Origin of the sequence: Pseudomonas sp. R28(2017) (genome assembly GCF_002112505.1) — a bacterium.
Lineage (GTDB): Bacteria > Pseudomonadota > Gammaproteobacteria > Pseudomonadales > Pseudomonadaceae > Aquipseudomonas.
On the sequence record NZ_NEHW01000005.1, the window covers coordinates 171780 to 287122 of the forward strand.

Below are 115343 nucleotides of genomic sequence, written 5' to 3' on the forward strand. Positions count from 1 at the left end.
CCACCCCCAGGGCCCAGAGCAGGCCGATGGCGCCGCGGCTGTAGCCCAGGTGTTCCAGGTGCAGGGTGAGGAAGGTGTAGTACGGGCCGTGGCTGAGCTGCATCAACGCCACGCAGATATAGAAGGCGATCACCCCCGGCGCGGTCAGCTGGCGCAGGAAGCCGCCCGTTTCGCGGCGCTCGCCCTGCTCCACTGGCTGGGCGTTGGGCACCCACAGGCTGGCGGCGACGATGCCGGCCATGATGGTCACCAGGGCCACCGGGTAGATGTCCAGGCTCAACCATTCGAACAACCGTCCCAGGCCGACCACGGTGAGGATGAAACCGATCGACCCCCACAGGCGCACCTGACTGTAGCGTGAGGTCTGGCCATGCAGGTGGGCCAGGGTGATGACTTCGAACTGCGGCAACACCGCGTGCCAGAAGAATGCATGCAACGCCATGACCAGCGCCAGCCAGGCGTAACTCTTGCCGAAGAAGATCAGCGAGAAGGTGGCCAGGGTCGACAAGGCGCCCAGGCGCACGATCAGCAGGCGCTGGCCGCTGCGATCACCGAGCCAGCCCCACAGGTTGGGGGCGATGCAGCGCATCAGCATGGGGATCGCCACCAGCTCGCCGATGCGTGCCGGGGAGAAGCCCAGGTGGTCGAAGTACAGGGCCAGGAACGGCGCGGTGGAGCCCAGCAGGGCGAAGTAGAACAGGTAGAAGCTGGACAGGCGCCAGTAGGGGATCGGGGGCATGGGGTAGCCTTGTGGGGACCTGTACCGGCCTCTTCGCGGGCCAGCCCGCTCCCACAGGATCATGCGGTCCCTGTGGGAGCGGGCTGGCCCGCGAAGAGGCCGGGCCTGGCTTGGATCAGAGCTGGCCCAGCACCGGGGTGTTGACCTTCACATCGGCATTCTGCGCACGGTGGCGCAGCAGGTGGTCCATCAGCACGATGGCCATCATCGCTTCGGCGATCGGCGTGGCGCGGATGCCTACGCACGGGTCATGGCGGCCCTTGGTGATGACGTCGACCGGGTTGCCATCGACGTCGATCGAGCGGCCCGGGGTGGTGATGCTGGAGGTCGGCTTCAGCGCCAGGTGGGCGACGATCGGCTGGCCCGAGCTGATGCCACCGAGAATGCCACCGGCATTGTTGCTGAGGAAGCCGTCCGGGGTGAGCTCGTCACGGTGCTCGGTGCCACGCTGGGCGACGCTGGCGAAACCGGCGCCGATTTCCACGCCCTTGACCGCGTTGATGCTCATCAGCGCGTGGGCCAGCTCGGCGTCGAGGCGGTCGAAAATCGGCTCGCCCAGGCCGGGCATCACGCCTTCGGCGACTACGGTGATCTTGGCACCGACCGAGTCCTGGTCACGGCGCAGCTGGTCCATGTACGCCTCGAGCTCCGGCACTTTGTTCGGGTCGGGGCTGAAGAAGGCGTTTTCCTCCACCGAATCCCAGGTCTTGAACGGGATTTCGATCGGGCCCAGCTGGCTCATGTAGCCACGCACCTGGATGCCCTGGGTGGCCAGGTATTTCTTGGCGATGGCACCGGCGGCCACGCGCATGGCGGTTTCGCGCGCCGAACTGCGGCCGCCGCCACGGTAGTCGCGGATGCCGTACTTGTGGTGGTAGGTGTAGTCGGCGTGGGCCGGGCGGAACAGGTCCTTGATCGCCGAGTAGTCCTTGGACTTCTGGTCGGTGTTGCGGATCAGCAGGCCGATCGAGCAGCCGGTGGTTCGGCCTTCGAACACGCCGGAGAGGATCTCCACTTCGTCGGCTTCCTGGCGCTGGGTGGTGTGCCGGCTGGTGCCAGGCTTGCGCCGGTCGAGGTCGTGCTGCAGGTCGGCGAGGGAGATTTCCAGGCCAGGTGGGCAACCATCGACAATGGCGACCAACGCCGGGCCATGGCTTTCGCCAGCGGTGGTGACAGTGAACAGCTTGCCGTAGGTATTGCCGGACATGGACGCTCCGCGAAATCAGCCTGAGGTGAACGAAAGCGGGCAGTATACGGAAAATTTCAGGCAGGTTGGTTGTCTGTGCTGGCCTCTTCGCGGGCATGCCCGCCCCCACAGGCCCCCCACAACCCTGAAAGCAGTGCAATGCCTGTGGGAGCGGGCATGCCCGCGAGGAGGCCGGCACAGGTCCACTGGCTGGCGAACCTTCCCGCAAACATTGGGTCAAACCGTCATCTCCCCACTGTAGTACCGCATGATGTCGCGCCTCGTCGCCTTCTTCCTCCTGCTGTGCACTGGCCTGGCCCAGGCCGCCGCCCCCACCGTGCTGCAACGCCCCATCGACCTGGACACCGGCCAGGGCGTACTGCACGGCAGCCTGCTGCTGCCGCAACAGGCCACGCCACCGCCGGTGGTGCTGATCATTGCCGGCTCCGGCCCCACCGACCGCGATGGCAACAACCCGGCCTCGGGGCGCGTCGACAACCTCAAGCGCCTGGCCCTGGTGCTGGCCAACGAGCACATCGCCAGCGTGCGCTACGACAAGCGCGGGGTGGCCGCCAGCCAGCCGGCGACGCCGGATGAGCGCGACCTCAGCGTGCAACGCTATGTCGACGACGTGGTGGCCTGGAGCCGCAAGCTCAAGGCCGACCCGCGCTTCGGCCCGCTGATCCTGGTCGGCCACAGCGAAGGTGCGCTGATCGCCAGCCTGGCCGCCGAACGCGCCGGTGCCAGCGCGGTGATCACCCTGGCCGGCATGGGCCGGCCATTGGCAGACGTGCTGCGCGAGCAACTGGCCCAGCGCATGTCGCCAGCGCAGCTGGCCGGTGGCAGCGCCCTGCTCGACCGCCTGCAGGCCGGGCAGACCAGCCTGGACGTGCCGGCACCGTTGCGCCAGGTGTTTCGCCCCAGCGTGCAGCCGTACCTGATCACCCTGCTCCAGCAGGACCCGGCGCAGGCCTTCGCCCGCCTGCCGATGCCGGCGCTGATCGTGCAGGGCCGCAACGACGTGCAGGTCGACGTGGCCGACGCCGAACGCCTCAAGGCCGCCAAGCCGGATGCCCAGCTGGTACTGATCGACGGCATGAACCACATGCTGCGCATCAGCCCCAAGGACATGCACCTGCAGCGGGACAGCTACCTCAACCCGGAATTGCCGCTGGCACGGGAGCTCGGCGAGCGGGTGGTCAGCTTCATTCACCAACTGCCTTCGGCCTGACCCTCAAACATCGGCAAACGCTGCCGATAACGCGGTATTGGTGCTGATCGGGGCCGCTTTGCGGCCCATCGCCGGCAAGCGCGGCGCCCACAGGGTGCGCAGCGACCCGGCCAGCGCCCGCCCGTACCTGAGGAATGCCTTGATGACCGATGCCCCCGCCGCCGTAGAGCCAGCCGAAGAGCCGCACGCCACGGAACCCGCCGCCCTGCCCTGGGCCGACCTTGCCGTCGAACACTTCCAGCTGCTGCGCCTGGCGCCCCTGCCCACTGACCGCAACAGTGGTGCACGGCCATTGCGCTTCGTCGAGTTCGCCTATGCCGAGCGCCATGACAAGGCCCACAGCCTGTTGCGCATGGAAATCCGCCTGCCCGGGCAAAAGGTGCGCAAGGAGCAGAACCAGCTGGACGTGCGGGTGGATCACGCCGAGCGCCTGGTGACCCTCGGCAGCGACAGCGGCCTGCAACTGGAGCCGCTTAACCGTGGCGTCGGCCGCTTCATGCTGGGCCAGGCCGTGCAGTGGCTGCAGCGGCGCTGGTCGAACTACCGGGTCGAAGGCATGGCGCTGCCGAACAAGGATGCGCTGAATGAAGACACCCGCCTGCGCCGCGACCGCTTCATCACTGCCACTGGCCTGGAAGTGGAATACGCCGACCCGCAGCACCTGAAGGGCCGCACGCTCGACACCACGGTGAACCAGCTCAAGGGCGGCTGGAACACCGAGAAGGTGCAGCAGGTGAGCATGCTCGATGCGGCGGGCATGCTGCAGCAGGCCGAGCAGCAATTGCTGGAAAAAGAGGGGCAGCTGCGCGAGCGCGATGAGCGGGTGGCCAAGTACCGGCGCGAGGACAGCGGCTTGCGCTTTACCATCACCTGCCTGGTGGCGTTTGCCGTGTTCCAGGCCGGGCTGCTGATCTGGATCGCTACCCGCTGAGACCGCGCCGCCTGCTTCGCGGGCAAGCCCGCTCCCACAGGGGTATCACTGAACCTGAGGGCAGCGAATCCCCTGTGGCAGCGGGCTTGCCCGCGAATGGGCTGCAACGCAGCCCCAAGGCCACAATCAGACGCGCGCCTTGAACAGCTCCTGGTGCTGACGGCACTGCTCGGCGGTGAGCATGAACACGCCATGCCCGCCACGCTCGAACTCCAGCCAGGCAAAGTCCACTTCCGGGTACAGCGCTTCGACATGCACCTGGCTGTTGCCGACCTCAACGATCAGCAGGCCTTTCTCGGTCAGGTGGTCGCCCGCCTCGGCCAGCATCCGCCGCACCAGGTCAAGGCCGTCATTGCCGCAGGCCAGGCCCATTTCCGGCTCGTGGTGATACTCGGCCGGCATGTCGCCGAAGTCCTCGGCATCGACATACGGCGGGTTGGACAGGATCAGGTCGAAACGCTGCCCCGGCAGGCCGGCGAAGCCGTCGCCCTGCACGGTGAACACGCGCTCGTCGAGGCCGTGGCGCTCGATGTTCTGGTTGGCCACTTCCAGCGCGTCGAACGACAGGTCGGCCAGCACCACTTCGGCCTCGGGGAACACGTCGGCCGCCACGATACCGATGCAGCCAGAGCCGGTGCACAGGTCGAGGATACGGGCCGGCTCCGCTGCCAGCCACGGCTCGAAGCGCTTCTCGATCAGCTCGCCGATCGGCGAACGGGGCACCAGCACGCGCTCGTCGACGATGAACGACATGCCGCAGAACCAGGCTTCGCCCAGCAGGTAGGCGGTCGGCACGCGGTCTTCGATGCGGCGCTTGAGCAGGTGCTGCAGGCGTACCCGCTCGTCGTCCTCGAGCTGGCAGTCCAGGTAGCTGTCGGCGATTTCCCATGGCAGGTGCACGGCACCCAGCACCAGCAGGCGGGCTTCGTCCCAGGCATTGTCGGCACCGTGGCCGAAGAACAGCTCGTGCTCATGGAAGCGGCTGACCGCCCAGCGGATATGGTCGCGCAACGTGCGCAGACGAGATGTGATCACGGGGTACTCCTATTCAGACCGTACAAAAGTCTAACAGCCCAACCCGTACATTTGTTCCCCGTGATGCCCCAGCGGCAGGCCACAGGCCAGTAACCACGCCACTTGCGATGTCAACCATTCCCATTGGCGCCAAGGCAAGGGAGAATAGGTATACAAAAGCCCTACCCAAGGAGCCCTTGATGTCCGTTCCAACCACGATGTTCCGCCTCACTGGCCGCGACTACCCGCCGGCCAAGCTGAGCCAAGCCAGCCTGATCATCATCGATGCGCAGAAGGAATACCTGAGCGGTCCTCTGCAACTGTCGGGCATGGACGAGGCCGTGGCCAACATCGCCCGGTTGCTCGATGCCGCCCGCAAGGCGGGCCGCCCGATCATCCACGTTCGCCACCTCGGTACCGTTGGCGGGCGCTTCGACCCGCAGGGCCCGGCCGGCCAGTTCATCCCGGGCCTGGAGCCGCGCGAAGGCGAAATCGTCATCGAAAAGCGCATGCCCAACGCCTTCAAGAACACCAAGCTGCACGACACCCTGCAGGCGCTGGGGCACCTGGACCTGATCGTGTGCGGTTTCATGAGCCACTCCAGCGTCAGCACCACCGTGCGCCGCGCCAAGGACTATGGTTATCGTTGCACCCTGGTGGAAGACGCCTCGGCAACACGCGACCTGGCGCTCAAGGATCAGGTGATCCCCGCCGCACAGATCCACGCGTGTGAAATGGCCGTGATGGCCGACAACTTCGCCTGTGTCGCCCCTACCGCCAGCCTGATCTGAGCGGACGTTGCGATGACCGCCCGGCAGCCGGGCGGAACCCGAGGGCCGGACCCAGGTCGAATTCCGGATGTCCACAGAGGAAACTGGAATGAAGCTCAAAGGCAGTTTCGACGCCAAGCGTCTGCGCCCGCGGGAACCGCGTAACTGGGGTGCGCGCATTGCCGCCGGCCTGTCGGCCCTGATCGCCACGCTCGGCGTGTTGCTGGCCATGGCCGGCATCGCCGGGCTGCTCGGCAACTACACCGCCCTGGCGGAACTCAATGCAAACCGCCCGCTGGCCGCCATCCTGGCCGTGGCCGGGCTGTTGCTGCTGTATCTGGGCGTGCGCTTCTGGCGGCGCAGCCGCATTCGCCTGCGCCGCGGGCGCGAGCTGAACCTGTCGCCGCACCTGATGAAGAAGCACGATTAGTGGTGTGTGCTGCCGGCCTCTTCGCGGGCACGCCCGCTCCCACAGGGACCGCGCAACACGCAACCTCGATGCAATCCTGTGGGAGCGGGCGTGCCCGCGAAGAGGCCGGTACTGACGACGCAGGGTTGATCGCGTAAACTACGCCGCCCACGTGGAGGCACCATGCAAGACGACGATTTTTCCCTGTTCAGCGCCGAAGTGCGCGGCGTCAAGCCGATCAAGCACGACCGCGCCGATGTGGGCAAACCGAAAACCGACCGCAAGCAGCTCGCCGGCCTGCGCCAGGCCGCGACCATCCGCAGCGACCAGGCCTTGGTGATCGATGGCCTGTCCGACCAGTTCGTCATCGACGTCGGTGCCGAAGACGAGTTGATGTGGCGCCGCGACGGCGTGCAGGAAAGCCAGATCCGCAAGCTCAAGCTCGGCCAGATCGCCTTCGAGGGCAGCCTCGACTTGCACGGCATGAGCGTGGAGAAGGCCCGCGAAACCCTGTGGGCGTTCATCGCCGAAGCCACCCAGCTCGAAGTCCGCTGCGTACGGGTGACCCACGGCAAGGCCGCACGCCTGGACGGCAAGCGCCCGATGATCAAGAGCCACGTCAACACCTGGCTGCGCCAGCACCCGCAAGTGCTCGGTTTCACCTCGTGCCAGGCCCGCCATGGCGGTACCGGCGCGGTGTATGTGATGCTCAAGCGAACCATGATGGAAGGCCGCGACGAGTAACGCCGTGCTTGCAGCGCCGCGCGCGCCGCCGTACCCTTCATTTTTGCGATTTTTCCCACAGGTAGATACATGTCCCTGGAACAGAACTACACCGAGATCCTCAGCCAACTTGGCGAGGACGTCTCCCGTGAGGGCCTGCTCGACACGCCCAAGCGGGCTGCAAAGGCCATGAAGTACCTTTGCCGCGGTTACGAGCAGACGCTGGAAGAAGTCACCAACGGCGCGCTGTTCACCTCCGATAACAGTGAGATGGTGCTGGTCCGGGACATCGAGCTGTATTCGATGTGCGAACACCACATGCTGCCCTTCATCGGCAAGGCCCACGTGGCCTACCTGCCCAAGGGCAAGGTGCTGGGCCTGTCGAAGGTCGCACGCATCGTCGACATGTTCGCCCGCCGCCTGCAGATCCAGGAAAACCTCAGCCGCCAGATCGCCGAGGCCGTGCAGCAGGTGACTGGCGCCGCTGGCGTGGCCGTGGTCATCGAAGCCAAGCACATGTGCATGATGATGCGCGGCGTCGAGAAGCAGAATTCGACCATGCTCACCTCGGTGATGCTGGGCGAGTTCCGCGAGAACGCCGCCACCCGCAGCGAGTTCCTCAGCCTGATCAAGTGATCGGCGCATGACCCGAGCCGGCCCCCAGGGGTCGGCTTTTTCATTTCAGGAGTAGCCCATGATCGTCAAAGCCCTGCGGGTCGGCCTCGGCCAGCTCATCGTGTTCGGCGACTGGATCAGCCGCCCGGCCAAGCAGAAGCGTGACGCGGCGGCCCAGGCGCGTGTCGAGCAGGAGGCCAAGGGCCTCGCGCTGTACCAGTTCCATGCCTGCCCGTTCTGCGTGAAGACCCGCCGTACCCTGCACCGCTTGAACGTACCGGTGGCGTTGCGTGATGCCAAGAACGACGACCTGCATCGCCAGGCGTTGCTCGAAGGGGGTGGCCGGGTGAAAGTGCCGTGCCTGCGCATCGAAGAAGCCGGCAAGGTGACCTGGATGTATGAATCCAAGGCCATCATTGCCTATCTGGACAAGCGCTTCGCGTAAGCCTGACAGGCAAGCGTTGTCTGCTTCGCGGGCAAGCCCGCTCCCACAGGGGGCTCACTGACCTTCAGGTCATGGATACACTGTGGGAGCGGGCTTGCCCGCGAAGAGGCCGGTCTTGCCTTACTCGACCATCGGCACATGCCGCGGATGGCTGGCCACCCGCGCCAGCCACTGGCGTACTGCCGGGTAATCAGCCAGGTCGAAGCCGCCCTGATGCGCCACATGGGTGTAGGCATACAGCGCCACATCGGCGATCGAATACTGGTCCCCGACCAGATACGGCGTCATCTGCAACTGCCGCTCCATCACCTTCAACGCCTTGTAACCGCCCTTGTGCAGCTTGCGGTACTCCTCCAGGCGCTCGTCCGGCAGCCCCAGGTAGAACTGGATGAACCGCGCCACGGCAATGTATGGCTCGTGGCTGTACTGCTCGAAAAACTGCCACTGCAACACCTGGGTCCGCAGGCGCGGCTCGCTGGGCAAAAATTCGCTGCCATCGGCCAGGTAGTTGAGGATGGCATTGGATTCCCACAGGCAGGTACCGTCCTCGAGCTTGAGCACCGGCACCTTGCCGTTGGGGTTCATGGCCAGAAACTCAGGCGTTTCGGTCTCGCCCTTGAGGATATCCACCGCCTGCCACTCATACGGGCGGTCGAGCAGGCTGAGCATCAGCTTGACCTTGTAGCAATTGCCCGACTGGTAATCACCATACACCTTGAACATTGCCCGTCCCCTCCCATGCAGTTACGCAAACTTGCCCAATAGTTGGCGACTGTACGGCTAAAAGCAATGCCTGCTGTATGGCAAAGATCAATCGGGCCCGCGTTAGTCTGAAAAAACTGCTTACACATGGACAAGGACCCAACCCAATGACCGATGCCACTTCCGCTCGCCTGCGGCCCCTGGCAGACAGCTCCCCGTCGGCGGTGGTCGCCGGCTTCATCGCCATGCTTACCGGCTACACCAGTTCGCTGGTGCTGATGTTCCAGGCCGGCCAGGCAGCCGGCCTGACCAGCGCGCAGATTTCTTCGTGGATCTGGGCGTTGTCGATCGGCATGGCGGTGTGCAGCATCGGCCTGTCGCTGCGCTACCGCACGCCGATCACCGTGGCCTGGTCGACCCCCGGTGCGGCATTGCTGATCACCAGCCTCGGTGGGGTCAGCTACGGCGAAGCCATCGGTGCCTACATCACCTGTGCGGTGCTGGTGGTGATCTGCGGCCTGACCGGCAGCTTCGAGCGCCTGGTCAAGCGCATCCCGGCGTCGCTGGCGTCGGCCTTGCTGGCCGGGATCCTGTTCAAGATCGGCAGCGAAATATTCGTCGCCGCCCAGCACCGCACCCTGCTGGTACTGGGCATGTTCTTCAGCTATCTGCTGGTCAAGCGCCTGTCGCCGCGCTACTGCGTACTGGCCGCATTGCTGGTGGGCACGGCACTGTCCGGCGCCCTTGGCCTGCTGGATTTCAGCGGTTTCAAGCTGGAGGTGGCCACCCCGGTGTGGACCACGCCAAGCTTCTCGCTGGCGGCGACCATCAGCATCGGTATTCCCCTGTTCGTGGTCGCCATGACCTCGCAGAACATGCCGGGCGTGGCCGTGCTGCGCGCCGACGGCTACCAGGTGCCCGCCTCGCCGCTGATTTCGGCGACCGGTTTTGCCTCGCTGCTGTTGGCACCGTTCGGCTCGCACGGGGTCAACCTGGCCGCGATCAGTGCCGCGATCTGCACCGGGCCGCATGCCCATGAAGACCCGGGCAAACGCTATACCGCGGCGGTGTGGTGCGGGATTTTCTATGGCATTGCCGGCACGTTCGGCGCCACCCTGGCGGCGTTGTTCGCGGCGTTGCCGAAGGAACTGGTGCTGTCGATCGCGGCGCTGGCGTTGTTCGGCTCGATCATGAACGGGTTGACCGTGGCCATGAGCGAGGCCAGGGAGCGCGAGGCGGCGCTGATCACCTTCATGGTGACAGCTTCAGGGTTGACCCTGTTCTCGATCGGCTCGGCGTTCTGGGGGATCGTGGCGGGGGTGCTGACCTTGCTGATCCTCAATCCGCGCAAGGCCTGAAGTATTTGCTGCCTGTTCTGGCCTCTTCGCGGGCAAGCCCGCTCCCACAGGGACCGTACAAGCCTGAAGGGCAACGGTGATCCTGTGGGAGCGGGCGTGCCCTCCACCGCGAAGAGACCAGAGCAGGCACTCACAACCTGAAGTGGCCAACCATGCCTTTCAGGTCACTGCCCAACTGCGCCAGCTCGATACTGGACCGGGCATTGTCCTGCATCGCCAGCGCCGCCTGGTCGGCACTGCCGCGGATCTGCGTCACGCTACGGCTGATCTCCTCCGCCACCGAACTCTGCTGCTCGGCCGCCGCGGCAATCTGCTGGTTCATCTGCTGAATCAACGACACCGCCACCGCAATGCTGCCCAGCGCGCTTTCGGTCTGCAGCGCATCGGCCACCGCCAGGCGCACCAGCTCGGTGCTGCCGCGGATCTGCGCCACCGACTGCTGGGCATTGCCACGCAGGCTGGCCACCAGCCGTTCGATTTCCTCGGTCGACTGCCGCGTACGCCGGGCCAGCGCCCGTACCTCGTCAGCCACCACCGCAAAGCCACGGCCCTGCTCACCTGCCCGGGCCGCTTCGATGGCCGCGTTGAGCGCCAGCAGGTTGGTCTGCTCGGCCACGCTCTTGATCACCTCCAGCACATCGCCAATGGTGTGGATCTCGGCACTCAGGCTGTCGATGCCGGCGCTGGCGACATCCGCTGCCGTCGCCAGCTGCTCGATGCGCTGCATGCTTTCGCGCACCACGCGCTGGCCGGCGTCGACCTTGTCATCGGCTGCCTGCGCCGCCTGTGCGGCTTCTTCGGCGTTGCGCGCCACGTCATGCACGGTGGCAGTCATCTGCTGCATCGCGGTGGCTACCTGCTCGGTTTCTTCCTTCTGGCTGCCCACTTCACGGTTGGTCTGCTCGGTCACTGCCGATAACGCCTGGGCGCTACCGGCCAACTGCTCGATACCCTGCTGCAGGCCGCTGACCACGCCGGACAACCCGGCGGCCATCTGCTGCATGGCCTGCATCAACTGGCCGACTTCATCCGTGCGCGGCGCTTCGTGCTCCAGGCTCAACTCGCCAGCGGCAATGCGCTGGGCACGGCCGATCACCCGCTTGAGCGGGCCGACCACGGCGCGGGTGATCAGCCAGGCGGCGAGGATGCCCACCAGCAACGCCAACCCGGTGGCCAGGGCGATGGCCACGCTGTTGCGCGCCAGTTCGGCCTGCATGGCTTGCTGATCGACGGCATAGGCCTGGTCGACCCGGCTGGTGACCTGCTCGGCACGTGCCTGCAACTGCGCCTTGATGCCTTGCTCCTTGCCGAGCAGGTCGGTGTATTCGTTGAGCTTGTCGGAGAAGCTGGCAATGTGCCCGGCCACCTCGCCGAGCACACTCTGGTAGCCCGCGTCGCTCACAGCAGCTTTCAGCTGCTCGACCAACTGGGCCGCCTCGAGCGTCTGGGCGATACGGCCTTGTTCGCCCTCCTCGCCTTTGCGGCTCTTGTCCAGGCGCACCCGCGCCTCGTCCATGGCCTGCAGCATCAGCCGCGACACCTGCGCCACCTGGCCGGCCTGTTCGAGGAACTCGCCACCCTGCTGGCCCTGGGACTGTTTGAGGGTGTAGGTAGCGTCGTCAGCCAGGCCGGCCTGCAGCACATCGAGGTTGTTGGCCACGCTGGACACCGACCAGCTGGCCATGTCCAGCGCCAGCTCCTTGGCCTGCACGGCTTCAACGAAGGCTTCAAAGGCCTGGCCGTAGGCCGCCAGGTCAGCTTCGGCCGCCGCCAGCGCCGGCAGGCTGCGGGCGCGTTCGGCAAGGTTCTGCAAGCCGCTGCGCAAGGCCTCGGCTTCCTTGATGTCGGAGCGCAAGGCAAAGGCCTGCTCGTGCTGGCGCAGCCGCAGCAGGTCGGTATTGAACTGGCCCAGCTGGCGCAGGCCGTCGAAGCGCTGGCCAACGCTGTGCAGCGCCGCGATGCCGATGGCCGCCACCGCCACGGTCAGCAGCAGCACCAGGGCAAAGCCCAGGCCCAGTTTGCGGGCCATGCCCAGGTTGGCCAGTACACCGTGCCTGTTCGCCGCCATCGCCGATCCCCCTTCACCGTGCAAGGTTTTGCCCAGGGCCAAGCGTGGCAACGTTTTCCGCCTGCTAACAAGGGGGTAGCGGGAAAATGGTGTCAAATGGCTATGAGCCTGTCGCGATCAGCTAGCTGAAGGTCGCCCTGCGTGCTGAAGCACGCTTTGCGCACCGGCGCCCTGCCCATAGGCGACAGCCTTCAGCGCGAGTTACGCGGGGTGGCTGCACAAGAACGCCGGAGAAGCGCCGTCGAGGATAAGCGCCTCGGCCTGCTGGAGGCTGACCTTGGGGATGACCGACCCCGGTATCCTCGATGTGGCTGACAAGTTGTAAACGGCAAACTGCGAGCTCACAACCCGCTCGGCCATCAGCTTGAGCGAAGGCAGGATGCGCCGCTCATAGGACTCATCCAGGTGGCAGCGCGAAACTGCCTGGCCAGGGGTTTCATAGAAGCGCCCCACCGACTGGTCGAGGTCCACGCCCACCAGGAACACCTGATTGAAGCCCAGGTGATAGGCAAGCTGCAATGCCGCATAAGCCACCGTACGCGCATCAAAAAAACCCAGAGAGAGGTCTTTGCTGAAGCCTACCGAGCGCGAGCGGCTACCCCACAAGGTGCGGCTACGCACCAGCAACGGGTCGGGTTTGAACAGCGAGCCATGCAAGCTGGAACGGGCTGCCTTGGCCAACGGGAAAACCTGCGCCCTGGTTGGCCCAGGCAAGCTACCCACTTCATCCGGCCAGATCGCCAGGCGCTGACTCAGCCTTACGGCCTTGGCGTAAAGGTCAGGCTGCTGCTGCGCAAACCCGGTGTCGGTGCACACGTAGAAATACGGACGCACGCCATGCTCCGCGAACATCGAGATCGCGCCGTTGACGGTGATCATCGGCACGCTCGCGAAACGCTGCAGGGGGAAGTCTTTGGCAGAGGCTCCCGAGGCAATGATGAACACCGGCCCTTCGGCCATACCCCGGCACGCCCCGAAATCCGATATCGGGGCATGGCAGCCGTGCAATTGGGCGCTGACTGTCTCCATGTCGCTTTCCAACAACTGAACAGCAAGAGTATACACAGCTATTCAGCAAACCCACTACGCACGGGGGGGACGAGCGGCGGCTCAGATCGCAGTCGCCCCGCCATCCACCGCGAGGCTATGCCCGGTGGTGAACGCCGCGCCGTCACTGCACAGGTACAACACCGCACTGGCAATTTCATCGACCTTGCCGATACGCCCGACCGGGTGCATCGCGGCGGCGAATTCGGCCTTGCGCGGGTCCGCCTCGTAGGCGCGGCGGAACATGTCGGTGTCGATCACCGCCGGGCACACGGCATTCACCCGGATACCTTTCTTGGCATATTCGATGGCGGCCGACTTGGTCAGGCCAATCACCGCGTGCTTGGAGGCGGCGTAGATGCTCATCTTCGGCGCCGCGCCCAGGCCCGCCACCGAGGCGGTGTTGACGATCGCCCCGCCGCCTTGGGCCAGCAGCAGCGGCAGTTGGTACTTCATGCACAGCCAAACGCCTTTGACATTGACGCCCATGATGGCGTCGAACTCGGCCTCGCTGCCCTCGGCCAGGCGCCCCTTTTCGATCTCGATGCCTGCATTGTTATAGGCGTAATCCAGGCGGCCATAGGCCTCGATGGTTCGCTCGTGCAACTGACGCACCTGGGCGTCCTGGGTCACGTCACAGGCCACGAACAGCGCCTCGCCACCCGCCTGGCGAATCAGGGCCACCGTGGCCTCGCCAGCGACCGGGTCGAGGTCGGCCACCACCACCTTCAGCCCTTCGCGGGCAAAGGCCAGTGCCGTTGCCCGGCCGATACCCGCCGCACCGCCGGTGACCAGGGCTACCTGGCCGGAAAAGGTCATGCTCATCGTCTGCTCCTGAAGGGGATGGATGGGCTCAGAGTCTAGTCAGCCCGCCGCCCGGCTGGGCAGCATCATCAGGGCAACGGTTGGGCTATCATGCTTGCCAGTGATTTTGCCGACCAACCTGCATCAGCAGGTTAAATTGACCGCTGTGTCTCATTGCCCACAAGGACCTGCCATGACCCAGACCAACCGCCGCTTCCTGCTTGCCAAACGCCCGGTCGGCGCCGTGCGCCGTGACGATTTCACCTTCGAGACGGTCCCCGCCGAAGCCCCCGCCGCCGGCCAGATCCAGGTACGCAACCTGTACCTGTCGCTGGACCCGGCCATGCGCGGCTGGATGAACGAAGGCAAGTCGTACATCCCGCCCGTCGCCCTCGGCCAGGTAATGCGCGCCCTGGGCGTCGGCGAAGTGGTCGCCTCCAGCCACCCGGACTACAAGCCCGGCGACCATGTCAGCGGCGCCCTCGGCGTGCAGGACTACTTCACCGGCGAGCCCCAGGGCCTGCACAAGATCGACCCCAACCTCGCGCCCCTGCCCCGCTATCTCTCCGCCCTGGGCATGACCGGCATGACCGCTTACTTCGCCCTGCTCGAGGTCGGCCAGCCCAAGGCCGGCGACACCGTGGTCATCTCTGGCGCAGCGGGCGCGGTGGGCAGCATCGTCGGGCAGATCGCCAAGCTCAAAGGCTGCCACGTGGTCGGCATCGCCGGCGGCGCGCAGAAATGCCAGTACCTCAAGGACGAACTGGGCTTCGACGGCGTGATCGACTACAAGGCCGAAGACGTGCTGGCCGGCCTGAAACGCGAATGCCCGAAAGGCGTTGACGTCTACTTCGACAACGTCGGCGGTGAAATCCTCGACGCCGTGCTCACTCGCATCAACTTCAAGGCACGCATCGTCATCTGCGGCGCCATCAGCCAGTACAACAACAAGGAAGCCGTCAAAGGCCCGGCCAACTACCTGGCGCTGCTGGTGAACCGCGCACGCATGGAAGGCTTCGTGGTGATGGACCACGCCAAGGACTATGGCAAGGCCGCGCAGGAGATGGCCGGCTGGCTGGCCACAGGCAAGGTCAAGAGCAAGGAGGACGTGGTGGACGGGCTGGAGACATTCCCCGAGACCCTGCTCAAGCTGTTCAGCGGGGAGAATTTCGGCAAGTTGGTACTCAAAGTTTGAATATGCCCAGGCTAAGGTAAATATCGTGACGCTGGGATTATGCTTAGGTATAAAGTGGCAAACCCGTAGCACCCTGACCCTGAGCACTCATGACAACGCAACATAGCAGCCCTAAAAACCTCGATATAGAGGTGCTCCGAGCCTATGCAATATCAATCACGCTTGTCGCTCACCTGGGTGTCCTGCATCCAGACTGGTACCGCTGGACCAGTTATTTCTGGCTGGGCGGTGGAGTAGATCTGTTCTTTGCAATCTCCGGTTTTCTAATAACGGCGACATTGCTGAAGGCATTTTCCACCGGCCAATCCTTCCGGATGATCGCGGGAACCTTTTGGGTGCGCCGGCTGTTCAGGTTATGGCCAGCCGCGCTCACCTGGTCAACGTTGACGCTGCTTTTGACACTAGGCTTCGATGTCTCCAGAACCTTCGGTCCTGAACAGGCGATGTTCGACTCCTGGCTCTATGGTGCACTCAACCTGCAGAACTTACATATCTGGTCAGTCGGCAATTCCGGAGGAGTTGCCACGCCGCTATGGCACTATTGGAGTCTGTCATTGGAGGAGCAATTCTATCTATTGCTGCCCATTGTGCTCGCGCTGGTCACCAATAGGAAAGCGCTGATTATTCCAGTGATCATGATTGCCTTGTATCAATCGATACAGATTCGGCCCTGGGGAACACTTCTGTGGTTCATTCGCAGCGACGCCCTGCTGCTAGGCGTGGCCATCGCCCTGGCCTGGCACTATTACGCTGACCGCGTCTCGTCCTTGTTCAAGACCTTGGGGAAAAAGACAGTGACGGTTGTTTTCGTCCTGAGCCTACCCCTGCCCATTGTCCTTGCCAACGCGAACTGGTTCTCGTTCTACATGGGGCTGGTCGCTATCAGCGCCGGTGCGGTCGTGTTCATTGCATCAGCCAATTCGAACCTCAGCGAGCCTGCAGGAAGGTTGCAGGAACTGGCGATTTACCTCGGCTCACGCTCCTACTCCATCTATCTCATCCACAACCCTATGTTTGCATTGACCAGAGAACTCTGCCTGAATTCGGGGCTCACCGACCTGACATCGACGGCAGCCAGGCTGGGCGCATTGGCAATAGCACTTGTGATGACAATCCTGCTTGCCGAATGCTCATTCCGCATCATCGAGAACCCACTCAGGCATTACGGGGCAACGCTTTCAAAGCGACTCACTGATAAAGCCGGCGAAGCAGTCACCAGTTGATATCAAGCCCTGAGGGGCTGACCATGCCTTGGATTATTTACCGAGCAGAAATGGTGAAGCTGTCTCAGTGGCTCGTGCATCGCGATGGTGCAACGGAGAACACCACCGTATCGAGGGTTTCACCTTGCAGCTCACGCGGGTTGCCCCTGTGCCGCCTGAATCTTGTAAGATTGCCCATCGCCACTGAAACCAGTGACAGGGATTTGCAGAGATGACCATGATCAAGATAACCCCCACCATCGAGTGCTCCAACACCGCCCCGTTCGTCCTCTTCGGCGGCATCAACGTGCTCGAGTCCGAGGACCTGGCCCTGACCGCCTGCGCCGAGTACGTTCGGGTTACCGAGAAACTGGGCATCCCTTACGTGTTCAAGGCCAGCTTCGACAAGGCCAACCGTTCCTCGATCCACTCCTTCCGCGGCCCGGGCATGGAAGAAGGCCTGCGCATCTTCGAAAAGGTGAAGGCCGAGTTCGGCGTACCGATCATCACCGACGTGCATGAAATCTACCAGTGCGCACCGGTAGCCGAAGTGGTCGATGTGCTGCAGCTGCCTGCGTTCCTCGCCCGCCAGACCGACCTGGTGGTGGCCCTGGCCAAGACCGGCAAGCCGGTCAACATCAAGAAGCCGCAGTTCCTCAGCCCGTCGCAGATGCAGAACATCGTGCACAAGTTCAAGGAAGCCGGTAACGACCAGCTGATCCTGTGCGACCGTGGCACCTGCATGGGTTACGACAACCTGGTGGTCGACATGCTGGGCTTTGGCGTGATGAAGCGCACCTGTGACGACTTGCCGATCATCTTCGACGTGACCCACGCCCTGCAGAACCGCGACCCGTCCGGCGCTGCCTCGGGCGGTCGCCGCGAGCAGGTCGTCGACCTGGCCCGTGCCGGCATGGCGGTAGGCCTGGCCGGGCTGTTCCTGGAGGCTCATCCGAACCCGGACCAAGCCAAGTGCGACGGCCCGAGCGCCCTGCCGCTGGACAAGCTGGAGCCGTTCCTGGCACAGATCAAGGCGCTGGATGACTTGGTCAAAGGCTTCCAGCCGCTGGTTATTGCCTGATTCAACGTTGCACAATGCAAGAAGGGCCGGCATGCACTGCATACCGGCCCTTTTTTTCAGCCTCTGAATGATCGCTTCATCTGGCCATGCCCAGCTCAGCATCATCCATCAGTGCCTTGGCCATCGCGCTCAGTTAGTGCGAGGCCCGGATCATCATTGGCTTTTCATCCATCAGGCCGATGATGGCCAGTTCGCGGACATAGCCCATCAATTCCGAGGCCTGCTCGCGGTCGGGGACGATTTTTCATAAAGAATCCTGAACGCTTGGGACTGCCGCTTCCGTTTCCACAGGAAGGGTGGCAGCTGTACACGGAGTGGAAACCCGAGTGCATTCAGGAAAACTCGGTAGGCACAGGCCTTCCGGGTACAGCCGCCATTAACGACAAACCCAAAATGCTTGATGCGGGTTTCCACACCCGATCACTGAACTATCAGCGACCCAGAGAGGCTAAAGGGCAGCGTATTCAGGAACAATCAGACGCGAGTCGACAGGGCTTGTAGGATATTTCCAGCAGCTAGATGCCGCCAGCCTAAACGTGTAGGACTCTTCTGAAAATACAGTAGGAGGAGCCATTTAGACCCACGCTCATTCCGCTGCATCCCCTCCGAAGCCTCAAACCCCATAAAACGAAAAAGGGCTGCATCGCAGCCCTTTTCGTTGATTCGGTTTAGCCGCGTATTTCAGCGACAACTGCGGCCAGTGCCTGGGCCGGGTCCGCCGCCTTGCTGATCGGGCGACCGATCACCAGATAATCCGAGCCAGCATCCAGTGCCTGGCGCGGCGTCAGGATGCGGCGCTGGTCATCCAGGGCACTACCGGCCGGGCGAATGCCTGGGGTCACCAGCTGTAAGCCAGGGTGAGCAGCCTTCAACGCCGGTGCTTCCAGCGCCGAGCACACCAGCCCGTCCATGCCCGCCTTCTCGGCCAGCGCGGCAAGGCGCAGTACCTGCTCTTGTGGGTCCACATCCAGACCAATGCCGGCCAGGTCTTCACGCTCCATGCTGGTCAGCACGGTAACACCGATCAGCAGTGGTTGCGGGCCGCTGCGCTTGGCCAACTCTTCACGGCAGGCCGCCATCATGCGCAGGCCACCGGAGCAGTGGACGTTGACCATCCACACACCCATTTCCGCGGCAGCTTTAACGGCCATGGCGGTGGTGTTCGGAATATCATGAAACTTGAGGTCGAGGAACACCTCGAAGCCTTTTTCGCACAGGGTCTCGACGATGCCTGCAGCACTGCTGGTAAACAGCTCCTTGCCCACCTTCACCCGGCACAGTGCAGGATCGAGCTGGTCGGCCAGCTTGAGGGCGGCATCACGAGTGGGGAAATCCAGGGCGACGATCAGGGGCGTCTGGCAGGCGGACATGGTCAGGGTCTCTTTGGTAATTCGTAAACGGCGCGCATTGTAAACGAAGTGAGCGTGCCTTTGGGGCCAGGACGCCATCAGAATTGGCCCAGACAGGTACGGCTCCTATAATTGAACCAACGGATAAGGCCATCGCTCAAAATTTATACAAGCGAAACCGTCAAAGCCCATAGGAGAACGACAATGCCCTGGTATGCCTGGCTGATACTCATCATAGCCCTCGGCTCGATCGTGGGCGGGTTGATGATGTTGCGCGATACGGCGAAGAAACTGCCGCTGACGGAAGAACAGCTGAGCAAGGTGCATGAACGCAATGCCGAGGCGGATGCCAAGGATGCGCAGGATCGATAGTTTGCAGGCAATGGCGCCGGGGCAGACAGTCGCCAGCCCCGGCCGGTTACCCTACTCCACTACCAGTTTGCCCCGATTGCGCTCCAGCAGCGCGTTGCCTATCCCTTTGATCTCCAGCAGCTCGTCAACCGAAGCGAATGGCCCGTTGGCATCGCGATAAGCCACGATCGCCTCAGCCTTCGCCTTGCCGATGCCATTGAGCTCTCTTTGCAAGGTCGGCGCATCTGCTGTGTTCAGGTTCAACATGCCAGATGACGTTTGCGCCTGGCTTACCACGGGCACCGGTTCCTTCGGCGCGGTGGCAGTTATTGGCGCAGCGCTCAGGGAGAAGGACAACCCGGCGAACAGCGGCAACAGCAAGTAATTGAGGACGGTATTACGCATGAAGGTCACTCCTGTGAGTTGAGTTTTAAGGCAGCAAGATCCTTGGCTGCCCACTCAAGCTAGCGGCTCACAGGCCATTCTCCCAGCATTTGACGCAAGGGAATGGTTACCAGATTAGACGTCACAGCATGTTGCACGCCCACCAGGAGAAGCATCCCACAGCAGGCGTGCTAAGTACCTACAAGTTCAGAAGATCGTATCGCGCAGCACCCGTTGCAGATACTGCCCATAGCCGTTCTTCATCAGCGGCGCGGCGAGCCTTTCCAACTGCTCGGCACCGATCCAGCCCTGGCGGTAGGCGACCTCTTCAGGGCAGGCAACTTTCAAGCCCTGCCGACGCTCGATGGTGGCGATATAGCCGCTGGCTTCGAGCAGCGAATCATGGGTACCGGTATCCAGCCACGCATAGCCGCGCCCCATCACCTCGACAGACAGCTGTTCGCGCTCAAGGTACAGGCGGTTGAGGTCGGTGATTTCCAACTCGCCGCGAGGTGAAGGCTTGAGACCCTTGGCCATCTCGATCACGTCTTGGTCGTAGAAGTACAACCCTGTGACGGCATAGTTGGACTTGGGCTTGGCCGGTTTTTCCTCCAGGCTGATGGCCTTGCCACGGCTGTCGAACTCCACTACGCCGTAACGCTCGGGGTCGGTCACATGGTAGGCGAACACACTCGCTCCCTTATCGCGGCCCATCGCATCGAGCAGCAGCGACTGGAAGTCATGGCCGTAGTAGATATTGTCACCCAGTACCAGCGCCGACAGGTCGTTACCAATGAAGTCCTCACCAATGATAAAGGCCTGGGCAAGGCCATCCGGCGAGGGTTGCACGGCGTAGGTGATGTTGATGCCCCACTTGTCGCCATTGCCGAGTAACTGCTCGAAACGTGGCGTGTCTTGTGGGGTGGAGATGATCAGGATGTCGCGAATCCCGGCCAGCATCAGCGTGGTCAGCGGGTAATAGATCATCGGTTTGTCGTACACCGGCAAAAGCTGTTTTGAAATCGCCAGCGTGGCCGGATGCAGGCGGGTACCAGAGCCGCCCGCCAGAATGATGCCTTTACGGTTGCTTGCGCTCATGTCGAGTAGATCTCTGTCAGGCGTGCGGTCATTCAGTTGATGTTTTTTTGCCACTATAGGATAGGCATTCGGATGCGCACTTTCATACGGAGCGCCCGGCGTAGTTCTTCTCGACCCACTCGCGATAGCTACCCGACAGCACACCCTGCACCCATTCCTGATTGTCCAAGAACCACTGGACAGTTTTACGGATACCGGTTTCGAAGGTTTCCGCAGGTTTCCAGCCCAGTTCACGCTCCAGCTTGCGCGCGTCGATGGCGTAACGGCGATCATGGCCAGGACGATCGGTGACGAAGCTGATCTGGCTGGCATAGGGTTGCCCGTCAGCACGAGGGCTCAGCTCGTCGAGCAGCGTGCAGACATGATGGACGATGCTCAGGTTAGGCATTTCGTTCCAGCCACCTACGTTGTATACCTCCCCTACCCGACCTGCTTCCAGTACACGGCGGATGGCACTGCAATGGTCCTTCACATATAGCCAGTCACGGATCTGCTGGCCGTCACCATAGACGGGCAGCGGCTTACCGGCCAAGGCGTTGACGATCATCAACGGAATCAGTTTTTCGGGGAAATGGTATGGCCCGTAATTGTTCGAACAGTTCGTGGTCAGCACCGGCAGGCCGTAGGTGTGGTGGTAGGAGCGAACCAGGTGATCGCTGGCCGCCTTACTTGCCGAATAGGGGCTGTTGGGCTGGTACTGGTGTGTTTCGGTGAACGCCGGTTCGCTAGCTTTGAGCGAACCGTAGACCTCGTCCGTGGAGACATGCAGGAAGCGGAAATTCGCCTGCCTCTCTGCACCTAAATCTTGCCAGTACGCGCGTACCGCTTCGAGCAACTGGAACGTCCCGACCACGTTTGTTTCGACGAATGCTCGAGGGCCATGAATGGAGCGGTCGACGTGGGATTCAGCAGCGAAGTTGAGCACGGCTCGCGGCAGGTGTTTCGCTAGAAGTCGCTGCAGCAATGGCCCATCACCGATGTCACCATGCATGAACACGTGTTGCGGGTTGCCCTCGAGACTCGCAAGACTTTGCAGGTTGCCGGCGTAGGTCAGCTTGTCGAGGTTGATGATCGTCTCGCCTGACTGGTTTACCCAATCGAGGACGAAATTCGCTCCGATGAAGCCGGCACCGCCGGTAACCAGGATAGTCATAGGGTCAGATCATTCTCGCTTGTGTTCAATAATGGCACGTTCGCACGTGTGCACGCGTGGTCGCTACAGACGTTATCGGCAAACAATCCTGTAGGAGCATAGCTGGACATGCAAAATTTGAGAAAAGAGCACGTAAAGTCCACATTTGCCCACATGGGGGTAACGTGCTGGACAGGACGGAGGTAAAGCCCAGAGACTCGTGAAGCAATGCGGCGCCAGAGAAACGCCGCAATGGCGTCCGATCAGTTGATTTCTTGCAATTTCTTTTGAGCAGCTTCGACACCAGCGTTTGCCGATTCGACCAGCAGTGCCTTGCCCGATACAGGGTCACGCTTGGGGTTGTCTTCTGCCAGCAGAACTTCTGCCAGGTAGAACTTGGCCACCGACGCCTTTTTCAGTGCAGGGCTGCCGAGAATACTTGCAGCCTTGTCATAATCCTTGGTCACAAAACGCCCGGTCTTGTATTCAAGACCCGCACGGTTTGCCAAGATCGGATCATTTTTTACAATGAAACCCTGCTCGGCAATAAACACAGCCAGCTTGTTGTCCTGCTTGTCGCGAGTTTTGTAAATGAGCTCATCAGCCAGTTGCTTAATGAAAGGGAGGTCCCGCGTTTTCACCAAGGCACTTGCCAGTTTGTTCAGCTCGTCTTCGTTGAACGTTTTGGCTTCTTGATGAAGATAGAGCGCAGCCTCAGTTGCGGTGGACGGTGCCGACTCGGACACTTTGTCCCAGGCGCTTTTGTTTTCACACGCAGTCAACAAGGCTGTCGCCCCCACTACCGCACTCATCACAAAAGCGTTGAGGTAGTTACTCTTTTTCACAATCAATTTCCTTATGGGGACGCTGTTGAATCTCTGGACCACGCCCAGATTCAAGGGGTCGCAATATTACCATTGTGCCATCGTCGGTGGAGAAAAAAATGCTCTGTCCGGTTAACGATTGATCGACAAGATGTAAGCGAACTGTCATGCACAGTCGCGTGAAGGTACTATCGCAAATCAACAAAACGCACACATTAAAGCAATACCTGCTTGCGCAATGATGAAGCGGGCAAGGTTCAAGACGGGGCGGCGCTTAGTTCACAGCCCCTGATCAATGAATTGCAAGGTCACAACCGGCGCCGACCAAAAGGGCATGTTCAGCCCGTCAACGCCCCCACTGTCACTCCGCCTGCTCCAACCGTTGGCGATAGGCCCAATCCACGATCCCCCCTTCAGGGCGATAACCGCTGACCACTTCACGTAGAATCTGACGCAGCGCTTTGTGGTCGCTTCCCTCCACCGCCCGGGCAATTTCCGCCAGGCGATCTTTAAGATCGCCCCAGCTCAGGCAATCTTCGTTGGCTCTCATGATCATCGGGTGCTGGGTAGACGACACATTGTCACCGATCAGCAGTTCCTCGTAGAGCTTTTCACCTGGGCGCAACCCGCTGAACTCAACTGCGATATCACCATGAGGGTTGGTGTCGGAGCGCACACTGAGCCCTGACAGATGGATCATCTTTTCTGCCAACGCCACGATTTTCACAGGTTCGCCCATATCGAGCACGAATACATCACCGCCTTGCCCCATGGAGCCAGCCTGGATCACCAATTGTGCGGCTTCAGGGATTGTCATGAAATAACGGGTGATGCTTGGGTGGGTAACTGTCAGCGGCCCCCCAGCCTTGATCTGCTTGTGGAACAGGGGAATGACTGACCCTGAGGAACCTAGCACATTGCCGAATCGCACCATGGTGAAACGCGTTTTGCGCACATGCGCGACCTTGGCCCGCTCGCCATACAGCACCGGGGCCTGCTCGCTACTCAGGGCCTGAAGCAGCATCTCCGCCAGGCGCTTGGTGCTACCCATGACATTGGTCGGACGTACGGCCTTGTCAGTCGAGATCAAGACGAAGTTGGGTACATTGGCTTCCAGTGCCGCCTGAGCAGTATTCAATGTGCCGAAGACATTGTTGAGTACGCCTTCTGCCATGTTGTGCTCGACCATTGGCACATGCTTGTAAGCCGCCGCATGATAGACCGTGTCCACCCGCCACTGAATGAGCGTATCAACCAGTAATTGGGGGTTGCGGATCGACCCCAGCAAAGGCACCAGCCGAACAGCCAGCGACTCAACCTGCATCCGATGCTCTAGTTCGGCGTGAATACTGTAAAGGTTGAATTCACTGTGTTCGAACAACAATAGCGCTCTGGGCTTGAGCATCAGGATCTGCCGGCAGAGTTCCGAACCGATGGACCCCCCAGCGCCGGTAACCATCACCACCTTGCCCTCGATGCAGTGCGCCAGCAGGTCTGCCTGGGCTGGCACGGCGTCGCGCCCCAGCAGGTCGGCAATATCGACCTCCTGGATATCTTCGACCTTCACCCGACCGCTCGCCAGATCAAGGAAGCTGGGCACACTGCGAACATGCAGCGGGAAAAGTTCGAGTGCGCTTAGTACTTCCCGACGACGAGCCCTGCTGGCAGACGGTATGGCCAGAAGCACCTGCTCTGCACCTGTAACGTTTATCATGCGCTGGATATCGCTGCCACTAAACACTTGCAATCCAGAGATCGCCCGGTCAGTGATCGACTCTTCATCGTCGATGAATGCCACTGGGTGCATGGTGCGGCTCATGCGTAAACCTGCCAGCAACTGATTGCCTGCTGCGCCGGCGCCATAGATGGCTACCTTCGGCAAACCGTTGTCGCGGCTGGCGAACGGCACATGCTGCCGTGTAGCATACCAATCCCCCAGAAAGTACTGCCGCATGATCAGGCGCATGCCGCCGACCATCAGAAGGCTCAGCCACCAGTAGTTGAAAATGATCGACCTCGGCACTACAGCACCGTGGCCGCTGCTCCAATATACGACCAATGACAGGATCAGCGCCGACAGGCTGACTGCCTTGAAGATGGTGATCAGCGCATCATTGCCAAAATATCGCATCACCGCCCGATAAAGGCCGAAACGAATGAAAATCGGGATCGCAAGCAGCGGCGCGGTCAAGAACAACCAAAGATGCCCCTGCAGTGGGTTGTTCAGTTCATCAAGGCCCAAGCGGACGACAAACGCCATCCATAATGCCAGCCAGACTAGCCCAATGTCAGTGACAACCTGTAACGCACGCTTGTAGTGACGTGGCAGCGCAAGCAGGCGCTTTCTCAATCTGTCCATTTTCCCTCTACGATTTCCATGATTTCACCCCCACTTCCCCACTACTCTGCAACTTCCGGGTAGCAGCCTCGCGAGCCGGCGCTCAACGCACTTCGGCTTGACCTGCCTTGAACTTGACCGCCAGCAGGATGAGCGGGGCATAGGCCAGCAAAGTGGCTACCCAACCGTCCATAACATCCAAGGCAACGGCACAGGCCAAGGGCAGAAGCCACACCAGGTTGATCAAGAGTACGGCCAGCGTGACCGGCAAATGCCGGCCGTACTGGCGAGTGGCAAATTGATACGCGTGACTGCGGTGTGCTTCGTACACTTTCTCACCTCGCAACAGCCTGTGGATAAGTGTCACGGTCGCATCGACGATGAACACGCCAAGCAGTATCAACCACCCTGGCAATAATTTCGGCTCGACCCAAGCGGCTTGAAGGGAGAGAACCCCCAGTGCGATACCGAGGAAGCCACTGCCAGCATCGCCCATGAAAATCCGAGCTGGCGGAAAGTTCCAGAACAGGAACCCCAGCACCGCACACGCCAGCATCAATGGGCCCCACACCGCCCCGTACGCGCCCACCAGCCAATAGAGCACGGCCCCACCCACACAGGCGCAAATCGCTTCGACACTGGCCAGCCCGTCGATACCATCCATGAAGTTGTAGAGGTTGAGCAGCCAGACCAGATAGAACAGCGCCAATACATTGCCGATCATCCCCAGGTCGAAGGTATAACCGAACACACTCAAAGCCGGCAGGCCACCTAGCCAGAACAACACCCAAGCAGCGCCGGCGAAGTGACCCAGCAGACGCCAACGCGCTGCGATATGGCCATGATCGTCAAGGAAGCCGAGCACGGCGATACCGGTACCGGCGCCTACCAACGCGCAAGCAGGGCCGCTATCGAGCAAGCCGCTCCAAGCCATTACCGGCACAGCAAGCAGAAAACCAATCACGATGGCTACCCCACCGCCACGCGGAGTCGGCACGGTATGCGAGCTTCTGGCATTGGGCACATCGATGATGCTGCGGGCCAGTGCGTAGCGCCGCAATACGCCGGTCATGCACCAGGTCAGCAGCACCAGCACAGGTAGAATGGACCAGTAGATCATGCGCTCAAACTCTTCAGATATTCATGGGCGGTGAGTTGCAAGGCCTTGTCGACACTGAGTGGAGGGTTCCAGTCGAGCAGGTTTCTGGTTTTGGCAATGTCGACCTGCAATGAACCACACAACCTCGCCGCCACGCCTGGGCGCCGCAACGCCGCGGCAGCAGCCTTGAGCATGAAGGCCGGGACGGGTAGCAGGAAGGCTTTGGTACCTAGCGCCTTGGCGGTGCGTTTCAACAGATCGGGCGTTGCCAGATCTTCACCATCACTGACCAAGAACACTTGGTTGGCCGCGCGCGCATGGTGCAAGCAAACCACGATGAGGTCGACCAGATTGTCCAGGGCAACCATGCTCCGCCGGTTGCGGATAGCCCCCAGCGGCAGTGGCAGCTTTTTGTGCAGGCATTTCATCATGGACTGGAAATTGGCCTTAACCCCCGGCCCATAGACCAGCACCGGGCGGATGATCACTACCTGCATGCCGGTTTCGGCAGCCAGTGCGAGCAGTGCTTGTTCGGCCTCAAGCTTTGAGATGCCGTAAGGGTCCGCAGGTGATGGCTCCTCATCAGCCGAGTAAGGTTGGCGATCGTCAGTACCTTCCCCGTTCACCTTGATCGAACTGATGAACACGAAGCGCTGCGCACCTGCTTCGACCGCGCGCCTTGCAAGGTCCAGCGTCCCCTTGACGTTGATTTGCCGAAATTCTGCCAGGGGCTCCTGAGCAACATCATTCATGATGTGGACACGCGCCGCGCAGTGAATAACGGCATGGATGCCATCAAGAGACGGCAGCTCGTGGCGGCCGTCCAGCTCACCAGTCAAGAAGGCCTGAGCCCCTGCTGGAAGTGCCTTGCCGATTAGTCGCAAGCCACCGAGCACTTCGATCTCGGGGTTGCGCAGCAGATGCTCCACCACCCGCGAGCCGACGAAGCCTGTTGCACCTGTAACCAGTACTCGCTGTCTCACTCGTTGCTCTCCAGTGTCCGGTAAACCGCCATATGCTGAGCGACAATACTTTCGATGGCAAAGGCACGCTCGGCCAATGCCCGGCCAGCCCTGCCCATGCGCTGGCGCAGCCCTTCATCTTCAAGCAGGCGCTGAATCGCGTCTGCCAATGCGTATGCATCGCGTACCGGAACCAGCAACCCGGTTACATCAGCCTCGATCGCGTCGCGGCAACCCGGTACATCAGTGGTGACCACCGCGCGCCCGCAGGCAGCCGCTTCAACCAGCACCTTGGGCAACCCCTCCCGGTACGACGGCAATGTCACGATATGCGATTGCCTTAGCACCTCTGCGACATCGGCCCGGTAACCCACACAGTCGACTATACCCTCCGCCGCCCAGCGCTCCAGGTCATCGGCGTCGATGCTGGTGGGGTTACCCGGGTCCGGGTCGCCAACTAATTGGAATGTCGCCCGAACACCACGGCCATCGAGAATGCGCGCGGCCTCGACAAACTCGCTAACACCCTTGTCGCGCAACAGGCGGGCGACCAGGGTGACCACGGGGGTGCCTGGTGCTTCGGGATATGGCAGATACTGCTGCAAGTCCACACCAGAACCGCGAATCAGCACACTCTTGTCATCGGTAATGGCGCCAATGGCAGCCAAGGCTTGTTGATCATCCGGGTTCTGAAACACCGCGCGCAGGTTACGCTTACCCAGCGCCACTCGATAGAGTAGCGTGATGATGTTACGCAGGATCGCCGCCTTTCTACCCCTTGCCATGAACACGAAGCCCAGGCCGGAAATTGCCGCCAGTACACCTTTGACCGGCGAAAGACGCGCAACGATGCCGCCGTACAGAACCGGCTTGATGGTGACGATGTGGAGCACGTCAGGCCGCAACCGCCAGCACAGCAGCCATAGTGAAAACAACGCCTTCAACTCGCTGAACGGGTTCTTGCCACTACGTGTCAGCGAAAGCTCATGGTGCTTGAAGCCGCAACGGGTAATCTCCTCCACTGCCGCGCCATTTCGAGTGGCGACATGTACCTGGTACCCCTGCTCCCTTGCCGACTCTGCGACAGGCAGCCGGTGAGAAAGGAAGAATGCCGGATCATTGATCACCATCAGTAAAACCGCTTTCATGCCACCCCTAATGCCCTTGAATGATTGGCCCGAAAAATTCTTGCATCGCATTGATGCCTTGAATGACCCTGGCGTATATGGGCCTTGTGGTAACGCTGGCCCTTTGTTCTCCCGCACTCTCACGCACAGGTCATTTCCTTCCGGCAGGCAGGTCTGCAGAACAGCAAACTAGGGGCGGATCGACATGTCATTAAGGCAGCCCACGTTGAGAAGGGCTGCCGGCGTTGACCTGTGATGTACCGTCCATGGCCAGAATTGCCGTGCGTCACGTGCAAATGTTGAAACAGCGAAGCTCTCCACGACCCGATCTTTTGCCAGCGCGAGCAATACTAACACCAAGTCTGGGTACGCCTTCTGCAAACTGTTGCATCACCCGGCCGGGCGCCCGCGCCGACAACCCAGTTTCACGAGGTCAGGTGTCGAGTGCCGACCTGACAAATTCGAGTTTCAACAGCAAGGCCTTGATGCCCTCGACATCGAGACGCTCGGTATTGTGGGAAGTGTAATCATCGCCGCTCGTGATATCCGGCTCGCCTTCGACAAAGTACTTTTTGTAATTGAGGTCACGGTTGTCTGCAGGAATTCGATAGTAACGCCCCATGTCTTCGGACTTGACCATTTCTTCGCGGGACAACAGTGATTCATACAGTTTTTCACCGTGTCGCGTGCCGATCACCTTGACCTTTGTCCGCCGCTCAAACAATTGCTGAAGGGCTTCTGCCAGTTCGCCCACGGTCGAAGCTGGGGCCTTCTGGATAAAGATATCACCCTGCTCGGCATGCTCGAACGCGTGCAGCACCAAGTCTACCGAGTCTTCAAGCGACATCAGGAAGCGTGTCATTGACGGGTCGGTCACCGTGAGGTGCTCGCCCTGCTTGAGCTGTTCGATGAACAAAGGGATCACCGAGCCTCGCGACGCCATTACATTGCCGTACCGGGTCGCGCATACTACGGGCCCACCAACCGGGATTGCCCGGGACTTGGCGACCATTATTTTTTCCGCCATAGCCTTGGAAATACCCATGGCATTGATGGGATAAACAGCTTTATCGGTACTGAGCACCACCACCCGTTTCACACCGTTCGCCACAGCGGCGTTCAAAACATTTTCGGTGCCGATGACGTTGGTCTTAACCGACTCCATCGGATAGAACTCACATGAAGGCACCTGCTTCAACGCGGCTGCATGGAAGACGAAATCGACGCCGACCATTCCCTGCGCAACACTTTGGTAATCGCGAACGTCACCGATGTGGAATTTGACCTTGTCATTGCCCAAAGCAATGCGCATGTCTTCCTGTTTCTTCTCATCGCGGCTGAAGATACGAATTTCACGAACACCTGTGTTCAGAAAACGCTTCAGCACGGTATTACCAAAAGAGCCGGTACCGCCGGTGATCATCAAAACCTTGTTATCAAACATGTGCTTCCCATCATGAATAAAGAAAGGAGGCTCGCCACCAAAAAGGCCGAGCGCCCTCTGTCCACCGGTACATCAGACACCCCTCACCCTGTGCATGCGAGGGACCTGCAACAGCAACTTCTACCGCCCGAGCTTACGCTGCGCCCAGCCGATCAGCAGTTTGGTTTCACGTACTCTGCATACGTACAACGCTGCGAAATAACACCCCGCGAAGGGTACGCACAGCCCCAGCCACAGGCTCGACAGGTATGTATCCAGCACGCGCAACAGGGCAAATGCGAAAGCCAGGCATACGATGGCAATGCACAGACTTCCGAGGTTCGGGCGCAACAACGCAATGGCTGCCTCGCGCTTTACGAAATAAGCCCCCAACATGAAGCTCAGGACAGTCGCAAGCACCACCGCCCATGCAAGCCCCTGCAAACCGAAATGTCGGTAGGCAAGCAGGCTGACGGCCAGGTTCAGGAACAGCGACGCAAGCGAGATGATGAACGGCCTAGAGGTATTGCCACGGGAAAAGAAGACGCGATTGAGCAAATCCCGGACCAGGGCGAAAGGAACGGCCAACAGGATCACCGACAAAACGCCCGCGACACTGGCAACGTCCGCCTCGGAAAATTTGCCCCGCATAAACAGGAGTTCGACGATCGGGTGGGCGTAGAAGATCATGAACAGCACGACGGGCAACGCACAGAGGAAGATGATGCGCAGGCAGAGATTCAAGTAATCGTCCAGGCCATCACGGTCATCCCTGGCAACCAGTGCGGCGATCCTTGGGAACAATGTTGCCGTGAGAAACACCAGAAAAATGGACAGGAAGATAAGGTTCAGCTTGCCTGCATACCCCAACACCGAGATGGCCCCGGCCCCGAGTTGAGAGGCAAAGTACACGCCCACATAACTGTTGACTTGCTCGACATAGAAGGACAAAGCCGCCGGAACAAATAGCATCAGCAGGCCTGGCCCTTTTAAAGGCTTGGACAATGCGGCAGGGCTGAGAGCAAAGTAGCTGCGACTAGTCCAGGCATTGACCACCATCAGCAGCAACCAAGCGGCCACGCCCAGGTACAGTGTGTGCGTCAACCCGGACGAAGCACTAAACAATACAAGCCCCAGGCAGAACATCATATTGTTGACCAGCGGTACGATATAACTGGGCAACGGCTGCTTGTGTACGGTCTGCAGTGCATTGAGAAATGCCACCACGGTAGACAACGTAAACGTCAACGCCACAATCCCCAGGTAGTCGCCCGCCAACGCCTTCACCTCGCGGCTCGCTGCGCCTGCAAATAATTCCACAAGTGACGGCGCGCCCACCGTCACCCCGGCGCCCAACATCACAGAGATAGCCAGGAAAAACGTCAGGATACGCGTCAGATTGGCATCTGTCTGGGCACGATCATTACCCGACAGCAAGCGGGAGTACATCGGCACGACCAAGACTGGAATTGTTGAGTACACTGCAATGTACAACAGGGACGCAATTGAGTTGGCCAGGAAGTAACCGTCGGTGACAGCCGACACACCGTAGTAATAGGTGAAAAGAATGTCCTTGAAGAATCCGCTCAGTTTACCGAGCAAGATCAGAAGAAAGGCCAACAGCGCATAACTGAAGAGGCGCACTTTCATTGCTCTGTCGCCTCACCCTGGCGCAACGGCGTGCGCAAGGCAACCGCCCGATTGCGCGAGAGCAGCCAGCCCAGCATCAGCACCACCAACACCATCACTCCCGACAGGCTGTGCATGAGCTGATTGTTGGAGTAACTGAAAACCAGCCCCATCGAAAGGTAGATGAACAGTGGCCCGGAAAAAGGATTGGAGGCGGCCACGGCCTGCAGCCATACTCGCGCATAGGCATAGGCGAAAACTGGCGTGAGCAGCACGACGCCAGGGAATGTAAAGTCCGATGCCATCCAGGCAAACAACGAGTGCCACTTGTCAAATTCCCAACCATAGACTTCGCCGACTCGATACGGATAGGTGTGCTCCAGCACAGCACCGCTGGCCCCCGTGAAAATTTCGACGATTCGCCCGAGCGAGTAGGAGTTACCGACCAGATAAGACCATTCGAAGGGCAATGTCAGGCTCAGGTAGAGCCCGTTGAGGCCATTGGTGAAGTACCCAAGAAAAATACCCAGGGCCAGTGCATAATCTTCACCGACCACACCAATCACCCAGGAATCGTAGTTCCAGTAAACGAGGGGGTGAACTTTTTCGTAGATGTTGTCGATGCTGATGCCAGCCGCTTGATAGCGCTGCCGGAGAATTTCAACGAAGAGGAAGAACACCACACAGCCAAACATCCCACCCACCACCGCAGACCGCAGTTTCACCCGCTGGCGGCGCGCCGCAGCATTGATGGCCAACAGGAAGAAGCTGAAGATCACCAAGTCGCCAAGATATTTCTGTTTGCCTACGCCCAGCACGTTGACCAGCAAATAGGTCATCACGATGAATATGAAGGTGGCTTTGCCAAGACGCCCCATCACCGAGTAATAGTAGAAGCCGAATAGCAACGCCAGGGTAATGAACACCTGGAGGAAGATGTTGAGAATGTAGGCGGCGTCGACCGTCGCCTGGCCGCGCTCATAACCCTCATAACCGGCTACATAGCTTTCACCAATACCATCCAGGGACAAACCGCCGCCGGACGAAATGAACCCGTACCACTGAACCACCGAGGCGATTGCGGCAAACAGCAACAACAGCTTGACGAGGCGGTTGACCCGGGACAACGCGTTGAGCCGCCCAGCCTGGGTATCCACCTGCCGATTGTAATCACCGCGGGCGCCCAACAAGAAACCGACTGCGAACAGCACCAGCATGGGCAACAGGAAAGTCATCAACAGCACGCTGTCCATACCTTTATATTCGATCGGCCCCAGGAAGAAACTGGTGAGCACGAAGACCGAATAGCCGATGTAGATATTGACGGGCAAATAACGGTAACTGAACCATTTCATGGCTTGTTGAAGATCCTTTTATAGGCGTCCACTTTCGCCTGGCCATGCAAATGACCGATCTTCAGAGACTTGGCTTGTGCGCGCTGCAAGAAGTCGTCTGTCTGCCCTACCACCCGCGCCGGGTTGCCTGCAACAATCGCGCCGTCCGCGACTGACCGGGTAACCACCGCATTGGCGCCGACAATGCAATTATTACCGATATTGACGTTGGGCAGAATCAATGCCCCCATGCCGATGAAGACATTGTTACCCACAGTAATTTCACCGGCCAATTCCAGGTCTGGTATCTCAGCCCTGAACGGCAAGGTGGCCCCATCATGGCACACGAAATGTGCGTTGATACTGATGAAGACATTGTCGCCCAAGGTCACCAGATAAGGCTCGGAGCTAAACATGGCGTAGCTCGAACCATAGATGGTAACGCGCCCTTTCATATTCACCCCAATGCGTCGGGCATAGGCGCTTGGATCGTAGGCTGCATAGAACCTCCGAAACGGTACAGTGAATACCTTGGAAAGTCTGCCAAGCCCCATCTCAAGCTCCTACTTCTTGCATGAATTCAGCCACCTGCGGCCGATAATTGTCATAATGGAAGGTCTTCGATTCAAACGCCTGCTGCTTCATGGTGTCGATCTCGGCACGCGTCATCCCCAAAAGTGTCTCTATCACCCTGAGCTCGTCGCCAGGCTTGGCGAGCACCACGCCGGCGCTGTCGGCAAAAGACTCCAGGCTGGGCATCTGGTTGGAAACGACCGGCGTCCCTGCACTGATCGATTCGGCCAGCTTGGACGGGAACCCGGCAAGCGTGACGCGAGTACGGTCACGGAAAAAAATGCTGAAATCACTGCCGGCTATGCAGTCCAACACCTGGTGGTTAGGCTTGCGCCCATGAAATTCCACGCACGCCAGCATCTCACGCAACATCTGTTCGTGCTCCGGGAACACCCTCAGGTAGTCGGTTTGGGTAATACCGTACACATCGAACCTGAACGCGCTGCCTTTACGGTGCAAGGCATGGAACAGTTGGATGCAAGTATCCAGCCGCTCCTTCAGGTTGGTACGGGAGCGGTTGACCTTATGTACATCAAACGGCGAACCCACGTAGATGAATCGCACGGCACGCTCTTCGGCTATCAATGGCGGTGCCTTGAAGCGGTTGCCATCGAACAGCGTGGGTAATTCCACGGTCGCCTTTCCCCGACGCTGGTAAAAATCCGTCAGGTAGCGACTGGTGGTAATGACCCCTTGGCTACGAGGGTGCACGACATGCATACGCAAGGTGGTGTCGACATACTTGATCAGGCGATAGGAAAGGCTGCCACCCGTGGCGTCGTACCACTCTGTCGCATCAGCCAAGGCTTTGATATCCAGGCGGCGGCAGGCCTGCTGGATTCGCAGGCTGGCCACTGCCGGATAGTTGTAGCAAATCGCTGCCACCGGTTTTACATCGCGCTCTGCATTGAGCAGATCGACCACCTCAGGCAACCCAACTAGATATTTCAACCATGCCAGGGTCCCGTTTGGGTAGGGTACTGCCCAGCATTCGAACCCGGAGTGAACGGAGCGCACAGCAGCGGAGCCGACCGGCAATGTGGTGTCGATCCCAATGAAGACCACCTCGTAGTCAAGGTTGCGCAGGATCTTGCCATTGGCCAGCACCCTCAGCGCCGCAGCATTCCTGTCTGGCAGTTCAAACCCGCCGATGTAGAAAACGGTACCCTTGCTCATATCTTCCCAAGCTTCCAATCAGTCCGGCAGCGCCTTTACCCGCTCGCCTGCATCCCTATGCCCTGCAGGCGGCGACTTCACATCAGCAAGTTGATGTACCAAGGCATCGCCTTCTGTATCCCTTCCTTGATATTGAACTGAGGCTCATAGCCCAGGAGGTTGCTGGCCTTGCTGATGTCGGCCTGGGAGTGGCGCACATCCCCCTCGCGGAATTCTCGGTACAGTGGCGCCTTGGTATAAGGAGCACCATTCTCGCCCAGGGCCTGCGCCAGATAGGCGAAAAGATCGTTGAGCGTCGTCCGGCCTCCCACGGCGACGTTGAACACCTGATTCTGCGCAGCCAGCTCGCTGGTAGCAGCCAGCAGGTTCATCTGAACCACGTTTTCGATGAAACAGAAGTCACGACTGGTTTCTCCATCACCGTTGATATACACATCGGCCTGCTCCAACATTGCGGACGTCCACTTGGGGATTACCGCTGCGTAGGCGCCGTTTGGATCTTGCCGCTTGCCGAAAACGTTGAAATAGCGCAAGCCGATGGACTGGAAACCGTAGGTACGGGCAAACACTTCAGCGTAAAGCTCGTTCACGTATTTAGTCACCGCATAGGGTGACAATGGCTTGCCAATACGGTCTTCGACCTTCGGCAACCCTGGATGGTCACCGTAGGTAGAACTGCTCGCGGCGTAGGTGAAGCTTTTTACCTGCGCATCCCGAGCGGCGACGAGCATGTTCAGAAAGCCGTCGATGTTGGTGGCATTGGTCGTAATAGGGTCATTGATCGACCGCGGCACCGAACCCAGAGCAGCTTGGTGCAATACATAATCGACCCCCTCGCAAGCCGTGTGGCAGTCCTGCAAGTTGCGAATATCACCTTCGATGAAATCGAAGGCTGCCCACTGTTCGGCGGTGACGTGCTGCTTCACCTCATCCAGATTGTGCTGATGACCGGTGGCAAAGTTGTCCAACCCTCTTACCCGCTGCCCCAGAAGGAGCAGGGTTTCCAGCAGATTGGAACCGATGAAGCCGGCGACGCCAGTGATCAGCCAGGTCCGTGGCGTCAATGGCAATTCAGAGACGAGCGTCTGGTAAGCACTCATGTAGGCACCTTTAATTGATATCAATCGAGCAACTGAAAACGACGAGCGCGCACCAAATCACAAACGCAGGTCACTGGCGGCTGCTGGCAGCAAGTATTTGAGGTCGTACAGCACATGGTCTGGTTTGCCCAGGACGCGAATGGCATGCTCACCCATCTCACTGAACTGCTCATGTGCGACCGCAAGGATCACAGCATCGTATGTGGAATGGTCTGGCATCTGTACCGGAGTGATGCCGTATTCGTGCTCAGCCTCTTCCACGCTGACCCATGGATCGAAGACATCCACCTGGACGTTGTACTCCTGCAACTCCCGGTAGATATCGACCACCTTGGTGTTACGCAAATCGGGGCAGTTTTCCTTGAACGTCAAGCCCATGATGAGCACGCGAGCGCCATCGACATGAATCTTGCGTTTGAGCATTGCCTTCACCAACTGCGAAACCACATAGGCGCCCATATTGTCATTCAGCCGGCGCCCGGCCAGGATGATTTCCGGGTGATAGCCGAGGCTTTGAGCCTTGTGGGTCAGGTAGTATGGGTCGACACCAATGCAATGCCCGCCCACCAGGCCCGGACGGAAAGGCAGGAAGTTCCACTTCGTGCCTGCCGCCTGCAATACGGCCTCGGTATCGATCCCCATCTTGTTGAAAATCACTGCAAGTTCATTGATCAGTGCGATGTTCAGGTCGCGCTGGGTGTTCTCGATGACCTTGGCGGCCTCAGCCACTTTGATGCTGCTGGCCTTGTGCGTACCGGCAACGATGATTTCCCGATACAGCTTATCCACCGCTTCGGCAACCTTGGGGGTTGAACCGGATGTGACCTTCTTGATGTTGACCAGACGGTGCTGCTTGTCACCCGGGTTGATGCGCTCCGGGCTGTAGCCCGCAAAGAAGTCGCGATTGAACACCAGGCCCGATACCCGCTCGAGAACCGGCACGCAATCTTCCTCGGTGGCACCGGGGTAGACGGTAGATTCGTAAATTACGATATCGCCCGCCTTCAGCACTTTGCCGATGGTCTCGGAAGCCTTGATCAGTGGCGTCAGGTCGGGCTGGTTATATTCGTCGATGGGCGTTGGCACGGTGACAATGAATACATTGCAATCACGCAGCTCATTGATGTCAGCGCTGAAGCTCAGCTTCTTGGCCTCTGCCAGTTCGCGGTCGCTGACTTCCAGCGTCGAGTCGTGGCCTTTGCGCAAGGCGCCAATCCGCGCTTGGTTGATATCGAACCCCACCACCTCGCGTGTTTTTCCAAACTCCACCGCCAGGGGCAGGCCAACATAACCCAGACCAAGAACCGCGAGCCTTACGCTATCCATTGAGTGCATGTTCATTCCAAGATGTTTTACGAATCCAAGCAGGACGGTATCCAGGCAAGCCGGGTCACGTCCGACAACAACTCCCAGCACATCGAATTTTGTAACGACATGTAATTGGCGAGTTATAATTCGGTTGGTTAATTCACCCGCCACTGCGCAAGCGGAAGCTCGTTCACAAACAGGCAGGCCATGTCATGTATCAGAGTGCAGCAGGATTTCACGGTAGCCGGCATTAACGGGTAATACCGGCTCCAGGCCCTACACTTAAACTTTGGCGGAAGGCAGCACTTCTGCAGGCAAGATTTGCGCAACTGGCAAAATTTCGCCGCGCAGTGCCTCGTTCTCGCGCATGCGCATGCGCATGGCATGGCGAATGAGCACGAAGACCATGCCGATCAGCACGCCGATCGCCAGCCCCATGGCAATGATCAGCGACTTCTTGGGGAACACCGCGCGAAGCGGTTCAACTGCAGCTCTGTCCACGACCACCAGGCGCAGGTCGCTCATGTCAGTGTCGATGCTCAGCAAGCGCCCACGCTCTGCGCGCAAGCCCTCGATATTCTTGAGGAACAGTTCGTCGTTCTTGCGCTGCTCAAGGGCTTGAATCTTCCGGTTCTGCTCCAGCATCAGCAGTTCCTTGCGAATTTCCGAAACACGCGGAGATACAAAGTCGTCAGACGATCGATTGCGCAGCGCCTGTTTTTCCGCTTCAAGCGCATCGGTACCCATGAAGTAAAGCGGGATCTGCTGGTTGTTGATTTCGGTACGAATCACATTCCCACCACTGTCAGCCTCACTCATCCCCATGGAGGATGGCGTGCTCGGCTTTTTCAGGCCCAGCGTGCGGGCAATCGATATCGCCTCGTTCAGCAACGCAATCCGATCATCACGACGCTGCTTCAGCTGAACCCTGAGGGCGCGTAGCTCATCATTGAGCTGGGCACGCTTCAGGACATCGTCCTCGCGCAGCACGGCAATTCGGCTTTGTTTGTTGGCTTCATAATCGACCCGGACAACGGCCAGCTGACCATCCACTTCCTTGACCCGGTTGTCGATAATGACCTTGAGATCCTGGGAGATCTGCTCGCGCTCCTTCTGTACTGCATACTGCACCAAGCCGTTGAGTACAGCCTTGCCGTCGACACCGGCAGGATAGCGCATGTCCACGCCGATGAACTTCGCCAACAAATTGGTCTTCTTCGGGTCAGGCTGTACGACTTTCAGCGCATTGCGGTTGAAATCCTCAAATGCCTGCTCCTGGGTCCGGCCTGATTCGAGGTAGGCTGCCTGCAGCTCCTCGTTGGTGCGGAAGTACCCCAGCCGCGTGTCATAGCTGTCGAGCGAAGCTCCCAGCCGGTTGAGCGCTTGCTCCGGCGGCAGGGTGTAGATGTTGGTGCGGTTCAACGCATCCAGATCATTGATGGCGGCAGTGCGCAACAGCGTGCTGACTTCATATTCTGGCGTGACGAGGAATGCGTATGCCGCAGCCACCAACCCTGAAGCTGCAACAATGGTGGCGATCTGGGCCTTTTTACGCCAGATCACCTGCAAGAGTGCAAGGAGGTCAACTTCGTCACGAACTGAAACGGAGGGAATCGAAGAAATGCTAGTCACGCTTAAGCCTGCCAGTGAGTGAGTCTCCCCACGGGAAAGGCAAGACAACGCCGGCAATAGACAGGCGGAACCCTCCCTGGCCCGAATGGATGGAAGCCGGCATTATGCCATTTCTAGCATTTACTGACCATCGAAACGTGACAGTCAGGTGACCGTCACGTCGCCATGACACGTCCCCGTCGCCACCTACCTGCTTGAATGTCACGCATGACGGCAACAATCCCGCCCAGCACGACACCCAACAAAAGAGACATGGTGACTACCAAAACCCTGTTTGGACGGACTGGCCGGTCAGGAGACTCGATTGCCCCATCCTGGCGATATACTGCGATGACTTCAGGGTCGACACGCAACGAGCGATAGAAACTGATGGATTCCTGGCGTTGACGCAAATCATTGATGAACGGGTCATCCGACTGACGCGCGCGCAGGTTTTCAATTTCCGCTTCCAGCGCCTTGGCACCACGCATATAGACCAATGATCCATCCATGCCAGCGGATACTTCGCTGGAAAGGCTATTGGAAATGATCGGCGGCTTCTCAAGCCCAACCGACTCGGCGACTTTCAATGCCTCGTTAAGCTGAACCAGTTCATCCTCACGCTGCTTGCGTGCGCTCTCTCGGGCGGCGGTGATCTGCTGCTCAAGGTTATCCGCCCTGACAAGTGCATCGGCCCGGGCATCCTTGATCACTTCCCGCTTTGCCCGCTCACCTGCCATTTCAAGATAACGGACGACCCATTGCGCAGCGCTTTGGGAATCGGGGTTATTGGCAATCACCACAAAGCGATCTGGCGCCTGCTTACTGGCCGGCCCGACCGTCAGTGTTTCCTTGAATTTGTTGTACAGCGCATCCTGCGAGTCATGACGCTTTTTTTCGGACAGGCTCGGCAGGTAATACGTCCGAAAAAACTCTCGACGCAAGGACTCTGACTGCAGATGGCGAAGATAGACACTGTAGACTTCCTTGACCGAGAACGAACTCAAGCCACTACCACCTCCGCGGCCATACTTCAGCTGAGCAATGTCGTTCTGCGAAGGCGGTTGCACGAAGACCTTGGCCTCGTAGACCGGTGTTGCCAGAAGAACGTAGGCACCGGCGCCTGCCGTTACCAACGCGGCAATGAGGAGGACTAACAGCTTTTGCCGCCAAATACCTTCCACCAGCTCGAACAGATCGATTTCATCACTCTCGATCAGGCGTGCATGATCACTCTGCATGTGTTCCGATTTTCCTTACTCTGAACGCTCTACTGCGCAGCAACATCGGGGGAGCCGAGCGCCGCCTGCAAGCCCTGGCAACCCACAGGCCGCGTACGGGCATGTGTCGCATCAGGTCGGTAGTAGAGGGGATCGGTGCAGAGAAGTTCCCCGCCTATTGGCGACGGGGAGTGCAAGCGGCCCATATGCAGGGCCGTGGTGACTTCGAGTACAACGCTTGCTAGCAGGCGAATCCGGCTTGCCTGCCCGCTCCTGAGATTATGGGTCAAGGCGCCGCTGCTGGTAGATCCAGTCGACGATCTCACCATCTGGTGAATACCCGCTGACTGTCTCGCGCAGAATCTGGCGCACCCGGGCGAAGTCTTCGGCAGCCACAGCTGCCAGCAATTCAACCAAACGCTCCTTGAGCACATCCCAGGGCAGGTAATCCTCACTGGCACTCATGATCATCGGATGCCGCGTGGCCAGGACATTGTCGCCTATCAGCAACTCCTCATACAGCTTTTCGCCAGGCCGCAACCCGGTGAACTCGATGGCGATATCGCCCGACGGGTTACGCTCGGAACGAATACTGAAACCGGAAAGGTGAATCATTTTTTCCGCCAGCTCGACGATCCTGACCGGTGCACCCATATCCAACACGAACACGTCGCCACCCTGCCCCATGGAGCCAGCCTGGATCACCAACTGAGCGGCCTCAGGAATCGTCATGAAATATCGCGTGATCTTCGGATGGGTAACAGTCAGGGGCCCGCCCGCCTTGATCTGCTTGTGGAACAGTGGGATCACCGAGCCGGATGAACCCAGCACATTACCGAAGCGCACCATGGTGAAGCGTGTCTTGTTCACCTGCGAAACATTGCCCCCATCACCGAACAGCACGGGTGCAACTTCACGACTGAGCGCCTGCAAGGTCATTTCCGCCAGACGCTTGGTACTCCCCATCACGTTTGTCGGGCGTACGGCCTTGTCGGTGGAGATGAGCACGAAGTTCGAGACCCCTGCCTGCACTGCCGCCTGGGCAGTGTGCAATGTGCCAATGACATTGTTCAGTACGCCTTCGGCAATGTTGTGCTCAACCATCGGCACGTGCTTGTAAGCCGCTGCGTGATACACAGTATCGACGTGCCAGGCCGTCATGATGTCGAGCAACTGTCGCTGATTGCGCACCGACCCCAATATTGGAATGAGCTGCGTCGCCAGCGACTCCCGGGCAATACGTTGCTCAAGCTCGGAAAGTATGCTGTACAGATTGAACTCGCTGTGCTCGAACAACAGCAACGTGCGAGGTGCCTGCCCAAGAATCTGCCGGCACAATTCCGAACCGATTGACCCCCCGGCCCCCGTCACCATGACCGCCTGCTCGACGATGCAATGCTCCAGCAGGTCATGCTGTGCAGGCACGGCATCGCGCCCCAGCAGATCGGCAATATCGACCTCCTGAATATCATCGACCTTTACCCTGCCGCTCGCCAGGTCCATGAAACCGGGGATACTGCGCACATGCAGCGGAAAACCTTCGAGAAAATTGAGGATTTCACGACGCCGGGTACGGCTTGCCGAGGGAATGGCCAAGAGAATCTCCTCTGCCCCGGTAGCATCGATCATCTGTTGCAACCGTTCAGGCTGATAGACCTGCAAGCCAGAAATCACGCGATCACTGATGCTATGGTCATCGTCAATGAATGCCACCGGGCGCATGGCCCTGTCCATCCGCAGGGCCGTGGCCAGCTGATTGCCCGCAGCACCCGCACCATAGATGGCCACCTTGGGCAAGCCATTGTCCCGACTGGCGAAAGGCACATGCTGGGCAGCAGCGGCGAACCAGTCACCCAGAAAATATTGACGCATTGCCAAGCGCAGACCACCGATCAGGATGAGGCTCAGCCACCAATAGTTGAAGGTGATGGAGCGCGGCACCACATTTTGATGATTGCTGGCCCAATAGATGATGAAGCCGAGGATCAGCGCCGACAAGGTAACGGCCTTGATGATGGCAATCAACGCATCGTTGCCGAAATAGCGCATGACCGCCCGATACAAGCCAAATCGAATGAATAACGGAATAGCCACCAAAGGCGCGCAGACGAATAACCACGTGTGATCGATAATCGGATTGGCCAGATCATCGATGCCGAGGCGTACCACAAATGCCAACCACAAGGCCGCCCATATCAATACGGTATCGGCCACCACCTGTAGCAAGCGCTTATGCCGACGAGGCAGCCCCAGTAATTTTGCGCGCACCTTCCATCCCCCTGAAACCGTTCCTGAATGCTCTGAATCACACGACCATTATCACTTTAGTGCGATTTTTCACTTACTACCTGCAGCACACCACTCCCTATCTCGTCGATGAGAGCAGGCGAAAAAGCAAATAAATCTCATTAACATCAACCTCTTATTGTTGGTGTGTGTGCAGACAATAGCAATGAGCGCATCTGGATAATTAACTGTCATCTGTAGGATTTTTCGACAGATATTGGCAACTGAAGAGAACAATCAATAGGCTCCAGCGGGCCACTATAAAGGCAGAAAGGCCGAATCACTTCAAGCCGCAACGTCAATACAGGCAAAAAAAACGGATGCACCTCTGGCGATCTGAGTGATGACCAATAGCCATCACCGTCAATCGATCGTGGACACGATCAGCAAAACCAAACAGAATCCGCCAATTCAATCAGGTAGCAACAAGCGTCATGTCGATAGGGAAAGTGAACAACGCGCTGTCATCACCCGTGGCTGCCAGCATCGCTGCAGTGTTCGGACGCTTTCTGCTATTGGGTTCAGGCGCCCTGACAGGCATCATCATTCCGATGACCATGCCGCAGACGTCAGTCGGCCTGTTCTTTCTCGCTCAATCCATCATCGCCGCCCTTGCCACGCTAGGCCAGCTCGGTTTGAGCATCACCGCGCCTGCCTGCATTTCCATTGCCCAGGGTCAGCGTGACAGCGGCAAGGTCAAGCAGGTCATTCGGCGCACCCTGCTCATTGCTCTGGTCTCTACAGTCACGCTGGCTATCGGCTTCAACGTCTTCATGCATGTGCTCTCACGCTATGAGGGCGCGGAACTACTGCAACTGCTTCAGCACCTGGCACCTCTGGTATCGGTCAGCATGCTGCTCGCCGCCATGACGACGATCCTTTCGGAGCAGCACCGCGCCCTTGGCCATTTTGTCCAGGCCAGCTTCCTGATCACCGGGGCAAGCCTCGCCAGCGCGGCAACCGTTATTCTTGCCTGGCGCGGCGAATTCCATCTCGATCTCGACATCCTCCTGCTTGCAGGGCTGGTCGGCGCTGGCTGCACGACCTTGCTGGGCGCCTACAGCTTGAGGCACTGGTACCGGGCACAGCCTGGCAACAGCCCCATCACGCCAACCTGCTACCGAACACTCCTGCACGAAACGCGCCCCAACGTCACCACCACCGTGGTGCTCTTTGTCATGTCACAAGCGGACTTGTGGATCATCGCATGGTTTGGAGACACCGCAGGCCTGGCCATTTATGGCTTGGCATCGCGCCTGGCGGCACTCGTGCTCATACCATTGGCAGTGATCAACACCGTGGTGGCGCCATCGATCGGTAGAATTTGGGTTCGCGGCAAGAAACGCTACCTGCAACGTGTCCTGGGGGTCGGCGCTGGTGCAGCAACGATCCTTGGCCTTGCCGGGTATCTTCTGTTCATGCTCAGCGGTAAGTTTGTGCTATCGCACGTGTGGTCCAGCGAGTATGCCGAGGCCTATTACATATTCGCCATACTCGGGGTATCGCAACTCACACAGACGTATGCAGGCACTGCTGGGTTCGTACTGATGATGCTGCAGAAGCAGCATGTCGCCATGCGAATTTCGGTAGCCAGCGGAGTCTGCATGATAGCCGCTGGCCTGGTGGCGATGTGGCTGTATGGAATCATCGGTTTGGCCGTGATATACAGCCTCGGTGGGGCATGCCAGTCAGTGGCGCAAATTCGTTGCGTCAAGCGAATATTCAATTTGAGCACTACCGCAGATTACAACTCCCTGCGCCGGTTCGTGCGCTTCTATTACCGTAAAAAGGTTTCTCATGGACGCTAGCAGCAGCGCAAAGCCCAAGGTTTCGATCATTATTCCTACCTACAATACCGGGCGTTATGTGCTGGATGCTATCGACAGTGTCCTGCAGCAGACCTATGACGATATCGAATTGATCGTCGTCGACGACGGTTCTACCGATGAGACGCCGCAACTGCTTGCACAACATGCGGGCAACTTCACACGCTACCGCCAAACCAACGCCGGCCAGAGTGCGGCGATGAACTTCGGCTGGCAACAGAGCAGCGGGCAATTGCTGGGTTACCTGAGCGCCGATGATCGCCTTCACCCTGAGGCAGTCGAGACCATTGTCGCGGCGATGCAGCAGCGCCCCGAAGCCGTACTGGCCTATCCGGATTTCTGTGTGATCGATGAGCATTCGTCGCTGGTCCGCACTGTTCAGGCGCCCGACTATGAAGAGCGCCTGTTGATAGCCAATTTTCAATGCCTGCCAGGGCCTGGCGCGCTGTTTCGTCGAAAGGTTTGGGAACAAGTGGGCGGCTGGAACACAACATTGCGCAATATCCCGGACATGGACTTTTTTCTGCGACTTTGCCAGCACGGGCCATTCACACGCGTCGCCAGCGCGCTCGCAGATTTTCGCATCCATTCCGGTTCGACCACTTATAACCCGTGCAGCGCAGAACGCTCTGACGAACCGGTACGTGTGATAAAAAGCTTTTACCAAGCACATAATCTCTCGCCCTCCATCCTCGGCTGGAAGCGCAAGGCGGTAGCCAATGCACTGATGTTGTCCGGCTTCATGCACGGTTTCTCAGGGCGCTACACGCTGTTTTGGGCTCGCATGGGGAAAGCCGCACTGCTCCATCCGTCGTCACTGCTGTCACGCAAAATGGCCAGCTATGTGTTGACCCTTGTCCGGCCCAAATCCAAAGCTTGAAATAGCTGTCTTCAGCCACCTCGAACACGCGAACGCGCCCTTTGGGTTCATGCAGTATCCGGAGCACTTCCATGAATCAACACATGCACTCGCACTTGTTGGGCAGCAGACCAGTGCAGTTCATTGCAATTCTCGTGGTAGTGGTGGCAACGCTCGCCGCTGCAGTCAATTACCCTGCCGCGCTCGGCCCGCTGCTTCTCAACGGCGTACTGACCACCCTGCTTGTGCGAACCGTGCTGACCAATCGCAGCAGCTTTTTTTCCTTTTTCCTGCTGGCATTCTTGATACTGGGTTGCTGGGCCAAGCTGGTCCTGCACTTCATTCTCGGTACCCAATTCATTGAACCGATTGGCGCCTTTGACGACTCGCCGAGTGCCTGGAACACCTGCTTGGTCGCATTGAACACAGCCTTCGCCACGCTCTTGACCTGCCAGTACATTGCGTCCCGGACGTTGCACTGGACGAACCATGAGCGCGCTATCAATACCGAATCCCCGCTGCTGCGCCCTGCGATGTGGTTCTGCATTGTGGTCACCTGCGTGGCCCTCGCCCTCAATTTCAAATACGCTATTCTGAAGGTGGGCACCGAACCCGGACTGAGATTGAACAGCTATCTCTATGTGCTGGTGTCATTCATGGTTGCCTGGGGCAACCTGATCCTCCTTGCGACGGTTGGCTACTGGATGGTCAGGGCGCGCAAGCTTGGCTTGGAGAGCCTTTTCTACATCCTCATCCTGGAGGGGGCGGTCACGGCCGTGTCCATGGGCAGCCGAGCACAGATGATCCTCCACGTGGCCGCTCCATTTGTGGTCTACCTTACCCATGGCCGCGAGCTGGTGAGCGCCCTGCGCCCTGCTCAGTGGCTGCGAATACTACTGGTGACGGCACTTTTGTTCGTCGCGTCCATACTGCTGGTGTCCGCCGATCGCCTTCACTCGTTTGCCCAGGCACGGCCGATCAACAGTGCAAGCATCGCGGAGAATGTGCTACTTGCCCCCCCTTTAAGCCAAACGGCTAGTGCTGATGAGCGATTGCCGCTTGCGCGCCTTGAGCTGTGGGTGGCTGCTTCGGAAGACGCGACCCTAGCAACCACAGCCTGGCTCGCGCCGGGCGCTCCCGTACTGCGCATGGCTACGGCAACACCCCAGCAGGCAAGCGCTGCACCGCAGGCGGCAGAGATAACGCCAGCACGTTGGAAAGGCATGCTCATGGAGCTAAGCAAGCTGATAGTAGACAGATGGGTAGGTATCGAGGGCGTGATGGCAGTAACCAGCCATGTACATACCGGGTGGCCGCTATTTGTCAGTAGCCTCGGTGAACGGCCGGAGAGCGGTACTCAAGCGATTTACCAGCGCATGTCCGATGCTCAGTATGCTACCTACGAAAACTTTACGTTCATGACCATTCCCGGCCCCATAGCAATCTTGCTTTACAGCGCAAACTACACCGTGCTGGTAGCAGGCCTTGCATCGCTGTTCCTTGCAGGAATCCTGGCAGAATGCCTGGCAAGGAAACTGGTAGGCAATATCTTTACGCAGGCGGCCGTGGGCGTGGCCCTCGCCTACCTCGTGGTGCAGATGAACTTCCCGCGAGTTCAGTTCTTCTTCCTGTTGGAATTGCTTGGTTTCATCGTAGGGCTTTACCTTGCACGCCTTACCCTCAACATACGGGCGCCAAGTGCGGCAATAGCGGGAAAAGCCTGAAAGCCCAGAAAGCCCAGAGGCGTGATAGCAGGCCCGATTTTTGATAATTGCATCAAGTATTCGCAATCAGATCAAAATAATTGTGCACGTTAGCATCACCCGGCTGTCACAGATGAGTTACTCAACTTTCCAAGCCAGCTGCACGTAACGCCATCCGGCAAAACGTGCCCGGGCATGATCAGGCAGATCCACTCACAATGAAAATTGCTCTTCGGCATCATCGCGTAGGCGCTTCGCTCGATACGGCCCTCTCGCCGTTGTTCGCATTGTGTGCCTGGATAACGCTACACCCCTATTTTCTCTGGCACTCACTACGCCATATGGCAATTGCCGGCGCGCTATCAGGCTGCCTGGCAATCCTTGCCCTCATGCAGGGTGATCGCCCACGCCGAAGGGAGCTGCCCGGTTTCATCTTGATCTGCCTGTTCGTGCTGTACATCAGCATGCTACCCAAAGTCGACGGAAGTACTACACGGTGGTATTTCGTATTGCCAACGATTCTGGCCCTGTCAATCTTCTCGGACGAGCGTCGAGGCAAGGTTCTGCAGTGGTTTGGATGGATATTCGCGGCCAGCCTGGTGCCAGGCATCCTTGTTTCCATAGCGGCCATCCTTGGCGTTGCGCCGCACATGGAACGGATGCCACTGCTCAACCCGGAAATGGCTGCGCAAGGCGGGGCGTACCTACATGCGCCTGGAGCCCTGCTGCTCTCGGGCAACAACCTCTCGTTGCCTTGGGGCGGTGAACTTTATCGGCTCTGCGCGGTGTATGACGAGCCTGGCATGGTTGGCACGATCGCGGCGTTTCTCCTGGCGGGCAATCGGTTCCGCCTCAAGCCTCTGTCATGCCTGGTGATATTCCTCGGGGGTCTGCTCTCCTGCTCCCTGGCGTTCATCATCATGGCATTCATCGGCTTTGTGTTTCGCTTGCTGTATTCCAGGTCGCTCCTGACGTTACTACCGCTAGCAGTGCTGGGCCTGTTCGGGCTTCTGATTCTAGGCATCGTCAAACCCAGCGCTCCGCAACCTGTCAGCGAGGTGCATGTCGAAGTGCCCGCGAAGCAGAGACAAGTGTCCCCTGCGATTGCAGATGAGCGTACGGCCACCAGCCCCCCTGCTCCTTCCCCCGAACTCGCGCCTACGCCCAAAAATGAGCAACATCTTCGCCAGGTTCAGTACATCAATAACCGCTCCCTGCCGGAAATGGACAAGTTGCTCGAACGTTATCGCAACGCGGACACCAAAGGCCTGCTTTTTGGTTTAGGCGCCGATTCCAGCGTTGTCTATGGTGGCGTATCTCAAGTTGTCACACGCCTATTGACCGACTACGGTCTGATAGGCACGTTCTTGTTCGCCGTGAGCATGATCAGCCTGACCTTCGCCATCATCAGCAATGCCAAGCGCAAGCTATGGGTTCTGCTCTTCTTCGCGTTATTTGCCCTGAGCATCTATCAACGACCCATCGTCTGGATGCCCTATGCACTGACGATGTTCATTTGCAGTGCCACCTTGGCGGGGAGGCGCAGGTCCGAACCTGCCGCAGTGCACGTTGCAAGCTGACTCAGGCAACGTGTATCGGCCCGAACAACGGGCCGATACTATCGTTACACTTCACTTCATCATTGAGCCCGTGCGTAGCAAGCGGGCGAATTGTTGAAGCATCTTTTGTACCGTGACAGTCCAGGTGTAGTTCTGCAGTACATACGTTTTGAGCCGCTCACCACGCTGGGGGAGTTCATCAGGCTGAGCCAGCATGCCCTGCAAGCCTGAAGCGATACCTTCGACACTGGCCGGTACGACCATGCCACCCTGTACCGCTCCGACCTGGTCGAACCCGCACGTATCGGTGAGCAGCACAGGCAGCCCGACTACACCGGCCTCAAGTGCTACCAGCGACATCGCCTCGGACCGGGACGGAATGACCAGCATCATCGCCTTTCGGTAAGCAGTCGTCCTCTGCGCCTCATCAAGAAACCCGATGAAGTGAATCTGACGCTCTAACCCAGACGCATCGACCAGCGCCTTGAGCTCCTTCTGCATGCCAAAGTCCGGCCCAGCCATGACCAGCGGGTAACGGTGGGCTGCTGGTGTATCAACATATGCCTGAATCAGCAGATCAGGCCCTTTGACGGGCGCCAGCCTGCCCATGAACAGAATGAATGGTTCGTCGGGAACCAGGGTGCTCACCGCCGATGACTGTTCAGGCTCCACGACTGCATTGCACACAATTGGAATGTCGGCTTCGTCAACACTTGCCACCTTGGCGATCAATTCTCGCTCGAGGGCAGTGATAGCGATGAAACCTGAGGCAGCCTTTATCAACCACCGTCCTACGCAAAAATGGAAAGCTTTCTTGATCCGCTGCGGCGAACCGATCGAACTGAACTCACCAGCCGGACACAAGATGAAAGGTCGCCTGCAAGCCATCGCCATGAACCCCATGGCGACGCTCAGAAGGTTCCAGTAGCCCATGATGTGTATCACGTCAGCCTCACGTATCGAACGCCAAGCTCGCACTGGGTTCAACAACGGCAGCGGAAACCTGCGGCCGACGCAACCCGTGATGTAATAGCTCACGCCTTGCGCCTTGAACTCATGCTGCCACGAGTTGCCAGACATGGCCCAAACTTCACAGGCACTCCCGGCTTTTGCCATGTGCACAGCCAGATGTCGCGTGCGTTCGGCAGTACCGCCACCCAACTTTGCGTCAAGCGATATATTGACCAGCAAGACTCTCATGCAGATGCCCTCAGCACGGTCACATAACGCTGTAACTGCAGGTTGAAATCTGCTGCCTCAGGTTGGCCCCATTCGGCCAGCCGAGTTTCGCAAAAGCGACGCATGGGGTTGACGTTGCTGATCTTGCGCATACGCAGCAGCACCGCCAGCGCTGCGGGCGGCAAGTGCGGCAAACGGCCTAGCGATGGCCGAGCAAATGCTTGCAACAATGCATCCTGCAAAAAACCGAAGTTATTGTCAGCACACGCATCATCGGTAACCAACACCACTTCGCCCTGACGAATGAGGGGAACCTGCGATACGAACAGCAAGGTTTGCACCACCCGCTCGACACTGACCAGGTGCATCCTTCTTTGCCCATAAAGCAACCTGCGCAACGCCAGCTTCCAGAGCGGAGCGTGAGCAACTTCATCGACGAACGACGTGATGTTCATTCCCCCCACTCCAAAAACCGCACCTAACCGCAATACCAGCGCCTCAAAGCCTTCCGCCGGCACATTGCGAACCCGTGCTTCAGCTGCTGCGTGCTCCCGCTCATAGGGAGTACGCGGCTCAATAGGCGTAGAAGCATAAACGACTGGATCCGGTGCCGAGCCAAATACATCAATGCTCGAGACATGCACATAGCGCTTGATTCTCGCGCCCTTGCAGGCTTCGAGAATATTGGCAATCGCCCCATCGAACCACCCACTGCCATCAGGCCTGAGTAAGTTGATGACCGTACAACCCGGGGACAAAATCGAATCCAAGGAGTGTGTTTCATTGACGTCGAAACGCTCCACCTGGACCGAAGATGCAATCAGCCAGTCAGGCTCACTGCGGTGAACTGCGTAAATCATCTCGGCGTCCGCGAGGCTGCCTTTACAGGCGAGCAAGTGGCGCCCGACAAAACCGCTTCCTCCAATTACCACCAGCTTCTTCATGTGTCGTGAGTTCTCCATTCCGGTGGCCTGGGCAAAACCGCGAACATGGCAACCCTGCGCGGTTCAGCGTCACCACGCGGGATATCGACAGGTATCGGCACAGACAGATCGGCATGCGCAAGCGAGCTGCCTGCGCAATTCACCCGCGCGTACTTCAAACCAGGGCCGCCGCCGCTAACTGTGCGGGCAGCCTTGGCTTGAAGATGCTACTTGGACCAGACAGTCCGGTTGATGTAATCGGTGTAGCTGTAGACGATACGCACGACTTGCTTGGATACCGGGCCGCCCAAGTAATCGTCGACTACCGGGACCACGCGTCGATTGCGATCATGCTGGCTGACAACCACACGCACAGCATCCAGCACACGCTGAGGGGTCAGGCCGCACATGATCAACGTGCCTTCATCCATGCCCTCTGGACGCTCATGGGCGTTGCGGATGGTAACTGCAGGAAGGTTCAGCAGCGATGCTTCTTCGGTGATGGTACCGCTGTCGGAGAGCACGCAACGTGCGCCCATCTGCAACTTGATGTAATCGAGCAAGCCGAATGGTTTGACAAAGCGGATCAACGGATGATCAATCGATTCACCCAGGTCCTCGAGGCGCTTGCGCGTACGCGGGTGGGTAGACACCACGATCGGGTAGTCATAGGCGTCCGCCAAGGCGCGCAACGACGCCAGCAGATCACGCAGATTCTGTGGCGTATCGACGTTCTCTTCACGGTGCGTGCTGACAACGAAGTACTGCCCTTCGACCAGACCTTCCCGCTCCAGTACTGTCGACGCGTCGATACGCGGACGGTAGTAGTTGAGCACTTCGTCCATATGCGAACCGGTCTTGATGATGGTCTCAGGGCGGATCCCCTCGGCCAACAAGTAACGCCGTGCATGCTCGGTGAGCACCATATTTATATCGCTAAGGTGGTCAAGTACCTTGCGATTGAGCTCTTCTGGTACACGCTGATCAAAACAGCGATTACCAGCCTCCATGTGGAATACCGGTATCTTGCGACGCTTGGCTGCAATCACTGCCAAGCATGTGTTGGTGTCGCCGTAAAGCAGCAAAGCATCTGGCTTTTCCAGCTCGAAAATCTCATCGGACTTGGCGATCACTTCGGCAATCGTGCCCGCAGCAGTTCCTGCGACCGCACCCAGAAAGTGGTCAGGCTTGCGAATACCCAGGTCATCGAAGAAAACCTGATTGAGTTCGAAGTCGTAGTTCTGACCAGAGTGCACCAGTACATGATGAGTCTGCTCATCCAGCTCGGCGATGACACGGCTCATCTTGATCAGTTCGGGACGAGTACCGACCAGCGTCATGACCTTAAGCATTGAGTTCTTCCTGAATGTAGTCGAGTTTCAGCAGCAGCGCCTTGATACCATCGATATCGAGGCGCTCGGTATTGTGGGAGGTATAGTCATCCAGCTCGGAGATATGTTGCTCGCCCTCAACAAAATATTTCTTGTAGTTAAGGTCACGGTTGTCTGCGGGAATCCTGTAATAGCGGCCCATGTCGTCAGCCTTGGCCATCTCCTCGCGGGAAATCAGTGACTCGTAAAGCTTTTCACCATGGCGAGTACCGATAACCTTGACTGTGTTGTCACGCCCGAACAACTGCTTCAGTGCTTCGGCGAGAGCTTCAACAGTGGACGCAGGAGCCTTCTGCACAAAGATATCGCCCTGTTCGGCATGCTCGAAGGCATGCAGAACCAGATCCACGGAATCTTCCAGAGACATGAGGAAACGCGTCATGTTCGGATCGGTCACGGTCAATTCACTACCCGACTTCAACTGCTCCACGAACAACGGAATCACCGAGCCGCGCGAGGCCATCACGTTACCGTAGCGGGTAGCGCAGATGACCGGGCCGCGGGCGGGAATCATGCGCGACTTTGCAACCATCAGCTTTTCAGCCATGGCCTTGGAAATGCCCATGGCATTGATCGGGTAGACAGCCTTGTCAGTACTCAATACCACCACCCGTTGCACGCCGCTGGCAATCGCTGCGTTGAGCACATTTTCGGTACCGATGACGTTGGTCTTGACGGCTTCCATCGGGTAAAACTCGCAGGACGGTACCTGCTTCAGTGCAGCCGCATGAAAAATGTAGTCGACGCCAATCATCGCCTCGGCCACGCTTTGATAATCGCGGACATCACCGATGTAAAACTTGACCTTGTCGTTGGACAAGGCAATGCGCATATCTTCCTGCTTCTTCTCGTCGCGGCTGAATACGCGGATTTCTTTCACATTCGTGTTGAGGAAACGCTTGAGCACGGTATTACCGAATGAGCCAGTGCCACCGGTAATCATCAGAATCTTGTTGTCGAACACGGGTCCTCTCCTTGATATGGGTTATTGACGCTGTGCGTGCATGAATTCGATGAGTGCACGCCAGGAGGGCGGCGTGTAACCTGTCGCTGCTCGGAACCGGGAGGAATCGAGCGAACGGTCGATCACCAGTCTGTCATCGGGCACGATCTCGATGTCCTTCTCATAGACGTCTGCGACTGTTTTGAGCAGCTCATATTTGTTGATCGGCTCAGCAGACACATGGTAAAGCCCTTTCAATGAAGCATCAGGGATAACATGCTCCAAAATCACTCTGGCCAGTTCGGCAGTGGGCAGTCCCGAGAAGATGGCCTTGTTGAACCCCTTGACGCTGCCTTGCTGAGCAAGGAACCAGTCGATCAGCGAAGCGCTGCTCTGCAATTCATGCCCGATGATGGAGGTCCGCAGGGTCACCACGTTATCACAGCCATGCAATTCGCCGATGTACTTCGACTTACCGTACAGGTCGGTGCAGTCTGACTCATCCTCCTCCCGATACATGCCCTTATCCCCAGAAAACACGCAATCGGTGCTGACATGAATCAGGCGGGCACCAGAGACCTGGCACAAAGTTGCCAGGCGGTGCGGGAGCATGGCGTTCAGGGGCAGGGCTGTCAGTGGGTCTTTGGCATCGGCAAGCTGCTTGATCAAACCTACGCAGTTGATCACGACATCCGGTCGAGACTTGACGAATGCGGCCATCAGGGCATCGGGATCAAGGACATCCACACCTGACAGCAGGAAGTCGGCCTGCTGCGGAGGGAAGAACTTGCGTCCGAAATCTGAGCGCAAAGTGCCATAGACCTGATGAGTGGAGTTGGCCGAGATATACCGGATTACGGCATTGCCCAGCATGCCCGTTGCGCCCAATACCAATATCTTCATTACTGTGTTTTATCCTGTTGAATCCGTTGTTCGAACTTCTGTACCAGCGCCTTGCATTGGGCGCGCAGTTCAAAATGTTTCAGAAAGTAGCTTCTTCCGTGGTTACCCATCTGCTCACGCTTGGCGGCAGACAGGCCTTGAATTGACTCTATACATGCGGCCAGCCCCGCGCCGTCTTCAGCTGCACAGGTTACGCCGGCACCTGAATCGTTGATCACCCGAGCGCCCTCCCCATCCAGCGAGCCGATAATCGGCCGTCCTGCAGCCAGGTATGCCTGTACCTTGCTGGGAATCGTACAACCAAAAATCTCGTCTCGCTTCAGTGTCACCAGCAACGCGGCACTACGGTCGAAGAGTTCGGCCATTGCAGAGCGGGGGAAAGCACCAGTGATCACCAGGTTATCCAGGCCCAACCTGTGTTTCTCCTCCAACAACCATTGTGCTTTGCTGCCCGTGCCGACCATTACAATCCTCGCAGGCGAGTTTGACGCTTTCAGCAACCGTGCCGCTTCGACGACGGTAGCCAAACCCTGAGCATTCCCCAGGTTACCGGCAAACACCACACAGAAATGAGCCTGCAACAGGCTTGTGAGTGTATCTGGCAATGCTCCCACCGCCCGGACATCATCCTGGAGATAGGAGTTGGGGTAGTAGCTGATCTTGTCAGCACGCGCGTAACGCCTGACAGGCTCGATAAAGGCTCGAGACTGCACGAGAATAGCATCGACAGACCAGTAGAGGCCACGAACCAGCACACCAACGAGGCGCAGCAGCAGCTTGTTGTGAATGAAGCCGGTCGCCTCGAGGCTCTCCGGCCACAGATCCTGCACCCACAGGAAAACCGGTGCACGATGAACCCGTTTCATTGCCAACGCTGGAATCACGGAAAGGATTGGGGAAGGCGCAAAGACGAAATAGATATCAAATTTTCCACGCCTGGCCTTTTTCCTGAAGTAGCGGGCACCGTTGAAAACAAAAGACCAGTAATTGAGAATGAGATTCTTTGCACCACCCTGTTTACGCGGACGAAGCGGCACGCGATGAACAGTGACATCGTCACCAAATCGTTCCTCTACACACCCCTGTGCCTGATAACCAGGAAAAATCTCACCACTTGGGTAGTTGGGCTTGCCGGTGAACACCTCAACGTGAACGCCTAACGCCGCCAACTCCTTAACTATTTCGTTAATAATAAAGTTTTCTGGAAAGAAATACTGGCTTACAACAGCAACTTTCAATGAGGTTCGCGTCACGCAGGCATTTCCTTCTGGCTTGGTGTCGTCTCGAGTAGGGGCACAGCCCACCCTGCAACGGCAGAGGCTCTTCCGAACGCATAGCTTGGCTCACCATTATAAGCAACATGCCAGCCAGGGATTAAAAAAAATACATGAAAAATCAATGAGTTGCAGGCATAAAAGACTCGCTGCATTTGCATCCGGATCCTGCCCTGAACTTGTTGCATACTTTTATAGTTATCCAAAAATCGCCATCCTTTGGCTCCCCCCAGTGCCGCAGCGACCTAAATTCAAGGTCACCCCCTGATTTTCCCCAGCTCATATGACAGTGACCCGTGCACAGCTCCTGCCAGGCACCGTACAAAAAGCCTTCACACTCAGTGATACTGCGCTGAAAATAGCCTCGAAATGATCATTTACAGCCCGTAAAGTCGAGCGCAACTCCGACCGTTCCTTGGCTGTTTTCGCCTTGCCTGACCTTCGTCGCAAGACTTTTGAAGGCCTGATTTAAGGCTCCGGCCGTCATAGGTAGTTCCTTTGCAACGCCTGAAAAGCACGACCACTTATCGGTTTAGCGAAAAGCTTAGCTGTTTGACGTCCAGCATATCCATGATTGTACATCGCAGCCAGATGCCGAAAATTAAATTATGCATAACGTGGTACCGAACACACAGGATTAGGGTTTTTATGAAAAGTCTTCAGACGCAGGCAAGGCAAGGCAAGGCAAGGCAAGGCAAGGCAAAAATAGCCAAGGAACGGTCGGAGTTGCGCTCGACTTTACGGGTTGTAAATGAGCAATCCGAGGCTTTCTTGTCACCGTGCACCGGTAACACCACCCTGGCCCGGCCGACGCGTACCGTCGCAAAATATACCAACTCGGTTTGGCCTGCATGAGCGGAGTAGCCATGCTTTAACGCAACTTCAAGCATCAACGGCAGCAGCCTTGCTGAAGACTTGCGACACAGAAGTGGCCACGATAGCCAGCAGCCAGCAACACTGGAATTTGGCCGACGTGATCAAGATAAACGTCAGTGACGATAAGCGCCTCGATATCGAAGCCAATCGGCGCGACCTCCGACCCCGGCTACGAATCCGTCCAACATACAGGCCGCACTCGATCAGCAGACTGGTGACCTGGTCGAGAACCGGTTACTTCTTGAGTACCACCATGATGGGAAAGGGCGGGAAATTCCATACCACTGCACACTCACCAAAGCCGAAAATGAAGTACCAATTACTCCATTTCGGTGGACGTGCGCATAGATGAAACAATCCTACATGATCGTAGGAATTTTCATCAGCTGCCGCTCAGGACCGCCTGACGTGCCGATGCGCGAATCTTGCGCTTGCTGCGTTGCACACCGTAGGCGCCGAGCAGCGGACCCACCGCCAAGCCGATGACCAAAGCAGCCAGTACAGGCACTGCCACTGGCATTGCCGGCGCTGACCAGCCAAACAGTACCAGCGCCACTGCCTGCTGGTTCTCCAATACGAAGAACAGCACCACAGCCGCCAGCAGCAGCACGAACAACGCCGCCAAGGCGCGCTTGAGGTTACGCATCCGATTGCTCCTTTCTATGACTCAAGGGTGTTCGTGCTCTTCTTCATTGACCCGGTCACGCAGCTCTTTACCTGGCTTGAAATGAGGCACGAACTTGCCTTCGAGCTCCACCGACTGGCCGGTCTTGGGATTGCGGCCAACCCGCGGTGCGCGATAGTGCAAGGAAAAACTGCCAAAGCCACGAATCTCGATGCGATCGCCAGTGGCCAGGCATTGGGACATCTGCTCGAGCATGGTCTTGATAGCCAACTCCACGTCTTTTGACGAGAGCAGCCCTTGATGGGTGACAATACGTTCGATCAGCTCCGACTTCGTCATATTTTTCCCTTCGTTATCAAGCAGCTAGATCATTGCTTAATCAGTTTGTAGCACGCTCGGAGGGATTTGAACAGGGCGGTTCTTGACTTAATAAAAAAATTCAAGATAGGAGTGTTAAGAAATAAGACCTATTGGAACAGCGGCTGCTTCGCCCCCATCGCAAGCACGCCAGCGCCCACAGGGGTTGCGCTTGGCCCGGATAAAAATGCGGGCATAAAAAAGGGTGGCCCGAAGGCCACCCTTTTTTCTACCGATCAAACAGAACTCAGTTCTGCTTGGCCATTGCTTCGCGCAGCAGCGCAGCCATGGTGGTGTCGGCAGCCGCTTCCGGAGCGTTTTTCAGGCTCTGGATGGCTTCACGCTCTTCAGCGTCGTCTTTCGACTTGATCGACAGGCTGATGACGCGCGATTTGCGGTCAACGCTGATGATCTTGGCTTCGATCTCTTCGCCTTCCTTCAGGACGTTACGCGCGTCTTCAACGCGGTCACGGCTGATTTCGGAAGCTTTCAGAGTGGCTTCGATGTCGTCGGCCAGGGTGATGATGGCGCCTTTGGCGTCAACTTCTTTCACGATGCCCTTGACGATAGCGCCCTTGTCGTTGACAGCAACGAAGTTGGAGAACGGATCGTCTTCCAGCTGCTTGATGCCCAGGGAGATGCGCTCGCGCTCTGGGTCAACCGACAGGATGACGGTTTCCAGCTCGTCGCCCTTCTTGAAACGACGTACGGCTTCTTCGCCGGTTTCGTTCCAGGAGATGTCGGACAGGTGAACCAGGCCGTCGATGCCGCCGTCCAGACCGATGAAGATACCGAAGTCGGTGATCGACTTGATGGTACCGGTGATCTTGTCACCCTTGTTGAACTGGCCGGAGAAGTCTTCCCATGGGTTGGACTTGCACTGCTTGATGCCCAGGGAGATACGACGACGCTCTTCGTCGATGTCCAGAACCATGACTTCCACTTCGTCGCCAACCTGAACGACTTTCGACGGGTGGATGTTCTTGTTGGTCCAGTCCATTTCGGAAACGTGTACCAGACCTTCAACGCCTTCTTCCAGCTCAGCGAAGCAGCCGTAGTCGGTCAGGTTGGTCACGCGAGCCTGTACACGGGTACCTTCTGGGTAACGTGCAGTGATAGCTACCCACGGATCTTCGCCCATCTGCTTCAGACCCAGCGAAACGCGGTTGCGCTCGCGGTCGAACTTCAGAACGCGTACGTCGACTTCGTCGCCAACGTTAACGATTTCCGATGGGTGCTTGATGCGCTTCCAGGCCATGTCGGTGATGTGCAGCAGGCCGTCGATACCGCCCAGGTCCACGAATGCGCCGTAGTCGGTGAGGTTCTTGACGATACCTTTGACTTGCTGGCCTTCCTGCAGGGTTTCCAGCAGGGCTTCGCGCTCGGCGGAGTTCTCGGCTTCCAGCACGCTGCGACGGGAAACGACAACGTTGTTGCGCTTCTGGTCCAGCTTGATGACCTTGAATTCCAGCTCTTTGCCTTCCAGGTGGGTGGTGTCGCGCACTGGGCGGACATCAACCAGGGAGCCCGGCAGGAACGCACGGATGCCGTTAACGTCGACAGTGAAGCCGCCCTTAACCTTACCGTTGATAACGCCCTTGACCACTTCTTCGGCGGCGAAAGCTGCTTCCAGAACAATCCAGCACTCGGCGCGCTTGGCTTTTTCACGGGACAGTTTGGTTTCGCCAAAGCCGTCTTCGACCGCGTCCAGCGCAACGTGAACTTCGTCACCGACCTTGATGGTCAGCTCGCCAGCTTCGTTGTAGAACTGCTCGAGCGGGATGACGCCCTCGGACTTCAGGCCAGCGTGTACGGTAACCCAGTCGCCGTCGATGTCGACAACGATACCGGAGATGATGGCACCCGGCTGAAGATTGAGGGTTTTCAGGCTTTCTTCAAAGAGTTCTGCAAAGCTTTCGCTCATTTTAATTCCTGTAGATTCGGGCGAAACAGACGCCCATCGCCACATTCCAGACAATGTGGGTTTGTTTTAAGTAAAGGAAAGCCGGCAGGACGTTGACTGGTGCCCCTGCCTGCTCTCCTGGCTATCAGACCAAGTCGCGCTGGGCGAGCTCGCTCCTGATACGTTGCAACACCTGCTCGATGGACAACTCGGTAGAGTCCAGCTGAATGGCATCGGCCGCTGGCTTCAGCGGGGCCACTGCGCGCTGGGTGTCACGCTCATCGCGCGCACGAATCTCATCTAGCAGACTCGAAAGACTAACATCTTCACCCTTGCCCTTCAACTGCAGGTAGCGGCGGCGGGCACGCTCCTCGGCGCTGGCGGTGAGGAAGACCTTCAGCGGCGCGTCCGGGAACACCACGGTACCCATGTCGCGACCATCTGCGATCAGGCCCGGCGCTTCACGGAAGGCGCGCTGACGCTGCAACAGTGCTTCACGCACCGCCGGCAGCGAGGCGACCATCGAGGCGCCGGCACCGACCGTTTCGGTACGGATGACGTTACTGACGTCCTCGCCCTCGAGGATGATTTGTTGCAGCTTACCCGGCTCGGCAGCGATGAACTGCACATCCAGATGGGCGGCCAGGGCCTTGAGCAGCTCTTCGTTGGTCAGGTCGACACCGTGGTTGCTGGCGTTGAACGCCAGCAAGCGGTACAGCGCGCCGGAATCGAGCAGCTTCCAGCCCAGCTCGCGAGCGAGGATGCCGGCCACGGTCCCCTTGCCCGAGCCGCTTGGGCCGTCGATGGTGATGACCGGTGCAGGCGAATTCACGACTTGCCCTCTTCGGCGACGCGGATACCGACATCGGCGCACAGTTTGAGGAAGTTCGGGAACGAGGTGGCGACGTTGGCGCAATCATGGATGCGGATCGACGCGCTGGCACGCAGCGAAGCGACGCTGAAGGCCATGGCGATACGGTGGTCTCCATGACCGTGCACTTCGCCACCGCCGAGCTGACCGCCCTCGATGATGATGCCATCCGGGGTCGGCTCGCACTTGATGCCCAGGGTGATCAGGCCGTCGGCCATGACCTGGATGCGGTCGGATTCCTTCACCCGCAGCTCTTCGGCGCCACGCAGCACGGTACGCCCTTCGGCGCAGGCAGCGGCAACGAACAGCACCGGGAATTCGTCGATGGCCAGTGGCACCAGCGCTTCAGGGATGTCGATGCCCTTGAGCCTGGCACCGCGCACGCGCAGGTCGGCCACTGGCTCGCCACCGACTTCACGCTGGTTTTCCAGGGTGATGTCGCCGCCCATCAGGCGCAGGATGTCGATCACGCCGGTGCGGGTCGGGTTGATGCCGACGTGCTCGAGCACCAGCTCGGAGCCTTCCGCGATCGATGCGGCCACCAGGAAGAACGCTGCAGACGAGATGTCTGCCGGCACTTCGATACGGGTCGCGGTGAGCTTGCCACCGGACTGCAGCGAAGCGACCGGGCCGTTGCTCTCGACCGCGTAGCCGAAGCCGCGCAGCATGCGCTCGGTGTGGTCACGGGTCGGCGCCGGCTCGGTGACGGTGGTCTTGCCCTCGGCGTACAGGCCCGCCAGCAGCAGGCAGGATTTGACCTGGGCACTGGCCATCGGCAGCGTGTAGGTCAGTGCCTTGAGCTTGCTGCCACCGCGGATGGTCAGCGGCGGGCGGCCGTCGGGGCCAGTCTCGACCACGGCACCCATTTCGCGCAGCGGGTTGGCCACGCGGTTCATCGGGCGCTTGGACAGCGAGGCGTCGCCGGTCATGGTCACGTCGAACGGCTGGCCGGCCAGCAGGCCGGAGAGCAGGCGCATCGAAGTGCCGGAGTTGCCGACGTACAGCGGACCTGGCGGCGGCTTGAGGCCGTGCAGGCCAACGCCGTGGATGGTCACGCGGCCGTGATTCGGACCCTCGATGACCACACCCATGTCACGGAATGCCTGCAGGGTCGCCAGGGCGTCCTCGCCTTCGAGGAAACCTTCGACTTCGGTCGTGCCTTCGGCCAGCGAGCCGAGCATGATCGAACGGTGGGAAATCGACTTGTCGCCCGGTACGCGGATTCGCCCGGTCAGGCGGCCACCCGGTTGGGCCAGGAAAATCAGATCGTTGGCGTTCATAGCGTCCACATAGGCCCGGCGGGCCAGGATTTTACTGAAATGCTCGCGGGCAACGCGTGCACGGGTGAAAACACCCAGCAGCTGGTGCCCGTCCCCAGCATCGACCGCGTCGCGCAAGGCGTCGAGGTCGCTGCGAAATGTGTCCAGGGTGCGCAGGACCGCCTCGCGGTTGGCGAGGAAGATGTCGTGCCACATGGTCGGGTCGCTGCCGGCGATTCGTGTGAAATCGCGGAAACCTCCCGCAGCGTACCGGAAGATGTCGAGGTTTTCATTGCGCTTGGCCAACGAATCGACCAGGCCGAAGGCCAGCAGGTGCGGCAGGTGGCTGGTGGCAGCCAGCACTTCGTCATGGCGCTCCACCGGCATGTGCTCGACATCGGCGTCCAATGCACGCCACAGGCGATCGACCAGGGCCAGGGCGGCCGGGTCGGTTTCTTCCAGTGGCGTGAGGATGACCTTGTGGCGCCGGAACAGGGTGGCGTTGGCAGCCTCTACCCCGCTCTGCTCGGAGCCGGCGATCGGGTGGCCGGGAACGAAGCGCGGCAGGCGCTCACCGAAGACGGCACGCGCCTCACGCACGACGTTGCCCTTGGCACTGCCGACGTCGGTGATGATCGCATCGCCAATGTCGAGCTGGGCCAGGCGGGCCAGGACCTTTTCCATGGCCAGGATCGGCACGGCGAGCTGAATGACATCGGCGCCGACACAGGCGGCGGCGAGGTCGGCTTCGCAGCGATCGACCACGCCCAGGTCCACGGCCAGCTTGCGCGACGGGGCATCGAGGTCGACACCGACCACCTCGCGGCACAGGCCGCTTTCACGCAGGCCCTTGGCAAAGGAGCCGCCGATCAGGCCAAGGCCGACCACGACCAGGCGATCGATGATTGGCGCGGGTTTGGTTTTTGCTGCATTTACCACTGGTGCGAACCCTGTTCAGAAATCTAGGCAGTCTGTGAGGCCCCTTGGGGCCGCTTCGCGCCCCTTCGCGGGCTTGCCCGCTCCCACAGGGGGGATGTGCATTACACCTGTGGGAGCGGGCAAGCCCGCGAAGGGGCGCGAAGCGGCCCAAAGGGCCTGAATCAAAGCACCGCCTTCGGATAGGACCCCAGCACCTTGAGCGCCACGGCCTCCTGACTGATCTTCTCCAGCACCGCCTTGATCAGCGGGTCGCGGTGGTGGCCGACGAAGTCGATGAAGAACACGTAGGTCCACTTGCCGCTGCGCGACGGACGGGTCTCGATACGGGTCAGGTCGATGCCGTTTTCGTGGAACGGCACCAGCAGCTCGTGCAGCGCACCTGGCTTGTTGCTCATCGAGACGATGATCGAGGTCTTGTCGTCGCCGGTCGGCGGCACTTCCTGCTGACCGATCATCAGGAAGCGCGTGGAGTTGTCCGGGCGGTCTTCGATCTTTTCAGCCAGGCGGGTCAGGCCATACAGGTTGGCCGCCATGTCGCCGGCGATCGCCGCCGAGTTCCACTCGCCCTTGACCCGCTTGGCCGCCTCGGCGTTGCTCGAAACAGCCACACGCTCGACGTTCGGGTAGTGCGCGTCCAGCCACTTGCGGCACTGGGCCAGCGACTGGGCGTGGGAGTAGATGCGGGTGATGCTGTTGGTCTTGGTGTTCTCGCCCACCAGCAGGTGATGGTGGATGCGCAGCTCGACTTCACCGCAGATCACCATGTCGTGCTCGAGGAAGCTGTCCAGGGTGTGGCTGACGGCACCCTCGGTGGAGTTTTCCACCGGCACCACGCCGAAATTGACGGCACCGGCGGCCACTTCGCGGAACACTTCGTCGATGGCCGCCATCGGGCGGCTGACCACGGCGTGGCCGAAGTGCTTCATGGCCGCTGCCTGGGTGAAGGTACCTTCCGGGCCGAGGTAGGCAACCTTGAGCGGCTCTTCCAGGGCCAGGCAGGACGACATGATTTCGCGGAACAGCCGCGCCATCTCTTCGTTGCCCAACGGCCCCTTGTTGCGCTCCATCACGCGCTTGAGCACGGCGGCTTCACGCTCGGGGCGGTAGAACACCGGCTTTTCGCCTTCGGCCAGGGAGGCAGTCTTGACCCGCGCCACTTCTTCGGCGCAGCGGGCGCGATCGCTGATCAGCTCGAGGATCTTCTCGTCGAGGCTGTCGATGCGCACGCGCAGGGCTTTGAGTTCCTGTTCGGACATCAGCCGTGCTCCTTCTCGAATTCGGCCATGTAGGCCACCAGGCCTTCCACTGCTTCCAGGCCCAGGGCGTTGTAGATCGAAGCGCGCATGCCGCCAACCGAACGGTGGCCCTTGAGGTTGAGCAAGCCACGGGCGTCGGCGCCGGCCAGGAAGGCCTTGTCCAGGCGCTCGTCAGCCAGGCGGAACGGCACGTTCATCCACGAACGGGCGTTGTGGCTGATCGGGTTGGTGTAGAACTCGCTGGCGTCGATGAAGCCGTACAGGCGGTCTTTCTTGGCGCGGTTGCGCTGCTCCATGGCCTCGACGCCACCCTGTTCCTTGAGCCACTCGAACACCAGGCCCGAGAGGTACCAGGAATAGGTGGCCGGGGTGTTGTACATCGAGCCATTGTCGGCCGCGACCTTGTAGTCGAGCATGGTCGGGCAGCTGCTGCGGGCGCGACCGAGCAGGTCTTCACGGACGATCACCACCACCAGGCCGCTCGGGCCGATGTTCTTCTGTGCGCCGGCGTAGATCATGCCGTACTGCGAGACGTCGATCGGGCGCGAAAGGATGTCGGAAGACATGTCGACCACCAGCGGTACATCGCCGGTTTCTGGAACCCAGTCGAACTGCAGGCCACCAATGGTCTCGTTGGACGCATAGTGGACGTAGGCAGCGTTCTTGGTCAGCTTCCACTCGTTCTGGCCAGGGATAGCCAGGTAATCGTAGGGCTTGGCGCTGGCGGCGACGTTGACGGTGCCGAAGCGGCGCGCTTCTTCGATGGCCTTTTTCGACCAGATGCCGGTTTCGACGTAGTCGGCCGTGCCGTTTTCCGGCAGCAGATTCAGCGGAATTTCGGCGAACTGCTGGCTGGCACCGCCCTGCAGGAACAGGACCTTGTAGTTGGAGGGGACGGACAGCAGGTCACGCAGGTCCTGCTCGGCCTTTTCGGCGATGGCCACGTAGTCGTCGCTGCGATGGCTCATCTCCATCACCGACAAGCCCTTGCCGTTCCAGTCCAGCATCTCGGCCTGGGCGCGCTGCAACACAGCGTCAGGAAGCGCGGCAGGGCCTGCGCAGAAGTTAAAGGCTCGTTTGCTCACATCCACTCTCGCTCTAATAGATCTAAACAGCTAGTTCTGCAGAACCCTGTGGGAGCGGGCTTGCCCGCGAACACCGGCAAAGCCGGTGCCGTGCACCGCGCTGCCTGCTTCGCGGGCAAGCCCGCTCCCACAGGGCCAGGCATTGCCTGGCCTAATCAGTCAAACGGGGCGACCTTGGTCGCCCCGCTCGGGTTTCACGCTTGCTTATTCCTGGGTCGCCTCTTCGGCGCCTGCAGCTTCGTCATCCGGCGCATCGGCCTCGACGCCCTCCTCGTCCGCCTCGATCACATCATCGAGTTCGTCTTCGGATGGCTCCTGGATACGCTCCAGGCCCACCAGCGTTTCGTCGGTGGCCAGCTTGATCAGGGTCACGCCCTGGGTGTTACGGCCCAGGCTCGACACCTCACCGACCCGCGTGCGCACCAGGGTGCCCTGGTCGGAAATCAGCATGATCTCCTCGCCTTCCTGCACCTGGATGGCGCCGATCAACAGGCCGTTGCGCCCCTTGGTACCCATGGCGATCACGCCCTGGCCACCACGCCCGCGACGCGGGAACTTGGACAGCGGGGTGCGCTTGCCGAAGCCACGCTCGGAGGCGGTGAGGATCTGCGCGCCGGACTCCGGGATCAGCATCGAAATGATCCGCTGGCCCTTGCCCAGCTTCATGCCACGCACGCCGCGGGCAGTACGGCCCATTTCGCGAACCACGCTCTCGGCGAAGCGGATCACCTTGCCGGCGTCGGAGAACATCATGACTTCCTTGGCGCCGTCGGTGATCGCCGCAGCGATCAGGGTGTCGCCTTCCTTCAGCTTCAGCGCGATCAGGCCGCTGGAGCGTGGGCGGGCGAACTGGGCCAGCGGGGTCTTCTTGACAGTACCGGAAGCCGTCGCCATGAAGATATAGGCGCCGGTCGGCTCAGCGACCCACTCTGGGGTATCGCCGTCTTCCTCGTCGATTTCTTCCGCTTCGACGATTTCGCCTTCGATGACACCGTCATCGCCGTCTTCCAGCTCTTCTTCAGGGTCGGCGTTCTGCTGCAGGGCCTCGAGGTCGATCTGCAGCATGGCGGTGATGCGCTCACCCTCCTCCAGCGGCAGCAGGTTGACCAGCGGGCGACCACGGGCGGCGCGCGACGCTTCAGGAATATCGTAGGTTTTCAGCCAGTACACCTTGCCCTTGCTGGAGAACAGCAGCAGGGTGGCATGGCTGTTGGCGACCAGCAGGTGCTCGATGTAGTCCTCGTCCTTCACGCCGGTAGCCGACTTGCCCTTGCCGCCACGGCGCTGGGCCTGGTAGGCGGACAACGGCTGGGTCTTGGCATAGCCGCCGTGGGAGATGGTCACCACGCGCTCTTCTTCCGGGATCATGTCGCCGTAGTTGAGGTCGTGACGGGCATCGAGGATTTCGGTTCGGCGGGCATCGCCGTACTCGGCACGGATCGCTTCCAGCTCTTCGCGGATCACTTCCATCAGGCGCTGGGCGCTGCTGAGGATGCGGATCAGCTCGCCGATCTGTTCCAGGATCTCCTGGTACTCGGCCAGCAGCTTCTCGTGCTCCAGGCCGGTCAGGCGGTGCAGGCGCAGGTCGAGGATGGCCTGGGCCTGTTCCGGCGACAGGTAATACTTGCCTTCACGCAGGCCGTATTGCTCGGGCAGGTCTTCAGGGCGGCAGGAATCGGCACCGGCGCGCTCGACCATGACCTGCACGGCACTGGATTCCCACGGCGTGGAAACCAGGGCTTCCTTGGCTTCGGACGGCGTCGGCGAGGCCTTGATCAGGGCGATGACCGGGTCGATGTTGGACAGCGCGACCGCCTGGCCTTCAAGGATGTGGCCACGCTCACGGGCCTTGCGCAGCTCGAACACGGTACGGCGGGTCACCACTTCGCGGCGGTGACGGACGAACGCTTCGAGCAGGTCCTTGAGGTTGAGCAGGCGCGGGCGACCGTCGACCAGGGCAACCACGTTGATACCGAACACGCTCTGCAGCTGGGTCTGCTGGTAGAGGTTGTTGAGCACCACCTCCGGCACCTCGCCGCGGCGCAGCTCGATGACGATGCGCATGCCGTCCTTGTCGGACTCGTCGCGCAGCTCGGTGATGCCTTCGATCTTCTTCTCTTTGACCAGCTCGGCGATCTTCTCGATCAGGCGGGCCTTGTTCAGCTGGTACGGCAGCTCGGTGACGACGATCTGCTGGCGGCCGCCGACCTTGTCGATGTCTTCGATCTCGGAACGGGCGCGCATGTAGATGCGGCCACGGCCGGTACGGTAGGCCTCGATGATGCCCTGGCGGCCGTTGATGATGCCGGCAGTCGGGAAGTCCGGCCCCGGGATGAACTGCATCAGCTCATCGATGGTGACGTCCGGATTATCGATCAGCGCCAGGCAACCGTCGATGACTTCACCGAGGTTGTGCGGCGGGATGTTGGTCGCCATGCCCACGGCGATACCGCTGGAACCGTTGACCAGCAGGTTGGGGATGCGGGTCGGCATGACCGCCGGGATCTGCTCGGTGCCGTCATAGTTGGGCACCCAGTCGACGGTTTCCTTGTGCAGGTCGGCCAGCAGCTCGTGGGCCAGCTTGGTCATGCGCACTTCGGTGTATCGCATGGCGGCGGCGTTGTCGCCGTCGACCGAACCGAAGTTGCCCTGGCCGTCGACCAGCAGGTAGCGCAGCGAGAACGGCTGGGCCATACGCACGATGGTGTCGTAGACCGCAGTGTCGCCGTGCGGGTGGTACTTACCGATCACGTCACCGACCACACGGGCGGATTTCTTGTACGGTTTGTTCCAGTCGTTGCCCAGTTCGCTCATTGCATAGAGGACGCGGCGATGCACGGGCTTCAAGCCGTCACGCGCATCGGGCAGCGCTCGCCCGACAATCACGCTCATCGCGTAGTCGAGGTAAGACTGTCTCAGTTCGTCTTCGATATTGACCGGGAGGATTTCTTTGGCCAGTTCGCCCATGAGAAGCCTGATTCCTTTTTCTGGTGAAACTTCGCAGCTCCATCAAGGGCCGAACGAAGCTCGCCGCCGCAGCGCATAGGGGTGCGACGACTTACGACAAATCAATGAGTTGTAGCATGGATCTGCGCAATGAAGGCCGCCTTCGTGGGCGGTCTTGGAAACTGCCGGATGTTATCACAAAGGCGGGGCGGTGGGGAGAGCTGGCAGGTTGCCTCAGGCCGGAGCAAATCTCGGGATTTCCATGGCCTGTGCCGGCCTCTTCGCGGGCTTGCCCGCTCCCACAGGTACATCATCGCCCTCAGGCCTTGTGATATCCCTGTGGGAGCGGGCGTGCCCGCGAAGAGGCCGGTACAGGCAATGATCAATGCAACCGCTTGCGGCACATCAACTGGGCCAGCTTGGCGGCATCCGGCCGTTCGACGATGCCGCGCTCGGTGACGATCACGTCGATCAGGTCGGCCGGGGTCACGTCGAACACCGGGTTGAAGGCCTCGACCTGTGGCGCCACACGGGTGCCGGCGTAGTCCAGCAGCTCGTCGGCCTCGCGCTCTTCCAGCGGAATGTCCTCGCCAGTGGCCAGGTTGAGGTCGATGCTGGTGCTCGGCGCCACCACCATGAAGCGCACACCATGGTGCATGGCGCTGACGGCCAGCTGGTAGGTGCCGATCTTGCTGGCCACGTCGCCGTTGGCGGCGATGCAGTCGGCGCCGACCACCACCCAGGTGATCCCTTTGGTCTTCATCAGGTGAGCCAGCGCCGAATCGGCGCACAGGGTTACCGGGATGCCTTCGTTGGCCAGCTCCCAGGCCGTCAGGCGCGAGCCTTGCAGCCAGGGGCGGGTCTCACCGGCATACACCCGCTCGACCATGCCCTCCAGATAGCCCGCGCGAATCACCCCAAGCGCCGTGCCGATACCACCACTGGCCAGGGCACCGGCGTTGCCGTAGGTCAGCAAGGTCTGCTCGTTGCCCTGGTGGCGGCGGATCAGCTCGATGCCATGCTGGGCCATGGTCAGGTTGGCCTCGCGGTCGCTTTCATGGATGGCAATCGCTTCGGCTTCCAGCGCGGCCAGCACGTCTTCTTCGCCGCGTACACGCAGCAGGCGCTCGCGCATGCGGTTCAGCGCCCAGAACAGGTTGGCCGCGGTGGGCCGGGCCTCGGCCAGGCTGAGAAAGTCCTCTTCCAAGTCCATTTCCCAGTCGCCACCCTGGGCCAGGCGCTCTTCCAGGGCCAGGACCAGGCCGTAGGCCGCTGCGATGCCAATGGCGGCGGCACCGCGCACGGCCATGTCGCGGATCGCCGCCACTACCTGCGCGACATTGTCGCAGGTCAGCCAGCGTTCTTCCGACGGCAGCAGGCGCTGGTCGAGCAGGTGCAGGGCGCCGCCTTGCCAGCGCATCCCGGTCACCTTCTCCGCCGCCAAAAGTCGCTCGCGCATTGCCTCTCCCCGTCGTTCGGATATCAAAAGCCGGCGATTATAGCGACCCTCGGCCGCAGACGCTCGGGTATACTGCGCCCCATTTGAAGTGCAAGTTCCAGAGGATTGTTCAATGAGCAACGTCGACCACGCCGAAATCGCCAAGTTCGAAGCCTTGGCCCACCGCTGGTGGGACCGTGAAAGCGAGTTCAAGCCGCTGCACGACATCAACCCGCTGCGCGTCAACTGGATTGACGAGCGCGTCGGCCTGGCTGGCAAGAAAGTGCTGGACGTCGGCTGCGGCGGCGGCATCCTCAGCGAAGCCATGGCCCTGCGCGGCGCCAGCGTCACCGGCATCGACATGGGCGAGGCGCCACTGGCCGTTGCCCAGTTGCACCAGCTGGAGTCGGGCGTCGAGGTCGAGTACCGGCAGATCACCGCCGAAGCCCTGGCCGAAGAGATGCCCGAGCAGTTCGACGTGGTCACCTGCCTGGAGATGCTCGAACACGTGCCCGACCCGTCCTCGGTCATCCGCGCCTGCTACCGCATGGTCAAGCCTGGCGGCCAGGTGTTCTTCTCGACCATCAACCGCAACCCCAAGGCCTACCTGCTGGCCATCGTCGGCGCCGAGTACATCCTCAAGATGCTGCCGCGCGGCACCCACGACTTCAAGAAGTTCATCCGCCCGTCCGAGCTCGGCGCCTGGAGCCGCGTTGCCGGCCTCGAGGTCAAGGACATCATCGGCCTGACCTACAACCCGCTGACCAAGCACTACAAGCTGAGCAGCGACGTTGACGTCAACTACATGATCCAGACCCTGCGCGAGGAATGAGCATGCGTTTGCGAGCAGTACTCTTCGACATGGACGGCACCCTGCTCGACACGGCGCCGGACTTCATCGCCATCTGCCAGGCCATGCTCGCCGAGCGCGGCCTGCCGGCCATCGACGACCAGCTGATCCGCGACGTGATCTCGGGCGGCGCCCGCGCCATGGTTGCGGCCACCTTCGCCATGGCCCCCGAGGCCGAAGGCTTCGAAGCCCTGCGCCTGGAGTTCCTCGAGCGCTACCAGCGTGACTGCGCCGTGCACAGCAAGCTGTTCGACGGCATGGGCGAGCTGCTGGCCGACATCGAAAAGGGCAACCTGCTGTGGGGCGTGGTGACCAACAAGCCGGTGCGTTTCGCCGAGCCGATCATGCAGCGACTGGGCCTGGCCGAGCGCTCGGCACTGCTGATCTGCCCAGACCACGTGAAGAACAGCAAGCCCGACCCGGAGCCTCTGATCCTCGCCTGCAAGACCCTGGACCTGGACCCTGCCAGCGTGCTGTTCGTCGGCGACGACCTGCGCGACATCGAGTCCGGCCGCGACGCCGGCACCCGCACGGCGGCAGTGCGCTACGGCTATATTCATCCAGAGGACAACCCGAACAACTGGGGCGCCGATGTGGTGGTGGACCACCCGCTGGAACTGCGCAAGGTGATCGACAGCGCCCTGTGCGGCTGCTGATCCATAACGACTGACGGCTGACCCTGTGAGAGCGGGCAAGCCCGCGAAGCAGACACCTCGGTGGCTGGCACGGGCTGCGCCCGTGTTCGCGGGCTCGCCCGCTCCCACAGGGATCGCATTCGCCCTCACGAACACAGGGAAATTTCAATGTTCGATTACACCGCCCGCCCCGGCCTGCTCGCCGGCCGCGTCATCCTGGTCACCGGTGCCGGCCGCGGCATCGGCGCCGCTGCCGCCAAGGCTTATGCCGCCCTGGGCGCCACCGTGCTGCTGCTGGGCAAGACCGAGGCCAACCTCAACGAGGTCTACGACCAGATCGAGGCCGCCGGCCACCCGCAGCCGGTGGTCATCCCGTTCAACCTGGAAACCGCCCTGCCGCACCAGTACGACGAGCTGGCAGTGATGATCGAAGAGCAGTTCGGCCGCCTCGACGGCCTGCTCAACAACGCCTCGATCATTGGCCCACGCACACCGCTGGAGCAGCTGTCGGGCGACAACTTCATGCGCGTGATGCACATCAACGTCGATGCCACCTTCATGCTCACCAGCACCCTGCTGCCGCTGCTCAAGCTGTCCGAGGACGCTTCGGTGGTGTTCACCTCCAGCAGCGTCGGGCGCAAGGGCCGGGCCTACTGGGGGGCCTACGGGGTGTCGAAGTTCGCCACCGAAGGGCTGATGCAGACCCTGGCCGATGAGCTGGAAGGCGTGGCGCCGGTGCGCTCCAACAGTATCAACCCGGGCGCCACGCGCACGGCGATGCGGGCGCAGGCATATCCGAGCGAGAACCCACAGAACAACCCGCTGCCGGAAGAGATCATGCCGGTCTATCTGTACCTGATGGGGCCGGATAGCAAAGAGGTGAACGGGCAGGCCTTCAACGCCCAGTGAGCCTCGCGTTGCCCGTTCCGGCCTCTTCGCGGGCAAGCCCGCTCCCACAGGAACATCACCGCCCTCAAGCCTTGTGATTTCCCTGTGGGAGCGGGCATGCCCGCGAAGAGGCCGGTACAGGACTCAGCCGGCGGCCAAGGCCGGGCGTATGCGCCCTTGCTGGCGCCCTTCCAGCTGCATGCACCGCTCCAGGAACAGGTACATGCAGTCATAGCTCTTGCAGATCGCCTTGCGCAGATCGTTGCGCAGCCCCAGGGTCGGGTTCTCGCCCGCCAGCGTGCAGATGATCTCCAGCGCCTCCCACGGGTGCGCGTCGTCATACTGGGCATGCATCTTCAGCCACTTCATCGCCCGCTTGCGCTGGTCTTCCGGGAAGCCCATGGCATAGGTGTCCTCGGCGCACACCACCGCCGACCACTCGCCGGTTGCCCCCTCGATCGCATAGTTGGTCGCCGCCATGGCAATCGCCAGTGACTCGGTGGTGCACACGCGCCAGCACCAGTCGTTGAGGCCGTTCAGCTCCGGCGGAACATCCTGGGCCTGCAGCTGGTGCAGGTGCACGCCATGGGCCTGGCACCAGTTGACCCAGTAGTCGGCATGGTTGAGTTCGACGCGGATGTTGCGCATCAGCCAGCGCCGCGCCATGTCCTCGCCAGGGTGGCGGGCATAGCGGGTCTTGGTCAGGTTATGCGCCATGTACAGTGAAAACTGCTCGACCACCGGCCAGCCACCGATCAGGTACTGGCGAATGGTGGACTGGCGCAGCTCGCCATCGCGCAGGCGCTGGTAGAACTCATGTTCGACCACCCGGCGCTTGCTCTCACGGCAATCCTCGATCAGCTGCTGGGCCCACTGGGGGTAACTGGCCGGGTCCATCAAGGGCCCGATACGTACGAATGCATCAATCACTTTCAGCTCCTTGATCCTTGTGATTTTGCGGACGTGTATTCAGCGAAAAGTACCTGGCGCCCGATGCAGCAAGGGCCGCGCAGCAATCCGTTGGCGCTGCAGACTGTCACAGGTGAACACCTGTGGCCGTTCAATCAGATAGCCCTGGGCATAATCCACGCCGATCTCCTGCAAGGCCTGCTCGATCAACGGTGTTTCGACGAACTCGGCGATGGTCCGCTTGCCCATGACATGGCCGATGTGATTGATCACCTCGACCATGGCACGGTTGACCGGGTCGTCGAGCATATCTTTGACAAAACTTCCGTCGATCTTCAAGAAGTCGACGGGCAAATGTTTCAAATAGGCAAATGACGACATTCCGGCACAGAAGTCGTCCAGGGAGAACTTGCAACCCAGCCCTTTCAATTCATTGATGAAGCGGATGGCACTGCCCAGGTTGGCAATGGCACTGGTCTCGGTGATCTCGAAACAGATCATGCGCGGTGGAATGGCGTACTCGACGAACAACCGTTGCAGGTACTCGAGGAAATTGTCGTCGCCGATGCTCGTCCCGGACAGGTTGATCGCGCACATCGCCAGCGGCCCTCCGCGCTCTTCATCCAGGCATTGGCGGATGACCTGGAACACGTTGCGCACCACCCAACGGTCAAGCGCCGTCATCAGGCCATAGCGCTCGGCGGCCGGGATGAAACTGTCCGGCAGGATGGTGCGACCGCTTTCGTCATGCAGGCGCAGCAAGATCTCGATATGGCCCGGCCCCTCGATGGCCTTCAGCGCGGCGATTTCCTGGCAATACAGGCAGAAGCGGTTTTCCTCCAGGGCCACATGCAGGCGCTGGATCCAGGCCATTTCACCAAAGCGCATGGACAGCTCGCTGTCGTCGGCGTGGTACACCTGCACCCGGTTGCGGCCCTTCTCCTTGGCCATGTAGCAGGCCATGTCGGCCGCCCGCAGCGAGGCCTCCAGGGTGCCCGGGGCCTGCGCCATGTGTACCAGGCCGATACTGACGGTGGTCACGAACGGCCTGCCCTTCCACACGAAGTGCAGGCTCTGCACAGCCTGGCGCAGGCCTTCGGCGATGCGCTCGGCCTGTTCGGCCGGGCAGTTTTCCAGCAGCACGCCGAATTCGTCGCCGCCCAGGCGGGCCAGAGTATCGCCTTCGCGCAGCACCGACTGCAGCACCGCACAGATGTGCCTGAGCAGTTCGTCGCCAGCGGCATGGCCGCAGGTGTCGTTGACCAGCTTGAACTGATCGAGGTCGAGGAACATCAGCGAATGCCGCCCGGCCTGGCGCGCCAGGCCATTGAGCGCCTGTTCCAGGCGGTATTCGAATTCGCGGCGGTTGGCCAGGCCGGTCAAGGCGTCATGGGTGGCCTGCCACGACAGGTTGGCGATGTACTGGCGCTCCTGGGTCATATCGTGCAGCACCAGCACGATACCGGCCACCTGGTCGTTGTTGATGATCGGCGAACCGACCAGGTTGACCGACACCGTGCTGCCATCCAGGCGCTGGATCAGCCGGGCATGCTCGGCACCGCCCTTGAGGCTGCCACTGAGCACCTGTTCGACCAGCGTGCAGCCTTCGCCATCCTCCTGCTCGTCGAGCAGGCTGAACAGCGCCCCCAGCGGCAGGCCCAGCGCCTGGCCGGACTGCCAGTGGGTGAGCTGCTCGGCAGCGGGGTTCATGTAGCCGATGTTGCCCTCGACATCGGCGGTGATCACCGCATCGCCAATCGCTTCGAGGGTGATCTGCGCCCGCTCCTTCTCTTCGCGCAGGGCATTGGCAAAGGCCTGGCGCTGGGCCAGCAGCTTGCTCGAACGGCGCCAGGCAATGGTGATGAGGAACAGTGCGGTCAGCAGGTTGGTGACCAGCAGCACCCGCAGCAGCATCCGCGAACCTTCGCCCAGGGCATCACTGAAGGCCCTGGCGGCCGGCGTGACGCCTTCGTTGATCGCGACGATGCGGGCCTTCCACTCATCGAGCTGGGCGGCGCCGACTTGCCCGGCGGCGAAACCCTCGTGCATCTCGCTGGCCAGTACATCGAGCTTGATGAGGTAGTCATCGCCGATGTTCCAGTATTCGATCGCCGTCTGCATGTAGCTGACCTGGCGGAAGTTGCGGTAGAACCAGATGATGCGGTCGACATCGTCCGGGTGGTTGCCGCCCTGCAGCACGGCCAGGCGGGCGCCTTCCAGGTCCGGGCTGGCCTGGTCGAGCAGTTCGCGCAGTTCGTGGTCGCCTTCAGGCACCAGGATGGCCTGGCGATAGCGCTGATAGGTGCGCTCGTCGCGGTCATCGGCATACAGGTTGAGGTAGTAGATGGCGTCTTTCTGCGCCTTGGACCACAGGCTCTCGCCGGCCACGTAGGCACGGACCGCCGACAATGCATAAAGGCTGAGGCTACCCAGCAATACCTGGAACACGACAACGGCGATGAAGGGCCAGATGATGCCTACCAACCTTGGCGCTTCTTGAGTGCGATTTCCCTTCATTTAGTCCCTGTCGCAGAGCAGATAAGACTTTGCATCAACCCAGACAAGCACAGCGTAGGCCATTTGCCATCTGAGTGGAGGGGAATTTCATACCTTCATGGACAGCGCTGGATTCTTCGCGGGCGCGCCCGCTTCCACAGGTACTGCATTAATTTCAGATTCAGTGCAGTACCAGTGGGAGCGGGCGTGCCCGCGAAGAGGCCGGAACAGGCGATCAGGTCTGCTGCAGATGCCCATACAACTTGGCATACAAGCCACCTTCGGCAATCAGCTGCTGATGGTCGCCATCCTCGGCCACATGCCCGCCGTCGAACACCAGCACGCGGTCGGCCTGCTTCACTGCCGACAGGCGGTGGGCAATGATCAGCGTGGTCCGGCCACTGAGGAAACGCGCCAATGCCTGGTGCAGGTTGTACTCGGTGGCGGCATCCAGCGCCGAGGTGGCTTCATCGAGAATCACCACCTTGGGCTCGGCCAGGACCATGCGCGCAATCGCCAGGCGCTGGCGCTGGCCACCCGACAGGCGCACCCCCGAACGGCCGACCACGCTGTCCAGCCCTTGCGGCAAGGCGGCGATGGTGGCGTCCAGCTGGGCGATACGCAGCGCCTGCCAGCAGGCCTCGTCGCTGCACTCGCGGCCCATGGTCAGGTTGGCGCGCACGCTGTCGTTGAACAGCGACGGGTGCTGCAGCACCACGGCGACGTTCTCGCGCAGGGGCTCGAGGCCGATTTCCTGCAGGCTGGCACCGCCAAAGCGGATGGTCCCGGCCTGGGCGCTGTACAAGCCCAGCAGCAGCTGCACCAAGGTGCTCTTGCCGCCACCACTGGCACCGACGATGGCCACCTTCTCACCGGGGGCGATGGCCAGGTTCAACTGGTCGAGCACCGGCTCATCGGCATAGGCGAAGCGCAGGTCGCGCACCTCGATGCCCACGGTCTCACGGCCGGCGAACGGGTCGCTGGCGGCCGGGTACTGCGGCTCGTCAGCCCGCGACAGCAGCTCGTTGAGCCGGCTCAGCGCGCCGCCAGCGGCGTAGTAGGCATATTGCAGGTTGAGCAACTGCTCCACCGGGCCGATCATGAACCACAGGTAGCTGAACACGGCCAGCATCTGGCCGATCGACAGGTCGGACAACAGCACGGTCAGCATCGCCGCCGCACGGAAGATATCGATACCGAACTGGAACAGCAGGCCGCTGGCACGCCCACTGGCGTCGCTCTTCCATTGCGACTCCACGGCGTAGTCGCGCACTTCACGGGCGCGCAGGCCGAGGCGCCCGAGGAAGTAGCCCTGGCGGTTGCCGGCGCGGATTTCCTGGATGGCATCCAGGGTTTCCGAAAGCGCCTGGGTAAAGCGCGAGGTGCTGTCGTTCTCGAGTTTCTTCAGGTGCTTGACGCGCTTGCCCAACTGCACGGTGAAGTAGATCACCAGCGGGTTGAACAACAGGATCAGCAACGCCAGCTTCCAGTGCATCCAGATCAGGATCGCCGCCGTGCCGGTGAGGGTCAGCATGGCCACCAGGAAGCGGCTCAGGGTCTCGCCGACAAACTTGTCGAGGGTATCCAGGTCGGTGACCAGGTGAGTGGTCACGGTGCCGCTGCCAAGGCTTTCGTATTCCTTGAGCGAGATGCGCTTGAGGCGCTCGATCAGGCGAATGCGCAGGCGGTAGACGATGTCCTTGGCCAGCCCGGCGAACAGCTTGGCCTGCACCACGTTGAAGGCCAGCGCCGCCAGGCGCAGGCACAGCGTGGCCGCCAGCATCAGGCCGATGTAACCCGCCGCTACCTGCCAGCCGCTGGGCAGCAGGTGGTTCATCCATTTCAGCGCGGCATCGCCGTGGCCCAGCAGCACTTCGTCGACCAGCAACGGCAGCAGCAACGGGATCGGCACGCTGCAACAGGCTGCCAGCACGGCAACCAGGTTGGCGGTCCAGAGGTTTTTCTTGTGGTGCAGGGCCAGGCGGCGGATTTCCGCCCAGCTCAGGCGATCAGGCACAGCGGGGGGCTTCCCTGGCACAGGGTCTGGCGACCCTGGCAGGTCAAGCACAGACGGCCTGCTGCAGCCAGCGGCCAAGCAGCGGTTGCAGGCTGGCCAGCGGCTGGTAGCCGTTGGTCAACAGGGCCAGTTGGCCATTGCGTTCGGCCAGCAGGGTCGGGAAGCCGGCGATGCCAAGGTCCTGCGCCCAAGCGAAATCGGCTGCGGTGGCGGCGCGGATGTCATGGCTGGCGAACTGCTGGGCGAAGCGCTCGCGGTCGAAGCCGGCCTGTTCGGCCAGCTCGACCAGTTGCGGGGCGCGGGTAACATCCACACCCTGCTCGTAGAACGAACGCTGGATCAGCGCCAGCAGCGGCCAGACACGCTCGGCGTCCAGCTCGCGGGCCGTGACCAGGGCGCGGCAGGCAGGCTCCGTGTCATAGACAAAGCCGTCAGGCATGGCGCCGTCGAAACGGAACGGCTGCCCGGTGGCTTCGGCCACCGCCTGCCAATGCTCGAGGATGTACTTGCGGGTCGAGCCGTCCAGCGCACTGCCGCCAGTACGCAAGCCGCCCGGCACCAGGCGGGTGCTGACACCCGCCTCGGCGGCCTGGGCGATCAGGGCCGCGGCCACTGGCGCGAAACCCCAGCACCAGGAGCACATCGGGTCCATCACGTAGATCAGGCGGGCAGTCATGGTTCAAGCCTCGGCTTTGTAGTTGTAACCGATCGGGTGCGGCTGGTTGCGGGCCTTGGCCAGCTCGATCTGCTTCTGCCGGTCGATGGCGCTGCGCCGAGTCTTTTCGCTCAGGCTGTCCCAGCAATGCGGGCAGCTCACGCCTGGCGAATAGTGCTCGGACTCGCGATCCTTGGCATCGACCGGGTGGCGGCAGGCATGGCACTGGTCGTACTCGCCTTCGCTCAGGTCATGGCGCACCGTGACGCGGTTGTCGAAGACGAAGCAGTCGCCGTCCCAGAGGCTTTGCTCCTGAGGCACTTCCTCGAAGTACTTCAGGATGCCACCCTTAAGATGATAGACCTCCTCGAAGCCTTCACCGAGCATGTAGCTGGAGGCTTTTTCGCAACGGATACCGCCGGTGCAGAACATCGCCACCTTCTTGTGCTTGCTCGGGTCGAAGTTGGCCTTGATGTACTCGGGGAACTCGCGGAAGGTCTCGGTCTTAGGGTCGATGGCGCCCTTGAAGGTGCCAATGGCCACTTCGTAGTCGTTGCGGGTATCGATCAGCAGCACCTCGGGGTCGCTGATCAGGGCGTTCCAGTCCTTGGGCTCGACATAGGTACCGACGGCCTGGTTCGGGTCGACGCCCGGCACGCCGAGGGTGACGATCTCTTTCTTGAGCTTGACCTTGGTGCGGTAGAACGGCTGCTCGTCGCAGTAGGATTCCTTGTGGTCGACATCGACCAGGCGCGGGTCGTTGCGCAGCCAGGCGAGCAGGCCGTCGATGCCTTCGCGGGTGGCCGAAACGGTGCCGTTGATGCCTTCGTGGGCCAGCAGCAAGGTGCCTTTGACGCCGTTGTCGAGCATGGCCTTGAGCAGCGGCTCACGCAGCTCGACGTAGTTTTCCAGGGTGACGAACTTGTACAGCGCCGCCACGACGATAGCTTGGGACATACAGGTGGATCTCCAGGTGGTTGCCCTCGTAAGGGGCGGACCGGGTTTGACAAAAAACAGGGGGCTGCTGCGCAGCCCATCGCAGGCAAGCCAGCTCCCACAGGGTCAGCAAAACATTCAAGGAATGCGCTGTACCTGTGGGAGCTGGCTTGCCTGCGATGGGCCGCGCAGCGGCCCCCTTGGGATGTTGCGGATTGTACCAGAACGACGGAAAGGATTCAGTGCCCGCCGCCTGCACACACCGGCGAGGCCGGTGCCACGCCCACCTTGGCCCACTCCTCGGCCGTGTAGGTATGGATGGCCAGGGCGTGGATCTCGCCCATCAGCTCACCCATGGTGGCGTAGACCTTCTGGTGGCGCTTGACGCTGTTGAGCCCGGCGAACTGCTCGCTGACGATCACCGCCTTGTAGTGGGTTTCCTGGCCACGGCTGTGCATGTGGCTTTCGTTGAGCACTTCAAGGTGTTGCGGGGCCAGCGCGGCCAGTTGCTGCTCGATGCGTTGCTGCATGCTCATCGGCTATGACTCACTTCTTGGCCGGGGCGGCGGCCTTGCCAGCGTTCGGGTCCAGCTCCTTGGTCATGTCGTCGAGCAGCTTGTTGACCACCGGTACGGCCGGTTCCAGGCTGGTCTGGGTCAGCTGGGCCGACTGCTGGGTGACCTTGGGCATTTCACGCAGGACTTTCTTGCCCAGCGGCGACTCGTAGAACTTGACCAGGTCCTTGAGCTCCTGCTCGGTGAAGGTCTGGGTGTACAGGTCGACCATCTTCGGCTTCAGCTTGTTCCAGCCGATGGCGTTGTCCAGCGCGGCGTTGGCCTTGGCCTGGTAGCTCTCGAGCACCGGCTGCTTGGAGGCCGGGGCCTTGGTCTGGGCGAAGCGCTGGGCGAACATCTGCTGGACCTGCATGTAAACCGGCGTGCCCAGCTTGTCGGCGTTGGCCAGGGTCAGGAATTTCTCGGCGGCAGCGTTGTGGCTGGCGGTGGCAGCGAGTACCTGGCCGCTGGCACAGGCCAGGGCGACGGCAGCACAAAGGACACGAAGACGGGTCATTGCATTTCCTTCAAGGAGGGGGAGGCGGTACCTCAGAGTAGAGCATTCTGCTCCCGCAAGGGCGCAGCGCTCAAGTGGCACGACGAGCGAATGAACCGCTCGCACGCATGAGGGCCTAAACTGCTGATTCTGACTGACAAAGGAGTGAACGCAGCATGAGCCGTATCGAGACAGACAGCCTGGGCCCGGTCGAAGTTCCTGAGGACGCCTACTGGGGCGCACAGACCCAGCGCTCGCTGATCAACTTTGCCATTGGCAAGGAACGCATGCCGCTCGCGGTGCTGCACGCCCTGGCACTCATCAAGAAAGCCGCCGCGCGGGTCAACGACCGCAACGGCGATTTGCCCGCCGACATCGCCCGGCTGATCGAACAGGCCGCCGACGAAGTGCTCGACGGCGAGCACGACGACCAGTTCCCGCTGGTGGTGTGGCAGACCGGTAGCGGTACCCAGAGCAACATGAACGTCAACGAGGTGATCGCCGGGCGCGCCAACGAGCTGGCCGGCAAGGGCCGCGGTGGCAAGGCGCCGGTGCACCCCAACGACCACGTCAACCGCTCGCAGAGCTCCAACGACTGCTTCCCCACGGCCATGCACATCGCCGCCGCCCAGGCCGTGCATGAAAAACTGCTGCCGGCGATAGCCGAGCTGTCGTCGGGGCTGGCCGAGCTGTCGGCGCGCCACAGCAAGCTGGTCAAGACCGGCCGCACACACATGATGGACGCCACGCCGATCACCTTCGGCCAGGAAGTCTCGGCCTTCGTCGCCCAGCTCGACTACGCCCGGCGCGCCATCCGCGCCACCTTGCCGGCGGTGTGCGAGCTGGCCCAGGGCGGTACGGCCGTGGGCACCGGGCTGAACGCCCCGCATGGTTTTGCCGAAGCCGTGGCCGCCGAGCTGGCCGCCCTCTCCGGCCTGCCCTTCGTCACCGCGCCCAACAAATTCGCCGCCCTCGCCGGCCATGAACCGCTGACCAGCCTGGCCGGTGCCCTGAAGACCCTGGCGGTGGCGCTGATGAAGATCGCCAACGACCTGCGCCTGCTCGGCTCCGGCCCGCGTGCAGGGCTGGCCGAAGTGCGCCTGCCGGCGAACGAGCCGGGCAGCTCGATCATGCCGGGCAAGGTCAACCCGACCCAGTGCGAAGCGCTGTCGATGCTGGCCTGCCAGGTACTGGGCAACGACGCGGCGATCGGCTTTGCCGCCAGCCAGGGTCACCTGCAACTGAACGTGTTCAAGCCGGTGATCATCCACAACCTGCTGCAGTCGGTGGAACTGCTGGCCGATGGCTGCCGCAACTTCCAGCAGCACTGCGTGGCCGGGATCGAGCCGGATGCCGAACAGATGGCGGCGCACCTGGAACGCGGGCTGATGCTGGTGACGGCGCTGAACCCACACATTGGCTATGACAAGGCGGCGGAAATTGCCAAGAAAGCCTATGGCGAGGGCAAGACCTTGCGTGAGGCGGCGCTGGAGTTGAAGTACCTGACCAACGAGCAGTTCGACCAGTGGGTAAGGCCTGAGAACATGCTGGCGCCCGGTGGCAAAGGCTGACTCCGCGAACAGTCTTCACCCGATCTCTGTGGGAGCGGGCGAGCCCGCGAACACGGGCGACGCCCGTGCCATCCACCGCGGAGCACTCTTCGCGGGCACGCCCGCTCCCACAGAGAACGCGTAATCTTAGGCCAGGCGCGCCCTTCTGGCCTTCCATCCGGCCACCAGCGATGGCCCCAGGGCCACCAGGGTCGACCCTGCCACCACCGTCACCGCCCCCATATAACCCAGGGCATTGATGTCTTCGGCCTGCACATACTCCGGCCACACCACGGCCGCCAGCGCCACCGCGACAAAGGTCACCAAAGGCGTCAGCGCCAGCGTGGCACTCACCCGCGACGCCTCCCAATGCGCCAGCGCCTCGGCAAACGCGCCATAGGCCACCAGGGTGTTCAGGCAGCAGGCCAGCAACAGCCAGCCTTGCACCGGGGTCAATTGCAGCGCCTCCAGCGGATGCACCCAAGGCGTCAGCAGTGCCGCGCAGCTCAGGTAGATGACCATCATCACCTGCTGCGAATGCCACACCGTCAGCAGCTGCTTCTGGCTCAGGGCATAGAACACCCAGATGCTGGTGGCCAGCAGAACGGTCAGGACCCCCGTGGTATAGGCGCCAAGCGAGGTCAGCAGCTCTTCGAGGCGCTGGTTGAAGAACAGGCCGAAACCGCCCAGCAGCACCAGCAGGCCGAGGCCCTGCCCCAGGCTGAAGCGCTCCTTGAACACGAACACGCTGGCCACCAGCAACAGCACCGGGCCGATCTGCACCACCAGCTGGGCGGTGCCCGGGCTCAACAGGTTCAGGCCGATCAGGTACAGCACGTAGTTGCCCATCAGGCCGAACACCGCCACCACCACCAGGGCCCTGCCCTTGGGCGCCAGCGTGCGCAGCGAAGGCAGGCGCCGCTGGGTCGCCAGCCAGGCGAACAGCACGCCGCCGGAGACCAGCAAGCGGTACCAGGTGACGGTCAGCGGGTCGACCACCTGCAATACCTGCTTGAGCTTGATCGGCAGGATGCCCCAGAGCAGCGCGGTCAGAAGTGCCAGGAACAGGCCGTAGCCCCAACGGCCGGAAGTTGTGTGCATACAGTCCTCGAATCAGCCCTTGGTGGGGGTAAGCGAATTCTAAGGGCTTGGCGCACCGAGCCGGCGGAAAATACCGGGAAATAAATTCATCGGGTCATTCCCTGGCGGCATGCCTGGTCATTTCTTGTCCTTCTCGAACGCAGCTTCCAGGGCTTCGTTGATCGTGCGCAGCACCTTCACCCGTGCCCAGCGCTTGTCATTGGCTTCGACCAGCGTCCAGGGTGCAATTTCGCTGCTGGTACGGTCGACCATGTCGCCCACGGCCTGGGCGTAGTCGTCCCACTTGTCGCGGTTGCGCCAGTCGTCTTCGGTGATCTTGTAGCGCTTGAACGGGATCTGCTCGCGCTCTTCAAAGCGCTCCAGCTGGGTCTGCTGGTCGATCGCCAGCCAGAACTTGACCAACACCACACCGGCGTTGACCAATTGTTCCTCGAAGTCGTTGATCTCACCGTAGGCGCGCATCCAGTCACCCGGCGTGCAAAACCCTTCGACCCGTTCGACCAGCACCCGTCCGTACCAGGAGCGATCGAAGATGGTGAACTTGCCACGGGCCGGAATATGCCGCCAGAAACGCCACAGGTAGGGCTGGGCGCGCTCCTCCTCGGTGGGGGCGGCAATGGGCACGATGCGGTATTGCCGCGGGTCCAGCGCTGCCGCCACGCGGCGTATCGCCCCGCCTTTGCCAGCTGCGTCGTTACCCTCGAACACCGCCACCAGCGCGTGACGGCGCATGTGCTTGTGGCGCAGCAGCCCGGCCAGGCGGGCCTGCTCGGTGACCAGCTGTTCCTGGTAATCCTGCTTGTCCAGGCGCCGGCTCAGGTCCAGCGCACCGATCAGGGTGCGCTGGTCGATGCTGCGGCCCAACGGCGCGATGTTGCCCTGGTGCTTACCCTTGGGGTTGTTGGCCAGCGCAGCCTGCAGGCTCTCCAGCAGGATGCGCCCTACCGCCAGGCTGCGGTAGTTCGGGTCAACCCCCTCGACGATATGCCACGGCGCATAGTCGCGGCTGGTGCGGCGCAGCACGCGCTCGCCGAAGCGCACGAAGCGGTCGTAGGTTTCCGACTGCTGCCAGTCCAGCGGGCTGATCTTCCAGCTGTGCAGCGGGTCGTCCTTGAGCGACTTCAGGCGCGCCTTCATCTGCTTCTTGGACAGGTGGAACCAGAACTTGATGATCAGTGCGCCTTCGTCGCAGAGCATCTGCTCGAGGCGTTCGGCACCGGTGATGGCCTGGTCGAGCACGGCGTCCTTGAATACCCCGTGCACCCGGCCCTGGATCATCTGGCTGTACCAGTTGCCGAAGAACACGCCCATCCGCCCTTTCGGTGGCAATGCCCGCCAGTAGCGCCAGGCCGGTGGCCGGGCGAGTTCTTCGTCGGTCTGCTGGTCGAAGGTGAGCACGTCGATCATCCGCGGGTCCATCCACTCGTTGAGCAGCTTGACCGTCTCGCCCTTGCCGGCGCCTTCGATGCCGTTGATCAGCACGATCACCGGAAACCGCGCCTGCTGCTTGAGTTCGTACTGGGCCTCCAGCAGCGCCTCGCGCAAGGCGGGGACTTCTGCGTCGTAGGTTTCCTTGTCGATGCTGTGACCGATTTCCGCGGATTCGAACATGCACTGGCTCCTTCATTGGATAAGCAAGACTAGCGGATTTGCGTAGTGCCTGTGCAAACCCGGCAGATGACATAAAATCCGCACATCCGCTGCAACCGAGCCAACCATGTCCACCCTTCTTCAGCACGCCCAGATCGACTGGGACGACCAGGGCCGCCCCCACTCGCGGCAGTACGACGACGTCTACTTTTCGAAAAACGAAGGCACCGACGAAACCCGCTACGTGTTCCTCGAACAGACCCGCCTGGCCCAGCGCTTCGCCAACTTGGCGCCCCATGGCTGCCTGGTGATCGGCGAGACCGGCTTCGGCACCGGCATGAACTTCTTCTGTGCCTGGCAGCTGTTCGCCGAACAGGCCCCTGCCGAGGCGCGCCTGCATTTCATCAGTGTCGAAAAATACCCGCTTGGCCATGACGACATGGCCCGCGCCGTGCGCCTGTGGCCCGAGATGGCGGCCTTCACCGAGCCGTTTTTGGCGCAGTACGTGGCGGTACACCCCGGCTTCCAGCAGTTCAGCTTCGACCATGGCCGGGTCACCCTGACCCTGCTGATCGGTGACGTACTGGAACAACTGCCGCAGCTCGACGCCAGCATCGACGTGTGGTTCCTCGATGGCTTCGCGCCGGCGAAGAACCCCGACATGTGGACCCCCGAGCTGTTCGCGCAGCTGGCGCGACTGGCCCACGCCGGTACTGCGCTGGGTACCTTCACCACCACCGGCTGGGTACGCCGTGGGCTGATCGATGCCGGTTTCACCATGAAGAAGATCCCAGGCATCGGCAAGAAGTGGGAGGTAATGAGTGGCGAATACACCGGGCATGCATCAACGGCCGTCGCCGCGCCCTGGTACGCCCGCCCTGCGCCCGTGGCAGGCCCGCGCCAGGCACTGGTGATCGGTGCCGGCCTGGCAGGCAGCGCCAGCGCCGCGAGCCTCGCCGCTCGCGGCTGGCGGGTGACGGTGCTGGAGCGCCACGCGGCCCCCGCGCAGGAAGCGTCGGGCAACCCGCAGGGGGTGCTGTACCTGAAGTTGTCCGCCCATGGCACCGCCCTGTCGCAGATGATCCTGGCCGGTTTCGGCTACACCCGGCGCCAGCTGGAGCAATTGCAGCGTGGCCAGGACTGGGACGCGTGCGGCGTGCTGCAACTGGCCTTCGACAGCAAGGAAGGCGAGCGCCAGGCCAAGCTGGCCGAAGCCTTCGACAGCAGCCTGCTGCGCGCTCTGGAGCAGGCTGAAGCCGAGGCGATTGCCGGGGTGGCGTTGCCTGCGGGCGGCCTGTACTACCCGGAAGGTGGCTGGGTGCACCCTCCCGCCTTGTGCCAGGCGCAGTTGCAGCATCCGGGTATTCGCGTTCAGCTCCATCAGAACGTGGTCGAACTGCGCAAAGTCGACGGCCTGTGGCAGGCGTGGGATGGCGAGCACCTGCTGGCCACTGCACCGCTGGTGGTGCTGGCCGGGGCCGCCGATGTACGTCGTTTCGAACCCTGCGCGCAACTGCCGCTCAAGCGCATTCGCGGGCAGATCACCCGCCTGCCGGCGACCGACGCCAGCCGTGCATTGCGCACCGTGGTCTGCGCCGATGGCTACGTCGCACCGCCCCGACAGGGAGAACATACCTTGGGCGCCAGCTTCGACTTCCACAATGACGACCTCACGCCGACGGTGGCCGAGCACCAGGGCAACCTGGGGTTGCTGGACGAGATCTCCACCGACCTGGCCTCGCGCCTGGGTGCGGAGGCACTCGACGCCGGGCAGTTGCAGGGGCGTGCGGCGTTCAGGTGCACCAGCCCCGACTACCTGCCGATTGTCGGGCCGGTGGCCGACCCTGGGTTGTTTGCCGAGGCGTATGCCGTGCTCGGCAAGGATGCGCGACAGGTGCCGGAGGTGGACTGCCCATGGCTGGATGGGCTGTATGTGAACAGTGGGCATGGCTCGCGGGGGTTGATCACGGCGCCGTTGAGTGGCGAGCTGATTGCCGCCTGGGCCAGTGGTGAGCCATTGCCGTTGCCGCGGGCGGTGGCGGAGGCCTGCCATCCGAACCGGTTCATACTGCGCAGGCTGATTCGCGGGAAGTGACAGATTGGGCCGCTGCGCGGCCCTTCGCGGGCAGGCCCGCTCCCACAGGGATCGCGCCAGATTCTAGAAATTGAGCAAGACAGTTGCTCCCAGAAATGGGACAGCGTGATACCCCTGTGGGAGCGGGCTTGCCCGCGAAGGGCGGCACAGCAACCCACTGCTTATAACAGATCGATCTAAAACTCCCACAAACCCCATAGGTCAGTTCCTTACAGGGTGCCCTAATCCGGGGCACTCATTCCCCAACGGAAAAACCGGTAAGGACCTATGTGCGGATTAGCAGGAGAGTTGCGTTTCACCCCCATCGACCAAGCCCCTCGCCCAGCCGACCTGGCTGCGGTAGAGCGCATCACCCATCACCTGGCGCCCCGCGGCCCAGACGCCTGGGGCTTCCATAGCCAGGGGCCGATCGCCCTCGGCCATCGCCGGCTGAAGATCATGGACCTGTCCGACGGGTCGGCGCAGCCGATGGTCGACAACACCCTGGGCCTCTCGCTGGCCTTCAACGGGGCCATCTACAACTTCCCAGAACTGCGCCAGGAGCTGCAGGACCTGGGCTACAGCTTCTGGTCCGACGGCGACACCGAAGTGTTGCTCAAGGGCTACCACGCCTGGGGCGCTGCGTTGCTGCCCAAGCTCAACGGCATGTTCGCCCTGGCCATCTGGGAGCGCGACAACCAGCGCCTGTTCCTTGCACGCGACCGCCTCGGCGTCAAGCCGCTGTACCTGTCGCGCAACGGCGAGCGCCTGCGCTTCGCCTCGACCCTGCCGGCGCTGCTCAAGGGCGGCGACATCGACCCGATGATCGACCCGGTGGCGCTCAACCACTACCTCAACTTCCATGCCGTGGTGCCGGCGCCACGCACGTTGCTGGCCAATGTGCAGAAGCTCGAGCCCGGCACCTGGATGCGCGTCGACCGCCATGGTGAAGTCGAGCGCCAGACCTGGTGGCAGCTGCACTACGGCCCCAACCCGGACGAGCGCGACCTCGACCTGGAAGGCTGGACCACCCGCGTGCTCGACGCTACCCGTGATGCCGTGGCGATCCGCCAGCGTGCCGCCGTCGATGTGGGTGTGCTGCTGTCGGGCGGTGTCGACTCCAGCCTGCTGGTCGGCCTGCTGCGCGACGTCGGCGTGGACGACCTGTCGACCTTCTCCATCGGTTTCGAAGATGCCGGGGGCGAACGCGGTGACGAGTTCCAGTACTCCGACCTGATCGCCAAGCATTACGGCACCCGCCACCACCAGTTGCGCATCGCCGAGCACGAGATCATCGAGCAATTGCCGGCCGCGTTCCGCGCCATGAGCGAGCCGATGGTCAGCCACGACTGCATCGCGTTCTACCTGCTGTCGCGGGAAGTGGCCAAGCATTGCAAGGGCGTGCAGAGCGGCCAGGGCGCCGACGAGCTGTTCGCCGGTTACCACTGGTACCCGAAAGTGGACGGTGCCGACGATGCCTTCGGCGCCTACCGTGACGCCTTCTTCGACCGCAGCCATGACGAGTACCGCGATACCGTCCAGGCCCCCTGGTTGCTGGAAACCGACGCTGCCGGCGAGTTCGTCCGCGAGCACTTCGCCCGCCCCGGTGCACCCGATGCCGTGGACAAGGCCTTGCGCCTGGACAGCACGGTGATGCTGGTCGACGACCCGGTCAAACGGGTCGACAACATGACCATGGCCTGGGGCCTGGAGGCCCGCACGCCGTTCCTCGACTACCGCCTGGTCGAACTGTCGGCGCGCATTCCGGCTCGCTTCAAGCTGCCCGATGGCGGCAAGCAGGTGCTCAAGCAGGCCGCACGGCGGGTGATCCCCCATGAGGTGATCGACCGCAAGAAGGGTTACTTCCCGGTGCCCGGCCTCAAGCACCTGGAAGGCGCGACCCTGGGCTGGGTGCGCGACCTGCTGACCGACCCCAGCCAGGACCGTGGCCTGTTCAACCCGGCCATGCTCGACCGCCTGCTGAGCAACCCGCACGGCCAGCTCACCCCGTTGCGCGGCTCCAAGCTGTGGCAACTGGCGGCCCTGAACCTGTGGCTCAGCGAACAAGGAATCTGACCGATGAAAGCCCACGAAATCGCTTACGGTCAGCGCCTGCTGCGCGGCCAGGCGCCATCCTACGAGCGCCTGCAGGCGCGCCTGGCCGGCGACGGCAGCGAGCCCCACGACCAGCCGCGGGCGTTGCACTGTGGCTGGGGGCGCCTGCTGATCGGCCACACCTACCCGGACGCCGCCAGCCTGGCTGCCGCGCTGCAGGACGAACGCCCTGGCGAGCGTGACATCGCCTTGTACGTGGCCGCACCGCAGCAGTTGCTGGCCCAGGCGCCGCAACAGCTGTTCCTCGACCCTTCCGACACCTTGCGCCTGTGGTTCACCGACTACCGCCCTGCGCAGCGGGTGTTCCGCGGCTTCCGCGTGCGCCGGGCGCAGAACCCCGGCGACTGGCAGGCGATCAACACCTTGTACCAGGCGCGCGGCATGCTGCCGGTCGACCCTGAACGGGTCACCCCGCGCCACCTCGGTGGCCCGGTGTACTGGCTGGCCGAGGATGAAGACAGCGGCGCGGTGATCGGCAGTGTCATGGGCCTGAACCACAGCAAGGCGTTCGACGACCCGGAACACGGCAGCAGCCTGTGGTGCCTGGCGGTGGACCCGCAGTGCACCCGCCCGGGCGTGGGCGAGGTGCTGGTGCGCCACCTGATCGAGCATTTCATGAGCCGGGGCCTGGCCTACCTCGACCTGTCGGTGCTGCACGACAACCGCCAGGCAAAGCGCCTGTACGAGAAGCTCGGTTTCCGCAACCTGCCGACCTTCGCGGTCAAGCGCAAAAATGGCATCAACCAGCAGCTGTTCCTCGGCCCCGGCCCGGAAGCCGGCCTGAACCCCTACGCCCGCATCATTGTCGATGAGGCCATGCGCCGGGGCATCGAGGTGCAGGTGGACGACGCTTCCGCCGGGCTGTTCACCCTGAGCCTGGGCGGGCGGCGCATCCGCTGCCGCGAGTCGTTGAGCGACCTGACCAGCGCCGTGACCATGACCCTGTGCCAGGACAAGCGCCTGACCCAACATGCCCTGCGCAACGCCGGGCTGCAGGTACCGGCGCAGCAGCTGGCCGGCAATGCCGACGACAACCTGGCGTTTCTCGACGAGCATGGCGCGGTGGTGGTCAAGCCGGTGGATGGCGAACAGGGCCAGGGCGTGGCGGTCAATCTCACCTGCATCGAGGAGCTGACCCAGGCCGTGGAAAACGCTCGCCGTTTCGACAGCCGCGTGCTGCTGGAGAGCTTCCATGCCGGCAGCGACCTGCGCATCCTGGTGATCGGCTATGAGGTGGTGGCGGCGGCGATTCGCCACCCGGCCCAGGTGATCGGTGATGGCAAGCACAGCATCCGCCAGCTGATCGAGGCGCAGAGCCGTCGGCGCCAGGCAGCAACCGGTGGCGAAAGCCGCATCCCGCTGGATGACGAGACCGAGCGCACGTTGCACGGCGCGGGCCTGGGCTACGACGATGTGCTGCCGGCCAGCCAGCGCCTGGCGGTGCGGCGCACGGCCAACCTGCATACCGGTGGCACCCTGGAAGACGTCACCGAGCGCCTGCACCCGGTGCTGGCCGATGCGGCCGTGCGGGCGGCGCGGGCGCTGGAAATCCCGGTGGTGGGCCTGGACTTCATAGTCCGCGATGCCGAACACCCGGATTACGTGATCATCGAAGCCAACGAGCGCGCCGGGCTGGCCAACCATGAACCGCAGCCGACGGCTGAACGGTTTGTCGACCTGCTGTTCCCGCATAGCCGGCCTTTGGCATGAATCAGTGTTGAGGCCTTCGCGGGCACGCCCGCTCCCACAAGGGCGGTGCAGTACCTGTGGGAGCGGGCGTGCCCGCGAAGGCCCCAACGCAGGAACCAAGGAGTACCCATGACCGAACGACTCCCCGAACCCGACCTCGACTACCTCAAGCGCGTCCTGCTGGAGATGCTCGCCATCCCCAGCCCGACCGGTTTCACCGACACCATCGTGCGCTACGTGGCCGAACGCCTGGACGAGCTGGGCATCCCCTTCGAACTGACCCGCCGCGGCACCATTCGCGCCACCCTCAAGGGCCGGCAGAGTTCGCCCGACCGCGCCGTCTCGGCCCACCTCGACACCATCGGCGCCAGCGTGCGCCAGTTGCAGGACAACGGCCGCCTGGCCCTGGCCCCGGTGGGCTGCTGGTCGAGCCGCTTCGCCGAGGGCAGCCGGGTCAGCGTGTTCACCGACACCGGTGTGTTCCGTGGCAGCGTGCTGCCGCTGATGGCCAGCGGGCACGCCTTCAACACCGCGATCGACCAGATGCCGATCAGCTGGGAACACATCGAGGTGCGCCTGGACGCCTACTGCACCACCCGCGCCGATTGTGAGGCGCTGGGCATTGCCATCGGTGACTTCGTCGCCTTCGACCCGCTGCCGGAGTTCACCGAAAGCGGCCACATCAGCGCCCGCCACCTGGACGACAAAGCCGGCGTGGCGGCCTTGCTGGCGGCCCTCAAGGCGGTAGTGGAAAGCGGCCGCCAGCCGCTGATCGACTGCCACCCGCTGTTCACCATCACCGAAGAAACCGGCTCAGGCGCTGCTGGCGCCCTGCCCTGGGACGTCAGCGAGTTCGTCGGCATCGACATCGCCCCGGTCGCCCCGGGGCAGGCCTCCAGCGAACATGCGGTGAGCGTGGCCATGCAGGATTCTTCCGGGCCTTACGACTACCACCTGTCGCGCCACCTGCTGAAGCTGGCCGGCGACCAGGATGTGCCAGTGCGCCGCGACCTGTTCCGCTACTACTTCAGCGACGCGCATTCGGCCGTGACCGCCGGGCACGACATTCGCACCGCGCTGGTGGCGTTCGGCTGCGATGCCACCCATGGCTACGAGCGCACCCATATCGACAGCCTGGCCGCGCTCAGCCGGCTGCTTTCGGCCTACCTGCTCAGCCCGCCGGTATTCGCCAGCGACTCGCAACCGGCCAATGCCTCGCTCGATCGCTTCAGCCACCAGCTGGAGCACGATGCGCAGATGGAGAGCGACACCCGGGTGCCGGCCGTGGACAGCCTGGTAGGAAACAAAAGCTGATGGCCAAGGAATCGCGTAGCATGCAGGGATTCATGAACAAGACCGTGCGCCGCCCATGCTGATCCCCTACGACCAACTGCAAGCCGAAACCCTGACCCGCCTGATCGAGGACTTCGTCACCCGCGACGGCACCGACAACGGCGACGATACCCCGCTGGAAACCCGCGTGCTGCGGGTGCGCCAGGCATTGGCCAAGGGCCAGGCGTTCATCCTGTTCGACCTGGAGAGCCAGCAGTGCCAGTTGCTGGCCAAGCACGACGTGCCCCGCGAGCTGCTCGACTGACAGGGCCGGCCTCTTCGCGGCTTTAGCCGCGAAGTGGCCGTTACAGGCTAATCAGGGCTGATCAGCCTTGCATGCTTGCGCTGCCTTGATCCGCCGATACACCTCGGCCCGGTGCACCGGCACCTTGCGCGGTGCTTCCACGCCGAAGCGCACCATGCCATTGCGCGTTTCCACCACCTTGATCCGAATATCGTCACCAATGGTGATGACTTCGCCGACTTCACGCCCGATCACCAACATGCTCCGGTCCTCTCGCAACAGGAAAAAACCGCAGAGTGCTTGGGGATATTCGTCTGGACAATACTTCACCAGTAATTCAGAGCAGGCCTACAATGGCTGGTAACTTCTCCTACAGACAACTCCCACAATCAGCGGGGCTGCGCCTTGGCCCGCATCTTGACCGCCATGTCTGCCATCTCGTCATACAGCCGCTCCGGCGCCTGACGTTTGAGTTGCCAGGCCTGGCGCCCGGCCTCATGGGGCAGGATCAGAAACTCGCCCGCCACGACTTGCTGGTGGATGTAGTCGGCGATATCGGCCGCGCTGATCGGCGAGCCTTCCAGCAGCTTGCCGACCTGGGCCTTCATCGCCGGGTTCGGCCCACGGAAGGACTCGAGCAGGTTGGTCTGGAAGAACGACGGGCACACGCAGTGCACCGCCACTTCCAGCTGGCGCAATTCCACCAGCAGGCTTTCCGACAGCGCCAGCACACCGGCCTTGGCCACGTTGTAGTTGCTCATCCCCGGCCCCTGCATCAGCGCCGCCATGGAGGCGACGTTGATGATCCGCCCCTTGCTGCGCTCCAGCTGCGGCAGGAACGCCTTGCAGCCCTTGACCACGCCCATCAGGTTGACCGCGATCTGCCAGTCCCAGTCTTCCAGCGACAGCTCGGCGAAGAAGCCGCCCGAGGCGACGCCGGCGTTGTTGACGAGCACATCGATGCCGCCGAATTTTTCTTCGCAGGCCTGGGCCAGGGCGGTGAGCTGGCTGTAGTCGCGCACGTCGCAGCGCTGGACGAAGCCCTCGCCGCCCGCGGCCCGCACCAACGCCAGGGTTTCGCGCAGGCCTGCTTCGTTGACATCGGCCAGCGCCAGGCGCCAGCCCTCGCGCGCCCAGCGCAGGGCGATCTCGCGGCCCAGGCCCGAGCCGGCGCCAGTGATCATGATGCGGTTTTGCATGGTGGCACGCCTTGTTCTGACAGGTTGTGCAACGAGTCTAATCAAGGCCTTGGTGGGAGGCAGGATCCATCAGGATAGTGAATGGGCAGGCATGACTGCGTGGTCAGGTCCGGCCCTTTCGCGGGCAAGCCCGCTCCCACAGGTTCACTCTAATCCCGAGGATCATGGGATCCCTGTGGGAGCGGGCTTGCCCGCGAAAGGGCCGGTACAGGCAGCACAAAGATGGAATCTTTCACAAGCGGCAACAGTCCGAATTTACAAGAGGCCAGCAGTCCCAGGCCCTTGACCCTCAACCACGCAAGGATTCCGTCATGACCACGATTCTCATCATCATCCTGATCCTTCTGCTGATTGGTGGCTTACCGGTCTTCCCGCACTCGCGCAGCTGGGGCTACGGCCCTTCCGGCATCGTCGGCGTGGTGCTGGTGATTCTGCTGGTGCTATTGCTGCTAGGCATGATCTAGCCGCAGAACATGAAAAAACCGCGCCGAGGCGCGGTTTTTTCATGGCCGATGGCTGTCAGTGCGAGACCGCGCCGGAAGCCCCCAGGCCAGTCTGCGAACGGACGAACTGCGGGTAGAACAGCGCGCGCTCGTCATCGGCAGCCTTGGACTTGTCGGTGACCGAGAAGAACCAGATACCGACGAAGGCGATGATCATCGAGAACAGCGCTGGATATTCGTACGGGTAGATGGCTTTTTCATGGCCGAGGATCTGCACCCAGATGGTCGGGCCAAGGATCATCAGCGTCACTGCGCTGACCAGGCCCAGCCAGCCGCCGATCATGGCGCCACGGGTGGTCAGTTTCTTCCAGTACATCGAGAGCAGCAGCACCGGGAAGTTGCAGCTGGCGGCGATGGAGAACGCAAGGCCGACCATGAAGGCGATGTTCTGCTTCTCGAACAGGATGCCCAGGCCGATCGCCAGCACGCCGAGGGCGATGGTGGTGATCTTCGACACGCGGATCTCGTCCTTGTCGTTGGCCTTGCCCTTGCGCCACACGCTGGCGTACAGGTCGTGGGAAACCGCCGAGGCACCGGCCAGGGTCAGGCCCGCAACCACCGCCAGGATGGTGGCGAAGGCCACGGCCGAGATGAAGCCGAGGAACACGCTGCCACCCACGGCGTCGGCCAGGTGCACCGCCGCCATGTTGTTGCCGCCGATCAGGGCGCCAGCGGCGTCCTTGAAGTCCGGGTTGGTGCTGACCAGCAGGATCGCGCCGAAGCCGATGATGAAGGTCAGGATGTAGAAGTAGCCGATGAAGCCGGTGGCGTACAGCACGCTCTTGCGGGCTTCCTTGGCGTCACTGACGGTGAAGAAGCGCATCAGGATGTGTGGCAGGCCAGCGGTACCGAACATCAGCGCCAGGCCCAGGGAGAACGCCGAGATCGGGTCCTTGACCAGGCCGCCCGGGCTCATGATCGCCTCGCCCTTGGCGTGCACCTTGATCGCTTCGGAGAACAGGGTGTTGAAGTCAAAGCCCACGTGCTTCATCACCATCAGCGCCATGAAGCTGGCACCGGACAGCAGCAGCACGGCCTTGATGATCTGTACCCAGGTGGTGGCCAGCATGCCGCCGAACAGCACGTACAGGCACATCAGGATACCCACCAGGATCACCGCGACGTGGTAGTCGAGGCCGAACAGCAACTCGATCAGCTTGCCCGCGCCGACCATCTGCGCGATCAGGTAGAACGCCACAACCACCAGCGAACCTGAGGCCGACAGGGTGCGGATTTCCTTCTGCCCGAGGCGGTACGAGGCGACGTCGGCAAAGGTGTACTTGCCGAGGTTGCGCAGCCGTTCGGCAATCAGGAAGAGGATGATCGGCCAACCGACCAGGAAGCCGATCGAGTAGATCAGGCCATCGTAGCCAGAGGTGAACACCAGGGCGGAAATCCCCAGGAACGAGGCCGCCGACATGTAGTCACCGGCAATCGCAAGGCCGTTCTGGAAGCCGGTGATCTTGCCACCGGCGGCGTAGTAGTCGGCCGCCGACTTGTTGCGCTTGGAGGCCCAGTAGGTGATGCCGAGGGTAAAGGCGACGAAGGCCACGAACATGGCGATCGCCGGAACGTTCAGCGGTTGTTTCTGCACCTCGCCGGTCAGGGCATCGGCGGCCCACACGGCGGGTGCGAAGGCTCCGCAGGCCAGGACGGCCAGGGCTTTGGCGTGGCGAATCATTGTTGCGCCTCCTTCAGGATGGCCTTGTTCAGCTCATCGAACTCGCCGTTGGCGCGGCGCACGTAGATGGCGGTCAGGACGAATGCCGAAACGATCAGGCCGACGCCCAGGGGAATGCCCCAGGTAATCGACGAGTCAGGGCTGAGCTTGGTGCCCAGAACCTGAGGACCGTAGGCGATCAGGAGGATGAAGGCGCAGTAGAGGCCGAGCATGATCGCCGAGAGAATCCAGGCGAACCGTTCACGTTTGCTGACCAGCTCCTTGAAGCGCGGGCTGTTTTGTATCGAGAGGTAAATGCTGTCGTTCATTGTTTTTGTCCTAGCAGCACAGGTAGGGGATGGAACCCACACCCTTACTTTATGCAGCTGTTGGACGCCAACCAGACGACCTTAGTCTTAGATGCAACGGTGTTTTACCGATTGCGTAACAAACCTTGAGGCCCATTCGCGGGCACGCCCGCTCCCACAGGTATTTCACAGCATTCAGAACCGTGATAACCGTTGTGGGAGCGGGCAAGCCCGCGAAGAAGCAAAACTGGCCCTGAAGGGTTGTTACTTGCCAGTCCACTCCTTCACCCGGTCCGGGTGCTTGGCCACCCAGTCCTTGGCCGCCGCTTCGGGCTTGGCGCCTTCCTGGATCGCCAGCATCACCTCGCCGATCTCATCCTTGGACTGCCAGCTGAACTTCTTCAGGAAGTCCGCCACTTCCGGGGCCTTGGTCGCCAGCTCTTTGCTGCCGATGCTGTTCACGGTCTCGGCCGCGCCGTACACCCCTTTCGGGTCTTCGAGGAACTTCAGCTTCCACTTGGCGAACATCCAGTGCGGCACCCAGCCGGTCACGGCAATCGACTGCTGCTTGGCATACGCACGGCCCAGTTCGGCGGTCATTGCCGCTCCGGAGCTGGCCTGCAGCTTGTAGCCGGTCAGGTCGTAGTCCTTGATGGCCTGGTCGGTCTTGAGCATTACCCCGGAGCCGGCATCGATACCAACGATCTTCTGCTTGAAGCTGCTGTCGGTCTTGAGGTCGGCAATGCTCACGGCCTTGACGTACTCAGGCACGATCAGGCCGATCTTGGCATCCTTGAAGTTGGCGCCGTAGTCGACCACGTTGTCCTTGTTCTTGGCCCAGTATTCACCGTGGGTGACCGGCAGCCAGGCCGAGAGCATGGCGTCGAGCTTGCCGGTGGCGACACCCTGCCACATGATGCCGGTGGCCACGGCCTGCAGCTTCACGTCATAGCCGAGCTTCTGCTTGATCACCTCCGCGGCGACGTTGGTGGTCGCCACACTGTCGGCCCAACCGTCCACGTAACCAATGCTTACTTCTTTGGCCATGGCCTGTGCAGCGCTCATGGCCAATACCAGGGCGGTGCCCACACCCAGGAAACGGCGCATTCTTGTAAAAGTAGCCATCAAAGCATCCCCTCGTCAGGTCTTGGAGATTGCATCATCTTCCTGCAACACAGGTCGACCTGCTCCCACTGCGACCTGTACCCGCCCCATATGCGACAGCACTATGCCATTAGCGGCATCGACCTACGCCAGCCTGCGCGATCCTTGCATGCCAAAGGTTTGGCGCCGGGCTACTATCTAACGCTTTGCGCCTGACGATGGACCGCCCGATGCCTGATGCTTCCCGCCTGCTGCTGCCACTGTACCTGCTCGCCTGCCTGCTCGCCCTGCTCGGGCTGGGGGCGCTCTGGTACGGGCTGGGCAAGCCCGTCCTGCTGCCCGACGCCGCCAGCCCCACGCACAAACTGCAGTGCGCGTCGTACACCCCGTTCGACAAGGACCAGTCGCCGTTCGACCAGCCTTTTCGCCTGCGCCCGGCGCGCATGGATGCCGACCTGGCATTGCTGGCCGAGCGATTCCAGTGCATTCGCACCTATTCGATGACCGGTCTTGAGGCAATCCCGGCGCTGGCGCGCAAGCATGGCCTGAAGGTGATGCTCGGCGCCTGGGTCAACGCCAACCCGGTCGACACCGGGAAGGAGGTGGACGCGCTGATCGCCGCCGCCAACGCCAACCCGGACGTGGTCAGCGCGGTGATCGTCGGTAACGAGGCGCTGTTGCGCAAGGAAGTGACCGGCGAGCAACTGGCCACGCTGATCAACAAAGTGAAAAGCCAGGTCAAGGTGCCGGTGACCTACGCCGATGTCTGGGAGTTCTGGTTGCAGCACCCACAGGTGGCGCCGGCAGTGGACTTCCTGACCATCCACCTGCTGCCCTACTGGGAAGACGACCCGCGCGGCATCGACGATGCCCTGGCCCATGTCGCCGAGGTGCGCCAGGTGTTCGGCAACCGTTTCGCGCCCAAGGACATCTTCATCGGCGAAACCGGCTGGCCCAGCGAAGGCCGCCAGCGCGAGACCGCCGTGCCCAGCCGCGCCAACGAGGCGCGGTTCATTCGTGGCTTCGTCGGCATGGCCGAGGCCAATGGCTGGCACTACAACCTGATCGAAGCATTCGACCAGCCATGGAAGCGTGCCAGTGAAGGCGCCGTGGGCGGTTACTGGGGGCTGTACGATGCCGACCGGCAGGACAAGGGAGTGCTCGAAGGACCGGTCAGCAACCTGCATTACTGGCCGCAATGGTTGCTGGCGAGCGTGCTGTTGATGGCACTCACGCTGCTGATGGCCGGGCGCCCCGCCACACCGCTGACAGCCTTGCTGCTGCCGCTGCTGGCCGCGTTTGGCGCGGGCTGCCTGGGGCTGTGGGGCGAGTTGATGCGCACCCATGCACGGTTTGCCGGGGAGTGGGTGTGGGCGGTGGTGCTGGCCGGGTTGAACCTGCTGGTGCTGATGCATGCTGCCCTTGCCTTGGCCCGCCGCAACGGCTGGCGCGAGCGGTTGTTCGGTTACCTGCAGGCGCATGCGGGGTGGCTGTTGCTGGCCGCCGGCTTTGCCGCAGCGGTGAGCATGCTGGCGATGGTGTTCGACCCGCGCTACCGCAGCTTCCCGAGCGTGACGCTGGCCCTGCCGGCGCTGGTGTACCTGCTGAGGCCGGTGGCTGCACGGCGTGCAGAAGTGGCGCTGCTGGCGTTCATCGTCGGGGCCGGGGTGTTGCCGCAGCTGTATCGGGAAGGGCTGGAGAACCAGCAGGCCTGGGGCTGGGCGGTGGTCAGTGTGCTGATGACTGCAGCCTTGTGGAGAAGCTTGCGGTTGCGCCTGGCTTGATACCCTGGGGCCGCTTTGCGGCCCTTGTCAGCCCCGGCGCGGTTGCCGGACCAGCCGCAACCCCGCCAGCACCACCACGAATACCGCAATGCTGGCGGTGTACAGCACCAGGGCGGGAATGCCGAACACCAATGCCAACACCGCCAGCCACCATCCCGCGCGCCCCGAAACCAGCTGCGCGAGCAAGGCCAACCCCAACCCGGCCCAGGCCATCACCTGAAAGTGAATGCCCAACCCCAGCAACGAACGCACCTGGCACTGCCAGTGGTCGCCTGGCGCCGTGCACAGCCCGACCCACTGCCCATCCTCCATCAACCCATAGCGCACGCCATAACTGGCCGCGAGCCAAAGGGCCACAAACATCAGCAGTAGAGCGGCCGGCAGTGATCGAGACATCCCGTTCTCCAATAGCGGTAATCGAAATCATCCATGATCGCCCAAGCCCGGTTGTAAGGCAAAATCACAACCCTGCAGCTATGTTGCAGATAACAAGCACACCAAAGGCCACCGCACTTGGCAACTTTGCCCAGGCTATCGTGGTCCTAGCCTGCGTACTGCACGACCTTCATCCTTCTGGGGGAATACATGCTTCGATCTTGGCGCCTTGCCGCCCTTCTTGGCGGCCTGCTCATGGCTGCGGCCGCTTCGGCGCGGGACATCGACGCCGCGAGCTACGGCTACCCCTTGACCAACCCGTTCGAGGCGACCATCGCCACCACGCCGCCGGAGCAGCGCCCGACCCTGCCCAGCGACGATGACATCGACCAGTCCGACTACAGCCTGAACCTGCGCCCGGAGCGCGAGTTCACCCTGCCCGACAATTTCTGGGCGGTGAAGAAGCTCAAGTACCGCCTGGCCCGTCAGGACCACGAGGCACCGCTGATCTTCCTCATCGCCGGTACCGGTGCGCCCTACTCCAGCAGCATCAACGAATACCTCAAGAAGCTGTTCTACCAGGCCGGCTTCCACGTGGTGCAGCTGTCGTCGCCGACCAGCTACGACTTCATGAGCGCCGCCTCGCGCTTCGCCACCCCCGGGGTCAGCCAGGAAGACGCCGAAGACATGTACCGGGTGATGCAGGCCGTGCGTGCCCAGCACCCGCGCCTGCCGGTCAGCGAGTACTACCTCACCGGCTACAGCCTGGGCGCGCTGGACGCTGCATTCGTCAGCCACCTCGACGAAACCCGGCGCAGCTTCAACTTCAAGCGCGTGCTGCTGCTCAATCCACCGGTCAACCTGTACACCTCGATCAACAACCTCGACAAACTGGTGCAGACCCAGGTCAAGGGCATCGACCGCAGCACCACCTTCTATGAGCTGATGCTCGAGAAGCTCACCCGCTACTTCCAGGACAAGGGCTACATCGACCTCAACGACGCCCTGCTGTACGACTTCCAGCAGTCCAAACAGCACCTTTCCAACGAACAGATGGCCATGCTCATCGGCACCTCGTTCCGCTTCTCGGCCGCCGACATCGCCTTCACCTCCGACCTGATCAACCGCCGCGGCCTGATCATTCCGCCGAAGTTCCCGATCACCGAGGGCAGCAGCCTGACGCCGTTCTTCAAGCGCGCCCTGCAATGCGACTTCGACTGCTACATGACCGAACAAGTGATCCCGATGTGGCGCGCCCGCACCGATGGCAACAGCATCCTGCAACTGGTCAACCAGGTCAGCCTGTATGCCCTGGAGGACTACCTGCACAACAGCGACAAGATCGCCGTGATGCACAACGCCGACGACGTCATCCTCGGCCCTGGCGATATCGGTTTCCTGCGCAAGGTGTTTGGTGATCGCCTGACCCTTTACCCCCATGGCGGCCATTGCGGCAACCTCAATTACCGCGTCAACAGCGACGCCATGCTGGAGTTCTTCCGTGGCTAACAAATTCCTCCTCGCCACCGCGCTGCTAGTCGTCGCCGGCAATGCCCTGGCTGCGGAAACCGCGCCACGGGCCAGCGTGATCGAAGCCGACCCGCAAGTCACCCAGGCGCCGCTGGCGCCGGAGGACGACGGCTTCATCGACCCGCTGCGCGCACTGAAATTCAACCCGGGGCTCGACCAGCGCGAATTCGAACGTTCGACCCTGGAAGCCCTGAACGTGTACGACCCGCTGGAATCGGTGAACCGGCGCATCTACCACTTCAACTACCGCCTCGACCAATGGGTGCTGCTGCCACTGGTCAGCGGCTACCAGTACGTCACCCCCAGCTTCGTGCGCACGGGGGTGAGCAACTTCTTCAACAACCTGGGTGATGTGCCGAACCTGTTCAACAGCGTGCTGCAGCTCAAGGCCAAGCGCTCGGCGGAAATCACCGCGCGGCTGATGTTCAACACCATCATCGGCGTGGGGGGCTTGTGGGACCCGGCAACCAGCATGGGCCTGCCGCGCCAGAGCGAGGACTTTGGCCAGACCCTGGGCTTCTATGGGGTGCCAGAGGGGCCGTACCTGATGCTGCCGGTGCTCGGCCCGTCGAACCTGCGCGACACCACCGGCCTGGTGGTGGACTATGCCGGCGAGCAGGCGGTCAATTACCTGAACGTGGCCGAGGCCAGCGAAAATCACCCGGAGATCTTCGCCTTGCGCGTGGTCGACAAGCGCTACACCACCAAATTCCGCTACGGGCAGCTCAACTCGCCGTTCGAGTACGAGAAGGTCCGGTATGTGTATACCCAGGCGCGCAAGCTGCAGATAGCCGAATGACCTGCACCGGCCCTTTCGCGGCGGTTCGACGCCGCGAAGAGGCCGGTGCAGGCAACATCAAAGCCCCAGGAACTGGCACAGCTCGCGCTTCTTGGCCAAGGCATCGCGCCGCCCCAGTTCGATCAGCTCGCTGCAATAGCTGGCCTCGAACAGCAGGTAGCTCAACACCCCCGCCCCACTGGTGCGGGTCGCCCCCGGGCCGCGCAGGAACAGGCGCAAGGCCGCCGGTAGCTCACGCCGGTGGCGCGCGGCTATCTCGTCCAGCGGTTGGCTCGGCGCGACCACCAGCACCTCGATCGGCGCCAGCCCCAGGCGCCGTGCATCCAGGTGCGCCGGCAGCAGCCGGCTGAGGTGGTTGAGCCGCTGCAGCAACTCGATGTCGTCCTCGAGGCTGTCGATGAAGGTGCTGTTGAGCATGTGCGCGCCGATCTGCGCCAGGCTCGGCTGCTGGCCGCTGAACACGCGCGGGGTTGGCAACGGCGCCGCCGGGCGCTGCGGGTTGCCACTGACCCCGACCACCAGCACCCGGCTGGCGCCCAGGTGCAGGGCCGGGCTGATCGGGGCCGACTGGCGCACCGCGCCGTCGCCGTAGTACTCGTCGCCCAGGCGCACCGGGGCGAACAGCAGCGGGATCGCCGCGCTGGCCAGCAGGTGATCGATGGTCAACGGTGTGGGCACACCGATGCGGCGGTGGCGCAGCCAGGCGTCGATGGTGCCGCGCCCTTGGTAGAAGGTTACCGCCTGGCCACTTTCATAGCCAAATGCGGTCACGGCAACGGCTCGCAGTTGCTCGGCGGCGATGGCGTGGCCGATGCCATCCAGGTCCAGGTGCGAGGCCAACAGGCCACGCAGGGGGCTGCTGTCGAGCAACGCCACCGGCACCTGGCCGCCCAGGCCCATCAGGTTGTGGCCGACGAAACGGCTGGCCTGGCGCACCACCCCGGGCCAGTCGCTGCGGATGACCAGCCGGCTGCGGAAGTTCTGCCAGAACGTGGTGAGGCGCTGCACGGCGTCGTTGAAGCGGGTGGCACCGCTGGCCAGGGTGACGGCGTTGATGGCGCCGGCCGAGGTGCCGACGATGACCGGGAACGGGTTGTGCGCGCCGGGCGGCAGCAGCTCGGCGATGCCGGCGAGTACGCCGACCTGATAGGCGGCACGGGCGCCGCCGCCAGAGAGGATCAGACCGGTTACCGGGGGTGGCGTCATGAATTCCTTCCTGGATCAGCTGTTTTCAGGCCCGGCCTCTTCGCGGCGGTTCGACGCGAAGAGGCCGGCACAGGCAACAAACGGCTTAGCGCTTCTTCTTGTCGTAGAGCCGCGGTGCACCCTCGGGCCGCGACTTGAAACGCCGGTGTGCCCACAGGTACTGCTCGGGGCATTCGCGCAGCACGCCTTCGACCCACTGGTTGATGCGCAGGCAATCGGCTTCTTCGCTCTCGCCGGGGAAGTCTGCCAGCGGCGGGTGGATCACAAGACGATAGCCGCTGCCGTCTTCCAGGCGCTTCTGGGTGAACGGAATCACCTGCGCCTTGCCCAGGCGGGCGAACTTGGTGGTCGCGGTGACCGTGGCTGCCGGAATACCGAACAACGGCACGAAGATGCTCTGCTTGGCGCCGTAATCCTGGTCCGGTGCGTACCAGATCGCCCGGCCCGAGCGCAGCAGCTTGAGCATGCCACGTACGTCATCACGCTCCACCGCCAGCGAATCGAGGTTGTGCCGCTCGCGGCCACTGCGCTGGATGAAGTCGAACAGCGGGTTGCCGTGTTCGCGGTACATGCCATCGATGGTGTGCGCCTGGCCCAGCAGCGCGGCGCCGATTTCCAGGGTGGTGAAGTGCACCGCCATCAGAATGGCGCCCTGCCCGGCTTGCTGCGCGGCCTGCAGGTGCTCGAGGCCTTCGATGTGGGCCAGGCGCGCCAGGCGGGCCTTGGGCCACCACCAGCTCATGGCCATTTCGAAGAAGGCGATACCGGTAGAGGCGAAGTTGGCCTTGAGCAGGCGCCGCCGTTCGTCGTCGGACAGCGCCGGGAAGCACAGCTCGAGGTTGCGCGCGGCAATGCGCCGGCGCTCGCCGGCCACACGGTACATCAGCGCACCCAGGGCACTGCCGAGCCACAGCAGGGCACGGTAGGGCAACTGCACCACCAGCCACAGCAGGCCCAGGCCCAGCCACAGGCCCCAGAATCGCGGGTGAAGGAAGTAGGGTCGAAAACGCGGGCGTTCCATTGAAGCTTCCGGCAAGACAAAGGCCGAGCATTCTACATCGGATCGGCACCGGTTGCGGCCAACCGGTCTTATCGTTATAAGTCAGGGCACTTTTTTCGCAACAAGCCGTCTATGCAGACCATGAGCCCAAACCACACACCCGACACCGCCTCCGTGTTCCAGCTCAAGGGCAGCATGCTCGCCATCACTGTGCTGGAACTGGGGCGCAACGACCTGGAAGCCCTCGACCGCCAGCTGGCGGCGAAAGTGGCCCAGGCCCCGAATTTCTTCAGCAACACGCCGCTGGTGCTGGCGCTGGACAAGCTGCCGGCCGACGAAGGGGCGATCGACCTGCCCGGGCTGATGCGTATCTGCCGCCACCATGGCCTGCGAACCCTGGCGATCCGCGCCAACCGCATCGAGGACATCGCCGCGGCGATCGCCATCGACCTGCCGGTGCTGCCACCGTCCGGCGCCCGCGAGCGGCCGCTGGAGCCCGAGCCCGAGGTGAAGAAGGCCGAACCGGCTCCAGCTCCGGCGCCCGCCCCCGCTGCAGAGCCAGAGGTGCGCCCGACGCGCATCATCACCTCGCCGGTGCGCGGCGGCCAGCAGATCTACGCCCAGGGTGGCGACCTGATCGTCACCGCCTCGGTCAGCCCGGGTGCGGAACTTCTCGCCGATGGCAACATCCATGTGTACGGCGCCATGCGTGGCCGCGCCCTGGCCGGGATCAAGGGCAATACCAAGGCGCGTATCTTCTGCCAGCAGATGACCGCCGAAATGGTCTCTATCGCCGGCCAGTACAAGGTGTGCGAAGACCTGCGCCGCGACCCGCTGTGGGGCGCCGGCGTGCAAGTCAGCCTGTCCGGTGACGTGTTGAACATCACCCGTCTTTAACGGATACTTGCCGTCATTTTTAGAGCAACTTTTTTATCTGTTGCCGTTTTTTGCATTTTGCTGGGACACAGGTCCCGACTTATTTAGGGGTGAAACACCTTGGCCAAGATTCTCGTCGTTACTTCCGGCAAGGGGGGTGTGGGCAAGACCACCACCAGCGCCGCCATCGGCACCGGCCTCGCACTGCGCGGCCACAAGACTGTCATCGTCGACTTCGACGTGGGCCTGCGTAACCTCGACCTGATCATGGGCTGCGAGCGCCGCGTGGTGTACGACTTCGTCAACGTGGTCAACGGCGAAGCCAACCTGCAGCAGGCCCTGATCAAGGACAAGCGCCTCGAGAACCTGTTCGTGCTGGCCGCCAGCCAGACCCGCGACAAGGACGCGCTGACCCAGGAAGGCGTCGAAAAGGTGCTGATGGAACTGAAGGAACAGTTCGATTACGTCATCTGCGACTCGCCGGCCGGTATCGAGAAAGGCGCGCACCTGGCGATGTACTTCGCCGACGAAGCCATCGTCGTGACCAACCCTGAAGTGTCCTCGGTACGTGACTCGGACCGCATGCTGGGCATCCTGTCGAGCAAGTCGCGCCGCTCCGAGAACGGCGAAGAGCCGATCAAGGAACACCTGCTGATCACCCGTTACCACCCAGAGCGCGTCGAAAAGGGCGAAATGCTCAGCATCGCCGACGTCGAAGAGATCCTGGCGATCAAGCTCAAGGGTGTGATCCCCGAGTCGCAGGCCGTGCTCAAGGCCTCCAACCAGGGTATCCCGGTCATCCTCGACGACCAGAGCGATGCCGGCCAGGCGTACAGCGACACTGTCGACCGCCTCCTGGGCAAAGAGAAACCCCTGCGTTTCATCGAAGTGCCGAAGCAAGGATTCTTCGCGCGCCTGTTTGGAGGCAAGTAAACCATGAACCTTTTTGACTTCTTTCGTGGCAGACAGAAACAGACCAGCGCGTCGGTAGCGAAAGAGCGTCTACAGATCATCGTGGCGCATGAGCGCGGCCAGCGCAGCGAACCGGACTACCTGCCGGCGCTGCAGAAAGAACTGCTGGAAGTGATCCGCAAGTATGTGAACATCGGCAACGATGATGTGCATATCGAGCTGGAAAACCAGGGCAGCTGCTCGATTCTGGAGCTGAACATCACCTTGCCCGATCGCTGATACAGCTTTCTGGCCTTGATCATTGGGGCTGCTTTGCAGCCCTTTCGCGACACAAGGCCGCTCCTACAGGAATCGCGTATTTCCTGTAGGAGCGGCCTTGTGTCGCGAAAGGGCCGCAAGGCGGCCCCAATGGTTTCCCCGATTTGACCGAGACCACGCAATGCCGCTGTCGAACATCCAGATCCTCCATGAAGACGCCGCCATCCTGGTGATCAACAAGCCGACCCTGCTGCTGTCGGTACCTGGCCGTGCCGAAGACAACAAAGACTGCCTGATCACCCGCCTTCAGGAAAACGGCTACCCGGACGCGCTGATCGTGCACCGCCTGGACTGGGAAACTTCCGGCATCATCCTGCTGGCCCGCGATGCCGACAGCCACCGCGAGCTGTCGCGCCAGTTCCACGACCGCGAGACCGAAAAGGCCTACACCGCGTTGTGCTGGGGCCAGCCGGCGCTGGACAGCGGCAGCATCGACCTGCCACTGCGCTACGACCCGCCGACCAAGCCACGGCACGTGGTTGACCATGAGCAGGGCAAGCATGCCCTGACCTTCTGGCGTATCGTCGAGCGCTGCGGGGATCACTGCCGGGTCGAGCTGACGCCGATCACCGGGCGTTCGCACCAGCTGCGCGTGCACATGTTGTCGATCGGCCATCCGTTGCTGGGTGACCGCCTGTATGCCAACCCAGAGGCGCTGGCGGCCCATGAACGGCTGTGCCTGCATGCCTCGATGTTGAGCTTCACCCACCCGGTCAGCGGTGAGCGCCTGAAGTTCGAGTGCCCTGCCCCCTTCTGAAGGTATCTGCGCTAAACTCGCGCCACTGCTGTCTGGAGTGAGTTATGCGCGAAGCACTGAATACCGGCCTGATCGAATTCCTCAAGGCCTCCCCGACGCCCTTCCATGCCACCGCCAGCCTGGCCCAGCGCCTGGAGGCGGCCGGCTACCAGCGCCTGGACGAGCGTGACAGCTGGGCCACGGTGCCCGGTGGCCGCTACTACGTTACCCGCAACGACTCCTCGATCATCGCCATCAAGCTGGGCAAGCAGCCACCGCTGCTGAACGGCATCCGCATGGTTGGCGCGCACACCGACAGCCCGTGCCTGCGGGTCAAGCCGCAGCCCGAGCTGCAGCGCCAGGGCTTCTTGCAACTGGGCGTCGAAGTGTACGGCGGCGCGCTGCTGGCGCCGTGGTTCGACCGCGACCTGTCGTTGGCCGGGCGGGTCACCTTCCGCCGTGACGGCAAGGTCGAAAGCCAGCTGATCGACTTCAAGCTGCCGATCGCGATCATCCCCAACCTGGCGATCCACCTCAACCGCACCGCCAACGAAGGCTGGCAGATCAACCCGCAGAACGAGCTGCCGCCCATTCTGGCTCAGGTAGCCGGTGACGAGCGTATCGACTTCCGCGCCGTGCTCACCGAGCAGCTGGCCCGCGAGCACGAGCTCAACGCCGACGTGGTGCTGGATTACGAGCTGAGCTTCTACGATACCCAGGACGCCGCGCTGATCGGCCTCAATGGCGACTTCATCGCCGGTGCCCGCCTGGACAATCTGCTGTCGTGCTATGCCGGCCTGCAGGCGCTGCTGACCGCCGACAGCGACGAGACCTGCGTGCTGGTGTGCAACGACCACGAAGAAGTCGGCAGCTGCTCGGCCTGCGGTGCCGACGGCCCGATGCTCGAACAGACCCTGCAGCGCCTGCTGCCGGATGGCGATGCCTACGTGCGCACCATCCAGCGCTCGCTGATGGTCTCGGCCGACAACGCCCACGGCGTGCACCCCAACTACGCCGACAAGCACGACGGCAACCACGGGCCCAAGCTCAACGCCGGGCCGGTGATCAAGGTCAACAACAACCAGCGCTATGCCACCAACAGCGAAACCGCCGGGTTCTTCCGTCATCTGTGCATGGCCGAGGAAGTGCCGGTGCAGAGCTTCGTGGTGCGCAGCGACATGGGCTGTGGTTCGACCATCGGGCCGATTGCCGCCAGCCACCTGGGTGTGCGTACGGTGGATATCGGCTTGCCGACCTTTGCCATGCATTCGATCCGTGAACTGTGCGGCAGCCATGACCTGGCGCACCTGGTGAAGGTGTTGTCGGCGTTCTACCGCAGCCGCGAACTGCCTTGAGCCTGATTTAGGCAGGCCTGGCCTCTTCGCGGGCACGCCCGCTCCCACAATGACCGCGCAGGACTTGAGCCCTGTGGAGGACCTGTGGGAGCGGGCGCGCCCGCGAAGAGGCCGGGCCTGAAAACAACTGCCCAGGATCAATCCCCCTTCTGCCCAACCCGCTATGCTTGTTGTATGCCTCCCAAGCAGAAGGACTGCTGCCCATGTCCCCCTTCCTCTCACTGTTCGTGCCGGTGTTCCTGTTCCTGATGCTGCTGACCATCGGCTTCAGCCTGCGCGAGCGCAATATCGGCGTACTGATGATGTGGATCGGCACACTGGGCATCTTTGGCCTCACCTGCTGGACGATCCTGGAGAAACTGCCGACATAAACCTCTACACTCGGTCAATCGTTTGACCTGAGGTAGATTTTCCGGTGCCAGCCTTTCTGCGTTGCCTAGCCCTGCTGCTGTTCATCTTCATGTCCCCGCTCCAGGCGGCGGGCTTGCCCAGCCTGCTGGGTTCCAGCGCCCCCGCCCAGCCCGAAGCCACCGAGCCCCTGGGCAAATCCCTGGACGAGGTGATCAAGAACCTCGAGAACGACCAGCAACGGGCCAAGCTGCTGGCCGACCTGAAGAAACTGCGCGACGCCACCAAGCAATCGCAACCTACCGTCGAACAGGGCGTTCTGGGCCTGATCGGCGGCGCCCTGCACGACTTCGAAAAGCAGTTCAGCGGTGACTCCAGCCCGTTCTACCGCTGGTCCCAGGAAATCGAACAGGCCCAGGCCGAGCTGGTCGAGCTGGTCGTACCCGTGCATCAGTGGCCGGCCATCCTGTTCGGCTTTGCCGCAGTCATCGCGGTGTGGAGCTTGCTGGCCTATGCCTTCAACTGGGTCGGCCACCGCGTGCGGGTGCGTTTCGGCCTGACCGAGGAACTGCCACAACACCCGCGCACCTGGGACCTGGTGCGCTTCGCCCTGCGCAAGCTCGGGCCCTGGCTGGTGGCACTGGTCTTCACCATCTACCTGAGCTTCGCCCTGCCGCCATCGCTGGGCAAGTCACTGGCCATGGTGCTGGCCTATGCGCTGGTGGTCGGCACCTGCTTCTCGGCGATCTGCGTGATCGCCTTCTCGCTGCTCGACGGCCCCCATCGCCACCGCGCCCTGCATATCCTGCGCCACCAGGCCTTCCGCCCGCTGTGGCTGATCGGCAGCTTCGCCGCCTTTGGCGAGGCCATGAGCGACCCGCGCATGCTGGTCGCCCTGGGTACCCACCTGGCCCACGCCCTGGCGACCCTGGCCAACGTCATCGCGGCGCTGTCGTCCGGCCTGTTCATCCTGCGCTTCCGCCGGCCGATCGCCCACCTGATCCGCAACCAGCCCCTGGCCAGGCGCCTGACCCGGCGCACCCTGAGCGACACCATCGAGATCCTCGGCAGCTTCTGGTTCGTGCCGGCGCTGATTCTGGTGGCCGTGTCGCTGTTCGCCACCTTCATTTCCGCCGGCGACACCAGCACCGCCCTGCGCCAGTCGCTGATGTGCACCGTGCTGGTGGTGGTGTGCATGGTGCTCAACGGCCTGGTGCGTCGCCACGCCGCCAACCCGAAACGCGCCAACAAGCGCCAGGCGGTGTATGCCGAACGCCTGCGCAACTTCGGTTACCTGCTGGTGCACCTGTTCATCTGGCTGGTGTTCATCGAACTGGGGCTGCGCGTGTGGGGCCTGTCGATGATCGGCTTCGCCGAGGGCGACGGCCATGAAGTGAGCGTGCGCCTGCTGGGCCTGGCCGGCACGCTGATCGTCGCCTGGCTGGTGTGGATCCTCGCCGACACCGCCGTGCACCATGCACTGGTGCGGTCGCGCCGGGGCCTGGCCAACGCCCGCGCGCAGACCATGATGCCGTTGATCCGCAACGTGATGTTCGTGGTGATCTTCATCATCGCGGTGATCGTCGCCCTGGCCAACATGGGTATGAACGTCACGCCGCTGCTGGCGGGTGCCGGTGTGATCGGCCTGGCGATCGGTTTTGGCGCGCAGTCGCTGGTGGCCGACCTGATCACCGGGTTGTTCATCATCATCGAAGACTCGCTGGCGATCGACGACTACGTCGATGTCGGCGGCCACCTGGGCACGGTCGAAGGCCTGACCATCCGTACCGTGCGCCTGCGTGACATCGACGGCATCGTGCATACCATCCCGTTCAGCGAGATCAAGAGCATCAAGAACTACTCCCGCGAGTTCGGCTACGCGATCTTCCGCGTGGCGATTCCGCACAGCATGAACATCGACCAGGCGATCACGCTGATCCGCGAAGTGGGGCAGAAACTGCGCAACGACCCGCTGATGCGCCGCAACATCTGGTCGCCGCTGGAGTTGCAGGGGGTCGAGAGCTTCGAGTCGGGTTCGGCGATCCTGCGGGCAAGGTTCAAGACCGCACCGATCAAGCAGTGGGAAGTGTCACGGGCGTTCAACCTGGCGTTGAAGCGGCAGCTGGATGAAGCCGGGCTGGACCTGGCCACGCCGCGCCTGTCGGTGCAGGTCGTCACCGCAGGAAGGGGTGGGGTGACAGAAGCCGGTTCCTCCAGTTAGAGCCTTTTCGCGGCGGTTCGACGCCTCGATGAACCCGCTCCCACAAAGTATCCACAGGACCCGAATTCTGCGCAGTCCCTGTGGGAGCGGGCTTGCCCGCGAAGAAGGCAACACCTTATCCGGCCTGTGCGCGGATGCGGATGGCATCGTGCCGCCAATACTCCAGGTCACAGTCGATCAGGTGCCCATGCTGGTCACTGTTGACCCGGGTGATATGCAACCCCGGGCTCCCCACCGATACCTTCAACGCCGCCGCCGCCTCCAGTGGCAGGGCGGTCGGCAGGATCTCGAAGCACACCTGCCCGTACTGGATGTCATACACCCGCCCGTAGATCTCGGTCAGTGACTGCGCCAGGTCCTGATCGAGGATTCCCGGGAAGTACCTCGGGTTCAGATAGTGCTCGGCATACAGCACCGCCCGCCCATCGATGCGCCGCAAGCGGCAGATGCGCACCACGCTGGACAGCCCGGGCAGTTGCAAGCGCGCGCAGATCGCCGCCGAAGCCGGCTGCAGGCGCGCCGACAGCAGCTCGGTGCTGGCCACCCGCCCCTGGTCCCGCACCATCGCATGGAAGTGGCTACGCTCGATCAGGTCGTAGGTCAGGCGCTGCGGGGCGACGAACCAGCCGCGCCGCTCTTCGCGGTAGATCAAGCCCTGGGCCTCCAGCTGCACCAGCGCTTCACGCAGGGTGATGCGCGTGGTGGCGAACACTTCGCTGAGCTTGCGTTCGGCCGGCAGCTTGCCGCCCGGCGCCAGCAGGCCGTGCTCGATCTGCTCCTGCAGGGCATGGCAGATGGCTGTTACCGCGCGCGGTGGCGTCGAGTGCATCAAAAGGTTACCTATCTGGACTAGTCCAGCCCCATGACGGGGCCTCTGGAGAATAGTGCAAGCCTAGGCAGGGCTGATGAACATCCTGTGACAAAGGCCTTGCCCGGCAATGCCAGAAACGCGCCAAGCCAGCAGAACCGGGGGGATTGCGTGGTCTACGCTGTAGCTTCAAGGCCTGTGCAGGCCCTGCCCTACATCAAACTGTCACGCAAGCGGCCTACCTTGGCTCAAGCTTTGCTGACCTAGACCAACGGTCAGCGAAAACCGCTTCACTCATAACAACGATCGCTAAAGGCACCCACCCAAGGAGCTTCGGATGAAAAAGTTGTTCATGGCGTCACTGCTCGGTTCGGCCATTACCCTGTGCACCTCGGCCATGGCCGCCGGCCCCGACCTCAAGGCCCTGGAAGATGCCGCCCGCAAGGAAGGCAACGTCAACAGCGTGGGCATGCCCGATGCCTGGGCCAACTGGAAAGGCACCTGGGACGACCTGGCCAGCCAGTACGGCCTCAAGCACAGCGACACCGACATGAGCTCGGCCCAGGAAATCGCCAAGTTCGAAGCCGAGAAGGACAACGCCAGCGCCGACATCGGCGACGTCGGTGCCGCCTTCGGCCCGATCGCCACCAGCAAGGGCGTGACCCAGCCGTACAAGCCGAGCACCTGGGACCAGGTGCCTGAGTGGGCCAAGGACAAAGACGGCCACTGGGCGCTGGCCTATACCGGCACCATCGCCTTCATCATCAACAAGGACCTGGTCAAGGAAGGCGACCGCCCGACCAGCTGGCACGACCTGGAAAAAGGCAAGTACAAGGTCGCCATCGGCGATGTCGGCACCGCCGCCCAGGCCGCCAACGGCGTGCTGGCGGCTGCCATCGCCTACAAAGGCGACGAAAGCAACCTGGCCCCGGGCCTGCAGCTGTTCACCAAGCTGGCGCAGCAGAAGCGCCTGTCGCTGGCCAACCCGACCATCCAGACCCTGGAAAAGGGTGAAGTGGAAGTCGGCGTGGTGTGGGACTTCAATGGCCTGAGCTACCGCGAGCAGATCGACCCGAAACGCTTCGAGGTGCTGATTCCGTCCGACGGCTCGGTGATTTCCGGCTACACCACCGTCATCAACAAGTACGCCAAGCACCCGAACGCGGCCAAGCTGACGCGTGAGTACATCTTCAGCGACGCTGGCCAGATCAACCTGGCCAAGGGGCATGCGCGGCCGATCCGTGCCGAACACCTGAAGCTGCCAGAGGATGTGCAGGCCAAGCTGCTGCCGAACGAGCAGTACAAGGCGGCGCAACCGATCAAGGATGCCGCAGCCTGGGAAGCGACCTCCAAGGCACTGCCGCAGAAGTGGCAGGAGCAGGTGATCATCGAGATGGAATAAAGGGCTAGCTTTTGTAGTGCCTGATCCGGCCCTTTCGCGGGCAAGCCCGCTCCCACAGGTGATTCACTGCCCCTGAGCCTGTGATATGCCTGTGGGAGCGGGCTCGCCCGCGAAGAGGCCAACGCGATTCAAGACTGGAGCTACCATGCAACACAACGTCATCCTGGTCCTGCTCGACGGCCTCAACTACCAGGTCGCCCACCACGCCATGGGCCACCTGCACGCCTACGTCGAGGCCGACCGTGCCGCGCTGTACCGCGTGGAATGCGAACTGCCGTCGCTGTCACGGCCGCTGTACGAGTGCATCCTCACCGGTGTGGCACCGATCGACAGCGGCATCGTGCACAACAACGTCAACCGCCTGTCCAACCAGCGCAGCGTGTTCCACTACGCCCGCGAAGCCAACCTGGGCACTGCGGCGGCGGCCTATCACTGGATGAGCGAGCTGTACAACCGCTCACCCTTCGACCCGCAGCGCGACCGCCACACCCACGCGCCGAAACTGCCGATCCAGCACGGCCTGTTCTACTGGGACGACCGCTACCCCGACTCGCACCTGCTGGCCGACGGCGAATACCTGCGCCGCCGCCATGCGCCGAATTTCCTCCTGGTGCACCCGATGAGCATCGACGATGTCGGCCACCGCCATGGCCTGGACAGCAGCCAGTACCGCAATGCCGCGCGCAGTGCCGACATCCTGTTGTCCGATTACCTGCCAGGCTGGCTGGAAGAGGGCTACCAGGTGCTGGTCACCGCCGACCACGGCATGAACAACGACCGCTCGCACAACGGCCTGCTGGCCGAGGAGCGTGAAGTGCCGCTGTTCGTGTTCGGCGACGCCTTCAGCCTCGACCCGGCCGCCAAGCCGCTGCAGACCGAACTGTGCGGGACCATGTGCGAACTGCTCGGTGCAGCGCACGACAAGACCGTGTGCCGGGAGCTGCTCAAGTGAGGGCCGGCAACCGAGGCCGTTACCTGGCCCTGCTCTGCCTGCTGCCGTTCGCCGTGTTCTTCGTCATCTTCCAGATCGCCCCGCTGGCCTGGGTGGCCATCAACAGCCTGCAGTCGGAAGCAGGCTGGGGCGTGGACAACTTCAGCAAGGTGTTCGCCTCGAAGTTCTACCTGCAGGCATTGCAACGCAGCCTGGAGATCAGCTTCTGGTCGAGCCTGTTCGGCATCGTCATCGCCACCCTCGGCGCCTATTCGCTGCGCCAGGTCGACTCGAAGCTGCGCGACTTCGTCAGTGCCTTCGCCAACATGACCAGCAACTTCGCCGGGGTGCCGCTGGCCTTCGCCTTCATCATCCTGCTCGGTTTCAACGGCGCACTGACCCTGCTGCTGAAACAGATCGGCCTGCTGGAGGACTTCAGCATCTACTCCAAGAGTGGCCTGATCCTGGTGTACACCTACTTCCAGATCCCGCTCGGCGTGCTGCTGCTCTACCCCGCCTTCGACGCCCTGCGCGAAGACTGGCGCGAGTCGGCCGCGCTGCTCGGCGCCAGCCACTGGCAATTCTGGCGCCATATCGGCCTGCCGGTGCTGACCCCGGCGCTGCTCGGCACCTTCGTCATCCTGCTGGCCAACGCCCTCGGCGCCTACGCCACCGTCTACGCCCTGACCACCGGCAACTTCAACGTGCTGCCGATCCGCATCGCCGGCCTGGTGGCCGGCGACATCAGCCTCGACCCGAACCTGGCCAGCGCCCTGGCGATGGTGCTGGTGGGGCTGATGACACTGGTCACGGTGGTTCATCAATGGCTGCTCAAGAGGAGCTACCATGCGCGCTGAAAAAACATCCGCCGGGCTCTACCACCGGCTGGTGGTGTACCTGCTGTTCCTGATCCTGCTGCTACCGCTGGCAGGCACCCTGCTCTACTCACTGGCCACCAGCTGGTCGGCGAGCCTGCTGCCCAGCGGCCTGACCTTCAAGTGGTACGTCGCGCTGTGGAGCGAGCCGCGCTTCCTGGCCGCGTTCGGCCAGTCGCTGCTGGTGTGCCTGGGCGCGCTGCTGCTGTCGGTGGTGCTGATCCTGCCGCTGCTGTTCGTGGTGCACTACCACTTCCCGAAGCTCGACGCGCTGATGAACATCCTCATCCTGCTGCCGTTCGCGGTACCGCCGGTGGTGTCGTCGGTGGGCCTGCTGCAGCTCTATGGCAGCGGCCCGATGGCGATGGTCGGAACGCCGTGGATCCTGATCGGCTGCTACTTCACCATCGCCTTGCCGTTCATGTACCGGGCGATCACCAACAACCTGCAGGCGATCAACCTGCGCGACCTGATGGACGCCGCCCAGCTGCTCGGCGCCAGCACCTGGCAGGCTGCCCTGCTGGTGGTACTGCCGAACCTGCGCAAGGGCCTGATGGTGGCGCTGCTGCTGTCGTTCTCGTTCCTGTTCGGCGAGTTCGTGTTCGCCAACCTGCTGGTCGGCACCCGCTACGAGACCCTGCAGGTGTACCTGAACAACATGCGCAACAGCAGCGGCCACTTCAACAGCGCGCTGGTGATCTCGTACTTCGCCTTCGTGCTGGTGCTGACCTGGGTCGCCAACCGCCTGAACAAGGACAACACCTGACATGAGCTTCGTCAGCGTACAGAACCTGCAAAAAAGCTACGCCGGCAGCCCGGTGTTCGAGAACATCGACTGCCAGATCGAGCGCGGCGAGTTCGTCACCCTGCTCGGCCCCTCCGGCTGCGGCAAGTCCACCCTGCTGCGCTGCATCGCCGGGCTGACCCCAGTGGACGGCGGCCAGATCCTCCTGGACGGCCACGACATCGTGCCGGTAAGCCCGCAGAAGCGCGGCATCGGCATGGTGTTCCAGAGCTATGCGCTGTTCCCCAACATGACCGTGGAGCAGAACGTCGCCTTCGGCCTGCGCATGCAGAAGGTCAAGGCCGATGAAAGCCAGCAGCGCGTGCGTGAGGCCCTGGACCTGGTGGAGCTGGGCAGCTTCGCCGGGCGCTACCCGCACCAGCTGTCCGGCGGCCAGTGCCAGCGCGTGGCCCTGGCCCGCTCGCTGGTCACCCGCCCGCGCCTGCTGCTGCTCGACGAGCCGCTGTCGGCGCTGGATGCACGCATCCGCAAGCACCTGCGCGAGCAGATCCGGGCGATCCAGCGGGAGCTGGGGCTGACCACCATCTTCGTCACCCACGACCAGGAAGAGGCACTGACCATGTCAGACCGGATCTTCCTGATGAACCAGGGGCGCATCGTCCAGAGCGGCGATGCCGAAACCCTCTACACCGCACCTGTGGACCTGTTCGCCGCCGGTTTCATCGGCAACTACAACCTGCTCGACGCCGACAGCGCCAGCCGCCTGCTGCAGCGCCCGGTGGCCGGCCGCCTGGCGATCCGCCCGGAGTCGATCACCCTGGGCGTCAACGGTGAACTGGACGCCGAAGTGCGCAGTCACAGCCTGCTTGGCAATGTCATCCGCTACCGCGTACAGGTGCGTGACGTGGAACTGGTGGTCGACGTGCTCAACCGTTCGCCTGGCGACCTGCATGCCGACGGCCAGCGGGTTTCCCTGTCGATCGACCCCACGGCGCTGCGCGAAGTGGCCTAAGGAGAATCAACACATGGCACTGGCAATTTTCGATCTGGACGAAACCCTGATCCATGGCGACTGCGCGTCGCTGTGGAGCGAACAGATGGCCCGGCTGGGCTGGGTCGACGGCAAGGCGTTCCTGCGCCGCGACCATGAACTGATGGAGGCTTACGGCAAGGGCCACCTGCAGATGGAGGACTACATGGCCTTCAGCCTGGAGCCGATTGCCGGGCGCACGCTGGAGGAAGTCGAGCATCTGGTGGAACCGTGGGTCGAGGAGGTGATCGAGCCGATCATCTACGGCGACGCCTGCCGCTGCATTGCCGAGCATCGCCAGCGTGGCGACCGGATATTGATCATTTCCGCTTCGGGCACACACCTGGTCGGGCCGATTGCAGCGCGGCTGGGGGTGGACGAGTACCTGGCGATCGAGCTGGAAGCGGTGAACGGCGTGTATACCGGCAAGACCCATGGGGTGCTGACCTACCGCGAGGGCAAGATCACCCGGTTGCTGGAGTGGCTGGATCAGGAGCAGGAGAACCTGGAGGGGGCGAGTTTCTATTCTGATTCGCGGAACGATCTGCCGCTGTTGCTGAAGGTGGATCATCCGCATGTGGTGAACCCGGATGCGGTACTCAGGGAGCATGCCGAGACCAATGGTTGGCCGGTGCTGAGCTGGAGCTGAGATCTTCAGTACCTGTTCCGGCCTCTTCGCGGGCAAGCTCGCGAAGAGGCCGGGCCTGCTTACGCCAGGCTTGGGTCGATCACCATGACCAGCTTGCCCGATACCTGGTTGCTCTCAAGCTCGGCATACGCCGCCTGGGCAAACTCGACCGGGTAGGTATCGACCAGCTGCGGCGACAGGCGACCTTCGGCAAACAGCGGCCACACCTGCTGCTGCAGTTCGCGCAGCAGCTCGGCCTTGAAGCCGTCATCGCGATTGCGCAGGGTGGAGCCAGTGATTTCCAGGCGCTTGCCCAGCACCTGGGCCAGGTCCAGCTCGAACTTGCGCCCGCCCATCAGGCCGATGATCACCCAACGACCGTCACGGGCCAGCAGCTTAAGGTTGAGCTCGCCGTAGCTGGCACCCACCGGGTCCAGAATCACGTCGAACGGCCCCAAGCCTTCCAGCGCATCGAGGTTCTGGTTACGCACCACGCCACCCGCAGCGCCCAGCGCCGCACAGTAGTCCAGGCGGTCCTGGGAACCGACACTGACCCACACCGGGCTGCCGAAGGCCTTGCACAGCTGGATCGCCGCCGAA

At 61.7% G+C, this 115343-nt stretch carries 103 protein-coding genes and 1 pseudogene (2 of these 104 cut by a window edge); 42 read left to right on the top strand and 62 right to left on the bottom strand.

Going from position 1 to position 115343, the window contains the following annotated elements; translation table 11 throughout:
* Positions 1-739 carry the 5' portion of an MFS transporter gene (locus CAF78_RS10935; protein WP_085675478.1) on the bottom strand. 419 nt of this gene lie to the left of the window's left edge, so the window shows 739 of its 1158 coding nt (coding positions 1-739); it begins with the start codon at positions 737-739; the stop codon falls past the left edge of the window.
* A 115-nt stretch (positions 740-854) separates the two neighbouring features.
* Positions 855-1946, bottom strand: coding sequence for a chorismate synthase (gene aroC / locus CAF78_RS10940; protein ID WP_085675477.1), 1092 nt, complete (start codon positions 1944-1946; stop codon positions 855-857).
* 247 nt (positions 1947-2193) lie between these two features.
* Between aroC and CAF78_RS10945 the strand changes: the two genes are divergently transcribed.
* Complete coding sequence (locus CAF78_RS10945; protein WP_085675476.1) at positions 2194-3156, top strand: alpha/beta hydrolase; 963 nt, start codon at positions 2194-2196, stop codon at positions 3154-3156.
* A gap of 142 nt (positions 3157-3298) precedes the next feature.
* Positions 3299-4087, top strand: a complete 789-nt coding sequence (locus CAF78_RS10950; protein WP_085675603.1) for a hypothetical protein — start codon at positions 3299-3301, stop codon at positions 4085-4087.
* Positions 4088-4213: 126 nt separating this feature from the next.
* Here CAF78_RS10950 and prmB read toward each other — a convergent pair whose 3' ends face one another.
* Positions 4214-5122 carry a 50S ribosomal protein L3 N(5)-glutamine methyltransferase gene (gene prmB, locus CAF78_RS10955; protein ID WP_085675475.1) on the bottom strand — a complete coding sequence of 303 codons (909 nt, stop codon included), beginning with the start codon at positions 5120-5122 and terminating at the stop codon, positions 4214-4216.
* A gap of 179 nt (positions 5123-5301) precedes the next feature.
* Here prmB and CAF78_RS10960 point away from each other — a divergent pair, with 179 nt between their 5' ends.
* From CAF78_RS10960 to CAF78_RS10980, 5 genes are all read left to right on the top strand, one after another.
* Entirely contained in the window at positions 5302-5892 is a 591-nt protein-coding gene (locus tag CAF78_RS10960) for a cysteine hydrolase family protein (protein WP_085675474.1), read from the top strand.
* 88 nt (positions 5893-5980) lie between these two features.
* The gene (locus tag CAF78_RS10965; protein WP_085675473.1) at positions 5981-6301 is read left to right on the top strand and encodes a hypothetical protein; all 321 of its coding nucleotides are present in this window, start codon (positions 5981-5983) and stop codon (positions 6299-6301) included.
* A 162-nt stretch (positions 6302-6463) separates the two neighbouring features.
* Positions 6464-7024 (top strand): Smr/MutS family protein, encoded by a 561-nt coding sequence (locus CAF78_RS10970; protein ID WP_085675472.1) that lies wholly within the window; start codon positions 6464-6466, stop codon positions 7022-7024.
* Positions 7025-7093: 69 nt separating this feature from the next.
* Positions 7094-7639 carry a GTP cyclohydrolase I FolE gene (gene folE / locus CAF78_RS10975; RefSeq protein WP_054883671.1) on the top strand — a complete coding sequence of 182 codons (546 nt, stop codon included), beginning with the start codon at positions 7094-7096 and terminating at the stop codon, positions 7637-7639.
* Between the two features lie 58 nt (positions 7640-7697).
* Entirely contained in the window at positions 7698-8063 is a 366-nt protein-coding gene (locus CAF78_RS10980; protein ID WP_085675471.1) for a glutathione S-transferase N-terminal domain-containing protein, read from the top strand.
* Positions 8064-8183: 120 nt separating this feature from the next.
* On the opposite strand, the gene CAF78_RS10985 is transcribed toward CAF78_RS10980, so the two are convergent.
* Positions 8184-8786, bottom strand: a complete 603-nt coding sequence (locus tag CAF78_RS10985; RefSeq protein ID WP_085675470.1) for a glutathione S-transferase family protein — start codon at positions 8784-8786, stop codon at positions 8184-8186.
* A 146-nt stretch (positions 8787-8932) separates the two neighbouring features.
* Here CAF78_RS10985 and CAF78_RS10990 point away from each other — a divergent pair, with 146 nt between their 5' ends.
* Complete coding sequence (locus CAF78_RS10990) at positions 8933-10123, top strand: benzoate/H(+) symporter BenE family transporter (protein ID WP_085675469.1); 1191 nt, start codon at positions 8933-8935, stop codon at positions 10121-10123.
* Positions 10124-10253: 130 nt separating this feature from the next.
* Here CAF78_RS10990 and CAF78_RS29015 read toward each other — a convergent pair whose 3' ends face one another.
* From CAF78_RS29015 to CAF78_RS11005, 4 genes and pseudogenes are all read right to left on the bottom strand, one after another.
* A complete protein-coding gene (locus CAF78_RS29015) occupies positions 10254-11135 on the bottom strand; it encodes a methyl-accepting chemotaxis protein (protein ID WP_371856892.1) in 882 nt (293 codons plus the stop codon).
* Positions 11115-12191, bottom strand: a pseudogene (locus CAF78_RS29020) (HAMP domain-containing protein); the annotation flags it as partial. The gene CAF78_RS29015 and the pseudogene CAF78_RS29020, both read right to left, overlap by 21 nt.
* Positions 12192-12392: 201 nt before the next feature.
* Positions 12393-13220 carry a lipopolysaccharide biosynthesis protein gene (locus tag CAF78_RS11000; RefSeq protein WP_085675467.1) on the bottom strand — a complete coding sequence of 276 codons (828 nt, stop codon included), beginning with the start codon at positions 13218-13220 and terminating at the stop codon, positions 12393-12395.
* Positions 13221-13301: 81 nt separating this feature from the next.
* A complete protein-coding gene (locus CAF78_RS11005) occupies positions 13302-14063 on the bottom strand; it encodes an SDR family oxidoreductase (protein WP_085675466.1) in 762 nt (253 codons plus the stop codon).
* A 172-nt stretch (positions 14064-14235) separates the two neighbouring features.
* On the opposite strand from CAF78_RS11005, the gene CAF78_RS11010 reads away from it, so the two are divergent.
* The 3 genes from CAF78_RS11010 to kdsA all read left to right on the top strand — a co-directional run bounded on the left by CAF78_RS11010 (position 14236) and on the right by kdsA (position 17520).
* Positions 14236-15237, top strand: a complete 1002-nt coding sequence (locus CAF78_RS11010) for an NADP-dependent oxidoreductase (RefSeq protein ID WP_085675465.1) — start codon at positions 14236-14238, stop codon at positions 15235-15237.
* 89 nt (positions 15238-15326) lie between these two features.
* A complete protein-coding gene (locus CAF78_RS11015; protein WP_085675464.1) occupies positions 15327-16460 on the top strand; it encodes an acyltransferase in 1134 nt (377 codons plus the stop codon).
* Positions 16461-16677: 217 nt separating this feature from the next.
* On the top strand, positions 16678-17520 hold the full coding sequence (kdsA, locus tag CAF78_RS11020; RefSeq protein ID WP_085675602.1) for a 3-deoxy-8-phosphooctulonate synthase: 843 nt from the start codon (positions 16678-16680) through the stop codon (positions 17518-17520).
* 668 nt (positions 17521-18188) lie between these two features.
* Here kdsA and pyrF read toward each other — a convergent pair.
* Complete coding sequence (pyrF, locus tag CAF78_RS11025) at positions 18189-18890, bottom strand: orotidine-5'-phosphate decarboxylase (protein ID WP_060508910.1); 702 nt, start codon at positions 18888-18890, stop codon at positions 18189-18191.
* 183 nt (positions 18891-19073) lie between these two features.
* Here pyrF and CAF78_RS11030 point away from each other — a divergent pair, with 183 nt between their 5' ends.
* Positions 19074-19241, top strand: coding sequence for a DUF2897 family protein (locus CAF78_RS11030; RefSeq protein ID WP_085675463.1), 168 nt, complete (start codon positions 19074-19076; stop codon positions 19239-19241).
* Positions 19242-19292: 51 nt separating this feature from the next.
* On the opposite strand, the gene CAF78_RS11035 is transcribed toward CAF78_RS11030, so the two are convergent.
* The 18 genes from CAF78_RS11035 to CAF78_RS11120 all read right to left on the bottom strand — a co-directional run bounded on the left by CAF78_RS11035 (position 19293) and on the right by CAF78_RS11120 (position 41826).
* Complete coding sequence (locus CAF78_RS11035) at positions 19293-19625, bottom strand: ComEA family DNA-binding protein (RefSeq protein ID WP_085675462.1); 333 nt, start codon at positions 19623-19625, stop codon at positions 19293-19295.
* 186 nt (positions 19626-19811) lie between these two features.
* A complete protein-coding gene (rfbA, locus tag CAF78_RS11040) occupies positions 19812-20702 on the bottom strand; it encodes a glucose-1-phosphate thymidylyltransferase RfbA (protein WP_085675461.1) in 891 nt (296 codons plus the stop codon).
* Between the two features lie 82 nt (positions 20703-20784).
* A complete protein-coding gene (gene rfbB / locus CAF78_RS11045) occupies positions 20785-21855 on the bottom strand; it encodes a dTDP-glucose 4,6-dehydratase (protein WP_085675460.1) in 1071 nt (356 codons plus the stop codon).
* Positions 21856-22097: 242 nt separating this feature from the next.
* Positions 22098-22679 (bottom strand): hypothetical protein, encoded by a 582-nt coding sequence (locus tag CAF78_RS11050; protein ID WP_085675459.1) that lies wholly within the window; start codon positions 22677-22679, stop codon positions 22098-22100.
* Positions 22680-23019: 340 nt separating this feature from the next.
* Positions 23020-25017, bottom strand: coding sequence for a nucleoside-diphosphate sugar epimerase/dehydratase (locus tag CAF78_RS11055; RefSeq protein ID WP_085675458.1), 1998 nt, complete (start codon positions 25015-25017; stop codon positions 23020-23022).
* A gap of 82 nt (positions 25018-25099) precedes the next feature.
* Positions 25100-26116 carry a glycosyltransferase family 4 protein gene (locus tag CAF78_RS11060; RefSeq protein ID WP_085675457.1) on the bottom strand — a complete coding sequence of 339 codons (1017 nt, stop codon included), beginning with the start codon at positions 26114-26116 and terminating at the stop codon, positions 25100-25102.
* Complete coding sequence (locus tag CAF78_RS11065) at positions 26113-27078, bottom strand: NAD-dependent epimerase/dehydratase family protein (protein ID WP_085675456.1); 966 nt, start codon at positions 27076-27078, stop codon at positions 26113-26115. The genes CAF78_RS11060 and CAF78_RS11065 overlap by 4 nt, the downstream gene beginning before the upstream one ends.
* Complete coding sequence (locus CAF78_RS11070; protein ID WP_085675601.1) at positions 27075-28205, bottom strand: glycosyltransferase family 4 protein; 1131 nt, start codon at positions 28203-28205, stop codon at positions 27075-27077. The genes CAF78_RS11065 and CAF78_RS11070 overlap by 4 nt, the downstream gene beginning before the upstream one ends.
* Before the next feature lie 412 nt (positions 28206-28617).
* Positions 28618-29628: a polysaccharide biosynthesis protein gene (locus tag CAF78_RS11075; RefSeq protein WP_085675455.1), complete on the bottom strand. Its 1011-nt coding sequence runs from the start codon at positions 29626-29628 to the stop codon at positions 28618-28620.
* 120 nt (positions 29629-29748) lie between these two features.
* Positions 29749-31257, bottom strand: a complete 1509-nt coding sequence (murJ, locus tag CAF78_RS11080; protein WP_085675454.1) for a murein biosynthesis integral membrane protein MurJ — start codon at positions 31255-31257, stop codon at positions 29749-29751.
* Positions 31254-32591 (bottom strand): hypothetical protein, encoded by a 1338-nt coding sequence (locus CAF78_RS11085; protein ID WP_085675453.1) that lies wholly within the window; start codon positions 32589-32591, stop codon positions 31254-31256. Before CAF78_RS11085 ends, murJ begins: the two co-directional genes overlap by 4 nt.
* A complete protein-coding gene (locus tag CAF78_RS11090) occupies positions 32588-33124 on the bottom strand; it encodes a DapH/DapD/GlmU-related protein (protein ID WP_085675452.1) in 537 nt (178 codons plus the stop codon). The genes CAF78_RS11085 and CAF78_RS11090 overlap by 4 nt, the downstream gene beginning before the upstream one ends.
* Position 33125: 1 nt before the next feature.
* The gene (locus tag CAF78_RS11095; protein WP_085675451.1) at positions 33126-34319 is read right to left on the bottom strand and encodes a glycosyltransferase; all 1194 of its coding nucleotides are present in this window, start codon (positions 34317-34319) and stop codon (positions 33126-33128) included.
* Positions 34320-34396: 77 nt separating this feature from the next.
* Positions 34397-35419, bottom strand: a complete 1023-nt coding sequence (locus CAF78_RS11100) for an NAD-dependent epimerase/dehydratase family protein (RefSeq protein WP_085675450.1) — start codon at positions 35417-35419, stop codon at positions 34397-34399.
* Between the two features lie 57 nt (positions 35420-35476).
* Complete coding sequence (gene tviB, locus CAF78_RS11105; RefSeq protein WP_085675600.1) at positions 35477-36754, bottom strand: Vi polysaccharide biosynthesis UDP-N-acetylglucosamine C-6 dehydrogenase TviB; 1278 nt, start codon at positions 36752-36754, stop codon at positions 35477-35479.
* A 255-nt stretch (positions 36755-37009) separates the two neighbouring features.
* On the bottom strand, positions 37010-38359 hold the full coding sequence (locus CAF78_RS11110) for a Wzz/FepE/Etk N-terminal domain-containing protein (RefSeq protein WP_085675449.1): 1350 nt from the start codon (positions 38357-38359) through the stop codon (positions 37010-37012).
* 155 nt (positions 38360-38514) lie between these two features.
* The gene (locus CAF78_RS11115; protein WP_085675448.1) at positions 38515-39579 is read right to left on the bottom strand and encodes an LPS O-antigen chain length determinant protein WzzB; all 1065 of its coding nucleotides are present in this window, start codon (positions 39577-39579) and stop codon (positions 38515-38517) included.
* Between the two features lie 258 nt (positions 39580-39837).
* Complete coding sequence (locus CAF78_RS11120; RefSeq protein WP_085675447.1) at positions 39838-41826, bottom strand: nucleoside-diphosphate sugar epimerase/dehydratase; 1989 nt, start codon at positions 41824-41826, stop codon at positions 39838-39840.
* A gap of 467 nt (positions 41827-42293) precedes the next feature.
* On the opposite strand from CAF78_RS11120, the gene CAF78_RS11125 reads away from it, so the two are divergent.
* The 4 genes from CAF78_RS11125 to CAF78_RS11140 all read left to right on the top strand — a co-directional run bounded on the left by CAF78_RS11125 (position 42294) and on the right by CAF78_RS11140 (position 47812).
* On the top strand, positions 42294-43652 hold the full coding sequence (locus CAF78_RS11125) for a lipopolysaccharide biosynthesis protein (RefSeq protein WP_143515038.1): 1359 nt from the start codon (positions 42294-42296) through the stop codon (positions 43650-43652).
* Positions 43642-44550 (top strand): glycosyltransferase, encoded by a 909-nt coding sequence (locus CAF78_RS11130; protein WP_085675445.1) that lies wholly within the window; start codon positions 43642-43644, stop codon positions 44548-44550. The genes CAF78_RS11125 and CAF78_RS11130 overlap by 11 nt, the downstream gene beginning before the upstream one ends.
* Positions 44551-44621: 71 nt before the next feature.
* A complete protein-coding gene (locus CAF78_RS11135) occupies positions 44622-46253 on the top strand; it encodes a hypothetical protein (RefSeq protein ID WP_143515039.1) in 1632 nt (543 codons plus the stop codon).
* A gap of 197 nt (positions 46254-46450) precedes the next feature.
* Positions 46451-47812, top strand: coding sequence for a hypothetical protein (locus CAF78_RS11140; protein ID WP_143515040.1), 1362 nt, complete (start codon positions 46451-46453; stop codon positions 47810-47812).
* Positions 47813-47863: 51 nt separating this feature from the next.
* On the opposite strand, the gene CAF78_RS11145 is transcribed toward CAF78_RS11140, so the two are convergent.
* From CAF78_RS11145 to mtnA, 16 genes are all read right to left on the bottom strand, one after another.
* A complete protein-coding gene (locus CAF78_RS11145) occupies positions 47864-48991 on the bottom strand; it encodes a glycosyltransferase (RefSeq protein ID WP_085675442.1) in 1128 nt (375 codons plus the stop codon).
* Positions 48988-49914 carry an NAD(P)-dependent oxidoreductase gene (locus CAF78_RS11150; protein ID WP_158090043.1) on the bottom strand — a complete coding sequence of 309 codons (927 nt, stop codon included), beginning with the start codon at positions 49912-49914 and terminating at the stop codon, positions 48988-48990. Before CAF78_RS11150 ends, CAF78_RS11145 begins: the two co-directional genes overlap by 4 nt.
* A 206-nt stretch (positions 49915-50120) precedes the next feature.
* Positions 50121-51245, bottom strand: coding sequence for a non-hydrolyzing UDP-N-acetylglucosamine 2-epimerase (gene wecB, locus CAF78_RS11155; protein ID WP_085675440.1), 1125 nt, complete (start codon positions 51243-51245; stop codon positions 50121-50123).
* Positions 51238-52248, bottom strand: coding sequence for a polysaccharide biosynthesis protein (locus tag CAF78_RS11160; RefSeq protein ID WP_085675439.1), 1011 nt, complete (start codon positions 52246-52248; stop codon positions 51238-51240). The genes wecB and CAF78_RS11160 overlap by 8 nt, the downstream gene beginning before the upstream one ends.
* A gap of 21 nt (positions 52249-52269) precedes the next feature.
* Positions 52270-53130: an SDR family oxidoreductase gene (locus tag CAF78_RS11165; RefSeq protein WP_085675438.1), complete on the bottom strand. Its 861-nt coding sequence runs from the start codon at positions 53128-53130 to the stop codon at positions 52270-52272.
* Positions 53130-54383, bottom strand: a complete 1254-nt coding sequence (locus tag CAF78_RS11170) for a glycosyltransferase family 4 protein (protein WP_256573868.1) — start codon at positions 54381-54383, stop codon at positions 53130-53132. Before CAF78_RS11170 ends, CAF78_RS11165 begins: the two co-directional genes overlap by 1 nt.
* Before the next feature lie 680 nt (positions 54384-55063).
* A complete protein-coding gene (locus tag CAF78_RS29025) occupies positions 55064-55294 on the bottom strand; it encodes an MBL fold metallo-hydrolase RNA specificity domain-containing protein (RefSeq protein WP_371856890.1) in 231 nt (76 codons plus the stop codon).
* A gap of 368 nt (positions 55295-55662) precedes the next feature.
* Positions 55663-55926: a LapA family protein gene (locus tag CAF78_RS11175; RefSeq protein WP_085675437.1), complete on the bottom strand. Its 264-nt coding sequence runs from the start codon at positions 55924-55926 to the stop codon at positions 55663-55665.
* A 21-nt stretch (positions 55927-55947) separates the two neighbouring features.
* Positions 55948-56244 (bottom strand): integration host factor subunit beta, encoded by a 297-nt coding sequence (gene ihfB, locus CAF78_RS11180; RefSeq protein ID WP_012313292.1) that lies wholly within the window; start codon positions 56242-56244, stop codon positions 55948-55950.
* 265 nt (positions 56245-56509) lie between these two features.
* A complete protein-coding gene (gene rpsA / locus CAF78_RS11185) occupies positions 56510-58186 on the bottom strand; it encodes a 30S ribosomal protein S1 (protein ID WP_027918186.1) in 1677 nt (558 codons plus the stop codon).
* Positions 58187-58310: 124 nt separating this feature from the next.
* A complete protein-coding gene (gene cmk / locus CAF78_RS11190) occupies positions 58311-58997 on the bottom strand; it encodes a (d)CMP kinase (RefSeq protein WP_085675436.1) in 687 nt (228 codons plus the stop codon).
* Complete coding sequence (locus CAF78_RS11195; protein WP_256573874.1) at positions 58994-61201, bottom strand: bifunctional prephenate dehydrogenase/3-phosphoshikimate 1-carboxyvinyltransferase; 2208 nt, start codon at positions 61199-61201, stop codon at positions 58994-58996. Before CAF78_RS11195 ends, cmk begins: the two co-directional genes overlap by 4 nt.
* Before the next feature lie 194 nt (positions 61202-61395).
* Positions 61396-62490: a prephenate dehydratase gene (gene pheA / locus CAF78_RS11200; RefSeq protein ID WP_085675434.1), complete on the bottom strand. Its 1095-nt coding sequence runs from the start codon at positions 62488-62490 to the stop codon at positions 61396-61398.
* Positions 62490-63575 carry a 3-phosphoserine/phosphohydroxythreonine transaminase gene (gene serC / locus CAF78_RS11205; RefSeq protein WP_085675598.1) on the bottom strand — a complete coding sequence of 362 codons (1086 nt, stop codon included), beginning with the start codon at positions 63573-63575 and terminating at the stop codon, positions 62490-62492. The genes pheA and serC overlap by 1 nt, the downstream gene beginning before the upstream one ends.
* Positions 63576-63779: 204 nt before the next feature.
* Positions 63780-66542 (bottom strand): DNA gyrase subunit A, encoded by a 2763-nt coding sequence (gene gyrA / locus CAF78_RS11210; RefSeq protein WP_085675433.1) that lies wholly within the window; start codon positions 66540-66542, stop codon positions 63780-63782.
* 361 nt (positions 66543-66903) lie between these two features.
* A complete protein-coding gene (gene mtnA / locus CAF78_RS11215) occupies positions 66904-67980 on the bottom strand; it encodes an S-methyl-5-thioribose-1-phosphate isomerase (RefSeq protein ID WP_085675432.1) in 1077 nt (358 codons plus the stop codon).
* Positions 67981-68092: 112 nt separating this feature from the next.
* On the opposite strand from mtnA, the gene ubiG reads away from it, so the two are divergent.
* The 3 genes from ubiG to CAF78_RS11230 all read left to right on the top strand — a co-directional run bounded on the left by ubiG (position 68093) and on the right by CAF78_RS11230 (position 70353).
* On the top strand, positions 68093-68791 hold the full coding sequence (gene ubiG, locus CAF78_RS11220; protein ID WP_085675431.1) for a bifunctional 2-polyprenyl-6-hydroxyphenol methylase/3-demethylubiquinol 3-O-methyltransferase UbiG: 699 nt from the start codon (positions 68093-68095) through the stop codon (positions 68789-68791).
* Between the two features lie 2 nt (positions 68792-68793).
* The gene (gene mupP / locus CAF78_RS11225; protein ID WP_085675430.1) at positions 68794-69465 is read left to right on the top strand and encodes an N-acetylmuramic acid 6-phosphate phosphatase MupP; all 672 of its coding nucleotides are present in this window, start codon (positions 68794-68796) and stop codon (positions 69463-69465) included.
* Between the two features lie 147 nt (positions 69466-69612).
* Complete coding sequence (locus CAF78_RS11230) at positions 69613-70353, top strand: YciK family oxidoreductase (protein WP_085675429.1); 741 nt, start codon at positions 69613-69615, stop codon at positions 70351-70353.
* A gap of 123 nt (positions 70354-70476) precedes the next feature.
* Here CAF78_RS11230 and CAF78_RS11235 read toward each other — a convergent pair whose 3' ends face one another.
* The 7 genes from CAF78_RS11235 to CAF78_RS11265 all read right to left on the bottom strand — a co-directional run bounded on the left by CAF78_RS11235 (position 70477) and on the right by CAF78_RS11265 (position 78416).
* Positions 70477-71262, bottom strand: coding sequence for a TenA family transcriptional regulator (locus CAF78_RS11235; protein ID WP_085675428.1), 786 nt, complete (start codon positions 71260-71262; stop codon positions 70477-70479).
* 39 nt (positions 71263-71301) lie between these two features.
* Positions 71302-73758 carry an EAL domain-containing protein gene (locus tag CAF78_RS11240; RefSeq protein ID WP_085675427.1) on the bottom strand — a complete coding sequence of 819 codons (2457 nt, stop codon included), beginning with the start codon at positions 73756-73758 and terminating at the stop codon, positions 71302-71304.
* Between the two features lie 214 nt (positions 73759-73972).
* The gene (locus CAF78_RS11245) at positions 73973-75805 is read right to left on the bottom strand and encodes an ABC transporter ATP-binding protein (protein WP_085675426.1); all 1833 of its coding nucleotides are present in this window, start codon (positions 75803-75805) and stop codon (positions 73973-73975) included.
* On the bottom strand, positions 75798-76430 hold the full coding sequence (locus CAF78_RS11250) for a DsbA family protein (protein ID WP_085675425.1): 633 nt from the start codon (positions 76428-76430) through the stop codon (positions 75798-75800). The genes CAF78_RS11245 and CAF78_RS11250 overlap by 8 nt, the downstream gene beginning before the upstream one ends.
* A gap of 3 nt (positions 76431-76433) precedes the next feature.
* Positions 76434-77366 (bottom strand): rhodanese-related sulfurtransferase, encoded by a 933-nt coding sequence (locus tag CAF78_RS11255; RefSeq protein ID WP_085675424.1) that lies wholly within the window; start codon positions 77364-77366, stop codon positions 76434-76436.
* A gap of 218 nt (positions 77367-77584) precedes the next feature.
* Positions 77585-77881, bottom strand: coding sequence for a BolA family transcriptional regulator (locus CAF78_RS11260; RefSeq protein WP_027918171.1), 297 nt, complete (start codon positions 77879-77881; stop codon positions 77585-77587).
* Positions 77882-77891: 10 nt separating this feature from the next.
* Entirely contained in the window at positions 77892-78416 is a 525-nt protein-coding gene (locus CAF78_RS11265) for a DUF2059 domain-containing protein (protein WP_027918170.1), read from the bottom strand.
* 155 nt (positions 78417-78571) lie between these two features.
* On the opposite strand from CAF78_RS11265, the gene CAF78_RS11270 reads away from it, so the two are divergent.
* Complete coding sequence (locus tag CAF78_RS11270) at positions 78572-79966, top strand: class II fumarate hydratase (protein WP_085675423.1); 1395 nt, start codon at positions 78572-78574, stop codon at positions 79964-79966.
* A 126-nt stretch (positions 79967-80092) separates the two neighbouring features.
* Here CAF78_RS11270 and CAF78_RS11275 read toward each other — a convergent pair whose 3' ends face one another.
* Both CAF78_RS11275 and pap read right to left on the bottom strand, forming a co-directional pair.
* Entirely contained in the window at positions 80093-81046 is a 954-nt protein-coding gene (locus tag CAF78_RS11275; protein ID WP_085675422.1) for a DMT family transporter, read from the bottom strand.
* Between the two features lie 117 nt (positions 81047-81163).
* Positions 81164-82657 carry a polyphosphate:AMP phosphotransferase gene (gene pap / locus CAF78_RS11280; RefSeq protein WP_085675421.1) on the bottom strand — a complete coding sequence of 498 codons (1494 nt, stop codon included), beginning with the start codon at positions 82655-82657 and terminating at the stop codon, positions 81164-81166.
* A 106-nt stretch (positions 82658-82763) separates the two neighbouring features.
* Between pap and mnmC the strand changes: the two genes are divergently transcribed.
* The 5 genes from mnmC to CAF78_RS11305 all read left to right on the top strand — a co-directional run bounded on the left by mnmC (position 82764) and on the right by CAF78_RS11305 (position 90111).
* Positions 82764-84731: a bifunctional tRNA (5-methylaminomethyl-2-thiouridine)(34)-methyltransferase MnmD/FAD-dependent 5-carboxymethylaminomethyl-2-thiouridine(34) oxidoreductase MnmC gene (gene mnmC / locus CAF78_RS11285; RefSeq protein WP_085675420.1), complete on the top strand. Its 1968-nt coding sequence runs from the start codon at positions 82764-82766 to the stop codon at positions 84729-84731.
* Between the two features lie 267 nt (positions 84732-84998).
* Positions 84999-86786, top strand: coding sequence for an N-acetylglutaminylglutamine amidotransferase (locus CAF78_RS11290; RefSeq protein ID WP_085675419.1), 1788 nt, complete (start codon positions 84999-85001; stop codon positions 86784-86786).
* A 3-nt stretch (positions 86787-86789) separates the two neighbouring features.
* A complete protein-coding gene (gene ngg / locus CAF78_RS11295) occupies positions 86790-88535 on the top strand; it encodes an N-acetylglutaminylglutamine synthetase (protein WP_085675418.1) in 1746 nt (581 codons plus the stop codon).
* 108 nt (positions 88536-88643) lie between these two features.
* Entirely contained in the window at positions 88644-89828 is a 1185-nt protein-coding gene (locus CAF78_RS11300; protein ID WP_085675417.1) for an osmoprotectant NAGGN system M42 family peptidase, read from the top strand.
* Between the two features lie 55 nt (positions 89829-89883).
* Positions 89884-90111 (top strand): YheU family protein, encoded by a 228-nt coding sequence (locus CAF78_RS11305; protein WP_003252629.1) that lies wholly within the window; start codon positions 89884-89886, stop codon positions 90109-90111.
* Positions 90112-90162: 51 nt separating this feature from the next.
* Here CAF78_RS11305 and csrA read toward each other — a convergent pair whose 3' ends face one another.
* Together csrA and CAF78_RS11315 are read right to left on the bottom strand one after the other, a co-directional pair.
* Entirely contained in the window at positions 90163-90351 is a 189-nt protein-coding gene (csrA, locus tag CAF78_RS11310) for a carbon storage regulator CsrA (protein WP_085675416.1), read from the bottom strand.
* Between the two features lie 128 nt (positions 90352-90479).
* A complete protein-coding gene (locus CAF78_RS11315; RefSeq protein WP_085675415.1) occupies positions 90480-91289 on the bottom strand; it encodes an SDR family oxidoreductase in 810 nt (269 codons plus the stop codon).
* Between the two features lie 311 nt (positions 91290-91600).
* Between CAF78_RS11315 and CAF78_RS11320 the strand changes: the two genes are divergently transcribed.
* Complete coding sequence (locus tag CAF78_RS11320) at positions 91601-91753, top strand: DUF3309 family protein (protein WP_012271016.1); 153 nt, start codon at positions 91601-91603, stop codon at positions 91751-91753.
* Positions 91754-91808: 55 nt separating this feature from the next.
* Here the strand turns inward: CAF78_RS11320 and CAF78_RS11325 are convergent, their stop codons facing one another.
* The 3 genes from CAF78_RS11325 to CAF78_RS11335 all read right to left on the bottom strand — a co-directional run bounded on the left by CAF78_RS11325 (position 91809) and on the right by CAF78_RS11335 (position 94885).
* Positions 91809-93473: a cation acetate symporter gene (locus CAF78_RS11325; protein ID WP_085675414.1), complete on the bottom strand. Its 1665-nt coding sequence runs from the start codon at positions 93471-93473 to the stop codon at positions 91809-91811.
* The gene (locus CAF78_RS11330) at positions 93470-93781 is read right to left on the bottom strand and encodes a DUF485 domain-containing protein (RefSeq protein ID WP_085675413.1); all 312 of its coding nucleotides are present in this window, start codon (positions 93779-93781) and stop codon (positions 93470-93472) included. Before CAF78_RS11330 ends, CAF78_RS11325 begins: the two co-directional genes overlap by 4 nt.
* A 243-nt stretch (positions 93782-94024) precedes the next feature.
* Positions 94025-94885 (bottom strand): glycine betaine ABC transporter substrate-binding protein, encoded by an 861-nt coding sequence (locus CAF78_RS11335; protein ID WP_085675412.1) that lies wholly within the window; start codon positions 94883-94885, stop codon positions 94025-94027.
* Positions 94886-95082: 197 nt separating this feature from the next.
* Between CAF78_RS11335 and CAF78_RS11340 the strand changes: the two genes are divergently transcribed.
* Complete coding sequence (locus tag CAF78_RS11340; RefSeq protein WP_085675411.1) at positions 95083-96648, top strand: glycosyl hydrolase family 17 protein; 1566 nt, start codon at positions 95083-95085, stop codon at positions 96646-96648.
* Between the two features lie 27 nt (positions 96649-96675).
* On the opposite strand, the gene CAF78_RS11345 is transcribed toward CAF78_RS11340, so the two are convergent.
* Entirely contained in the window at positions 96676-97044 is a 369-nt protein-coding gene (locus CAF78_RS11345) for a hypothetical protein (protein ID WP_085675410.1), read from the bottom strand.
* A 189-nt stretch (positions 97045-97233) separates the two neighbouring features.
* Here CAF78_RS11345 and CAF78_RS11350 point away from each other — a divergent pair, with 189 nt between their 5' ends.
* A complete protein-coding gene (locus tag CAF78_RS11350; protein WP_079226928.1) occupies positions 97234-98532 on the top strand; it encodes a serine/threonine protein kinase in 1299 nt (432 codons plus the stop codon).
* Positions 98533-98608: 76 nt separating this feature from the next.
* Positions 98609-99352, top strand: a complete 744-nt coding sequence (locus CAF78_RS11355) for a VacJ family lipoprotein (RefSeq protein ID WP_371856893.1) — start codon at positions 98609-98611, stop codon at positions 99350-99352.
* 57 nt (positions 99353-99409) lie between these two features.
* On the opposite strand, the gene CAF78_RS11360 is transcribed toward CAF78_RS11355, so the two are convergent.
* Positions 99410-100558 (bottom strand): patatin-like phospholipase family protein, encoded by a 1149-nt coding sequence (locus CAF78_RS11360; RefSeq protein WP_085675408.1) that lies wholly within the window; start codon positions 100556-100558, stop codon positions 99410-99412.
* An 85-nt stretch (positions 100559-100643) separates the two neighbouring features.
* Entirely contained in the window at positions 100644-101579 is a 936-nt protein-coding gene (locus CAF78_RS11365) for a lipid A biosynthesis lauroyl acyltransferase (protein WP_085675407.1), read from the bottom strand.
* 111 nt (positions 101580-101690) lie between these two features.
* Here CAF78_RS11365 and minC point away from each other — a divergent pair, with 111 nt between their 5' ends.
* The 7 genes from minC to CAF78_RS11395 all read left to right on the top strand — a co-directional run bounded on the left by minC (position 101691) and on the right by CAF78_RS11395 (position 108324).
* Complete coding sequence (minC, locus tag CAF78_RS11370) at positions 101691-102455, top strand: septum site-determining protein MinC (RefSeq protein WP_085675406.1); 765 nt, start codon at positions 101691-101693, stop codon at positions 102453-102455.
* Positions 102456-102554: 99 nt separating this feature from the next.
* The gene (gene minD, locus CAF78_RS11375) at positions 102555-103367 is read left to right on the top strand and encodes a septum site-determining protein MinD (RefSeq protein WP_054893840.1); all 813 of its coding nucleotides are present in this window, start codon (positions 102555-102557) and stop codon (positions 103365-103367) included.
* Between the two features lie 3 nt (positions 103368-103370).
* On the top strand, positions 103371-103625 hold the full coding sequence (minE, locus tag CAF78_RS11380) for a cell division topological specificity factor MinE (protein ID WP_003252572.1): 255 nt from the start codon (positions 103371-103373) through the stop codon (positions 103623-103625).
* 160 nt (positions 103626-103785) lie between these two features.
* Positions 103786-104421 (top strand): RluA family pseudouridine synthase, encoded by a 636-nt coding sequence (locus CAF78_RS11385; RefSeq protein WP_019472567.1) that lies wholly within the window; start codon positions 103786-103788, stop codon positions 104419-104421.
* A 44-nt stretch (positions 104422-104465) separates the two neighbouring features.
* Positions 104466-105755 carry a M18 family aminopeptidase gene (locus CAF78_RS11390; RefSeq protein ID WP_085675405.1) on the top strand — a complete coding sequence of 430 codons (1290 nt, stop codon included), beginning with the start codon at positions 104466-104468 and terminating at the stop codon, positions 105753-105755.
* Between the two features lie 203 nt (positions 105756-105958).
* Positions 105959-106126, top strand: a complete 168-nt coding sequence (locus CAF78_RS28565) for a hypothetical protein (protein ID WP_177408523.1) — start codon at positions 105959-105961, stop codon at positions 106124-106126.
* Positions 106127-106170: 44 nt separating this feature from the next.
* Positions 106171-108324 carry a mechanosensitive ion channel family protein gene (locus CAF78_RS11395; protein WP_085675404.1) on the top strand — a complete coding sequence of 718 codons (2154 nt, stop codon included), beginning with the start codon at positions 106171-106173 and terminating at the stop codon, positions 108322-108324.
* 115 nt (positions 108325-108439) lie between these two features.
* On the opposite strand, the gene CAF78_RS11400 is transcribed toward CAF78_RS11395, so the two are convergent.
* Entirely contained in the window at positions 108440-109153 is a 714-nt protein-coding gene (locus CAF78_RS11400; protein WP_085675403.1) for a UTRA domain-containing protein, read from the bottom strand.
* 316 nt (positions 109154-109469) lie between these two features.
* On the opposite strand from CAF78_RS11400, the gene CAF78_RS11405 reads away from it, so the two are divergent.
* The 6 genes from CAF78_RS11405 (at position 109470) to CAF78_RS11430 (ending at position 114764) form a co-directional block, all read left to right on the top strand.
* Positions 109470-110534, top strand: a complete 1065-nt coding sequence (locus CAF78_RS11405) for an ABC transporter substrate-binding protein (protein WP_085675402.1) — start codon at positions 109470-109472, stop codon at positions 110532-110534.
* 145 nt (positions 110535-110679) lie between these two features.
* Positions 110680-111486 carry an alkaline phosphatase family protein gene (locus tag CAF78_RS11410; RefSeq protein ID WP_085675401.1) on the top strand — a complete coding sequence of 269 codons (807 nt, stop codon included), beginning with the start codon at positions 110680-110682 and terminating at the stop codon, positions 111484-111486.
* Positions 111483-112322, top strand: coding sequence for an ABC transporter permease subunit (locus CAF78_RS11415; RefSeq protein ID WP_085675400.1), 840 nt, complete (start codon positions 111483-111485; stop codon positions 112320-112322). The genes CAF78_RS11410 and CAF78_RS11415 overlap by 4 nt, the downstream gene beginning before the upstream one ends.
* Positions 112312-113106, top strand: a complete 795-nt coding sequence (locus tag CAF78_RS11420) for an ABC transporter permease (protein WP_085675399.1) — start codon at positions 112312-112314, stop codon at positions 113104-113106. The genes CAF78_RS11415 and CAF78_RS11420 overlap by 11 nt, the downstream gene beginning before the upstream one ends.
* A gap of 1 nt (position 113107) precedes the next feature.
* Positions 113108-114097, top strand: coding sequence for an ABC transporter ATP-binding protein (locus CAF78_RS11425; RefSeq protein WP_085675398.1), 990 nt, complete (start codon positions 113108-113110; stop codon positions 114095-114097).
* A 13-nt stretch (positions 114098-114110) separates the two neighbouring features.
* The gene (locus CAF78_RS11430) at positions 114111-114764 is read left to right on the top strand and encodes an HAD family phosphatase (protein ID WP_085675397.1); all 654 of its coding nucleotides are present in this window, start codon (positions 114111-114113) and stop codon (positions 114762-114764) included.
* Positions 114765-114823: 59 nt separating this feature from the next.
* On the opposite strand, the gene CAF78_RS11435 is transcribed toward CAF78_RS11430, so the two are convergent.
* A protein-coding gene (locus CAF78_RS11435; RefSeq protein ID WP_085675396.1) for an NAD(P)H-quinone oxidoreductase crosses the window boundary here: on the bottom strand, positions 114824-115343 show its 3' portion. It continues 443 nt past the right edge of the window; only the last 520 of its 963 coding nucleotides appear in the window; the start codon falls outside the window, past its right edge; its stop codon occupies positions 114824-114826.

Coding starts and splice junctions, on each gene's coding strand:
- CAF78_RS11075 (WP_085675455.1), bottom strand. CDS start 29,628: ATGTTTGATAACAAGGTTTTGATGATCACCGGCGGTACCGGCTCTTTT.
- CAF78_RS11095 (WP_085675451.1), bottom strand. CDS start 34,319: ATGAGCAAGGGTACCGTTTTCTACATCGGCGGGTTTGAACTGCCAGAC.
- CAF78_RS11340 (WP_085675411.1), top strand. CDS start 95,083: ATGGACCGCCCGATGCCTGATGCTTCCCGCCTGCTGCTGCCACTGTAC.
- CAF78_RS11320 (WP_012271016.1), top strand. CDS start 91,601: ATGACCACGATTCTCATCATCATCCTGATCCTTCTGCTGATTGGTGGC.
- CAF78_RS29015 (WP_371856892.1), bottom strand. CDS start 11,135: ATGCAGGCCATGCAGCAGATGGCCGCCGGGTTGTCCGGCGTGGTCAGC.
- CAF78_RS11070 (WP_085675601.1), bottom strand. CDS start 28,205: ATGAAAGCGGTTTTACTGATGGTGATCAATGATCCGGCATTCTTCCTT.
- CAF78_RS11150 (WP_158090043.1), bottom strand. CDS start 49,914: ATGAAGAAGCTGGTGGTAATTGGAGGAAGCGGTTTTGTCGGGCGCCAC.
- rfbB (WP_085675460.1), bottom strand. CDS start 21,855: ATGACTATCCTGGTTACCGGCGGTGCCGGCTTCATCGGAGCGAATTTC.
- CAF78_RS11425 (WP_085675398.1), top strand. CDS start 113,108: ATGAGCTTCGTCAGCGTACAGAACCTGCAAAAAAGCTACGCCGGCAGC.
- CAF78_RS10965 (WP_085675473.1), top strand. CDS start 5,981: ATGAAGCTCAAAGGCAGTTTCGACGCCAAGCGTCTGCGCCCGCGGGAA.
- mtnA (WP_085675432.1), bottom strand. CDS start 67,980: ATGCGCGAGCGACTTTTGGCGGCGGAGAAGGTGACCGGGATGCGCTGG.
- CAF78_RS11240 (WP_085675427.1), bottom strand. CDS start 73,758: ATGAAGGGAAATCGCACTCAAGAAGCGCCAAGGTTGGTAGGCATCATC.
- CAF78_RS11260 (WP_027918171.1), bottom strand. CDS start 77,881: ATGAGCATGCAGCAACGCATCGAGCAGCAACTGGCCGCGCTGGCCCCG.
- CAF78_RS10960 (WP_085675474.1), top strand. CDS start 5,302: ATGTCCGTTCCAACCACGATGTTCCGCCTCACTGGCCGCGACTACCCG.
- CAF78_RS11135 (WP_143515039.1), top strand. CDS start 44,622: ATGAATCAACACATGCACTCGCACTTGTTGGGCAGCAGACCAGTGCAG.
- CAF78_RS10990 (WP_085675469.1), top strand. CDS start 8,933: ATGACCGATGCCACTTCCGCTCGCCTGCGGCCCCTGGCAGACAGCTCC.
- CAF78_RS11305 (WP_003252629.1), top strand. CDS start 89,884: ATGCTGATCCCCTACGACCAACTGCAAGCCGAAACCCTGACCCGCCTG.
- CAF78_RS10950 (WP_085675603.1), top strand. CDS start 3,299: ATGACCGATGCCCCCGCCGCCGTAGAGCCAGCCGAAGAGCCGCACGCC.
- CAF78_RS11405 (WP_085675402.1), top strand. CDS start 109,470: ATGAAAAAGTTGTTCATGGCGTCACTGCTCGGTTCGGCCATTACCCTG.
- CAF78_RS11410 (WP_085675401.1), top strand. CDS start 110,680: ATGCAACACAACGTCATCCTGGTCCTGCTCGACGGCCTCAACTACCAG.
- CAF78_RS11275 (WP_085675422.1), bottom strand. CDS start 81,046: ATGCACACAACTTCCGGCCGTTGGGGCTACGGCCTGTTCCTGGCACTT.
- tviB (WP_085675600.1), bottom strand. CDS start 36,754: ATGCACTCAATGGATAGCGTAAGGCTCGCGGTTCTTGGTCTGGGTTAT.
- CAF78_RS11010 (WP_085675465.1), top strand. CDS start 14,236: ATGACCCAGACCAACCGCCGCTTCCTGCTTGCCAAACGCCCGGTCGGC.
- CAF78_RS11055 (WP_085675458.1), bottom strand. CDS start 25,017: ATGGACAGATTGAGAAAGCGCCTGCTTGCGCTGCCACGTCACTACAAG.
- CAF78_RS11015 (WP_085675464.1), top strand. CDS start 15,327: ATGACAACGCAACATAGCAGCCCTAAAAACCTCGATATAGAGGTGCTC.
- gyrA (WP_085675433.1), bottom strand. CDS start 66,542: ATGGGCGAACTGGCCAAAGAAATCCTCCCGGTCAATATCGAAGACGAA.
- mupP (WP_085675430.1), top strand. CDS start 68,794: ATGCGTTTGCGAGCAGTACTCTTCGACATGGACGGCACCCTGCTCGAC.
- CAF78_RS11300 (WP_085675417.1), top strand. CDS start 88,644: ATGACCGAACGACTCCCCGAACCCGACCTCGACTACCTCAAGCGCGTC.
- CAF78_RS11165 (WP_085675438.1), bottom strand. CDS start 53,130: ATGAAGATATTGGTATTGGGCGCAACGGGCATGCTGGGCAATGCCGTA.
- CAF78_RS11330 (WP_085675413.1), bottom strand. CDS start 93,781: ATGAACGACAGCATTTACCTCTCGATACAAAACAGCCCGCGCTTCAAG.
- ngg (WP_085675418.1), top strand. CDS start 86,790: ATGAAAGCCCACGAAATCGCTTACGGTCAGCGCCTGCTGCGCGGCCAG.
- CAF78_RS11290 (WP_085675419.1), top strand. CDS start 84,999: ATGTGCGGATTAGCAGGAGAGTTGCGTTTCACCCCCATCGACCAAGCC.
- CAF78_RS10945 (WP_085675476.1), top strand. CDS start 2,194: ATGATGTCGCGCCTCGTCGCCTTCTTCCTCCTGCTGTGCACTGGCCTG.
- CAF78_RS11315 (WP_085675415.1), bottom strand. CDS start 91,289: ATGCAAAACCGCATCATGATCACTGGCGCCGGCTCGGGCCTGGGCCGC.
- CAF78_RS11365 (WP_085675407.1), bottom strand. CDS start 101,579: ATGGAACGCCCGCGTTTTCGACCCTACTTCCTTCACCCGCGATTCTGG.
- CAF78_RS11345 (WP_085675410.1), bottom strand. CDS start 97,044: ATGTCTCGATCACTGCCGGCCGCTCTACTGCTGATGTTTGTGGCCCTT.
- CAF78_RS11230 (WP_085675429.1), top strand. CDS start 69,613: ATGTTCGATTACACCGCCCGCCCCGGCCTGCTCGCCGGCCGCGTCATC.
- folE (WP_054883671.1), top strand. CDS start 7,094: ATGTCCCTGGAACAGAACTACACCGAGATCCTCAGCCAACTTGGCGAG.
- CAF78_RS11255 (WP_085675424.1), bottom strand. CDS start 77,366: ATGTCCCAAGCTATCGTCGTGGCGGCGCTGTACAAGTTCGTCACCCTG.
- CAF78_RS11420 (WP_085675399.1), top strand. CDS start 112,312: ATGCGCGCTGAAAAAACATCCGCCGGGCTCTACCACCGGCTGGTGGTG.
- CAF78_RS11030 (WP_085675463.1), top strand. CDS start 19,074: ATGCCCTGGTATGCCTGGCTGATACTCATCATAGCCCTCGGCTCGATC.
- aroC (WP_085675477.1), bottom strand. CDS start 1,946: ATGTCCGGCAATACCTACGGCAAGCTGTTCACTGTCACCACCGCTGGC.
- murJ (WP_085675454.1), bottom strand. CDS start 31,257: ATGAAAGTGCGCCTCTTCAGTTATGCGCTGTTGGCCTTTCTTCTGATC.
- CAF78_RS11175 (WP_085675437.1), bottom strand. CDS start 55,926: ATGCGTAACCTCAAGCGCGCCTTGGCGGCGTTGTTCGTGCTGCTGCTG.
- CAF78_RS11090 (WP_085675452.1), bottom strand. CDS start 33,124: ATGGGGCTTGGCAGACTTTCCAAGGTATTCACTGTACCGTTTCGGAGG.
- CAF78_RS11385 (WP_019472567.1), top strand. CDS start 103,786: ATGCCGCTGTCGAACATCCAGATCCTCCATGAAGACGCCGCCATCCTG.
- CAF78_RS28565 (WP_177408523.1), top strand. CDS start 105,959: ATGTCCCCCTTCCTCTCACTGTTCGTGCCGGTGTTCCTGTTCCTGATG.
- CAF78_RS10985 (WP_085675470.1), bottom strand. CDS start 8,786: ATGTTCAAGGTGTATGGTGATTACCAGTCGGGCAATTGCTACAAGGTC.
- CAF78_RS11270 (WP_085675423.1), top strand. CDS start 78,572: ATGAGCCGTATCGAGACAGACAGCCTGGGCCCGGTCGAAGTTCCTGAG.
- rpsA (WP_027918186.1), bottom strand. CDS start 58,186: ATGAGCGAAAGCTTTGCAGAACTCTTTGAAGAAAGCCTGAAAACCCTC.
- csrA (WP_085675416.1), bottom strand. CDS start 90,351: ATGTTGGTGATCGGGCGTGAAGTCGGCGAAGTCATCACCATTGGTGAC.
- wecB (WP_085675440.1), bottom strand. CDS start 51,245: ATGCTTAAGGTCATGACGCTGGTCGGTACTCGTCCCGAACTGATCAAG.
- CAF78_RS11060 (WP_085675457.1), bottom strand. CDS start 26,116: ATGATCTACTGGTCCATTCTACCTGTGCTGGTGCTGCTGACCTGGTGC.
- CAF78_RS11335 (WP_085675412.1), bottom strand. CDS start 94,885: ATGGCTACTTTTACAAGAATGCGCCGTTTCCTGGGTGTGGGCACCGCC.
- CAF78_RS11360 (WP_085675408.1), bottom strand. CDS start 100,558: ATGACGCCACCCCCGGTAACCGGTCTGATCCTCTCTGGCGGCGGCGCC.
- CAF78_RS11130 (WP_085675445.1), top strand. CDS start 43,642: ATGGACGCTAGCAGCAGCGCAAAGCCCAAGGTTTCGATCATTATTCCT.
- CAF78_RS11350 (WP_079226928.1), top strand. CDS start 97,234: ATGCTTCGATCTTGGCGCCTTGCCGCCCTTCTTGGCGGCCTGCTCATG.
- pyrF (WP_060508910.1), bottom strand. CDS start 18,890: ATGTCCGCCTGCCAGACGCCCCTGATCGTCGCCCTGGATTTCCCCACT.
- CAF78_RS10970 (WP_085675472.1), top strand. CDS start 6,464: ATGCAAGACGACGATTTTTCCCTGTTCAGCGCCGAAGTGCGCGGCGTC.
- CAF78_RS11085 (WP_085675453.1), bottom strand. CDS start 32,591: ATGAAATGGTTCAGTTACCGTTATTTGCCCGTCAATATCTACATCGGC.
- ubiG (WP_085675431.1), top strand. CDS start 68,093: ATGAGCAACGTCGACCACGCCGAAATCGCCAAGTTCGAAGCCTTGGCC.
- CAF78_RS11035 (WP_085675462.1), bottom strand. CDS start 19,625: ATGCGTAATACCGTCCTCAATTACTTGCTGTTGCCGCTGTTCGCCGGG.
- rfbA (WP_085675461.1), bottom strand. CDS start 20,702: ATGAGCGCAAGCAACCGTAAAGGCATCATTCTGGCGGGCGGCTCTGGT.
- CAF78_RS11390 (WP_085675405.1), top strand. CDS start 104,466: ATGCGCGAAGCACTGAATACCGGCCTGATCGAATTCCTCAAGGCCTCC.
- pap (WP_085675421.1), bottom strand. CDS start 82,657: ATGTTCGAATCCGCGGAAATCGGTCACAGCATCGACAAGGAAACCTAC.
- CAF78_RS11115 (WP_085675448.1), bottom strand. CDS start 39,579: ATGCAGAGTGATCATGCACGCCTGATCGAGAGTGATGAAATCGATCTG.
- CAF78_RS11400 (WP_085675403.1), bottom strand. CDS start 109,153: ATGCACTCGACGCCACCGCGCGCGGTAACAGCCATCTGCCATGCCCTG.
- CAF78_RS11325 (WP_085675414.1), bottom strand. CDS start 93,473: ATGATTCGCCACGCCAAAGCCCTGGCCGTCCTGGCCTGCGGAGCCTTC.
- kdsA (WP_085675602.1), top strand. CDS start 16,678: ATGATCAAGATAACCCCCACCATCGAGTGCTCCAACACCGCCCCGTTC.
- pheA (WP_085675434.1), bottom strand. CDS start 62,490: ATGTCCGAACAGGAACTCAAAGCCCTGCGCGTGCGCATCGACAGCCTC.
- CAF78_RS10980 (WP_085675471.1), top strand. CDS start 7,698: ATGATCGTCAAAGCCCTGCGGGTCGGCCTCGGCCAGCTCATCGTGTTC.
- CAF78_RS11145 (WP_085675442.1), bottom strand. CDS start 48,991: ATGAGAGTCTTGCTGGTCAATATATCGCTTGACGCAAAGTTGGGTGGC.
- CAF78_RS11265 (WP_027918170.1), bottom strand. CDS start 78,416: ATGACCCGTCTTCGTGTCCTTTGTGCTGCCGTCGCCCTGGCCTGTGCC.
- CAF78_RS11005 (WP_085675466.1), bottom strand. CDS start 14,063: ATGAGCATGACCTTTTCCGGCCAGGTAGCCCTGGTCACCGGCGGTGCG.
- CAF78_RS29025 (WP_371856890.1), bottom strand. CDS start 55,294: ATGCTTGAAGTTGCGTTAAAGCATGGCTACTCCGCTCATGCAGGCCAA.
- mnmC (WP_085675420.1), top strand. CDS start 82,764: ATGTCCACCCTTCTTCAGCACGCCCAGATCGACTGGGACGACCAGGGC.
- minE (WP_003252572.1), top strand. CDS start 103,371: ATGAACCTTTTTGACTTCTTTCGTGGCAGACAGAAACAGACCAGCGCG.
- CAF78_RS11250 (WP_085675425.1), bottom strand. CDS start 76,430: ATGACTGCCCGCCTGATCTACGTGATGGACCCGATGTGCTCCTGGTGC.
- CAF78_RS11000 (WP_085675467.1), bottom strand. CDS start 13,220: ATGGAGACAGTCAGCGCCCAATTGCACGGCTGCCATGCCCCGATATCG.
- ihfB (WP_012313292.1), bottom strand. CDS start 56,244: ATGACGAAGTCGGAGCTGATCGAACGTATTGTCACCCATCAAGGGCTG.
- CAF78_RS11100 (WP_085675450.1), bottom strand. CDS start 35,419: ATGAGTGCTTACCAGACGCTCGTCTCTGAATTGCCATTGACGCCACGG.
- CAF78_RS11140 (WP_143515040.1), top strand. CDS start 46,451: ATGAAAATTGCTCTTCGGCATCATCGCGTAGGCGCTTCGCTCGATACG.
- minC (WP_085675406.1), top strand. CDS start 101,691: ATGCAGACCATGAGCCCAAACCACACACCCGACACCGCCTCCGTGTTC.
- CAF78_RS11430 (WP_085675397.1), top strand. CDS start 114,111: ATGGCACTGGCAATTTTCGATCTGGACGAAACCCTGATCCATGGCGAC.